Origin of the sequence: uncultured Winogradskyella sp., from assembly GCF_947495255.1 — a bacterium.
In the GTDB taxonomy this organism is placed as follows: Bacteria; Bacteroidota; Bacteroidia; order Flavobacteriales; family Flavobacteriaceae; genus Winogradskyella.
In genome coordinates this window covers 57672-173014 of record NZ_CANLYI010000001.1, presented here as the reverse complement: position 1 = coordinate 173014, position 115343 = coordinate 57672, and the positions used below count along the sequence as shown (strand labels likewise).

The following is a 115343-nucleotide window of genomic DNA, read 5'->3' as shown; positions in this document are numbered from 1 at the left end:
TCTAATAAGCCCGAATATGCTAGATTACTCAAATAGAAATTTTCCATTTTCGGAATTCCCAAGTGGTATTGAGTTAAGGACTTATGATGAAGACTACAACAAAACGACTATAACTGCAGACTACGCAATAGTCTATAATGATACAGATATTATAGATTTACAAGGCAATGTAAAGATTGCTACTCAGCAAAAGGATACTTTGTTTACGGATCAATTATACTACAATCAAAAGTTAGAGTGGCTTTTTACTAATGAGAAATGGTTATTTAAACGTGCTATTGGACCTTTATATGGAATAGGTTTTGACGCTGATAAAAATTTCAAAAACTTTCAAATGTTAGAAATGGGTGGTGAATTTGAACTCGATAATTAGTTACCTTTGCACAATAAATATTTTACTTAACATATGAAAATACAGAAGATTTTTCATTACGCTTATATTGTTTTTGCAGTATTGTTTCTATATGATGCTATTACAAAGTGGTCAGATAATAGAAATGGTGCATACATGTCTTTAGTTTTTGTTGCATTAGCTGCGTTTATGTTTTTCTTTAGAAAGCGTTTTAGCAAAAAGTTTGAAGACCGTAACAATAAATAATTTATGACTGCTGAAATAGTCATAATTATAAGCACCCTTATACTTTCAGCCTTTTTTTCTGGTATGGAAATCGCTTATGTGTCTGCTAATAAAATTCATATAGAATTAGAAAAGAAGCAAGGTGATTTTTTAGGCAAAATATTAGGTAAACTTACAGCAAGACCTTCCAAATACATTGCTACGATGCTTATAGGTAATAATATTGCCTTGGTTATTTATGGGTTTAAAATGGGAGACGTTTTGGTGCGTTGGTTTCAATCTATGTTGCCTTCAGATAGTACAACCTTAACGTATTTGATTACTGATTTACAACTACTGACCCAAACTGTAATTTCTACTTTAGTTATTTTAATTACAGCAGAATTTTTACCAAAAGTATTTTTTCAGATTTATGCTAACTCTCTTTTAAAGATTTTAGCGTTTCCAACGTATGTATTTTATGTCTTGTTTTCTTGGATATCAGATTTTGTAATTTGGATATCAGATGCTGTTTTAAAATATATTTTTAAGGCAGAAGGGGAGGATGTGGTGTTGGCAATGACAAAAGTTGAGCTAGGTAATTACATTAGTGAACAAATGGAATCTGTTGAAGATTACGAAGAAGTGGATAGTGAAATTCAAATTTTTCAGAATGCATTGGAGTTTTCAGATGTGAAAGCACGCGAAGTAATGGTGCCTCGTACGGAAATTACTGCTGTTGATATTTCAGAATCTATAGAAAACCTTAGGCAGCTGTTTATTGAATCTGGTAGAACAAAAATTATTGTTTATAAAGACACTATAGATGATATTCTAGGTTATGTACATTCATTTGAATTGTTTAAAAAACCAAAATCAATAAAATCTATAATTATTCCGGTTGGATTTGTGCCAGAAACTATTTTTATCAAGGATGTTTTAAATATCTTAACAAAAAAGCGCAAAAGTATAGCAGTTGTTATTGATGAGTATGGTGGAACATCTGGTATTATGACGGTTGAAGATATTATTGAAGAATTATTTGGTGAGATAGAAGATGAACATGATACTATTGAAATGATTGAAGAGCAGCTCGATGATAAAACATACAAGTTCTCGGCAAGATTAGAAGTAGATTACGTCAATGAAACCTATAAATTAAACCTTCCGGAAAGCGAAAATTATGAAACTTTAGGTGGATTAATTGTGAATGCTACTCAAGAAATCCCTAGAGAAAAGGACGATGTTGTAATAGATAATTTTAAGTTTACTATTACGGAAGCTTCTTCAACAAAAATAGATGAAGTGCTGCTTAAAATCCTCGAAGTAGATTAATACAAAGCCTTCACTTATAAAAACTGCGTTACTCCTTTTATTATTTACAAGAATATACTATTTTCGCAGACTTATTTACACCAAAATACACAATACATAAAAGACTATGGCAGTTTTAAATAAAATTAGACAACGTTCACTGATATTAATTTTTGTAATAGCGATGGCATTATTTGCTTTTGTTATTGGAGATTTATTTAAGAACTCTTCCGTGTTTTCAGGAGGTTCACAAGACGTCGTTGCTACGATTAATGGACAAGACATCAATCGTACTGAGTTTCAACAAAAAGTAAAAAGCTACCAAGATGCTTCTGGTGGAAGACAAACGTCTACACAATCTATGAATACAATTTACAACCAAGAGCTTCGTAAAATTGTATTACAATCTGAATTTGATAAATTAGGATTGTCTGTTGAAAAAGATGAAATGAGAGATTTATTGAAAACTAGTTTTTCTTCATATCCAGAATTTCAGGATGAAAATGGAAATTTTGATGTGAATCGTTTAAATGCATTTATTTCAAACTTAAGAGACCTTAAAGGAGAAACGGCACCTTTAGGGAACTTTTTAGTTAATTATGATAGTTGGACAAACAATGAGCAATCAATTGCTGCAAACTCTGTACAACAGACTTATTATAATATGATTAAAGCTGGTATTAGTACAACAATAGCTGAAGCAGAAGCCGATTATTTTGGTGACGCTAGAACAGTTGATGTTCGTTACGTACAAGTTCCTTATACGTCTATCGCAGATAGTTTAGTAAATGTAACTAAAAGTGATATTCAAGCTTATATTAATAATCATAAAGACGCATACGAAGCTGAAGCTAGTAGAGAAGTTGTTTATGTAGAGTTTAAGGAAGTTGCTTCTAAAGCAGATGAGGATAAGATTAAAGCTGACTTGTTAAAATTAAAAGCTGATAGACCAGAGTACAACGAAAGCAGTAAAAATACTGAAACAATTTTAGGATTTGATTCTGCTACAGATGTAGAAGAATTTGTGAATACTAATTCAGATATTAAATATAACGACGCATTTTTAAGAGCAGCAGAATTACCAGCAGTAGCAAAAGATACTTTATTAAAATTAAATGTTGGTGACTATTACGGTCCTTATAAGGATGGTGAATACTATAAGTTATCTAAAGTAATTGCAACTAAGCAATTGCCAGATTCTGTAAAAGTTCGTCATATCTTAATTCCTAACATTGGTGGTCAAAGAGCAGATGCGTCTGTAACTAAAACACCAGAAGAAGCGAAGAAAACTGCAGATAGTATTTTAGCTAAAATTAAAAGCGGAACTAAGTTTTTAGATTTATTAGAGTTGTCTTCTGATAAAGTAAGTAACGAAAAGGATGGTGAAATAGAATTTGATTACAGAGCAGGTATGGCTCCAGAATTTAAAGCTTATGCTTTTGATAATAATGTTGGTGATGTAGATGTTGTACAAACATCATTTGGTTACCACGTTATTGAAGTATTAGACCAAAAGAGTTTTAATAAAACTGTAAAAATTGCAACTATAGCAGATAAGATTGAACCTTCAGACGCTACATTACAAGATGTATTTAATAAAATGTCTAAGTTCGAAATTTCAGCGAAAGGTGGTGATTTTAATGCATTAGCAAAAGAACGTGATTTAACAGTAAAGCCAATTTCTTTTAAAGCTTTAGATGAAAACATTCCAGGCTTAGGAAGTCAGAGAGAAGTAGTACGTTGGGCTTTTGATGACGATACAGAAACAGGTGATTTTAAAAACTTTGCTATTTCTAATTTCGGATTTATTGTTGCTAAAGTAGTTGAGAAAAAAGAAAAAGGATTAATGAGCACAGAAGATGCTTCTATCACAGCTTTACCAATTATTAAAAATGAAAAGAAAGCTAAGTTAATCCGTGAGAAAATTAAGAGTACTACTGTAGCAGATATTGCAAAAAATCAAGGTCAGAGTCCTAGAACTGCGGCAGCTATTACATTAAAAAACACAACGCTTTCTGGAGCAGGTGTTGAGCCTAAAGTTGTAGGTGCAGCATTTGGTTTAGCAGAAGGTGCTACATCTAAGCCAATTGATGGAGAAAAAGGTGTTTACGTTGTAGAAGTGACTAAAATTACTGAAGCAACTAAATTAGATAACTATTCTGCGATTATGAATAGATTAAATAATGAACGTAGAGCGGCAGCGCAAACGGCAGTATTTAAAGCATTAGAGAAATCAGCAGAGATTGAAGATAATAGAGTAAAAACGGTTTACTAAACGGGTTGTTTTAAAACAATATAAAATGGCTTTACAGAAATGTGAAGCCATTTTTTATGCAGTTTAATAATATTAAGTTTCTTGGAGTCTTGTTGCAGTATAAAACTATAAAGTCATAGCTTCATAAGGAATCACAGTATTGAGTCCTTTAGCCTTAAAATAAGCCGTTGGGTCGTTACTTGAGGTTGCTAGAATGAAATCGCCTCCCCAAGCACCTAAGCTTTTTACAGTACCTTTATAATCAGAAAACAAACGTGTTTTAATTGGTTCTTGCTGAATAAGGTTGGCAATAATAGTTTCGTGAGTTGCAATTAAGCTTTCAAATTCAAAGAGCGACTTACATGTGCTCATGGCTTCTGTAATGTCGTCAATGTTTTTTATAATCTCACTGTTAATCTTATTTAACTTTTTATAAACCGAAATTCCATCACGACTATTTTGTTTCTGATTAAGATAAACAAAGTAAAGGTGTTGTTTAAAGTCAGGATTAAAATCCATAGGCTCAACAAATGGTTTTTTATTACCTAGAAGTTGAAATGTAATAGGTTTATCATTTTGAGCACAAGCAATGTCATAACCACTACCGCCAAAGGTTTGTTCTAATAACTGAAATGCATCGACATTTGCCCAATTCGCGATATTATTAATTAGTGTAGAAGAAGTTCCTAAGCCCCAAAGTCTATTAAAATCTTGATGCGTTGTAATATCGAACCCTATATCTTTTGATAAAAACCCTGGATTCAAAATTTTGGTAGATTTTAGTATTTCAATAAGTCGCTTAGAAATGTCATTTTTTAATGCTGATGTCATACTGAGCGCAGTCGAAGTGCTTTCAATAGAAAATACATCTTCAAACCAAACCTCTCCAAGTTCATTATAACTTTTCCAATTTATAAGATTAGAACCGTTACCAGAAACCGTTAAACTCTGCCCATATTTAGTTGGTATAGCCAAAGCTTTTGCGCCATCTAAAACAGCGTATTCGGCAGTTAGTAATAGTTTGCCGTTGCTTCTATATGTTTTAGTTTTAGTGTTCAAAGGTAAATAATCAATTACTTTCTTAGGTTTTCAATAGCGTCAACAACTGAGCTATGGGATACTACATTGGTTTTAAAATGTTTTATGAGTTCTGATTTTTCAATATCAGTAGCTTCAAACTGATTTAATATATTCATTAAGTGCATTTTCATATGTCCTTCCTGGATTCCTGTAGTTGTCAAAGATTTAACAGCTCCAAAATTTTGAGCTAATCCTGCAACAGCTACAATCTTCATTAAATCTTTTGCTGTTGGTTTTTGTAGCATTTGCAAAGCAAACTTAACCAAGGGATGAATGCTCGTTAAGCCGCCAACGGTTCCTAACGCTAATGGAATTTCAATCCAGAATTTAAAATTGCCATTCTCAATAGAACAATGTGTTAAGCTTGTATATTTTCCGTCTTTAGCAGCATAGGCGTGTACACCTGCTTCAACGGCTCTAAAATCATTGCCTGTTGCTAATACAACTGCATCAATACCATTCATAATACCTTTGTTGTGTGTTACCGCTCTATAAGGTTCAATTTTAGCGATATCAATGGCTTGTTTAAATTTTTGTGCAAACTCTTCAGGATTAGGAATATCTTTACTTTTTAAATCTTCAATTTTGCAAGATACTTCAGCACGCACCAAACAGTTTGGAACGAAGTTAGAAAGGATACTCATTACAATCGAGAGATGTTTTTCTTCGTCATTAAAATCTTCAAATTGAAGCGCTTCAGATTTAAAGGTCGTTGCAAATTGTTCTAAACAAGTATTGATGAAATTTGCTCCCATCGCATCCATGGTTTCAAACGTAGCATGGAGTTGATAATAATTAGGTAAATCTTCAGACTTGTTTCGTAATTTAATGTTTAATATTCCACCACCTCTGCGTTCCATGCTTTTAGTCATGGAAGCTGTATCACTGATTAATTTTGGTTTTACATGTTTAAAAAACGCTTTAAGTTTATTAAAATCGCCTTTGTAAGTAAAATGAACTTGGCCAATTTTTTCAGTAGATATTACTTTGGCTTTAAAACCACCACGTTCTAGCCAAAACTTAGAAGCTTTACTTGCAGCAGCGACAACAGAACTTTCTTCTATAGCCATAGGAATGGCATAAAAAGTATCATTGATTAAAAAATTGGGAGCTACACCAAGAGGTAAATAGTAATTAGTTATGGTGTTTTCAATAAACTCATCGTGGAGTTTTTGAAGTTTTTCGTCAGAATTCCAATAACTTTCCACAAGTGTTCTTGCGTTATCTTTTTCTGTAAAATAAGAGTCTAAAAGCCACTCAATCTTTTCAGATTTAGTAAGCTTTGAAAAGCCAGAAATAGTGTTTGGCATATTAGTTTTAATTTTAGTAAAAACAAAGATACTAGGATTGGCACAAAATGTGTGCATAATCGATTGTAAATGCCGATTTACTGTTAATAATAGTGATTTTTTGCATAATTTTTAGTAAACTTGGCATTGCTTTATTGAAATAAAAAATTTATGAATTTGAGACACTTTGCTGCCATTTTTGGCTTTTTAATAACTTCATTAGTTTTTTCACAAGAAAAACAAATCACACTTCAAGAAATTTGGAGTGGTCAATTTAGAACGGAAGGTATGCAAGCTTTGCATTCTATGGCAAACGGAAATCAGTATTCGGTTTTAAATTTTAATAGACAGAATAGAACTTCAACAATAGATATTTACGATTATAAAACTTTAGAAAAAGTAAAAACCTTAATCTCATCGGCTGATATAGCAGAGATTCAAGGTTTTTTTGATTATTCTTTTAATGAAGATGAATCTAAAATTATCTTAACAACAGAATCACAACCTGTTTTTAGACATTCTACGTTGGGTGAATACTATATTTATGATATCGCCACAAAAAAAGTAGCTAAAGTATCTGATGATTTAGTGCAAGAACCAACCTTGTCTCCTGATGGAACTAAAGTAGCGTATGGATTTGAGAATAATTTATATGTTAAGGATTTAAAGTCTGGTAAGGTTTCTCAAATGACAACAGATGGCGAAAAGAATAAAATTATAAACGGAATTACGGATTGGGTTTATGAAGAAGAATTTGCTTTTGTTAGAGCTTTTGATTGGAATGCTGATAGTAATCAAATTGCTTTTATAAGGTTTGATGAAACTAATGTGCCTGAGTTTTCTATGGATGTTTATGGTTCTGACTTATACCAGACGCAACACGTGTTTAAATACCCCAAAGCAGGTGAGGCAAATTCTAAGGTGTCTTTACATTTATATGATTTTGGTTCTAACAAGGTGTCAGATTTAAAAGTTAGTAAGTCTTATAAGGATTTTTATATTCCGAGATTAGAATGGACAAATAAGGCTAATGTTTTAAGTGTTCAGTTTATGAATCGTCACCAAAATGAATTAGACCTTTGGATGATTGATACTAAAGTAATGACTTCAAAAAATGTATTAGAAGAAAAGGATAAAGCCTATATTGATGTTACTTCTAATTTAACGTTTTTAGAAGATAATAGTTTTATTTGGACGAGTGAATTAGATGGTTTTAACCATATCTATCACTATGCTAAAGATGGTAAATTAATTAACCAAGTAACAAAAGGAAATTGGGAAGTCACCAATTATTATGGGTTTAACGAGAAGGCAAATACCATTTATTTTCAATCTACCGAAAATGGTTCTATAAACAGAGATGTATATTCTATTAAATTAAATGGAAAAAGTAAAAAGCGTTTAACTCAAAAAGACGGAACAAATAACGCATCGTTTAGTGCAGATTTTACATACTTCATAAATACGTTTTCTAATGCATCAACACCTTATGAATATACTTTAGTGAATTCTAAAAATGGTGAAATTGTAAAAAACATAAAGGACAATAAAAAATTAGCTAAGCAATTAGGCAACTACATTATGTCTAAAAAAGAGTTCGAGACAATTTCTGTTAATGGAAATGATTTAAATATGTGGACACTTAAACCAGCAAATTTTGATGCTAATAAAAGGTATCCATTGTTTATGTACCAATATTCTGGACCAGGTTCTCAACAAGTAGCGAACCGTTGGAATAGTGCAAATGATTATTGGTATCAATTACTGGCACAACAAGGCTATATTGTTGTTTGTGTCGATGGGAGAGGAACAGGGTTTAAAGGTGCTGATTTTAAAAAGGTAACGCAAAACGAATTAGGGAAGTACGAAGTAGAAGACCAAATTGAAGCAGCAAAGCAACTTGGTAAACTCGATTATATTGACGCAGAAAGAATAGGAATTTGGGGTTGGAGTTATGGAGGCTTTATGAGTAGTAATGCACTTTTTAAAGGTAATGATGTCTTTAAAATGGCAATTGCTGTTGCTCCTGTTACAAGTTGGAGATTCTACGATACTATTTACACAGAACGTTATATGACAACACCACAAGAAAATCCAAGTGGTTATGATGAGAATTCACCAATCAACCATGTTGATAAGCTTAAAGGTGATTTTTTATTGATTCATGGTTCTGGTGATGATAATGTGCATGTACAAAATACCATGCGTATGGTTGAAGCTCTAATTCAAGCCGACAAACAATTTGAATGGATGATATATCCGGATAAGAACCATGGAATTTATGGAGGAAATACGAGACTTCATTTATATAAAAAAATGACCAATTTTATCAATAAAACTTTAGGTGATAAAATAGAAATGTCTAAGGAGTAAAATCTTAAGCTATTACAAGAAATTCTAACTAACATTAACTAACAAAATTATGTCAACGGCAATTAAACAAGCGCATCAAAAGGAACTTTTTGGGCATCCAGTAGGTTTATATGTATTATTTTTTACTGAAATGTGGGAACGTTTTTCCTACTACGGAATGCGAGCATTGTTGACCCTTTATTTAGTTGAAAAAACGACTGCTGATAATCCAGGTTTAGGTTGGTTAGATTCAAAGTCTATTATGCTTTATGGGTGGTACACTATGTTGGTTTATGTAATGTCTATTCCTGGTGGAATGATTGCAGATAAATACTTAGGGCAAAAAAAAGCGGTTCTTTATGGAGCTCTAACACTAGTGGCAGGACATGGAATTTTAGCATTCGATGAAATGTGGGCTTTTTATACTGGTTTAGCACTTATTATCTTGGGTGTTGGTTTATTGAAACCAAATATCTCTACAATGGTAGGAGGTTTATATAAGCCTGGAGATATAAGAAGAGATAAAGGTTTTAGTATTTTCTATATCGGAATTAACTTAGGGTCACTTCTAGCAACTTTTATTGTAGGTTATGTTGGTGAGGAAATAGGTTGGCATTATGGTTTTGGTCTTGCCGGAATTGCGATGCTTTTAGGTTTAGTTGTTTACATGTATGGCCAGAAATACTTAGTTACTGTTGGTAATAAGCCAACAGCAGAAGATAAGAACAATGATGTATCTATAGGGAAATTATTAAGAGATTTATTAAAGTCTCCTGTTAATCTTGGTATTGTCGCATTAATCATGGCTTACGCTGTTTATGCAGGTTTTACTTATAATGGTGTAGATAGTTGGGGCTATACAGCCTTGTATATTTTTATTGCAGTTGTAGCAGGTATAATGATGATGATCTATAAAAATTTAGAAACTCAAATCGCTAAGGATAGATATTTAGTTCTTTTATTGTCTTTCTTAATCGTAATTGTGTTTTGGGGAGCATTTGAACAAGCAGGTGGATTAATGAGTATTTATACTAAAACCAATACAGATAGAATGTTATTTGGTTGGGAAATTCCAGCAACATGGTTTCAAGGTTTAAATGCAGGATTTATAATCATATTCGCAACGTTGGTAGCAGGTTATTGGGCTAAACGTAAGTTAAAAGGTAAAGAAGCGTCTTCTTTATTTAAAATGGCAGTTGGTACTATGATAATGGGACTTGGTTTTGTATTTATGATATTTGCTGCGGCAGAATTTAATTCTAAAGGAAGCTCTGCAATGTACTGGTTGGTATTAGCTTATTTATTTCATACCATCGGAGAATTATGTTCGTCTCCTGTAGCATTATCTTTTATTACCAAATTAGCACCTGTAAAATATGCTTCATTAATGATGGGTGTTTATTTTGCAGCAACAGGTTTAGGTAATAAAGTTGCTGGTGTAATTGGAGAGTCTGCATCTGAATTTGGTGAATATGCTATCTTCTCAGGTATCACTATATTCACTGTTCTATTTGGTATATTGGTAATATTATTACTTAAACCTTTAAAACGACTAACACATGGTGCAGAAGATAATGAAGTTGAAATGCATGATGATGAAGCTGAGGGTTTTGAACTAGCAGAATAAAAGGAATTGAAATAACTAACTCTAAAAATAATTACTCCTAACTAATCAATTTTTATATGAATACTGATATTGAAAATCTATTTAAAGACAAAGTCATTGGGCATCCAGCAGGACTGTTCGTGATATTTTTTACTGAAATGTGGGAACGTTTTTCATTCTATGGAATGAAAATATTATTAGTTCTATTTTTAACAGCTCCTTTTTTAAGTGATAATCCAGGTTGGGAATGGTCTCGTGAAAATGCATTGGCATTAATTGGTACGTATTCTTCATTGTTATATTTAACTCCAATTGTTGGTGGTTGGTTGGCAGATAAAATAACTGGCTATAAGTGGGCCGTTATTATAGGTTGTTTCATTATGATGCTTGGTCATGCTTTTATGGTGTTTGAAACTACCTGGTCTTTATATTTAGGGTTGGCTTTATTAGTTATAGGTACAGGTTTCTTTAAGCCAAATATGACTTCTATGATTTCTGAAATGTATAAAGGGAAAGAGTCTAAGAAAGATGGAGCATACACTATATATTATATGGGAGTAAATGCAGGAGCATTTTTTGGAATGATGCTTTGTGGTTATTTAGCTGAAAATATAGGATGGAGTTATGGTTTTGGATTGGCTGGTATTTTTATGCTAGGTGGTTTGATTCAGTTTTGGTTAGCTAAAGATTTATTTGGCATGATAGGAGAAATACCTTCAAAAACACATGAAGTAGAACTGCCTCAAAACATTAATGAAGAAAATCCTAAAGAGCATAATGAAAACGAGATTGCAATAAAGCTAAATCCTTTTACGTATTTAGATAAAGTATTAATTGTATTATCGTCTATTGGAGGTGTACTTTATTTATTTAATGATCCAATGTCTAAAATTGGAAATATTAATTTACTAGATTTCAAAGTAGGAAGCTTGGATGGTTCTAATTTTATTGTTTTATTGGCTCTAGCATTGTTTTTATATTTAATCATTACGAGGATATCAAGATATAATCCTATTGTGAGAGATAAAATAATTGCAGTTTCTATATTTGGAATATTTACAGTGTTTTTCTTTGCTGCCTTTGAACAGTCTTTAGGTTCTATGACATTATTCGCAAGGGATTATACTGACAGGGTTTTAGTAGGGTCTTCTGCAATGATATTTAAAGTAATAGATTCTATTTTAACAGTTGTGCCATTAGTTTTAATTTCGTGGGTATTATATTTATTGTTCAAAAAAACATATTCAAAAATCCCTTACTCTAATATTGTATTAGGATTAACGTTTGTGTTTTTATGGTACGTAGTATTTTATAAAATCAATAATGAATTTAATAAAGAAACAACAGAAGTTGGAGCGTCTTGGTTTGGAATCTTAAATTCATTTTTTATAATAACTCTTGCTCCTTTATTTTCTAAATGGTGGGAAAGTAAGTATAATCCAAGCGTAGCAATGAAGTATGGGATTGGTTTAGTGTTATTAGGTTTAGGATTCGGTGTTTTAGTATTTGGAACTATGGGAATTGAATCTGGAGCAAAAACGGCATCAGTTAGTATGGTGTTTTTAATCCTTGCCTATTTATTACACACTATGGGTGAATTATGTATTTCTCCTGTTGGATTATCTTATTTAAGTAAATTAGTTCCGGGTAGAATGATCGGGTTTATGTTTGGTATTTGGTACTTGGCTATTGCTATTGGTAATAAAGCAGCAGGTTCAATGGGTGGAATGATTGATAAAATAACCGCGGAATATTCGTTAAGTACATTCTTCTTAATCTTTACAGTGATTCCAGCTGGATTTGGTATAGTATCAATGTTACTTAATCCATTACTTAAAAAGTTAATGCACGGAGTTAAATAACGTAAACCGTTAAAAATATCTAAAATGCTCCTTTTTAGGAGCATTTTTTGTAAGTTCGGCTCATTATTTGCAACAAATCTAGTATGACGAAAAAAATAACTTTAGGACTAATCGCAATTTTTGCTTTTTCAATATCAGCAATAGCACAAGACATTAATTGGGTAACTATGGAAGAAGCATTAGAGCTTCAGAAGAAGGAACCTAAAAAGATTTTTATGGATGTATATACCAATTGGTGTGGTCCTTGTAAAATGTTAGATAAGAATACATTTCATAACAAAGATGTAGCTGCATATGTTAATGAACACTTTTATGCTGTGAAATTTAATGCTGAAGGGAATGAAGAAATAACGTATAAAGATAATACGTATACTAATCCAAACTATGACGCATCTAAAGCTAATAGTAGAAATGGTGCTCATGAGTTTTCAAGATATTTACAAATTAAAGCGTATCCAACAATGGTATTTTTTGATGAAGAAGGAAACGTAATTGCACCTATTCAAGGCTATCTAAAACCACAGCAGTTAGAATTGTACTTAAAAATTTTTGAAACTGATAAGTATAAGGAAATGACAACGCAAGAACAATTTAGCGAATATGTAAAGTCGTTTGAAGCTGAGTTCGAAGAATAAAACACAGAATTATTTAATAATAAAGGCTCCCTTTTCGCTCGTTTGATGGAAAGGGATTTTTTTATGCTTACAAGTGGCCTTCCAGCGGTTTAAATACGATTTGTAATTACTTGCGTCCGCAATGATTTGTTGCGGTTTTAAACTGTCTATAAGCCTGTTTAGATTTAATTTGGGTGAGTTTCGTAATAAGATGTAATGAGGTTGAAACGTAATATTCTTATAAACGGCTAAACTATCTATAACTAGAATAACCTTATCGTTGTATTGATAAACGGATTGTAAACTATCACTAATTAAAACATCTATGGATTTACCAACCTTATAATTTTTTATAGCATGATTTGATTCGAGTTGAATGGAATCTAAATTGTGAAACATCGTTAATTCTTCATTCTCTTTTATTCCAATCATAGAATAACGACTCTTGTTGAAAACAATGAATTCTTTATTCTGAGTTTGATGATTATTATAAAAGTAAACCCCTTGAAGTGTTAATATTGCAATTAGACTTACTACTGTCCATTTAAAATTTCGATTTTTATAAACTTGTACTATAGCAATAATTATAAAATAAGCAATAATAGCTTGGGTTAATGTAAACGGAATATCTCTAAATAAAAAGTCTTTAAATTGTGCTACCCAAGCAATAAAATTATTCAAATTTTCAATGATATAGCTATAAATGGAAACAATAGGTTGTGGCAGAAAACCAATTAAAGCAAATACTATAATAACTAATCCAAGACCTAGAATTAAACCTAAAAAAGGAATCACAACAATATTAGAAATAAAAAACAAGCCAGGGAATTGATGGAAATAGAACAAGCTTATAGGCACAACACCTGCTTGTGCAGCTAAGGTTACGGTAAAAATCTGCCATAATTTATCTGGAATTATATATTTAGGTTTCCATAATCGATAAATAATGGGCTGTACACTTACAATTCCTATAACGGCTAAATAGCTCATTTGAAACCCTACAGAAAACAAAAAAGTAGGTTTAAATAATAAAATCACAAAAGCAGAAAGCGTTAAAGTGTTGTAAATATTAGTAGGTCGCTTTAGGTGCATTGCGATACTAATAATACTAAACATAGTAACAGCTCTTGTTACAGAAGGAGATAAACCTGCGATTATTGCAAAACTCCAGAGTATAGTAACTAAAATTATAGGTCTTAAAAAATGACCATATTTTAAATAGAGTAGTGGTCTGAATATAAAATTAAGAATCCATAGAATGATGCCAATATGTAAACCAGAAATTGCTAAAATGTGAATTGTACCTGAATTCACATAATTATTATAGATAGTTTTATCAATGGTTTGGCGTTGTCCAAGTAAAAGGGCATTAATAATACTCAGCTCATCCCCTTTAAAACCGGCTTCTATAAGTTTTAAGTTAATCTTAGTCCTTAGTTGATCAGCATAACCAGAAAGGGTAGACTTGGAGTTTGAAAGCTGTAAAATATTTCTAGGAGTTAAATACAACTGATGATAGACCTGTTTCAATTCTAAATATTGACTATAATCAAATTGAAATGGATTTAAAGGTTTTTGAATATCTTTTAGTTCTGATAATACAAGGAAAACGTCATCAATATTATAAGGTTTTGAAAGACTGTCTTGTTTTATGTTAATCAATAGATGCCCTAAAGCCTTTTGGTCGTTAATTGATTTAACCGAAACAATGTATTTGTCATTATAAGAATCACGTTTTAAGCGTTCTTCAATTTGAAAAACAATGGTATTATAGTTTTTAGAAGTATCTAAGTTTGTATAATGGTTAGGTCGTTGTGTTTCATCTTGAAGTTGGTAAGAGATAATTCCAACACCAACCATAGATAAAAAGGCCAGAATTCCAAAAAGTGGTGAACGATATATTTTAGATTTTAAGAGAAATGAATAAATACCAACAATGGAAACGAGAACTAAAGTAGAATATAAAACTATATAGAAATTTAGCTTTAAGTAGTGAGCTAAAATAATTCCGACAACCAAGCAAAAGGTCAGTTTTATGAATGTAAAATTTAGTAACTTCATGATAATGAGTTACTAATATAAATAAAAAGTATTTATAAAACGCGTCTGGCTTGCACAAAAGAGAAATACCAGTACTTTTCTGCTAGCGACGATATCATAACACCCCTACTGCTAGAGGCATGTATAAACTCTACATTTCCAGTTCTAACGCTTGTAACAATACCAACGTGATTTACTTTACGACTATTCTTTTTTGTGGCAAAAAACACCAAATCACCAACATTAACTTCTTTTACATCTATCCAATCGCCTGTGCTTTTTAATCCAGATGTGGTTCTTGGTAAGCTAACATTATGTTTGCTGTAACTTACATAGATTAAGCCAGAACAATCCATACCTTTTTTTGTGGTTCCTCCATATTTGTAACGTGTGCCATCAAAGGTCTTTGCGTATTTTACAATAGATTCAGCTTCTTTAGTTGCTTTTTCTGTTGTCTTTACTTTAACTGTGTGTGTTTGCTTTGTTTTACTTGAAGCCGTTTTTTTAGATTTACAGCTAGTTGCAATTAAAAGTAATAATATAATTGGTAATAGTTTCTTCATTTAAAGTATTTTAGTCTTCCTTCTTTTTTACAGCATTATAAATCAACTTAGCTGTATTTTCACTAGCCCCTCGTCCTCCAAGTTTCTTTTCTAATTCATAATAATCTAAGAAAAGTTGTTCGCGTTTGTCGGTATCTAAAATAGCAGTTAATTCTTTTTTAAGTCGTTTTTTATTTAAATCACCTTGAATCAGTTCAGTTACTACTTCGCGGTCCATAATTAAATTCACTAACGAAATATATTTCAATGTAATAATGCGTTTAGCAATTTGATAAGAAATAGAACTCGCTTTATAACACACTACTTGCGGAACTTTAAATAATGCTGTTTCTAAAGTTGCGGTACCTGAAGTGACTAAGGCAGCTGATGAAATACTGAGTAAATCATAAGTTTTATTAGATATAAACTTAATGTTGGCTTTCTTTATAAAGGTTTTGTAAAAATCAAAATCCTGACTAGGAGCACCTGCAATAACAAACTGATAATCTTTAAAACCATCTACCAAACTCAGCATAACACCAAGCATTTTTGTAATTTCTTGTTTGCGACTTCCAGGTAATAAAGCAATAATAGGTTGGTCGCTAAGATTATGCTCTTTTCTAAAGCTTTGTTCATCAACTTGAGGTCTATCTGCAATTGCATCAATTAAAGGATGACCAACAAAATTAACATCATAATCATATTTTTTGTAAAACTCCTTTTCAAAAGGAAGGATGCAATACATAACATCTATATCTTGTTTTATCTTTTCAACTCTACTCGCTCTAGAGGCCCAAACTTGAGGGGAAATGTAATAATGAGTTTTATAATTTAGTGCTTTTGCCCATTTTGCGATTCTAAGATTAAAACCAGAATTGTCAATAAAAATAATGACATCTGGTTTAAACTTTTCAATATCAGCTTTACAAAATTTCATGTGTCCTAAAACTTTTCTAAGATTTAGAATCACTTCTGCAAAACCCATAAATTGACGCTCTTTATAATGCATTACCATTTCGCCACCAACACTTTGCATAAGGTCGCCTCCCCAAAATCTAATGTCAGCTTGTTCATCTTGTTTAAACAATGCTTTCATAAGGTTAGAACCATGTAAATCGCCTGAAGCTTCTCCCGAAATGATATAATATTTCATGTGGTTTTAAGTCTTTTTTACGGATTTAGTTTCCAAGTATTCAGTTTCTGAATGGTGTGATGAGCCGTTAAATCAAAATGTACTGGTACAACTGAAACATAACCATGTTCTAAAGCCCATTCATCTGTGTCTTCTCCTTGGTCCATATTTACAAATTTCCCTGTTAACCAGTAGTAATCGCGTCCCATTGGGTTGGTGCGTTTGTCAAATTCTTCTTTCCAATTGGCTTTAGCTTGTCGGCAGATTTTAATTCCTTTTATGGCTTTTTTTTCTAGATTCGGTAGATTAACATTTAAAACAACGCCATCTGGTAAGCCATGCTCTAAAACTTGTCTTGTTATCGTTTCAATAAAAGATTTACAATGCTCAAAATTTGCATTCCAATTATAATCTAAAAGTGAAAACCCAATAGCTGGTATGCCTTCAATGCCAGCTTCTAGGGCTGCGCTCATTGTTCCAGAATAAATTACATTTATAGAAGAATTTGAACCATGATTTATTCCAGAAACACAAATATCTGGTCGTCTTTCTAAAATTTCATTTACAGCTAGTTTTACGCAGTCTGCAGGTGTGCCAGAACAACTATATTCAGGTTGTTTACCATCAATTGTTACTTTTTCCATATGTAAGGTGGAATTGATGGTAATGGCATGTCCCATGGCGCTTTGCGGACTATCCGGAGCAACCACAACAACATCGCCTATGGTATTCATAACAGAAATTAAGGTTCTAATTCCTGGAGCTGTGATGCCATCATCGTTAGTAACTAAAATTAAAGGACGTGTAGACATTTAGTACAAAGGTTTAATGAGTTGTAAAAATACTAAAAAAGCTATCGTTTAATAGTATTTATTAGGTTTAACAAAAAATTAGTGCCTCTATTTTTTATGGCACGGTTTTTTCTTCTATTTTAGTGAAAAATTGAAAGCCTACTTAATAAGAGTATAAATAAAAAGAAAAGTGAGTTAAGCCATAGAGGAGCATTCAATTGAAGAATTAAGGTGAATGACAAACACACTTTTACCAAATTAAAAACAAAAAGAATGAGAGGGAATTATAAATTTTTACTACTTGCATTGTTAATAGCCTTTGCATCATGTAGTTTTACGAGTAAGAAGTTTGAAGATCCAGATAAGGATAAATTATTAATACAACTGATAACGTATCTTTTAGATCAAGGACATTTTGACCCAAAGGATATTAATGATGATTTTTCATCAAACGTTTTTGAATCTTATTTAGATAATCTAGATCCATTTAAACGTTATTTCTATGCTTCAGATATAAAAGAATTTGAATCTTACAGAGATAAAATTGATGATGAAATTAAAGCATATGACTTGTCATTCTTTAATCTTACGCATGATCGGTTATTAAAACGTATTGCAGAATCAAAAGAGGTTTACACTAAAATTTTGTCTAAACCGTTTGATTTTTCGGTAAATGAAGATTACTCTGCAGATTATGAAGAACTTACTTTTGTAAATAGTAAGAAAGAGATGAATGAGCGATGGAGATTACAATTAAAGTTCTCCACTATTGCTAATTACGATGATGCAATTTCTCAACAATATGTTGATTTAGACGGTGAAGAATCAAAGTCTAAAACTAAAAAATCAACTAAAAAATTAGAATCTGATGCTAGAGAAGCTACAAAAAAATCTCTAGATGAGCTGTATGATTACATTGAAGATAGAAGACGTGAAGATTGGTTTTCTGTTTATATCAATGCTATTGTAGAAGAGTTTGATCCACATACATTTTATTTTGCACCAGAGGATAAAGAGCGTTTTGATAGAGATATCTCAGGTAAATTTGAAGGTATTGGAGCAAGACTGCAGAAGAAAGTCGATGGCATTATGGTTAACGAAATTATTAGTGGTGGGCCAGCTTGGAGAGCTAATGAATTAGAAGTTGGTGATCAAATATTAAAAGTGAAGCAAGAAGATGAAAAGGAAGCTTTAAATGTGGTAGGTATGCGTTTAGATGATGCTATTAAGTTTATAAAAGGTCCTAAAGGAACAGTTGTAACTTTAACCTTAAAGAAAGTGGATGGTACCGTTCAAGATATTTCTATTAAAAGAGATATTGTAGAGTTAGAAGAAACTTACGCTAAATCGTCGATAGTTGAAAAGGACGGAAAAAAATTCGGACTTATAAATTTACCTAAGTTTTATATCAATTTTGAAGATTATAACAAACGAAATGCAGCTTCAGATATTAAACAAGAAATTTTAAGATTAAAAGAAGAAGGTGTAGAAGGACTTGTAATGGATTTACGAAATAATGGAGGTGGTTCTTTACAAACAGTGGTTGATATTGCAGGTTTGTTTATTGAAGAGGGACCTGTTGTGCAAGTAAGAGAAACCGGAAGCGCTAAAGAAGTTTTAAGAGATAAAGATAAATCTATTGTTTGGGATGGTCCTTTAGTGATTTTAGTTAATGAATTATCTGCTTCAGCTTCAGAAATCTTAGCAGCAGCAATGCAAGATTATAAACGTGGAATTATTATTGGAAGTAAGCAAACTTATGGTAAAGGAACGGTACAAACTGTTTTCGATTTAAACCGTATGGTAAGAAATAATACCAATGGTGATATGGGAGCTCTTAAATTTACTACTCAAAAATTCTATAGGATTAATGGTGGTTCTACACAGTTAGAAGGTGTTAAGAGTGATGTGGTTGTTCCGGACCGTTATAGCTATATTGATATAGGAGAGAAGGATCAAGACAACCCATTACCTTGGGATAAAATTGATGCAGCTGATTATAAAGAATGGGAGAATTATTTCGATTACGATGCTACAATTAATAAGAGTAAAGCACGTATGGCAACAAATGAGCAATTAAAGCTAATTGATGCAAATGCGCAATGGGTTAAGAAAATTAGAGATCGTGAAATTTATTCTTTAAATTATGAAGAATATAAAAAGGAAATGCAGATTAATGAGGAAGAAGCTAAACGTTTTTCTAAGCTTTCTGAGTACCAAACAAACTTAACGTTCAATTCTTTGCCATATGAATTAAAGTTGATGGATAAGGACACTATATTAAAAGAGAAGCGTAACCGTTGGCATGTTAGTTTAGCAAAAGATGTCTACGTAGAAGAGGCTATAAATGTACTCCATGATTTAAAAGTGTCGTACGGAATAAAAAGTACTATGATTAATTCTGTAGAGGATTAATTATAATGAGTCATAAGAATAATTCACTTACAAGATTAGCGCTTCAAAAGTTCAAAAAGAACTTTTGGGGCGTTTTTAGTTTGTGTATAATTATTTGTATTGGCATTATTTCAGTATTTGCATATGTGTTTGCGCCAGATGCTTCAAAAAACGCAAATCAGATGCATTTGTCTATTCATTCGAAATCACCCGGTTTCGATGTGCAAATGCTAACTATTCCTTCTGGTATTGAATCAAATCAAAATTTCTTCTCAAAATTATTCTTCGGAAAAAATAATACAGATACCGAAATCCCTATCCAGTCTTATGAAGTAAATAATAACATTTTATCTTATACTGAATATGCTTCTGATGGCTTAAAAGGCTTCGAAAAACAAATTGATTTATCCCGTTTTCCAAATTCAAATTATAAAAAATACATAGAGAGTAGAAGTTTTGCGTTTGGTACAGATAAATACGGAAGGGATTATTTAAGTCGTGTTTTAATTGGCTCTAGAATTTCTTTTTTTATAGGTTTTGTAGCTGTTTTTATTTCATTAATCGTTGGACTTTTATTTGGGAGTCTGGCTGGTTATTATGGTGGAAAAGTAGATGCGTTTATTATGTGGATAATTAATATTACTTGGTCAATCCCAACGTTGTTATTAGTTATAGCGATTACGTTAGCTTTAGGTAAAGGTTTTTGGCAGGTTTTTATTGCTGTAGGATTAACCATGTGGGTTGAGGTAGCAAGAGTTGTGAGAGGGCAAATTATTAGTGCCAAGGAAATGCAATACGTTACTGCAGCAAGAGCTTTGGGTTATAATGATTACAGAATTATAACCAAGCACATATTACCTAATATATTTGGACCATTAATTGTGATTTCAGCAGCTAATTTTGCAGCTGCTATTTTAATAGAGAGTGGCTTAAGTTTTTTAGGTATTGGCGCACAACCACCAATGGCAAGTTGGGGAGCAATGATAAAAGACCATTATAATTATATAATTTTAGGTAAACCCTATTTAGCTTTAATACCAGGACTATGTATTATGCTTTTAGTAATGGCTTTTATGTTAGTTGGTAATGCGTTAAGAGATGCATTAGATGTTAAAACTTAATTAGATTTTAGTTGTTGTATCTCATCATTAGTACTTCCAATAAAGCTTAACACCTCTTCTTGTCCAATACTCTTAGAAGATGATGTCACAAAATAAGGTGGCAGCTCTTCCCAAGTTTTAAGAAGTACGTCACAATAATCTTTAACGTGGTTTTCAATTGCTTTTGGCTTTAGCTTATCTGCTTTAGTGAAAATAATAGCAAACGGAATTCCACTTTCACCTAAATACTGCATAAATTCTAAATCTATCGGTTGAGGTTTGTGTCTAATATCAACTAAAACAAAAGCAGAAACCAATTGTTGTCTTTGCTCAAAATAATTAGTAATAAATTTCTGAAATTTCTTTTTAGAAGATTTTGAAACTCGTGCATAGCCATAACCAGGTAAATCGACTAAGTACCAGTTTTTATTAATAATAAAATGGTTTATTAATTGGGTTTTTCCTGGTCGTCCAGAAGTTTTTGCTAAACTTTTACGGTCGGTAAGCATGTTTATCAAAGAAGATTTTCCAACATTACTTCTTCCTATAAAGGCATATTCTGGTAGGTTGTCCTTTGGACACTTTTCGACTTCAGAATTACTAACAATAAATTCAGCTGATTTTATTTTCATATCACTTCCTGCAAAAGCAGAAATTTTTAAATCTCATCTGTAGCTTTTTCTGTGCTTCTCAAGGCATTAAATGCGTTTTAAAAGGTCAGTAAAAAATTAGATAAGAATATTTTTGTTTTTAACTATGTATCTTTTGCTTAAAACTTTCGTTTAGCTAGCCAACCATTTAGAATTGTATTAAACTCTTCAGGATGTTCCATCATTGCAGCATGGCCACATTTGTCAATCCAAAACAATTCAGAATCTGGTAATAATTCATCAAACTCTAGAGCAACCTCAGGAGGTGTTACACTATCATTTTTACCCCAAATGATACAAACTGGCGTATCCATTTTAGGTAAATCTTTTGCCATATTGTGTCTAATGGCACTTTTAGCAATTGCTAAAGTTTTTATCAATTTGTTACGGTCATTTACTGTTTCATAAACTTCGTCAACAATTTCTTTTGTAGCTACAGCAGGATCATAAAAAACATCTTGTGCTTTCTTCTTTATAACTTCATAGTCACTTCGTTTGGTGTAACCTCCACCCATTGCACTTTCATAAAGTCCTGAACTGCCTGTTATAATAAGTGCTTTTACTTTTTGAGGATTAAGTTTAGTATAGTACAAGCCAATGTGTCCTCCAAGAGAATTTCCTAATAAAATAACCTCATCTAAGCCTTTAAACTCAATAAAATCTTTTAAGTATTTGGCAAAGCTTTTTACGTTAGTCTTTATTAACGACATACTGTAAATAGGTAGTTCTGGAATGATAACTTTATAGCCTTTTGAGCTAAAATGTTTAGTGACAGCATCAAAATTGCTGAGTCCACCCATCAAACCATGTAACACAATAATTGGTGTGCCTTCTCCTACTTCAATATATCTATAATCCTTTTCTTTTTTTAAAAGGTGTGTCATTTACAAATTAGTGCTTATGTGTAAAAACAAATATAACTAAATCCTTTAGAATATTAATAATATAGGCAAAATATCGAGGTTTTTTATTAGTAGTATTTGTGTTTGATTGATGTTAATAATTCCCACTTCTCAATTCTTAGCTTGAAAGTCGAATTCATTGATGTTTGTAAAAATTGAGACCATTATAATCAAAAACTTATCAACATTGTGGTAGAATGTGGTAAAATGTGGTGATTTTTTCAATATCTTTGATTCTTAATCGTTAAAGTGGTAAACGAAACCTTTTGAATTCATTTATAGGAACATACGAATGTAAAGCTGATGCCAAAGGAAGGCTAATGATACCTGCTGTGCTTAAAAAGCAGTTGTCATCGGCTTTGCAAGATGGTTTTGTTTTGAAGCGTGCTGTTTTTCAGCCGTGTTTGGAATTGTATCCAATGTCCGAATGGAACAAAATGATGGAGAAGATTAATAAGCTCAACCGCTTTAAGAAAAAGAATAATGATTTTATAAGACGCTTTACGGCTGGAGTTAAAATTGTTGAGGTAGATAGCGCGGGCCGTTTATTAATTCCAAAAGATTTAATTGGTTTTTCAGGAATTAGTAAACAAGTGGTTTTGGCTTCTGCTGTGAATATTCTTGAGATTTGGGATAAAGATAAATACGAACAAGCTATTGATGATGCGGCTTCAGATTTTGCTGATTTAGCCGAAGAGGTAATGGGACAAGACGATGAAGAACATGGATTATCATAATGCAGTTTTACTAAAAGAAACGGTTGATGGTTTAGCAATTAAACCAGATGGTGTTTATGTAGATGTCACTTTTGGTGGTGGTGGACATAGTCGTGAAATCTTATCGCGATTAGGGCCAAACGGAAAGCTATATGCGTTTGATCAAGATAAAGATGCACTCGTTAATACTATCGATGACGAAAGATTTGTACTTATCAACGAGAACTTTAGATACGTAAAACGATTCTTGAGGTTTTATGGCATAAAAGAAGTTGATGGTGTTTTGGCAGATTTTGGTGTTTCATCACATCAATTTGATGTTGCAGAGCGTGGATTTTCTACAAGATTCGAAGCGGATTTAGATATGCGAATGAATCAAGACAGTAAGCTGTCTGCTTTTGAGGTTATTAATAATTATGACGAAGAGCAAATTAGAGCTGTTCTTTTTCAATATGGCGAATTACGAAATGCACCAGCAATGGCAAAAGCAATTGTTGAAGCACGAAAGGAGGAAGAAATAAAAACGAGCGAGCAATTAAAAGCGGTTTTAAAGAAATTCTTGAATCATCAAAAAGAGAATAAAGTCTTAGCTCAGATTTATCAAGCGATAAGAATTGAAGTTAACCAAGAGATTGAGGTTTTAAAAGAATTATTGCTTCAAATGCCTGAGATTTTAAAGAAAGGTGGTCAGTTAAGTTTTATCTCGTATCATTCTTTAGAAGATAGATTGGTGAAGCGTTTTATTAGAAACGGACTTTTTGAAGGGGAACCAGAACGTGATGTGTTTGGGAATTTTGAAGTACCTCTTAAAAAGGTTGGCGGATTAATTATTCCTTCAAAAGAAGAAATAAAAGCGAACAATAGAGCAAGGAGTGCAAAGCTTAGAATTGCTAAGAAATTATAATCGAAACTGATGGCTGAGCACAGTCGCAGTCACAGCATAAATATTAAATAATTGTAAATCCGTAGAAAAGCATTGGTCTTTTTGCGGTTAAATAAATAAAGGTTTCTGTCTTGGCAGGAAGTAGAATGAAGAAAAATATTTACCACATACTAAAGGGGAAATTTCTAATCAGTGATGATTCGTTTAAAAATTGGCGCATCATCATTTTAATTTCTGTTTTGGCGATAATTATGATTGCGAGTTCTCATAAGGCGGATCAAAAAGTCTATGAAATTGCAAAATTAACGAATGAAGTAAAAGAGTTACGCTCTGCATTTGTAGATAAAAGAGGTAAGCTTATGCAGCTTAAAAAAGAATCTTTTGTAGAGGTTGAAATGAAAGAAAAAGGAATTGGGATTTCCTTAAACCCACCAACAAAAATAATAGTAAAGTCACAACAGCAACAATAACAAGCTTTGGCAATAACAGAAAAAAACATATTACACAGATTATACTTCGTCGCAGGCTGCTTGCTTGTGTTCGCTATTGCTGTGGTGTTTAAGCTTGTTAATATTCAATTTGTTCAAGGTGAAGAGTATAGGGCACTTGCGGAAAAAAGAACTTTAGAGGATTTTGATATTCCTGCAAATCGTGGTAATGTTTATTCTGCGGATGGTAGTTTGCTGGCGACGTCGATTCCTAAATACGATATTAGAATTGATGCCATTCAGGCAAAACCAGCAACTTTCGAAAAATATATTGGTGCTTTGGCAGATTCGCTTCATGTTTATAAAGGAAAACCTGCATCATATTACAAAAATATTATTCGAAAAGCACGAAAAAATAAAAACAGATATTTCCTCTTAGCACGAAACATTAGCTATTCAGATTATATAAGAATGCGAAATTTTCCGTTGCTTAATCTTGGTGCTATAAAAGGTGGTTTAATTGTAGAGCAAACGACAAGGCGAGAGCATCCAATGGGTGGAGTTGCATCGCGTTCTATTGGTTATGAGCGTTTTGATGAAGATGGTAATGTAAGTAGAGCAGGTATTGATGGCGCTTTTGGTGTGAAATATTTAAGAGGAACTAATGGTAAGCGTCGTAAACAAAGAATTGGTAATGGGCAATGGAAGCCAATTGCAGATTACGACCAAGTAGAACCAAAAGATGGTTACGATGTGTACACAACTATAGATGTTAATATTCAAGATATTGCACATCATTCATTATTAAAACAATTAGAGTTGTACGAAGCAGAACATGGTTGTGTTGTTGTAATGGATGTAAAAACAGGTGAAGTAAAAGCAATCGCAAATTTGGCTAAAACATCTAAAGGTACATATTACGAAAAAAGAAATTACGCAGTTTACGAGGCTCACGAACCTGGTTCTACTTTTAAGGTTATGGCTTTGATGGCTGCTTTAGAGGATAAGGTTATTGATACGTCTACTGTAGTTGATACAAAAAAAGGAAGAAAGAAATTTTATGGTCGTGTGATTACTGATTCTGGGAATGGCTTTGGTGAAATTTCTGCGGCTCGTGCCTTAGAAGTGTCTTCTAATATTGGTTTAGCAACTATTATAGATGATAACTACGCTAAGCAACCGCAAAAATTTATAGACCATTTAAAAGATTGGAAGCTTAATGATTCTCTTAATATTTCGATAATGGGAGAGGGAATTCCAGATATTCCAGAACCAGGAGATTCAAATTGGAGTAGAAATGCATTGCCTTCTATTGCTTATGGATATAATCTAACAATTACACCTTTACAGACCTTGACGTTTTATAACGCTATAGCCAATAATGGAGAAATGATAAAGCCTCGTTTTTTAAAAGCTGTAAAGTCATTTGACAAGAATATTGAGGTTTTTGAGAAAGAGGTCATCATTGATAAAATTTGTTCTGATAAGACATTATTTGAGGTTCAAGATATTTTGAAGAATGTTGTAATTCGTGGTACAGGTCAACGTATGTATTCTGAAACATTTTCAATGGCAGGTAAAACAGGAACTGCAAGAACTGATTATGCAGACCTAGAGAAGTGGTATAAAGACAAGAAGTATGTATCGTCTTTTGCTGGTTATTTTCCAGCTGATAATCCTAAATATTCCTGCATTGTTGTGATACATAAGCCAAGTACAAAAGTAGGTTATTATGGCGCTGATGTTTCTGGACCAGTTTTTAAAAGGATTGCCCAAAAAATATATACAGATACACCAATTATTGATGAAGTTGAAACGCTTGATTTTAAGAATAATTTAGTGAACGAAGATTTTGAGAGTTATTACGATAATGCTCAGAAATATAAAGAATTAATGCCAAGTGTTGTTGGTATGCCAGCTATGGATGCAATCGCATTATTAGAAAATTTACAAGTTGACGTCCGAGTAAAATTAACAGGAAGTGGTATTGTTAAGAAACAATCTGTTGAAAAGCACCAAAAATTACAAACTAATCAAACTATCATTTTAGAAGCATCATGATGGTATTAAAAGACATATTATATAAGGTTACGATAAACGCAGTGGTTGGTAGTACAAGCATTACGGTTAGTAAAATTGAATTCGATTCGCGTCAAATCAAGACCAACGATGTTTTTGTGGCTATTTCTGGGGCCATTACAGATGGTCATAATTATATAGAGAAAGCAATTACAGATGGTGCAACCGCTATTATTTGTGAAGTGCTTCCTGAGAATCTTCATGATGATATCACTTATATAGAAGTTGCAAATTCTAATCAAGCCATGGCATATATGGCTAATAATTTTTATGGGCAGCCATCAGAAAATTTAAAATTGGTTGGTGTTACCGGAACGAATGGTAAAACAACAGTTTCAAGTTTATTATACCAGCTATTTAAAAAAGCAGGTTATAAAGTTGGGTTGTTGTCTACGGTTAAAATTATGGTAGATAATACCACATATAAAGCCACGCATACCACACCAGATTCTTTAACTATTAATAAATATTTAAAGATGATGAATGATGAAGGTATTGAATTTTGCTTTATGGAAGTGAGTTCGCACGGAATTCATCAAAGTAGAACTGAAGGTTTAAAGTTTGAAGGCGGCATTTTTACAAATCTGTCTCATGATCATTTAGATTATCATGATACGTTTGCGGAATATAGAGACGTTAAGAAAAAGTTTTTTGACCAGTTGCCAAAAGAAGCCTTTGCATTATCTAACATAGATGATAAAAATGGCTTAGTAATGTTTCAAAATACACAGGCTAAGAAATATACTTATGCGTTAAAAAATTATGCGGATTATAGAGCGCAGATTTTAGAAAATCAGTTCAGTGGTTTATTGCTGAAGTTGAATGATAGCGAATTATGGACGCGTTTAATAGGAAGTTTTAATGCTTACAATATTCTTGCTATTTATGGTGCTGCTGAATTATTAGGCTTAGAAAAAGATGAAATTTTAAGATTGATTAGTGAGCTTGAAAATGTAGCAGGACGCTTTCAGTATTTTATTTCAGAAGAGAAAATTACGGCTATTGTAGATTATGCACACACACCAGATGCATTAAAAAATGTGCTAGAAACTATAAATGATATCAGAACTAAAAACGAAGAACTGATTACTGTAGTGGGTTGTGGTGGTAATAGAGATAAGACAAAACGACCAAAAATGGCGCATATCGCTTCGGCTTTAAGTACTAAAGTGATTTTAACAAGCGATAATCCAAGAAACGAAGTGCCTGAGGTTATTATTGAAGAGATGGAAAAAGGGGTTGAGCCTCAAAATTTCAAAAAAACGTTATCTGTAACGGATAGAAAACAAGCTATTAAAGCGGCTTGCCAAATGGCAGGACCAAATGATATTATTCTAATAGCCGGAAAAGGGCATGAGAATTACCAAGAAATTAAAGGTGAGCGCTTTGATTTTGATGATTATAAAATTGTTCAAGAGTATTTAAAACAATTACAGAAATAAATAACAACCGAGAATGCTGTATTACTTATTCGAATATTTAGAGCAACAGTTCCAATTGCCAGGAGCGTCACTTTTTGGGTTTATAACCTTTAGAGCAGCTGTGGCTATTATATTGTCGCTGTTAATTTCTACAATTTTTGGTAAACGCATTATTCGTTTTTTACAAAGACAACAAGTAGGAGAGACGATTCGTGATTTAGGATTAGAAGGACAAGTTGAAAAAGCAGGAACACCAACAATGGGTGGAATTATCATTATTCTAGCGACTTTGGTTCCTGTGCTCTTATTAGCAAAGCTTGAAAATATTTACATCATCCTTTTAATAGTGACTACACTTTGGATGGGAACCATTGGTTTTATTGATGATTATATCAAGAAATTCAAAAATGACAAAGACGGCTTAAAAGGGAAATTTAAAGTATTAGGTCAAGTAGGATTGGGTATCATAGTTGGTGCAACATTGTTTTTTCATCAAGATGTAACGCTGAAAGAAAAGTTGCCTATTCAGCAACAAAATGAAATTCGTGCTGAAAACCCAAATGTGCAAGCGTCAAAATTATTTAAGGCAGAAGAGAAGTCAACCAAAACAACGATTCCTTTCTTAAAAGATAATGAGTTTGATTATTCAGATTTAATAACATGGATAAGTCCAGGTTTAGAAAAATACACATGGATAATATTTATTCTGGTTAGTATTTTCATCATTACAGCAGTATCAAATGGAGCAAATCTAACAGATGGCATAGATGGTCTTGCAGCAGGAACATCAGCCATAATTGTACTGACCTTAGGGATTTTTGCTTGGGTTTCTAGTAATATCGTTTTTTCAGGTTACTTAGATATTATGTATATCCCAAGAGCTGAAGAAATTACCATTTACATCGCAGCATTTGTAGGAGCGTTAATTGGGTTTTTATGGTACAATACTTATCCAGCGCAAGTGTTTATGGGAGATACTGGAAGTTTAACCATTGGAGGAATCATTGCTGTAATCGCTATTGCTGTTAGGAAGGAATGGTTAATTCCAATTCTATGTGGCATATTCTTAGCAGAGAATTTATCAGTGGTATTGCAAGTGAGCTATTTCAAATACACAAGAAAGAAGTTTGGAGAAGGACGACGCATTTTTAAAATGTCGCCTTTGCATCATCACTATCAGAAATCAGGTTATCACGAAAGTAAGATTGTAACCCGTTTTTGGATTGTTGGAATTTTACTAGCTATTATAACCATAGTAACCTTGAAAATTAGATAATGAAAAGGCTGGTAATTCTTGGTGGTGGTGAAAGTGGAGTAGGAACAGCGCTTTTAGGAAAAGCAAAAGGATACGATGTATTTGTATCAGACAAAGGAAAGATTAAAGAAAAGTATAAAGACGTTCTTTTAAATAATGAGATTGAATTTGAAGATGAACAGCATACGGAATCAAAAATTCTAAATGCAGACATCGTCATGAAAAGTCCTGGTATTCCAGATAAAGTGGCTTTAGTGAAACAAATTCGTGAAGCAGGAATTAAAGTGGTTTCTGAAATTGAATTTGCTTCCAAATTTACGGATGCAACGTTGGTGGCAATTACAGGAAGTAATGGTAAAACTACAACGGCAACGTTAACACATCATTTGTTAAATCAAGATTTAGATGTGGGTTTAGCTGGAAATATTGGAGATAGTTTCGCGAAGCAGATTTTAGAAAAGAATCATGATAACTACGTCTTGGAGATTAGTAGTTTTCAATTAGATGATATCGTTGATTTTAAACCAAAAATTGCGATTCTAACGAATATAACACCAGACCACTTAGATAGATATGATTATAAGTTTGAAAACTATATCGCTTCAAAATTTAGAGTCGTAGAGAATCAAACAGAGGACGATTATTTTATATATGATGCAGATGATGAAGTCATTTTAGACTATATGAAAACGCATCAAATTCAATCGAAAAAATTGCCTTTTTCATTAACAAAAGTTATTGAGCAAGGCGCATATTTAGACAACAACAATATAATAATAACAATAGATAATAATAAAATCATTATGCCAACAGATAATTTAGCATTAGAGGGGAAACACAACGTGAAGAATGCAATGGCAGCTTCTACTGTGGCGCATTTACTTAAAATTAGAAAGCAAACTATCCGTGAGAGTTTAGAGAACTTTCAGGGTGTGGAGCATCGATTAGAGCACGTATTAAAAATCAATAAGGTGCAATACATCAATGATTCAAAAGCAACAAATGTAAATGCAACATATTTTGCATTAGAAAGTATGGATGCACCAACGGTTTGGATTGTTGGAGGTGTTGATAAAGGCAATGATTACAAAGAATTATTTCCGTTTATAAACGAAAAAGTAAAAGCAATTATTTGCTTAGGTGTGGATAATGCAAAACTTATGGAGTCGTTTGGTAAAATGGTGGACGTCATTATTGAAACTGAATACATGAGTGAAGCTGTGAAAATAGCATACAAACTAGCAGATGCTGGAGATAATGTGTTGCTGTCACCTGCTTGTGCAAGTTTTGATTTATTTGAAAATTATGAGGATAGAGGACGTCAATTTAAAAACGCAGTCAGAAATTTATAAAAGAGATTAAAGATGAATTAGGGACTCATCTATAAAAGGTTAACGGTTAAGCATGCAAAATATATTTAAGCAAATAAAAGGAGATAAAGCCATTTGGGCTATAGTTGCGTTGTTAGCGCTATTCTCGTTTATGCCTGTTTATAGTGCCGCAAGTAATTTAGCAAATAGTGGTCATACCAATACGTTTTCCTTATTGGTTAAGCATTTTATGCACTTGCTGTTGGGCTTTGTTATTATGTTTGGTGTACATAAGGTGCCTTACAAGTATTTTAGAGGGTTGTCCATGGTAATGATTCCTATTGTCTTTGTTTTGTTATTGGTTACAATGCTTCAAGGAACAACAATTGATGGCGCAAATGCTAGTCGATGGATACAGATTCCTATTGTAAATATGTCTTTTCAAACATCAACGCTAGCGTCAGTTGTGCTCATGGTTTATGTGGCTAGATATTTATCTAAAATTAGGGATAAGGAAATTAAGTTTAAAGAAACAATTTTACCACTTTGGACACCAGTTTTTCTAATTCTAATCCTTATACTTCCTGCAAATTTCTCAACAACAGCAATCATATTTACTATGATAATGATGTTGGCATTTATTGGTGGTTATCCTTTGAAATATTTGGGATTAATGATCGTGTCAGGTTTTGCAGGTTTAGCAATATTTGTTTTAGTAGCTAAAGCATTTCCAGATGCTATGCCAAATAGAGTAGATACATGGATGAGTAGAATCGAAAATTTTGCTAATGATGAAGATACCGAAGCAGATTATCAGATTGAAAAAGCAAAAATAGCAATTGCGACCGGTGAAATTAAAGGTTTAGGACCTGGAAAAAGTATTCAAAAGAATTTTTTACCTCAGTCATCTTCAGATTTCATTTTTGCGATTATCATAGAAGAATATGGTCTAATAGGTGGTGTGTTTATCTTGGTTTTGTATTTATGGTTCTTGTTTAGAATCGTAGTTGTGAGCCATAAATCCGATACCATATTCGGACGATTATTAGTGTTAGGGGTTGGATTGCCAATTGTATTTCAAGCCTTAATAAATATGGCAGTAGCAGTGGAGTTATTTCCAGTTACAGGTCAAACCTTACCTTTAATTAGTAGCGGTGGAACATCTATATGGATGACTTGTTTAGCCATAGGGATTATTCTTAGCGTAAGTGCTAAACGGGAAGAATTAAAAGAAATAGAAGACGCAGAAGATAATCCATTAGCCATTTTAAGTGAAGCAATTTAATGAGTAACTATAAATTCATATTATCAGGAGGAGGAACAGGAGGACATATTTATCCTGCAGTTGCGATTGCGGACGAGTTAAAATCGCGCTATCCAGATGCAGAATTTCTATTTGTTGGAGCATCAGACCGTATGGAAATGGATAAGGTGCCACAAGCTGGTTATAAAATTGAAGGGTTATGGATTTCAGGGATTCAACGTAAATTGACTTTAAAGAATTTAGCATTTCCGTTTAAGTTGATAAGTAGTTTATTGCGTTCAAGAAAAATTGTAAACACATTTAAACCAGATGCAGTTATTGGTACTGGTGGTTTTGCAAGTGGACCATTATTGCATGTAGCTTCTTCAAAAGGAATTCCGAGTTTAATTCAAGAACAAAATTCATTTCCAGGAATTACAAATAAGTTGTTAGCTAAAAAAGTGAATACTATTTGTGTGGCTTATGATGGTTTGGAGAAATTCTTTCCAAAAGATAAAATTAAGCTAACCGGAAATCCAATTCGTAAGGATTTATTGGAGGTAAGAAATAAGCATATTGAGGGTAAAGATGCTTTTGCTTTAAAACATAATAAGCGAACACTTTTAGTTTTAGGAGGAAGTTTGGGAGCAAGGCGAATTAATCAATTAATTGAAGCTAATCTTGAGTTCTTTGAAACTCAAGATATTCAAGTAATATGGCAATGTGGAAAATTGTATTACGAGCAGTATAAGCAATATAATGATTTAGATAGAGTACAAGTCCATGCGTTTTTAAATGAAATGGATTTGGCTTATGCAGCTGCGGATGTTATAATCTCGAGAGCAGGTGCAATTTCAGTTTCAGAATTATGTATCGTTGGTAAACCTGTGATTTTTATTCCGTCACCCAATGTGGCAGAAGATCACCAAACTAAAAATGCAAAATCGGTTGCAGATAAGAATTCAGCGATTTTAATACGAGAAAAAGATTTGGATTCTAATTTCCAAAATGAATTTTCAGAATTGATTTCAAACGAAGAGAAACAAAAAGAATTAAGCAAAAATATTGAAGCCTTAGCACTAGTAAATGCAACAAATGATATTGTTGATGAGGTCGAAAAATTATTAAGAGTTAAATGAATTTCAGTACAGTAAATAACGTCTATTTTATTGGTGTCGGAGGAATCGGAATGAGTGCGATTGCACGCTATTTTGTGGCTAACGGCAAGCAGGTAGCTGGTTATGATAAAACACCAACTGAAATTACAGAGTCTCTCGAGGATTTAGGAGTAGAAATTCATTTTGAAGATGATATTTCAAAAGTGTCTAATGCATTTTTAAATCCTGAAAATACACTAGTTGTTTATACGCCTGCAGTACCAAAGAATCATTCAGAATTAAACTATTTTAAATATAATAATTTTAATGTTTTAAAACGTTCAGCGGTTTTAGGTGAAATTACTAAGCAAACAGTTTGTTTGGCAGTTGCTGGTACTCATGGTAAGACAACGACAACAAGTATCTTAGGGCATTTATTGAATACATGTAATGTACCTGTTACAGCATTTTTAGGAGGAATAGGTGAAAATTATAATTCTAATTTAATCCTTAACGGAACGGAAGTAACAGTTGTAGAAGCTGATGAATTTGATCGTTCGTTTTTAACATTATCGCCAAATTTAGCTTGTATTACGTCAATGGATGCTGATCATTTGGATATTTACGGAAACGCGGATGAATTAGTAAAAACCTTCAAGGATTTTTCGGAATGTATAAAACCAGATGGAAAATTATTTGTTAGAAATGGTTTGCCCTTAAAAGGTATTACTTATGGGATAGAAGATGATTCAGATTATTGTGCTCAAAATATTTCTATAGAAAATGGTAGTTACTTATTTGATGTAAAAACGCCTAAAGGGATTCAAAAAGGATTTAAGTTTAGTTTACCAGGAAGGCACAATTTATCTAATGCAATTATTGCACTAGCAATGGCAGCTGAATATGGATGTTCTTATAATGAACTGGCAATAGGTTTAGAATCTTATAAAGGCGTAAAACGAAGATTTACATATCAAATAAAAACGGATAATTTCGTTTTTATTGATGACTACGCACATCATCCTGAAGAAATAAAAGCAGTTCATCACGCTGTAAGAGAAATGTATCCAGGTAAAAAGGTTTTGGCTATTTTTCAACCGCACTTGTTTAGTAGAACTCAAGATTTTGTGGATGGATTTGCAGAAAATCTTTCAAAATTCGATGAATTATTACTCTTAGATATTTATCCAGCAAGAGAATTACCGATTGAAGGTGTGACGTCAGAATGGTTGTTAAATAAGATTGAAAACCCAAATAAAAAGTTAATTCAGAAGTCTGAAATAATTGATGAAATAAAGAAATCCGATGCTCAAATTATATTAACAATTGGAGCAGGAGATATTGGAGCAGAAGTTAAACATATTAAAGAAGCTTGCTATGTTTAAAATCAATTATAACTATATAAAAATCATTGGATTGATTGTTTTGGTAGGCTTTTTGTTTGCTTTTTCTAATCAAAGAAATAAAAATAGAATTGTTGGTGAACCATACATAGAATTCTTAGGTGAAAACAAATTATTTATTACCGATGAGAATGTTAGTAAATTGTTAATACAAAACCTAGAACCTGTTTCAAAGCAACCTAAAGATATTATAGATTTGAATAAATTAGAATCTGCCCTGAAATCTAATCCAATGATCAAGAAAGCGGAAGTGTTTATGTCAGTAAATGGTACACTTTCGGCTGAAATTGAACAAAAACGACCTATTGCAAGAGTGAACACAAATGCATCGTATTACATCGATGATGAAGGTGGATTTATGCCTTTGTCTTATAATTATGCGGCAAGAGTGCCACTTGTTACTGGAAATATTGAGAAAAATAAGCTCCAAACAGTCTTTAAATTTGCAAAAGCTGTAGATGAAGATGATTTTTTAAAGAAATATGTCATTGAGATTCGTCAAAACAACGATAAAACAATCGATTTTAAAATTCGAAAAAGTGATTTTACGGTTCATTTAGGAACTTTAAAACAACTCGAAAAAAAAATAAACAATTTTAAAGCTTTTTACCAAAAGGCTTTTAAAGACCAAATTTTAGATAGCTATGCATTAGTGAATTTAAAATTTGATAAACAAGTTATTTGCACCAAAAAGTAAAGTATGGACAAGCAAAACATTTCGGTAGGTCTAGATATAGGAACCACAAAGATTGTGGCCATGATTGGTCGCAAAAACGAGTATGATAAAGTTGAGATTTTAGGTTTAGGAAAAGCTAAAAGTATGGGAGTGCATCGTGGTGTGGTAAATAATATTACCCAAACGATTCAGTCTATACAACAAGCGGTTCAAGAAGCTGAAGCTGCTGCTTCTGAGAAAATTGAAGAAGTTACTGTTGGTATCGCTGGTCAGCATATCCGCAGTTTGCAACATAGTGATTATATCACTCGTCCTAATTCTGATATTGTAATCGATGAAGATGATATTGATAGATTAATTAATCAGGTGCATAAATTAGTAATGCTTCCGGGTGAAGAAATCATTCATGTTTTACCTCAAGAATTTAAAATTGATGGTCAAGCTGAAATTACAGAGCCAATTGGAATGTATGGTGGACGATTGGAGGCTAACTTTCATGTTGTAGTTGGTCAAGTTTCATCTATCAGAAATATTGGAAGGTGTATTAAAAGTTCTGGGTTAGAATTAGAAGGTATCACATTAGAACCTTTGGCTTCTGCAAATGCAGTTTTAAGCAGAGAAGAAAAAGAAGCTGGTGTTGCATTGATTGATATAGGTGGTGGAACTACGGATTTAGCAGTTTTTAAAGATGGCATTATTCGTCATACAGCGGTAATACCTTTTGGTGGAAATGTAATCACTGAAGATATCAAAGAAGGCTGTTCAATTATTGAAAAACAAGCTGAGCTTTTAAAAGTGAAGTTTGGGTCTGCGTGGCCAGGAGAAAATAAGGATAATGAAATTGTATCAATTCCTGGATTAAGAGGAAGAGAACCAAAAGAGATTACCTTAAAGAATTTGTCTAAAATTATTCATGCGAGAGTTGTGGAAATTATAGAACAAGTTTTTGTTGAAATAAAAAATTATGGTCACGAAGAACAAAAGAAAAAATTAATTGGTGGTATTGTTTTAACGGGTGGAGGAAGCCAGTTAAAGCACTTAAAGCAATTGGTTGAATATATAACAGGTATGGATACCAGAATTGGCTATCCAAATGAGCATTTAGCAGGCGATAGCGATGAAGATATTGCAAGTCCGTTGTATGCAACAGCAGTTGGTTTAGTAATGGATGGCTTAAAGCGTCAAGAGCGTAAAAAAGCGGAACAAATTGAAGAGGAGTTTGTTATTGAAAATGAAGCAGAACAAATTGAAGAGCCAGAAGTAGAAGTTAAAGTTGAAGAACCAATAAAAGAGCGTCGTTCGTTTTTAGATAAATTAACGGAGCGGGTAAAGGATTTTTTGGATAATGCAGAATAACAATGCGATGCATTCTTAATTGCACAGATTCAAATAAACAAGAATAAAAAATAGTAATTATAAAGGAAAACACAAGTAGTGTGCTTTCCGTACCAAGGAAGAATAGAATAATAGAAAATCCATAATATAATGAGTAACAGCAACGAATTTGGAAATATTTCTTTTGATTTGCCAAAGAATCAATCTAACGTCATCAAGGTAATTGGTGTCGGTGGAGGTGGTAGCAACGCCATTAATCACATGTTTCAGCAAGGGATCAAAGGCGTTGATTTTGTAATCTGTAATACAGATTCACAGGCACTTCAAAGCAGTGGAGTTCCAAACAAAATTCAATTAGGTGTAAATTTAACTGAAGGTTTAGGCGCAGGTGCTAATCCAGACGTTGGAGAAGAAGCAGCAGTAGAAAGTTTAGAAGACATTCGCAGAATGTTAGATACCAATACTAAAATGGTATTTATCACAGCAGGAATGGGTGGAGGAACAGGAACAGGAGCTGCACCAGTCATCGCAAAAATGGCTAAAGAACTTGATATTCTTACGGTTGGTATTGTAACAATGCCATTTCAGTTTGAAGGTAAAATGCGTAATGCTCAAGCACAACGTGGTATCGAGAAATTACGTGCTCATGTAGATTCTTTAGTTGTAATCAATAATAACAAACTTCGAGAAGTTTATGGAAACCTTGGGTTTAAAGCTGGTTTCTCTAAAGCAGACGAAGTATTATCAACAGCATCTCGTGGTATAGCAGAAGTAATTACACATCACTATACGCAGAATATTGATTTACGTGATGCTAAAACGGTATTAAGTAATAGTGGAACTGCAATTATGGGTTCTGCAACAGCTTCAGGTCAAACTAGAGCGCAAGAGGCGATTATGAACGCATTAGATTCGCCATTACTTAACGATAATAAAATTACAGGAGCTAAAAACGTATTGTTGCTAATCGTTTCTGGTTCTCAAGAAATTACTATTGATGAGATTGGTGAAATCAATGATCATATTCAAACTGAAGCCGGATTTGGAGCTAACATTATTATGGGTGTTGGTGAAGATGAAGATTTACAAGAGTCTATTTCTGTAACTATTATTGCTACAGGATTTGATTTAGATCAGCAGAATGAAATTTCGAATACTGAAACTAAAAAAGTAATACACGCTTTAGAAGAGGCAGCTGAAGTTAGTACTCAAGATAAAGAGCCAGCTATTATCACGCCAGATATTGTTTTAGAAGCAGAAAAGGAAACTCCAATTGTTCGTCATACATTAATTGAAGAAGAAGTTGAGGAAACAAAAATTGAAGCTAAGGTTGAAGAAACTACAGGTACGGATTTAATACCAACTACAGACTTTTTAAAGAACATGAATGTTGTTTATGATGAAGTGTTAGATAAAAAACCAGAACCTTTAGTTGAACCAGAAGATTTTGTTATTACACCAATAGTAAATAAAGCAGAAAGGATAGAAGAAGCTCCAGAAGAGCAGATAACGTTTTCATTTGATTTGCCTTTAGCTAACAAAAAAACAGAAACAATTGAAGAAGAGTCAAAAGCTGAACAAGAAAAAATGTTCTTCAGTTTAGAGGAAGAGGTTAAGGATATAAATGTTAATGAGCCTGTTGAGATTATTTCTGTTACTGAAATTAACGAACAAGGTGAAAAGCGTTATGCATTAGATGATTTTGAAACATTTGAATCATCTTTAAATGTAACGAATGAAAAGACAGAAGTAAAAGAAGAGATTGTTTTTGAAAAGAAAACAATACCTGTGCAAGAAACGGTTCAAATTCCTGAAGATGAAATTGACCCAATGAATAGTCCAATTTCAGATTTGTTAATAGCTCGTGCAGATGAACGTAGAAGAAAAATGAAAGATTTCAACTATAAGTTTAACACGGCTAAAATAGATGAAATTGAAAAAGAACCTGCATACAAAAGACAAGGAGTTAATTTAGAAGATGCTCAGCATTCATCTGAAATTAAAGCTTCAAGAATGTCTGTTGGTACAGATGAGAACGACGATATTCAGTTAAGAAGTAATAATTCATTCTTACATGATAACGTAGACTAATTATATAGTAATATTACTCTGTTAATTAGTAAAGTTAAAGCTCAAAAAGGTCGTAGAATTTTTTTGAGCTTTTTGTTTTTATAAAGTTTTGTAAATGAAGACAGGTAGTGTAATGCAAGCCAAAGTTTTTAGTATCTTTGCGCTTCTTAATAAAAGTACAAAATTATGAGTTTACAAGTTGATGTAATGACTGCTATGAAAGCAGCAATGAAAGCAAAAGACCAAACAGCTTTAGCTGCTTTACGAGCTGTAAAATCAGAAATTTTACTAGCACAAACAGCTACAGGATCTAAAGAAGAAATTTCTGAGGATGAAGAAATAAAAATCTTATCTAAAATGGTAAAGCAGCGCAAGGATAGCGCAGCCATATTTTTAGAACAAGATCGTAATGATTTAGCTGAGCCAGAATTGGCACAAGCAGAAATAATTAGTCAGTTTTTACCTGTTCAACTTTCTGAGGAGGAGATAGCAGAAGAAGTGGTGAAAACAATAGCTGAAGTTGGTGCTGAAGGGATGAAGGATATGGGTAAAGTTATGGGAATGGTGAGTAAAGCATTAGCTGGAAAAGCTGATGGCAAAACAATCTCAAGTATTGTAAAAGCAAAATTGTCATAGATAAGATAATAAAAGTATTGTCACCTTTAGAGCAGTCGAAAGGTCGCATTTTATATGGCCTCGTAGTTCAACTGGATAGAATATCAGATTTCGGCTCTGAGGGTTGGAGGTTCGAATCCTCTCGAGGTCACTCTTAAGTTATATGAAATTGAGTTGATTGCGCTAAAATTTAACTATTACTCAACCTCAACCAATATTTTGAATAGTATGGATAATTAAATTCCAACGATCTATAATAGTTTTTCCTTTTTTAAAGTTTCTTTAAGTATTTTATGTTTTTCCCAAAATTGCACTTCTATTTTCTCAATAGTTTCGTCGTATCTTGGATGATTCTGCAACTGGTTCAATAGAGGGTCTTCCTTCATAAATAAAAGCACCCAATATTGGAAACCATCTTGTGAACTAAATTTATCGTAGGCTTCTATAGCTTTATCTGGCATATTTTCATAAAGATACAGCATAGCTAAACTTGCCTCTCTGTAAATTGACTCATCTTCTTCCAAATAATCTTTATATTTCTGAATATATTTTTCTGCTTTATTAGGAAGACCCAATTTTTTATAGGTGTAGGCTATTTTTATGTTCTCTGCTGGATACAAGTCAATTTTATCAGTAGTAAGTATACTAATATATTTCTCGTAATAAACCAATGATTTTTCGTAATCTTCCTGAAAATAATATGTTTTGGCTAATTCTTGAGTGATATCAGCGCGAGTAGTATCTTTACGCCACTCTATGAGCATTTTTTTTCTTAAGGATTCTAAATCTTTATTATTCGCATAATCTATAAAATTTTTTAAGTAGGTACTATATTGATTTTTAGGATTATACTTCAGAGATTCTTCAATGTATTTTGAAGCCTCTTTAGCAAACCCGTTTTGGACTAATGCATTACTCAAGTTTAGATAGATAAAGCTTTTAGAAATACTATCGTTAGCTTCAATATTTAATTTTATTCCTTTTAATGCATAAGTGAGATACTTATTTGTATCTGGAACAACTCTAGCATATATATCAGATAAAATTAGTACTACAGAAGAAGCATTTGGGTTATAATCTAGTGCTTTTTCCAAGTAAGGTATCGCTAACCTAAATTCGTTTGCGTTTATATAATACAGTGCTTTTGCAATCAGAGACAATTCAGAAGTAGAATCAAACAACAGGGAATTATCTGCATATTCATTTAATTCGGCTAAATATTTCTTTTCAATTTTATTTACATCTAAGTAATAGTAACAAATTGCAATCTGAGCATAGGCGAGTGCAAATTCCGAGTCTTGTTCTATCGCTTTTTCAAATAAATTAATAGCAGCTTGCAACCCCTCTTTTGTCTTTGTTTGTAAGGCTTCAAGTCCTTTTAAATAATAATCATAAGCTAATACGTTTTCCGTTGGTTTTTTATCTATTTGTTGTAGCTCCGCTGGTGTTACTTTTGCTTCAATGGCTTCTGCAATTTTTTTTGCAACTTCATTTTGTACAGAAAAAATGTCCTCCGTTTTATGGTTGTACTGTTCTGCCCATATAGGTGAATCCTTTGACGCATCAATCAATTGAATATTCAACAAAACCTGACCATCAATGCGTTGTCCACTACCCTCAATCAAGTAATTGACACCTAGTTCTTCACCGATTTCTGTTATTGTCTTATCTGTATCTCTATATTTTTCTACAGAGGTCCTACTAATTACTCGAATATCTTCAATTTTCTGTAAATTGTTTAACGTTGACTCCATAAGTCCGTTTACAAAATAAAGGTTATCAGAGTCATTACTCATATTTATAAACGGCAATACTGCAATCGATTTCTTAAGGTTGACGACATTTTTTTCAGAATTGATTGTTTCTTTTGGGAGAAACAAAAATAGTGCTAGTACTATAACCAAGACCGTTCCTACTATTATCTGAATACGGTTTGGCTTAAAAAAAGTTTTTTCAGCAACTTCAATAATCTCTGTGTTTTGGTGATCTCCTTCGACTTTAAATTCATCTTCAAATTCTGTTTGTTTACCTATTTTTTTTCTGGCCTCGCCTGGGGAATACCCATAATAGTCTCTAAAGCATTTAATAAAATAAGAATTATTACTAAAGCCAACCTCATAAGAAATTTCAGAAATAGTAAGCTCCGTTTCTTTTAACATCGTCATCCCTTTTTGAAGTCGGACTTCACGAATAAATTGACTTGCACTACCTTGTGTTTGTTTCTTAATCTTCCGCAACAAATTTGATCGGCTCATATTCATGAGGTCTGCCAATTCTGAAACTCCAAATTGCTCATTAGAGATATTCTCTAAAATAAGCGACTGAGCTTGCTCAATAAATTTTTCTTGATGTGAGATGTTAGACATGTTGCTTTGTACTGTTCCAAAAGTAGAAATTTTTATTTAAACACTATGTCGCTTATAGTTGAAAGTTCTTTATCAAAAAATGAGTTTTTGCGTCATAATTTATACTCCTGCGTCATAATTTTCAATCTCTCACCAAACTTGACACAATAGGCTTCATGCGGATTATCAACCAACTAAGTTAGTATCGCATCTTTGTAGAAACAAAAATCAAGTTCTTAATCAATATAAATTAAATTATGAAAACATTTAAAATTACTTCAATTAGAATGACAATTCAGATGTTAATCTTTGCACTTTTATTAACAAGTTCATGCGCACAATCTAACAAAGAAACAAGTTCAAATGATTCCGCTAAAGCAACAAAAACAGTAAACGCACCTGATATAGATATTCACGGAGCTGTATTAACGGGAAATTTGGATGCAGTTAAGCAACATATTGAAGCTGGGACTGATATTAATCAAAAAGAGGCCATGTCTGGATCTACACCTTTAATGTCAGCAGCCACTTTTAATAAACCTGAAATAGCGAAAGCATTGATCAATGGAAATGCAGATTTGTCTATAAAAAATAATGATGGTGGAACAGCTTTACACACTGCAGCATTCTTCGGGCGAATCGAAATTGTACAATTACTTATGGATGCAAAAGCTGATAAAACGGTTCGTAATAATTATGGAGCTACACCAAGGGAAACAGTAATGGTAGATTTTGCTCAAATGAAACCTATCTATGAAATGTTAATTCAGCAATTAAAACCAATGGGATTTACATTAGATCTTGATGAATTACAAAAGGCACGTCCTGTTGTTGCAATGATGCTACAATAAACATAAAACAAGATGACAACAGAAAGAAGATACGATATTGATTGGCTTAGAGTCATTGCTATAGGTTTATTACTGATTTACCATATAGCGATTATATTTCAACCTTGGGCCATGTTTATAGGGTTTATAAGAAGTGAAGACGCTTTAGAAGGACTTTGGAAACCAATGACCATGCTCAATGTTTGGAGGATACCCTTACTGTTTTTTGTATCGGGAATGGGCTTATATTTTGCAATGAAAAAAAGAAATTGGAAGCAATTATTCATAGAGCGCAGTAAACGAATTCTTTTACCCTTTGTTTTCGGTATTTTAGCTATCACTCCGTTACACTTTTTAGTCTTTCAAAACTACTATAATATGCCATTGAGTTATTTTCCGCATATGGGACATCTATGGTTTTTAGGAAACATTTTTGTCTATGTCGTAGTGTTGTCACCTGTTTTTTACTATTTGAAAAAAAATGGAAATGGAAAATTTAAAAAAGCCATTTCAAAAGTGATGACCTATGCTTTAGGACCATTATCTATATCCGTATTTTTTATGATAGAAATAGGTATTGTTAAACCACAGCTATTTGAACTATACGCTAAAACCTGGCATGGATTTTTTATCGGGTTGCTTGGGTTCTTTTTTGGATTTCTGTTTGTATATAGCGGTAAAGTATTCTGGCAAACCGTTTCAAAGTGGAAATGGTTATATATCGGTTTGGCAGCCATCCTCTTCGTGATTCGTTTCACAGGGTTTGAGTCATTATCAAATATGTATATCACCACCATAGAATCAAATTCTTGGATATTGGGTTTATTTGGAATAGGCTATAGTTACCTTAATAAACCAAGTGCCTTACTAAGCTATTTGAGTGCAGCTGTTTATCCAGTTTATATTATTCACATGTTTGTCTTATATGCAGGTGCATTACTCATTCTGCCATTAGATCTTCATCCTATGCTAGAGTTTGTAGGAATTACAGTATTTACGTTTATAGTCTGTTTTCTCATTTATGAATTCACCTTAAAAAGAATTACAATCTTGAGACCTTTATTTGGTTTGAAATGGAAATTTAAAAGGGTCGTACAGAAAGAATTAAAAAGGATTTAGAATCTAACTCAAACTTATCTTTTCACTTTATAATAGTTATCAGTACATCAAAACAATAAAATATAATTCATCAATCAATCATCAATCAATCATCAATCAAAAAACGAACAATTATGAAATTTTCTAACGTACAATTAGATTTATTTACGCTCATGTACTTTTCCTTTTGTGATAGAGACATAAGCTTTACATTGTGCTATAATTATTTTAAAAGTCTTATTATGAGTTATTTAAAAGTAGTATTTCAATTAATAAAAAGCCTATATCCAGTGCTAATCTTATTGTTAATATCTTGTAATGAAAACTCCGTTTCATTAGCAGATCAACCAACCCTTGCAGATTATCACGAGAATTCTTTGATGCCAAACGTTAAATTTAGGGAAATGGATACGTCTTCAGACACTTACGGAAAAGACATTTATTTTGAGAATATGGTTTTAACGAGAATGACAACGCTTGCGCAAAATCGTGAGGCTTACAGTAAGGTTATTGAATCATTAAAAAACCTAAAATATACTTATGCTGAATTACGAAATACAAATTAAAAAATGCTTGACTATAAGTTAACCCATTCTTTAACTTTTGATTTCTTTTTTAAAAATTATTGAAAACTGAGTATTGCAAATTATAAAAAATAAAAACAAAATGACAGTATTAGTCGTCGGTGCCAGTGGAGCCACAGGTAGCAAGTTAGTAGAACAACTTTTAATTAAAGAATACGAAGTTAAAGTGATTGTAAGATCGCCAGAAAAATTACCAGAATCGTGGAAAGCTAATGAAAACTTACAAATTATCTCTGCAAGTATATTAGAATTAAGCGATACGGAAATGAGTGTTATTACAAGTGGTTGCAATGCTGTGGCATCTTGTCTTGGTCACAATTTAACATGGAAAGGTGTATATGGGGAACCAAGAAGATTAGTAACAGATGCTACGAAACGCTTATGTGATGCCATAAAATCAAACAATGCTCAAAGTCCAACAAAGTTTGTTTTAATGAACACTACAGGAAATCGTAATCGTGACTTAAACGAAACCATTTCATTTGCTGAAAAATGTGTCGTGGGTTTACTTCGCATAGTATTACCACCTCATGTAGACAATGAAAAAGCAGCCGATTATTTACGAACCCAAATAGGGCAAAATAATAAACAAATTGAATGGGTAATAGTGAGACCAGATGGCTTAATTAATGATGATAAAGTTTCAGACTACGAAATTTATCCTTCTCCAATAAGAAGCGCAATTTTTAATGCAGGAAAAACAAGTAGAATAAATGTTGGGCATTTTATGATGAAGCTCATTAGTAATGCCAGTTTATGGATTACTTGGAAAGGACAAATGCCTGTAATTTATAATAAATCATCACTGATTGAAAAAAATATAGAGGTAAGTAAGAAAAACTAGACCTTAATAGAAATCAAGCAGACTTAATAATCATTTACCAAAAAATAATAACATGAAAACTCAAATGCCAGAAAGATTTACAGAAGGAAAAAGCACTTGGAATACAATCTTTATATTTCTCGGTTTGGTAATTGCTCTTACGTCACCATTTCATTATGCAATAGTTAATTTATACCCATCCAGAATCTGTGTTGGAGCTATCATGTGGTGTCCTGCAATAGCTGCATTTTTAACCTTAAAAATCAAAGGACGTAAAATATCATCCCTAAACTGGAATTGGGGAAATTGGAAATATATCCGATGGTCTTATGTTGTTCCTGCCTTATATGGTATTATCACTTATGTGCTTATTTGGATTTTAGGTTTTGGAAATTTAGCCAAAGCGAAGCCATTACAGAATGGGGAAAAGAACTTGGCTTATTTGGCATAGGCACTTTAAACCCAACAGCGATAACAATCATAGCTGTTTTTTTATTAGGCACTGTTGAAGTGATAAGAGCTTCTGCAACCACCTTGGGAGAAGAAATTGGATGGCGAGGATTTTTTATTTACGAATTGAGAAAAGTACTGTCTTTTACTGGAGTAGCAATTTTTAGTGGATTGATTTGGTCTTTTTGGCATTGGCCATTGCTAGTTTACTATAGTAACAATGTCCTATTAGAATTTGCAACCTTCACTATCGTAATTGTCTCCATGTCATTTATTATGACTTACTACACGTTTAAATCTAAAAGTCTATGGCCAGCAGTCATTTTTCATGCAGTCAGTAATGTGTATATTCAAAAAATAATGCCGCCTCTAACCATAAAAGATGAAGGAACAGAACATTGGCTTGGTGAAAACGGAATTATGTTTGCAATTGTGACCTGTGTTTTTGGAATTTACTTTTGGCACAAAGGATTGAAGGAACATATATAAATTAACTTATCTCTTAGATTTTGCAGAGTAATTATAATTTTTCAATCTGTAAATAAATCAAATACAAATGAATAACTCAGAAAACACATCAAACAATTCTCCAAAGCATATAAAAAGAAAATCCCATCCTTTTTGGCGATTTTTTTGGCTAACATTTCTTGTCGTATCGCTTTGGTATGCTTGGTACTCATTTTATGCACCTTCAAATAATATTACATGGAAAGATAACTTGGAATCTGCTCAAAAGCTAGCTTTTAATTCTGATAAAAATATTATGGTATTCTTTACCACGGAATGGTGCTCACCTTGTCGCATTATGAAGCGTGAAGTCTTTGCTGATAATGAGGTTACAAAAGCTATGGATGCTAAAGTTGTCTCACTAGAAATTAATATTGATGACCCAAATTCTAAAGCACTAGTAAAACAATATAATATTGGTGCTACACCAACAACAATTTTCATTGATCCTAAGGGAGAGGTAATTGATTACGCTGTTGGAAAAGTGGAGAAATCAAAATTCCTTGAAATGCTTCTTAACATTTAATTAAAAACAGAAATCATCAATCAATCACAAAAACGAACAATTCATGCAATTTAATGGAAAAACACAAGTCCTAAAGTTTTAAAACTACAATACCTCAACATCCCCTATCAAGAAGAACGAGTAAATGTCCTAATTATCGATTTGTTTTTAGTCTTATTTTCTTTTATTTCTAAACTTAGTTAATATACTGCGCAACAATCGTTGGCTCTCATAAATTTAAAGTTTTAATTTTATACATTTGTGTGATTAATTCATCACTTTGATCAACGAGAAATCTATTGCTGTCTTACCTTTTGTCAATATGAGTAATGATATTGATAACGAATCTTTCTGTGATGGTATTGCAGAAGAAATAATTAATGCCTTATCAAAAATAAAAGGCTTAAAGGTGATTGCAAGACGGTCTTCGTTTGCATTTAAAAATAAAAACATTGATGTTCGACATATTGGTAATCAATTAGGTGTGGCTACTGTTTTAGAAGGAAGCGTTAGAAAATCAAACAATAGCATTCGCATAACAGGGCAATTGATAGATACAAAATACGGTACGCAATATTGGTCTAAAAAATTCGATAGAGAATTAATAGATATCTTCGAATTGGAAGATGTAGTGAGTCTTGCCATAGCTGATGAAGTCCGAAACAATTTTGGGCATTTTGAAGTGCAGGACCATTTAATTAAACAACCTACAAATAATGTCGAGGCTTATCAATTATTTTTACAAGGGCGTTCATTGCAATTAAAATGGACACCAGAAAGTCTAAATCAAGCCATATCATACTATAATCAAGCTATTAACTTAGATAAAAATTACGCTAAAGCATATTATGCCAATTTACAATGCTATGGGTTATTGGCCGTTTGGGGTTATATGCCTTACCAAGAAGCTATGGATTTAGCTGTTGGCAATCTATTAATAGCCAAAGAAATAGAAACAGCATTACCCGAATATCCACTCTCTTTTGTAGGAAAGTTTCTTTGGGGTGAATGGGATTTTAAAAATGCATTTATACATATAGAAAAAGCTTTAGATATGAATCCTAATTATATTGATGGATTAGAAGCTATGACAGAGCTTTTTATAGCACTTGGCTTTTTTGATAAGGCTTTAACGTATGCAAATAGATTATTAGAGGTAGATCCGCTATCCGCAAATAACCATTACACATTAGCTAGCATTTACTACTACCAACGTAAGTTTAAAAAAGCATTAGAAAATGTAAACTACGCTCTAACACTTAATACTGATTTAGCATTAGCGCATCATTTGAAATGTTTCTGTTTAATATGGCTAAACAGAAGCCAACAGTTTCAATATTGTATTCAGGATACTACCTTGAAAGAGGAGAAAAATCTATTATTTCAACTTATCAACAATAAGGATATTGAAGTTCCGGAACAAATGATGACAAAATGGTCACAATCTCAAAACGAAGAAACGATGCCAGTTCCCTATGATGTGTTTATTTTAAGCAATTCAAGTTATACAGACCAAGGGTTTACACGCTTAAAAGAAATGATTGAGCAAAGACGTGGGCAGGTTATAAACTATAGGCTAGAACCTTTTTTACAACCGTTACATAATATCAAAGAATTTTCAGAGCTACACAAGTCTAATTTGTCCATTGAAGACGTTGATTGCCATCAAACAGACGAAGAAAAATCATCACCAATCATTTTAGATGCTCAACAAGTAGAAACGCTAAAAGAGGAATTAGGTTCTTATTTTAAAGAGGATGAACCTTTCTTAAATCCACAATTAAGTTTAAAATTCGTGGCTGATGTGTTTGAATTAAATACCAATAAAATATCCTACGTAATCAATAAAGCTTTTCATCTTAATTTTAATGACTTTGTGAATTCGTATCGCTTAAATCATTTTAAATCAATAGCCATAGATCCAAAAAACTCACATTTAACTATTCTTGGCTTAGCTTATGACAGTGGTTTTAATTCTAAAAGCGTATTTAACACGTACTTCAAAAAAACAGAGGGCACTACACCTAGTAAATGGGTAAAATCTAATACTAAATAACGTAAAGTTACAAGTCCTTTATCTCAGTTAATAGAATTTAAATTAATTTTTAGATGCCTTATCCTTTCTTAATATTTAGATTTTAAAATTATTTTACTCTTGTACACCACTAGAGTTAACCGAACAAATTTAAAATTCAAACAGTTTTCATTTTAATACTTGAATTCGTCCGAAATTATAATCTCGGACGTTTACAGTTTTCTTATACCTCAAATTTGCACCATCAAAAAACGAACAATAATGAAATCAATTATAATGAAAACTATCAAAAAACAAATCTTATTAAGAATGGCTTGCGTAGCCTTTGCATTAGTATCAAGTATAACATACGCTCAAAACACAAATCCAGAAACCTCAACACAGCGAGATGGCTTTATTATTGAATTTTCAGTAGGTGGAGGTCTAATCAGTTTAGAAGATAGTGAAGGTATTCAAACGTTCGACAAATCTCAAGGAACGTTTGTTTTTCCAGATCTAAAGTTGGGCTATATGTTGAATGAAAATCTTGCCATTACTGCCGCTATGCCAGGAAATATATATGAATTTCAAGATAACGACAGGAATTTTGGAGGTTTTATTCCATCGCTACAATATTGGGTAAAAAATCGTTGGTGGATTCATGGTGGAATTGGTTTAGCAATAGATTCGCCAGCACTATATGATATTAAAGACGATGTAAATGACGATTGGAACTTTGGTTTCGCTGTTATGGCAAGTACAGGTTATTAGATTTACAAAAAGAAAAACTTTGCGCTTAATGTGCAGTCAAAACTAGTTCTTGGCAGTGTGTCTTTAGATGGAAATGCAGATAGAGATGCAGTAATCTTTAATGTAGGCTTAGGATTTAGCTGGTTATAAGGTTGAATTTACAAATTCAAATAATTCTAAAAATATTATCATGAAAAAAACTTTAATAACCTTGATTTTTTGCGGACTAACATTAATCTCTAAATCTCAAAACACAAGTGTAGAAAAATCAACATTCGGATTACAAACTGGAGTTCTAGGAATCTGGGCTTATAATGAAGCAAAACTATCAAATACCATAGCACTGAGAACAGAGCTCGGTTTTGATTTTGGTATTTGGGAATCTACGTTTTACGATGATTATGACTCCCCATTTCTACTTACACCTGTAATAGTTGTGGAGCCAAGATTCTATTACAACCTCAAAAAACGCTCAGAGCACTCAAAACCAATTGATGGAAATAGTGGCAATTTTATTGCTTTAAAGATGGGTTATCATCCAGAATTGGCGCTGTTCAATACTGACGATGCGCCTGTAGTTAGTGACTTTTCCATTATACCCACTTGGGGAATTAGGCGAAATTTAGGTAAACACTTTGATTTTGAAGCAGGTCTTGGCGCAGGATTTAGTTACACATTTGCTAAACGCGCTGGCTACTTAAAGAACAAAAGTGAAATGGAATTAAATATGCACTTGCGAATAGGATATAGGTTTTAGCAAAAACAACACTCAATTTGACGAAACCTATCCAAGCTTAACTCCAAATAGTAAATATTTCTTTTTTCATGGGAGCTACGGATTTAATAAAGTTGATAGCAATTAGGTTGACGGCAGTGCGATTAAAAGGACGAAAACTAGACAGAGAGACCTTGGATTCTTTTAATGAAAATGCAATAAATCGAAAGAATTTGGTAGCTACTGCGCTAAGGTATTTGGAAAACTTAGTCATTGAAAAATAAATTACTGCCAAAAATGGATATAAGTCAGAAAAATTAATAAAAGATGCGATAGAAAGCCTTATATGCATCATAATTTATATAACTGCGTCATAGTTTTCAATCTATCCTCAAACTTTATACATAAGGCTTCATAAGGGGTAGGAAGCATATTGCTTCTGGATCGATCTTTGTAGAAACGAAAATCAAGTTTTTAATTATTATGGATTTAATCACTTATGTATTAGATGAACTAAGGAAAAATAAGTACTAACAAATGATTATAAGGTACAAATTCTGTTTGTAACTAGTAAGAGGTAGTTTATCATTAACAAACATTCGAATATCATATAAAGTTTAATTGATTAAAGACCTTTTTTAAGTTTATCCTAATCAAAAAAAAACAATCAAAAAGTGAACAATTATGAATTCAATTAAAAGTAAAAAAGGAATTAGACTTGCAATAGGCATATTTTCAGGAGTATTAGTAGGCTTATTAACCTCAAACATAGCTTTATGGCTTCCAATTGGAATTGCCATTGGTGCCGCGTTAGAATACTCAAAAAAATCTTAATGTAACAACTCAAATTACAAAATAAATCATCAATCAAAAAACGAACAATTATGAAATTAATTAAAATGAAAACAATCAAAAAACAAATCTTATCAAGAATGGCTTGCGTAGCCTTTGCATTAGTATCAAGTATAACATACGCTCAAAACACAAATCCAGAAACCTCAACACAGCGAGATGGCTTTATTATTGAATTTTCAGTAGGTGGAGGTCTAATCAGTTTAGAAGATAGTGAAGGTATTCAAACCTTTGATAAAGCTCAAGGAACGTTTGTTTTTCCAGATCTAAAGTTGGGCTATATGTTGAATGAAAATCTTGCCATTACTGCCGCTATGCCAGGAAACATATACGAATTTCAAGGTAATGACAGGAATTTTGGAGGTTTTATACCATCTGTACAATATTGGGTAAAAGACAACTGGTGGATTCATGGCGGAATTGGTTTAGCCATAGATTCGCCCGCACTATATGATATTAAAGATGATGTAAATGATGATTGGAACTTTGGTTGCGCCGTTATGGCAAGTACAGGTTATGAAATTTACAAAAAGAAAAACTTTGCGCTTAATGTTCAGTCTAAATTAGTGCTTGGTCGTGCGTCTTTAGATGGAGATGCACACAGAGATGCAGTAATCTTTAATGTAGGATTAGGGTTTAGCTGGTTATAAACTTTAATATATAGTGAATTTATCTATTGACAAAATATAAAAATTTAGCTCTGAACTAAAGTGAAATATAGTGTGTATTTATACGCTACGTTTCATAAACAGTAAGTTCTGAGTAATGAGAAAAAATTGAACATAAATCATATTTACAAGTTCAATTGTATCTAAAATAAATATTATCATGAAAAAAACTTTAATTACCTTGACTTTGTGCGGACTAACATTAATCGCCAAAGCTCAAAGCACAAGTGTAGAAAAATCAATATTCGGATTACAAACTGGAGTTCTAGGAATCTGGGCATATAATGAAGCAAAACTATCAAATACCATAGCACTGAGAACAGAGCTCGGTTTTGATTTTGGTATTTGGGAATCTACGTTTTACGATGATTATGACTCTCCATTTCTACTCACACCTGTGATAGTTGTGGAGCCAAGATTCTATTACAACCTCAAAAAACGCTCAGAGAACTCAAAACCAATTGATGGAAATAGTGGCAATTTTATTGCTTTAAAGATGGGTTATCATCCAGAATTGGCACTGTTCAATACTGACGATGCGCCTATAGTAAGTGACTTTTCCATTATACCCACTTGGGGAATTAGGCGAAATTTAGGTAAACACTTTGATTTTGAAGCAGGTCTTGGTGCAGGATTTAGTTACACATTTGCTAAACGCGCTGGTTATGTAAAGAACAAAAGTGAAATGGAATTAAATATGCACTTGCGAATAGGGTATAAATTTTAGCATAGATAAAACCAATCACAATCATCAATCAAAAAACGAACAGTATATGTTTTTCAAATCAAAAGAAGGAAAAGACAAAATCTTATCCCTGTATAGCCAGAAGTTAAATGAGCTAAATATTGAATATTCCGAAGAATCGGTAGAAACAAAGTTTGGCGTTACAAATGTTATTATTACTGGAAACGTAAAAAACCCTCCATTACTCCTTATTCATGGCACAGGCGGTTGTGCACCATTAATATTAGAATCATTTCCTAATTTATCTTCAACATATTGTGTCTATGCAATAGACGTACTTGCCCAACCTAATAAAAGTGCTGAAAACAGGTTAGACATGAAGACTTTAGATTATGGAGAATGGTTAACGGAAGTTATTATTTTACTAGGATTGAAAGCCGTTACTTTAGTAGGATTTTCTTTTGGAGGCCTTATTTCACTAAAGACTTTAGAATTTAACGAACGACTCATAAAAAACGTTTTTTTAATAGCGCCAGTTTACATCGTAAATGGAAATCCTTTTATAGGATTATTTAAGATGTTTATTCCTTTAAAGAAATTTATAAAAACGGGTAATGATAACTATCTAAAAAAAGTCATTAAAGCTCTTTTTAGTGATGCTGATAATTTTGCCATCCAGTTTATGGGAACCACTTTTCAAAATTGTAATATGGACTTTTCACCATTACCTGTAATAGCTAAAAAATCTGCTCAACAAATTGAAACACCTATTACCATTTTCGCCTGTGAAAACGATATTATGTTTCCTGGTAGAAAATTGATTAAAAGAGCCAAACGAATATTTTCTTCTATAGAAGACGTTGTTTTGATTGAAGATACTAAACACGTACCAAATTCAAAAGGTTTTAAAAAAATAGAGGATTTAATTATTGATAAAAACAGATACTAAAATGATAGCAGAAATAAAATCTTTAGAATTCCCTAGTCCAAATATAATTTCAATAAATGGAATTGAGTTAGAAGTATTTGAAGCAGGTAAAGAAAATATTGGCAATCCAATTGTACTTTGTCATGGTTTTCCCGAACATGCTTTTTCATGGCGTTATCAAATCTCAGCACTTGCTAAAGCTGGTTATCATGTCATTGTTCCAAATCAAAGAGGATATGGTTATTCATCTTGCCCTAAAGACGTAACAGCATATGATATCACCCATTTAACAGGTGATATGGTAGCTTTACTTGATTATTACAACTACAAAGATGCTGTTTTTGTGGGTCATGATTGGGGTGCAAATGTAGTTTGGAACCTTGCACTCTTACATCCAGAGCGGGTAAATAAAGTCATAAATCTTGCACTACCTTATCAAGAACGCGGCAAAAAACCATGGATTGAGTTGATGGAAGCGTTTTTTGGAGACGATTTCTATTTTGTTCATTTTAATAAACACCCAGGAGTTGCAGATGCTGTATTAGAGAACCATACAGAAAATTTTCTTCGTAATTTATTTCGTAAGAATGTACCTCTTGCACCACCAGAACCAGGAATGTTAATGATGAACCTTGCAAAAGCAGAAAAGCCTTTTGGTGAGTCTATTATGAACGACGATGATTTGTCTGTTTTTGTAAAGGCCTTTAACAATTCCGGATTTAATGGCGCTATTAATTGGTATAGAAACCTCGACCGGAACTGGCACTTATTAGCAGATATTAACCCAATCATCAAACAGCCTACTCTTATGATCTATGGCAATCTAGATATGATACCAAAATTTGAAAGGCTACAGGATTTCGTTCCGAATTTAGATGTTATTAGTTTAGATTGTGGCCATCACATTCAACAGGAATTACCACAAGAAACTAATCAATCAATTTTAAAATGGTTGGCAGAATTTAATGGCTAAAAAAGAGAAATGGAAACAAGAATGGTAATTTATAGAGAGGAAGCAGAATTTGTTAGAGACTATAAACAAGCATTAATTTTTGAATCTATTTTATAAGCGTAAACTCATTAATAAATATCCTTTTCACATAACTTCATTATTTTATATTATGAATATAAACGAGCAACTTAAAACCATAAAAGACTACTATTCTCCTAAAATAATTGGTGAAGTAAATGATGTTTTTATAAAACTTGTAAAAATACAGGGAAACAAAGTGCCTTGGCATCACCATAAAAATGAAGATGAATTATTTTATGTGCTTAAAGGAAGTCTTGTTTTTGAAATAGAAAACCAAGAACCATTTACAATGAAAAAGGGGGATTTGTTCATTGTAAAAAAAGGAATTAATCATAAAGTCAGTTCTAAAAAGGAATGCCATTTAATGCTTATTGAAAATAAATCAGCTTTGCATACAGGAAATGTGATTTCTGAGATTACAAAATCAATCAATAATCAAAAATAATGAAACACTAGTGCCATCAGAATTTCAATTTAGGATTAAAATAATATTAGGTCTGAAGCATGCTATTTTAAAATAGATAGCTGTAGAACTTTATCCACCAACAAAAAAACAACAATTAATAAAAACAACAAAATGAGCAAAGGATTAAAAATAGTATTGACAATAGGACTCATTATTGTCTTTCAAGGTATATCGGCACAATCGAAGTTGAATCAATCGAGTGAATTTCAAACAGAAATTATTGATTCTGTTTATTCAGAGGTATTCAAAGAATATCGAAAGTTTTGGGTTAAACTCCCTGATAATTATAACCCAAATAGTAGTGTAAAATATCCTGTTGTTTATTTGTTAGATGGATTTTCTCTGAGAGAAAATTTAGAAGAAATTTATGATAATTATTGGGGACATTATTTGCCTCATATGATTCTAATTGGAATTTCTAACAAAACTAACAGGATACGGGACTTAACTACTTCTCAGATTAAAATGAGGCGTGGGCAAGCAATGAATAAAGAAACTGGTGGTGCGGAAAACTTCACCCAAAGTATTGAAAAAGAACTAATCCCATACATTGACAATAAATATCCAACCACGGCCTATCGTACCTTAATTGGGCATTCTTATGCCGGTTTGTTTACGGTAAATATGTTGGTTAATCATAAACATCTCTTTCAAAACTATATAGCCATAGATCCAAGTTTGGATTGGGACGACCAAAAATTATTGAAGGAGGCAAAAGAAAAGCTGAGTTCAGAAAGTTATAAAGGTAAATCTCTTTATGTGTCTTTAGCAGCAGAACAGCTACACATGTGGGATGAAGAAATAACCATGGAGAATATTATGGACGACGCTTCAGAATTCACTTTGTTTGCACGTTCAATCGTTGACTTTTCAACTTTTGCGACCTCTCAAAAACAGAGTGGATTAAATTTCTCATGGAAGGTGTACAATGAAGATTTACATGGTACTGTTCCGCTCCCAACGATGAGAGATGGATTGATTTTTCTTTTTAAATGGTACCAGTTTAAATCTCCGCAAAAATATAATAATCCTGAAACGACAGTAGAAGAATTGGTTAAGCTATTGGAAAAACAAGAAGAAATCTATTCAACGCATTTTGGTTATCCCTTCCCTCCAATGATTGAGGAAATGTTTAGTGGCTATGGCTATATGAATTTAGAAATGGGGCAACCTGAAAAAGCATTTATGTTTTTCAAATCGAATATTGATTATTACCCCAACAGCGCAAGTGCCTATAATTCAATGGCAGACTATTATGAAGCTCAAAATGATATTACTAATGCACTAAGGTTTGTGCAAAAAGCTGCTGAATTAAGTAATGACGAATACTATAAAAACAGAATTCAAGAACTAAAAAACAAATAACAAAGGCTAACATTTTGTATAACCCGCAATATGCATTAGAACTTTGTTATGAGAATCAAAAACACAATAAATCAGGATGTTAAATTTGAAAAGCATAGCATCGCTATGGTTAGAGAAGATAACGAAACGAAGTAGCTGATTTGCAGTGTTTTTGGTTCGTAATAGATTTTCTAATTCATAATGCGGATTTAAGTAATGCTAAAGTAGAAGTCTTATAAGAAACTACTAAGCAATCTGACACTAACTATCCAATTTATCGTTAGCACTTATTTGAGAAAAAAATGAAACGATTATTAAAATTCATAGATAAGAATATTTCGGGCAAAAAGGTTTTAAGTCTTTTTATTTTGACCAATCTTGTTTACACTTTTATGCTGACAGTCACCATTCCCAAAACAATGGAATTCTCTAACGGAATTAAATTATTGGATATGATGCCCACAGGATATGACTTGAATTATGTTAGTGAATTATTCAATTCGCTTGGAGAAAATGGACGTTTGACGTATCTAACCAATCAAATACCTGTTGATATGTTTTACCCACTGCTATTCGGACTTTCTTACTGTCTGCTTTTGGGTTATTTCTTAAAAAAATTGAACAAATTAAATTCCCCATATATTTATCTCTGCGTAATACCGATAATTGCTGGAATTGCAGATTATTTGGAAAATATCGGAATTATCACAATGCTTAAAAACTATCCCGAATTGAATGAGACTGCAGTTTATACAACTAATATATTTTCAGTTATAAAAAGCATTTCAACAAGTATATTTTTTATTGCATTAATAGTCATCTTAGTAACACTTGGAATTAAAATATTAAACAGAAAAAAAACGGCTGACACTGTATAAAATTAATTGCTTGTTTTAGCCAATTTATGAAAGTTCTCGCGGACTTTCTACCCGTAATTTATCTGCTAAATTAGTTGCTTAAACCACGCAAATGATCTTATACATAACCGTTACCAAACATATAAAGCAAACTATGAAAAATTTGACATTTGTAATTTTATATATTCTTCTTTCAGGAGTACAAACCACATTTGGACAGAATGAAACAGATGATATTATAGTAGGAAGTAAGTTCGTTATTAAATCTAATATTTTAGATGAAGAAAGAACCTGTTTAATAAGTCTTCCTGATTCATACAATAATTCATCTGAAGTTGATAAAAAATATCCAGTTATCATATTATTGGATGGATATACTCATTTTAAAACAGCATCTGGAATAGTACATTTTATGAGTTCTAATAGGAATCGAAACAATTTAATGCCTGAAAGTATTATTATAGCCATAGAGAATGTTGACCGAGAACGAGATTTTACAGTTACAAAAATTAAGACCAAACGACCGAATAATATGGGAGGTGGAAGGATTTTTTTGAATTTCATTGAGAAAGAACTAGTACCTTATATTGATAAAAAGTATAAGACAGAACCGTTTAGAACTCTTGTTGGGCACTCTTTAGGAGGACTACTTACACTAAATTCCTATATGGATGAAAATAGCGTATTTAATGCTTACATTTCTATAGACCCAAGTATTTGGTGGAATGAGGAGATGATGAAAAACAAAGTTGATTCTATTTCCTCAATATCATTAGATAAAAAACTTTATATCGCTACTGCCAATCAAGGAGAGGCTAATTACGAAAGGAATAAACAAAGACACGACTCTCTCTATACTTTAATAACAAAGAAATCGGATAAACCTCTAAATATCGAAATAGAATATTTTGAAAAAGAAAACCATCGCTCTGTACCATTAGTAGCTTTATACGAAGGGTTAAAATATATTAATCAAGAGGAATGATTTCGAAGCTAGTAATATCAACAAATACGTTTGGTAACACCGTATATAATTTATTGCTGGCTTTTTGCCTACTTGCGAAAGTTCTTGCGGACTTTCTTGGTCGGTAATTAGTTGCTTAAAACACGCTACAAACCATATACAATCACGTTGTGTGCCATTAGGGCAAAACTGTAACAATTACTCTTTTACAGAGTCAGAATTAGTATTAAATAATAAAAATAAATAAACTATGATTGCAAATACAGAACAGAAAAATTTGATTAAGACCGCTAGAATAACTGGCTTATGGTATTTAATGATGGCTATTACAGGAATTCTAGGGTTTATGGTCTTTCATTCTCAAATATTTGTGTCTGGTAATCCTGAACAAACGCTAACAAATTTAATAGAATTAGAATCTACAGCAAGAATTAGGTTGCTATTAGAATTTGGTATCGTAATTTCTCAGGCACTTACCGCAGTTTGGTTTTTTAAATTATTTAAAGATAATTATGAATGGGAAGCCTGGACTCTAGGTATATGGGGTATGGTAAATGCTTTAGTCATTATGATAAGTGCAATTTCAATCGCCTCAGCAATAGGCATTGCAAATTCTGATATAAGTGCTATGGAAGATAAAGTTTTACTAATTCAGGTTTTTCAACATATAATTTCTAATGCCTGGGGTATTGGTGGTCTTTTCTTTGGACTTTGGCTGTTTCCTATGGGATACATAGTTATCAAATCTAAAAGAATGCCCATCTGGTTGGGAAGAGTTATTGTTTTAGGTGGTATTGGCTATGTATTAAGTACCTTAATCCACTATGCAGGCATTGATTTTAGCTTCAATGAATATCTTACGCTACCGGCAACTATTGGTGAATTTTGGATGATTGGTTATTTATTAATTTTTGGCATAAGACCTAGCTATAAGTAAAATTAAACAAAAAATGTTAAATAAAAGTTTTGAAAAAGCAAAAGAGCAAAGCAAATTATTAGAAAATGATTTGTATAAGAATCCTCATAAGTATCGCGTATTAACGGGAGATAGACCTACAGGTAATTTGCATCTTGGACACTATTTTGGCTCAATTATAAACCGATTAAAATTACAAAGTTTGGGAATTGAGACTTATATTTTAATTGCTGATTATCAAGTGTTGACAGATAGAAATGTTTTTAATGAAATTTCAAAATTCACCTATGAACTAACTTTGGACTATTTAGCCTGTGGATTAGACCCTGAAAATTATAAAACTCATATTTTTCCACATAGTCATATTCCTGAATTAAATCAACTAACTATTCCATTTCTGACATTAGTTTCTAGTTCAGAATTAAACAAAAATCCAACTGTTAAAGAAGAAATTACTGCTTCAGGACTGAGAAATATTAATGCAGGAATGTATATCTATCCAGTTCATCAAGCTGCTGACATTTTGTTTTGTAAAAGTAATGTGGTTCCTGTTGGAAAAGACCAATTACCTCATATAGAATTAACTCGGAAAATTGCAAAGCGCTTTAATACCAAATTCAATAAAAATATTTTTACAGAACCAGTTGCACTTTTTACTGATACCCCTACTATTCTTGGGTTAGACGGTATTCAAAAAATGAGCAAAAGTCGCAACAATTCAATTATGATAAAGTCAACAGCTGACGAAACAGCAAAACTAATAAAATCTGCCAAAACTGATTCAAGTCGTTACATATCTTACGACCCCGAAAACAGACCAGAGGTTTCCAACTTACTTAAGTTAGCTTCCTTATGTTCAGATAAAAGTCCATCCGATATTGCTCATAAAATTGGCGACCAAGGATCAGGAAAACTTAAACAGCTAACAGAAGAAGCCATAAACACATATTTTGAGCCTATTAGAAAAAAAAGAATAGAGCTTGAAAAAAATAAAGATTATGTCAGGGATATTTTGCTTAAAGGTATAAGTAAGGCGAGAGAAACAGCGATTGAAACGCTGAGCGAAGTCACTGAAGCAATGAATATGAAAATATAATGGCACCATAAAAAAAAACTACTCATCATGATAAAATCTATAGAAAATAAAAAACAAACCTGGATAACAATATTCTTATTTCTGGGTCTTGTATTTGCTCTTACTTCACCATTCCATTATGCAATAGTTAATTTATATCCATCACGAATATATGTTGGCGCTATCATGTGGTGTCCTGCAATAGCTGCATTTATTACCTTAAAAATAAGAGGTCGTAAGATTTCATCTCTAAATTGGAATTGGGGAAATTGGAAATATATACGAATGTCGTACGTTATCCCAGCCTTATATGGTATAATCACTTATGTGCTTATTTGGATTTTCGGTTTTGGAAATTTAGCCAATAGCGAAGACATTACAGAATGGGGAAAAGAACTTGGCTTATTTGGCATAGGCACTTTAAGCCCAACATCAATAACTATCATAGCTATAATGTTGTTAGCAACTATAGAGGTTATTAGAGCCTCTGCAACAACATTAGGGGAAGAAATTGGATGGCGAGGATTTTTCATCTATGAATTAAGAAAGGTTCTTTCATATACTGGTGTATCAATTTTTAGTGGATTGATTTGGTCTTTTTGGCATTGGCCATTGCTTGTTTACTATAGTAACAATGTCCTATTAGAATTTACAACGTTCACTGTCGTAATTGTTTCTATGTCACTTATTATGACGTATTACACGTTTAAATCTAAAAGCCTATGGCCAGCTGTAATATTTCACGCAGTAAGCAATGTATATATTCAAAAAATATTACCTGAATTAACCATTAAAAATGAAGGAACGGAACATTGGCTTGGCGAAAACGGAATTATGTTTGCAATTGTGACTTGTGTTTTTGGAATTTACTTTTGGAGAAAAGCAATTAAAGAAAAATTATAAATAAAAATACAGTGAGAAATACCGTGTATAATTGCTTGCCAGTTCGCTGCGCTCGTTTCATTGCTAGTTCTAGCCTACTTACGAAAGTCCTCGCTGACTTTCTATCTGCGATTTATTTGTTAAATCAGTTGCTTAAATACATAACGAATCATACACAATCACATTAAAGCCAATATAGACCAACATATGAAAACAAAAATCACAATCTTACTATCAGCACTAATTCTGATTTTGTCATGCCAACCATCAATCGAAGACACTGTTGATTTAAATGTTCAAAATTGGATTCATGGTTCTGAAAACTGTGAAGATAATATTGACCCACCAATTCAGGTCGTTAAGTATAATAGCAATACTTATATTTTACGCCAAAACAAGTGTACAAATTACGAAGCACCTTTTATGTTTCTGTTTTTTGGTGAAAACAAAGCGCTATTAATGGATACTGGAGCTACTCAAGAAGATGATATTTTTCCGATTTATGAAACTGTAAATAGAATTGTTAACGACTGGTCTAAAAAGAATGGAGTGGTCAAATTAATTGTTGCGCATACTCATAAGCATGGAGACCACTTTGCAGGCGATGGACAATTCAAAGGAAAACCGAACACTTCTGTAATAGACCTTGAGGTTAAAGATGTACAAGATTTTTTTAAGATTTCAAACTGGCCCGAAGAAATTGTAGATTATGATTTAGGAAATCGTATGATGAAAATAATACCAATTCCTGGACACCAAGCTTCTTCAATTGCGGTTTATGATACTTCGACTAAAATTCTCTTGACTGGAGACACCTTTTATCCTGGTAGACTATACATAAATGATTGGATTGCTTTTAAAATGAGTATTGAAAGACTTGTAAAATTCACCGACATTAATGAGGTTTCAACCATACTTGGAAATCACATTGAAATGACTCAAACAGCTGGTGTTGATTACCCCATGGGAACTATCTACCAGCCTAAAGAACACCAACTTCCGTTAAGTGTATTCACATTAAAAGAACTTTCAAGTGCTCTAACAAAATTAGGAGATACGCCGACAAAACAAATTCATGATAGCTTTATAATATATCCAGTTAATTAAAAATACTGACACTAACAAAGACGTATACAGCTCACAACTAATTAGATAAATGATATGGAACCACAAAAGAAATACTTTAATATTAAAATACTTGTAGAAATAGCAATTGTATTCCTAACTATATTGAGCATAAAACACCTTGCGGATTATTTCGACGTAATTGGTGCTGGCTCAATAGCAATTTGGTGTGGTATTATAGTTAGTACGATTTTCATGAAACAAAAAAAAATAAACTGGAAAGAGCTTGGGCCTAAGATTCCAAAAGGCACAAAAAATTGGATGATTAATATATTGATAGCACTTGGCACTGTAATACTAGTTTTTTCAATTATGGGACTAATTGTAAAACCAATATTGGAAAGCTTTGGTCTAACGAACCCAGCAGGTGTAGCTGATAGATTTGCCTTTTTTATGGGAAAACCTCTTGTTTTTATAGGTTACCTAATTACAGTTGTTTGGTTTGGTGCAGCCTTAGGTGAAGAATTGTTATTTCGCGGATATTTACTAAATAGATTGGTTGATTGTACTGGAAATAATACATTGGGAATAATTATAGCATTAATTATACATGCTGTAATATTTGGAATGTTACACATTTACCAAGGATTAGCAGGTGTTATTGCCACTGGTTGTATTGCCCTTATATTTGGTTCAGTCTATTTTATAATTAAGCGAAAACTTTTTCCTATAATAATTGCACATGGAATTATTAACTCCTTCAGCCTTATTGGATTATACCTAAATAATGGCGTTGTAAGTTAGAGATAAAGAATTGAATAAAACTTAAGCCAACAAAGATGGATATAAAAAAGAGGAATCCTCTACTGAGACTATCATGAAGAAAGACAATCTTTAAGTCATGAATTCTCTTGTCTTCAATCTGTAAATTTTCTTTTTAGTAATTTATCCAAGCCTCATATATTCCATAGCCTAAATTCTTAAAATTAATAACAAACGCTTATCTCTTCTTATTCGCGCTCATGTATTTCTTTTTTCTATTTTTAAAGAAAATACGTTGCTTTGCTGTTCATATGAGTTTAAGTTATACCAATAAAATATCAAAAACCCGTTTATATTGGCTTTGCCAATTGATGGGCTGGTGCTTGGTGTCAACTTATTGGGCATACACCGTATATACCAGAGATAATTATGGAATTTTTTATACATTTTTAAATTATGTTTTGGATGTGGCAATTGGAATATTCTTAACACATATGTATAGAATGTATGCTTTAAAAGCTAACTGGAGTCAGTTGCCAATTAAAAAGTTACTTATTCGTGTTATTCCAAGTATACTTTTATTAGCGCTTCTATATGTATTAATAAACAACTTAAAATGGTATGCGTATTGGACTTTTATTGCAGGCGAGGATAAAAATTTCTTTGAAGCCATCATGTACTGGGATCCAATTTTACTTACAGGACTGCGACTAATGTCTATTTGGATATTGGCGTATCACTTATATCATTACTATCAAAAAGAAGTGGTTACGGCAAGAGAGAATGCTCAACTTTCCTTAATCGCAAAACAAGCCCAGTTAGATAATTTATCAGCGCAATTGAATCCACATTTCTTATTCAACTCATTAAATTCTATTAAATCATTAGTCATCGAAAACCCAAACGTTGCAAGAAGAGCTATTGATTTATTATCAGATTTGCTGAGGTCATCCTTATATGAAAAAGACAAAGATTTAACACCTATTAAAAATGAATTGGCTTTAGTTTATGATTACATTGAATTAGAAAAGCTGCGTTTTGAGGAACGACTTCAACTAAAAACCAGTATTGAAGAAGGCGTTATTAATTATAAGATTCCTGCGTTAAGTATTCAGTTATTGATAGAAAATGCCATTAAACATGGCATTGATTTAATAGTTGATGGTGGTATTATTTACTTAAAAATTAAAAAGAAGGATAGCCATATTCATATTACAGTTGAGAATCCTGGAATAATTAATCAAAATAAAAGTGTTGGATTAGGTCTCGAAAATTTAAAAAAACGCTTAGAAATTCAATATAAAGGTAAGGCTGTTTTTAGTTTAACAGAGAATGAAAATAACCATGTCTGCGCAGAACTAATAATTCCAATGCATATAAACGATGAAAAGATATAAAACCATAATCATTGATGATGAACGTTTAGCGAGAGAAGAAGTAAAACGTGCACTAGAAAAACATAAAGAGTTTGAAATTATAGCTGAAGCTAGTCATGTAGATGAAGCCATAACTTTAATTGAAGACTTACAACCAGACCTATTGTTTTTAGATATTCATATGCCTGGGAAATCTGGGTTTGATTTATTGGAAGAACTAACCAATGTGCCTGACGTCGTTTTTACAACGGCCTATGATCAATATGCTGTAAAAGCGTTTGAGATGAATGCTTTAGATTATTTGGTAAAGCCTTTAAGAGATGAACGTTTTTCTAAAACTATTGAAAAGGTAAAGGAAGAATTGTCTAATAGGGTAAAATTAGAGCCTACCACCTTACCGATGCATCAAAAGATATTTATAAAAGATGGTGAAAAATGTCATTTTATTCCTCTCACAGATATTTATTTTATTGAATCTTTAGAAAATTATGCACGTCTCTATTTTGGTTCGGATAAAGCAATGATAAAGCGTTCTTTAAATTTATTAGCAGAAAAATTAGACCCTAAAGTCTTTTTCCGTGTGAATCGAAGCCAAATGATTAACATACATTACATCAAAAAGATTCACCCCTACTTCAATAATAAATTACAAATTATATTAACCACTGGTGAAAAAGTAGAAGTATCTAGCAGGCAGTCCGTTAAGTTTAAAAACTGGAATAGTTTATAAAGAGAAAATCGCTGAGTTTTCTAACGTTCATTGACTTTTATTTACGCTCATGTACTTTTCCTTTTTTGAAAGAAACAGACGCCTTTACTTTGTACTATAATTAATTTAAAATCCTTATTATGAAGTATTTAAAAGTAGTATTTAATATAGAAAGAATCGTATATCTAGTGCTAATTTCATTGTTGATATCTTGTAATGAAAACACTGTTTCATTAGCAGAACAACCAACCTTAGCTGATTATACAGTTGGAGAACAATGGACTTGGAAATATAAAGGCATAACCACTGAAGGCGAAGTGCGTTCAGAAGGCAAAGATACAAGAGAAATAGTACATATAGCTGATGGTTTAGGTATGGTCATTGGAAAAGACACGATTCCAGTTTCGGACATTGTAAAGCCAGAAGAAAGCGAAACACCAAGATACAAATGGCCTTTAGAAGTGGGAAAGAAGTGGAAATATGAGAAAAATTGGACAAGTCAAGATGGTACCACAGGAACACAAAGTCAAAAGGCAAAAGTATTATCATATAAAGAAGAAACTGTAGACGCTGGAACCTTTATGGCGTACACCATAGAATACAAGGGGAGCGTTTCTAATTCTAGAGGCTACAACGCACAAACAGATGAAGTTTGGTTGTATGCACCAGAACTAAAAAACTTTATTAAGATGACGCAAACTCAAGATGGCTTTTTGTACAATGAAGAGTTAATCCAGTACATAGACCCAAATAGGAAATAGTTAGTTTTTTATCAATTTTCAAACGTAAAACAATGAAAAAGTCAGTCCTTTTATTATTTCTAATTGCAATTAGTAGCACTTCTTTTGCACAAGAATTGCCATTTAAAAAGGTGAAACTATCAGATTCAATAGCGCTTGAAAACCAAATGCAGCAATTAGCCGCAATCTGTGATACTCAAAATTTATCAGAATTAGACCTGTTTAAGTTCCAGTTAATAAGAGGTGAATATGAAGACGCATTAGCTTCAATAAAAAAAAGAGTAGCAGAAACACCAATAGATCAAAGGCAGTATTTAGATGTATACATCCATTATGTAGAGGCAAAGCTATCTACGAACTTCAAAGACGCGTTTAAAAAATCTTACAACAAATACGTAAAGAATTCTGATGACATACAAGTTCTTAATTTAGATAAAGCCTTGATAGTTAGAGACCCAACTGATTATTACGTTAGTAATTTTAATACCACGTATACTAGTATTAATTCTGAAAAGATATCACAGCCTATAGCTATAGATTTAGTAAAAAAGTACTTTTTAAAATCGGTGTTTTCATCAACTAGAGCTATTTATTTTGAAGAAATAAAACAAGATCATAAACGCAGATATGTCGTAAATGATAGTATTGTCATTCCTATGAAAGATGGTGCCGAAGTTTCAATGGTAGTAGTTAAACGCAAGGGAAATTCAACAGCTAAAAAATCTGCCATATTGGTATCTTCTATTTATGCAGGCACCAATGAAGCTTCTGCTATGTTATCAGCATCTAAAGGCTATATAGGCGTTATTGCCAATACAAGAGGAAAACGGTTGAGTAAAAGCGACATAAAACCACTTGAATATGAACATACTGATGTGTATGAAGTCATTGATTGGATTAGTAAACAATCTTGGTCTAATCAAAAAGTAGCCATGTTTGGAGGGAGTTACAATGGTTTTACACAATGGGCTTCTATGAAACATAAGGTGCATCCTGCATTAAAAACCATTGTTCCTATGGTTGCTATTGCACCAGGTATTGATTACCCAATGGAAAACAATATCCTCCACAATTATTCATATTCTTGGAATTTTTATGTAACCAATAACAAGTTTTTAGATTTTGAAGCTTCAAATGATTTTAAGCGTTGGAATTCTTTAAAAAACACCTGGTACAAAACAGGAGTAGCGTTTAACAAATTAGATAGTTTAGATGGTCGGGTAAATACATTATGGAATACTTATATGCAACATCCTAGTTATGACGACTTCTGGAAAAAAATGATACCATACCAACAAGAATTTGCTAAAATTGACATTCCGATTTTAACCATAACAGGGTATTATGATGACTCACAAAGAGGAGCCATATATTATTACAATGAACATCATAAATATGCAAAAAATCCAAATCATTATTTGTTAGTTGGGCCTTATGATCATTGGGCTGCACAAACGAAACCAGAAGAAAGTCTAAGAAATTACAAATTAGATAAAGCTGCTTTGATAAACATCGAAGAAGAACTAATTTACCAATGGTTTGATTACATTTTGAACGGAAAAGCAAAACCGAGTATTTTAAAAGATAAAGTCAACTTCCAAGTCATGGGTACGAATACCTGGATGCACAAACCAAGTTTAAGCGCCATGACCAATGATACTTTAACATTTCATTTAAGTGCTGATAAAACCAACGATTTTTATGCCTTAAAATCAAAAGCAAATAATTTAGAGATTCAAATGTCTGTTGATTTTAAGGATCGAAAGAGTATGACTAACACAGAGTATTATCCTTGGCCTTTGGAACGTGACCAAATCAATTTAAAAGATGGTTTAATTTTTAAATCTGAAGCGCTAAAGGAAGATGTAATTATAAATGGCTCTTTTTTAGGGAATCTTGAATTTTCAATAAATAAAAAAGATGTTGATTATTCTGTAATCGTATATGAATTGACTCCAGAAGGGAACTATTTTCATTTAAGCTATTATATTGGTAGAGCGAGCTATGCTAAAGATAGAGAACAAAGAAATTTATTGATACCGAATCAAAAGACGAAAGTGTCTTTCGACAATTCGAAACTAATCAGTAAAAAATTAGAAAAAGGGAGTCGCATTGTAGTGGTGGTTAATGTCAATAAAAACAATAATGCTCAAATTAATTATGGTACTGGAAAGGATGTTAATAAAGAAAGTATTAAAGATGCTGAAATTCCATTAGAGATAATTTTTACAGGAAACAGCAGTATTTCTTTGCCAATTTGGAACTGATTTCAATAACTGTTAGAATCTCATCTCTTAAGTAAAATAAAGTTTAAATGTGCCTTTATTTAAAGGAATAAGCGCAGATGTCATAAAGATGTCATAAGCTTGGCGCAAGTGCCAGTAAGGTTTGTATTTAATTTTGTCCCATGAACATTAAATACAAATCAATGAATAATTTTTTTACAACACTCACTTTTCTTTTCATTACATATTTTAGCGTTAGTCAGAGCTATGAATCAAAAATAGATTCCATAGTTGCTATAAGTTACAATCAAAACGAGCCTGGTATTTCAATTCTGGTAGCAAAAGAAGGAGAATCTATTTATAGTAAAGCTTTTGGAAAATCTAATTTAGAATTAAACACTCCTTTAGAAACTAATAGTGTCTTTCAAATTGGCTCTATAACAAAACAATTTACTGCGATTTCTATTTTAATGCTAGAAGAACAAGGTAAGTTAAGTGTTGAGGATAAAATTGGAAAATACATTCCTGAATATGCTGAAATTGGAAAAGACATTACCATTCATCATCTATTAAACCATACTTCGGGAATAAAAAACAGAACACCTGTTGGTGACAAGGGTTTTATTTCTAAAACTAATATGTCACCTACAGAACTTATTGCATATTTTAAAGATGAACCTTTAGAATTCAAACCAGGAGAGCGTTTTAAATACAGTAATGCAGGCTATATTTTACTAGGGCGAATTATTGAAATCGTTTCTGGACAACCTTACAGTGATTTTATAGAACAAAATATTTTTGACAAAATAGGAATGAAGAATTCATCCTGTGGAGATCCGAAACAAGGTATTCCAAACCCTACTACGGGTTATATCATTGAACAAAATGATTTTGTAAAATCAGATGATATGAATTTGTCTTTAGCATATTCCGCGGGAGCTATTTTATCTACCACAGAGGATCTTTTAAAATGGCAAAATGCATTACTTTCAAACACACTTTTAAAAGCTTCTAGTATAAAACAAGCTATGACACCAACCTTATTAAACAGTGGGAAAAGAGTACCTTATGGATATGGTTTTCGATTTTCGAAATTGGGGAATTCTCCTGTAATTGCCCACACAGGAAGTACGAAGGGGTTTACCAGTATTGCGCTGTTTTTACCTAAAGAGAAACTGTATATAACTGCATTAACCAACTGTAATTGTAAGAATGTAAATAACGTGGCGAAACAAGTTGCTGAATTATTTGTAAGTATACCAGATGATAAAATAACAGAGGCTAAGCATAATCAACCTGAGAGAAAATCAATTAATGTACCTTCAGAAATATTAAGTGACTATACAGGTACTTATGAGGTTAAACCAAATGTAAACCTTACTATAGGATTGGATAACACAAATCAATTATACTTATTAGCTCCAGGTCAAACTAAAAAGGTTGAATTATTTGCTGAAACTCAAAATCATTTTTTTGTAAAAATTGTAGATGCAGAAATCACGTTTAATAAAAATGAAGCGAATAATGTTATTAGCTTAACGATGAATCAATCTGGTCGTAAAATTATCGCAAAAAAGAATTAGGATGAAAAACAAGGAAAAAACATCTTTACAGCAAGCCATTTATTATGCTAAAGCACCCATCATAATTGCATTAATTTTAACTCCAGTTAGATATGGTTTAGAATTATTGGGATTGCCTGAAAATGCTATTTTTATTATCGGGCTACTTTGGCTTACCTTAGGGATTGCTATATATCTAGGTATTAAATTAGGTAATCAAAAACAAGCTTACAAGATTCTTTTATTAAGCTTACTTATTTACTCACCTATTTCAAGGATTCCAGTTGCTATACTTTGGTGGGTAGATACAAAATGGGAAATTGGCACTCATTATGGATTATATTATGATAATTTTGGGCAAGCGCTATTAAATCATGTGATTTATGGGTCGTTAGTTCAATTGGTTCCTGGATTTTTATTAGGAATAGTAACCATAACAATAATGAGGTACAGAAAAACTTTAACTAAAAACAAACCTTTAGAAAATGGATAATAACTATTTAGCTTTAAGAGTAAAAGAATTGAGAAACCAGAAAGGGATGTCACAAGAATTTCTAGCAGAAGAATCTGGTTTAAGTTTACGAACTATTCAACGCATCGAAAAAGGGGAATCAAACCCTACAGGTGAGTCATTGAAGCGATTAGCCAATGCCTTAAATGTAAGTCCAGATGAGTTGATAGATTGGTCCGTAAAAGAAGATAAAAAGTATTTAACGTATCTCAATCTCTCTGCACTGTTATTTCTGGTCTTTCCATTGCTAGGGGTTTTAATTCCATTTATACTTTGGACATCAAAAAAAGGTAAGATAAAAAATAGTAATAAGTTGGGTAAAGATTTAATCAATTTCGAAATCACGTGGACCATACTGTTATTTTTTATCCCTCTAGTATTTTTCATCATATCAAAAATTGGACTCACAGACCAAATAACGTTAAGTACATTTTTTATAGTTATTGGCTTTTTGTATGTCGCCAATTTAATTTTAATATTGATCAACACACTTAGAATAAACAATGAAAAAGAGGTGATATATAGACCTCGATTTAAGTTTTTAAAATAAAAGGCAATGAATAATAGCGTTAATATTTTACAGCCATATAGTATCAACTCAAAAAATATAAAACTATGAAATACAAATGTCCGAAGTGTGATAATGCCACTTATGAAATTGGAGAAATGAAAGCCACAGGTGGTACGTTGTCGAAAATATTTGTTACCAAACATATAAAGCAAACTATGAGAACTTTTACATTTGTGATTTTATGTATTCTTCTTTTTGGAGCACAAACGACGTTCGGACAGAATAAAACGGATATTATAATTGGAAGTCAGTTCATTATTAAATCTAGTATTTTAAATGAAGAAAGAACTTGTTTAATAAGTATTCCTGATTCATATAATGATTCAACTGAAGTGGCGAAAAAATATCCAATTATCATATTATTGGATGGATATACTCATTTTAAAACAGCATCTGGAATAGTACATTTTATGAGTTCCAATAGAAACCGAAACAATTTAATTCCAGAAAGTATTATTATAGCCATAAAAAATGTTGACCGTGAACGAGATTTTACCGTTACAAAAATTAAGACATTAAATTAATTACTTCCATGCCATTTTGCCCAATCTTGCAGGTTTCCAAATAAAACGTTTTTTCCATTAGAGCCGTTGGTAAGGATAATAATACCTGATTTTGATTCAAAATCGAGCATAAAACCAGATTGCCATCCTTCATTAGAACCACCATGACCAGATAATGTAAAATCCCCAAAACGATTCATAATCATATAACCCATTCCGTAATTCCCTTTGGATAGTTCGGTAGGTTTTATCAAAAGAGCAATGCTTTCTTCTGACAAAACAGGATTTTTTGAAAATGATGCTTTTGCAAAAAGAATAAGATCATCTATTGTTGTATGAAAACCTGCTGCTGCTTGCGTATTAAAAAGGCGTAATGGGATTTCATTTCCTTCTTCATCATAGGCCTTTGCAGAATTTTTTAAAACCTTTTTACTAATATTAAAACTTGTTTGTTTCATTTTTAAAGGCTTAAAAATATGTTCTTTCATGTAATCCGCAAAAGATTTCCCACTAACGTCTTCAATAACTAATTGCAATATAGAATAACCACCACCTGAATATTTCCATTTGCTTTCTGGTTCCATAACGAGTTCTACTTTCTCATCTAGATTAGTAGTTCCGGATAACGATGCATCAATTGAAGTTAATTCATCTTTAGTTTCATAACCGTTGTAACCATGAACAGACAAACCTGCAGTATGTTGCAATAGATTCCTGATAGTTACTTTATCTGAATCAAATTCACTAGATGGTAATTTCCAATTCAAAAGATATTTTGAAGCTGGAGCATCTAAATTAAGTTTTTGGTCTTCTACCAATTTCATAATTCCCCAAGCTGTAAACATTTTTGATATAGAACCAATATTAAAGCCTGTTTTACTATTTACAATCTCGTTTTCTGATACATCAGAAAACCCATATTCTTTTTTAATAATAACGTCGCCATTTTTAATAATAGCCAATGCCAATCCAGGTACTTTATTGTCTTGCAATGCCTTTGGTGTAGTTTCATTTAAAGTTTTTAATAGTTCTTTCTCAGAACTCGTTTGAGCATTTACAAATAAGGTTGATAATGCGATTGTAATAATTGTAATTAAAGTTTTCATATGTATTTAGTTTTAAATTCGATGTAAACCTAGAGCTGAATATTCGTTAATTAGAACTATTTTGATGAAGCTAGCGTATCAAATGGCAATCAACTCATTATGATATTTAAAGTACCTTTATCATTAAATTTGATACGTTTACAATATGAAAAGAGACGTTTATAAAATAAAAGCTGTAACCTTGAATATGCAATATAGATTTGTGTCAAAATCATAAATAAATTAAAATCATGACACATAAAAAACTTTATAAAGCAGCAGCAGTTCTATCTGTAATCATTATTATTTTGATGCTAATCTTAAGAAACGCTCAAAGCGAAATATTCGCAGTGCTTTCAAGTTCATTGGGTTTAGTAGTCTTTTACACCCTTTTGAATTATCTCTTTCAAACTGAAAAAATAAAATTTGGGACTTCTAACCTTCGATTAAAATATCTCTTTTTAGGAATAAGTATTCCGCTTTTAATATTTGCTATTGATGCTACTACAGATTTAGATGGAGGCTTTCTAAAGAATAGCGTAAGAATTCTTTTAGCAATTGCAGTTGCTTATTTAATTTTCTATTGGACCTACGAATACCGAAAAAGTATTCAAAAACTTAAAAAGGATAAATTAGAAGCCGAATTGATGCTATTAAAAAATCAAATAAATCCTCATTTTTTCTTTAACACACTTAACAATTTGTATGCCTTAATAAAAAAGGATGCTGATGCAGCTCAAGACTATGTCCTAAAATTATCAGATTTAATGCGATTCACTATTTACGATAGCGGAAAGGAAAACGTGCAGTTAAAAGATGAAATAGATTATTTAATAAATTTTATTGATTTACAAACTGCCAGATACCATAAAGACATTGATGTGAATTTTGAAAAATCAATTAAAAATCCAGAAACAAAAGTGGCACCTTTGTTATTCATTATTTTGCTAGAAAATGCTTTTAAACATGGCATTGAAAAAGCAACAGATAATGCATTTGTTCATTTACAACTTATTGAAGATGAAAATAAAATAAGTTTCACAGTTAAAAACAATTATGATGCTGAAGAATCATCAGAAGACAAAGGTATTGGGCTCAAAAATTTAAAAGATCGCTTAAATTTATTATATCCAAACACACATCAATTGTATAATAAAATTGAAGAAAACACCTATTCAACAACATTAGATATATATAAGAAATGATAAAATATATAATTGTAGACGACGAAACTGCCTCTCATGATAATATTAAAGATTATGCGAGTAATTTGTCTTATCTATCATTCCAAAAAAGTTGTTATAATGCTTTTGAAGCCCTAGACTATTTAAATAAGCATTCTATTGATCTAATTTTTTTAGATATAAATATGCCAAAGCTTTCTGGTTTAGAGTTTTTAAAAACACTTTCTAATCCGCCAAAAATTATCATTACTACAGCCTACAAGGAATTTGCCTTAGAAGGTTATGAATTGAATATTGACGATTATTTATTAAAACCATTTAATTTCAGTCGTTTTGTAAAATCTGTTAGTAAAGTTTCCGATGCATTATCAATTAAAGCCAGCCCAATACAAAATACGGAAACCATAGAAGACACTAAGATTTTTATAAAGGAAGATAAAAAATACTACCAGATAAAGTTAAAGGACATTCTGTTTTTAGAAGCCTATGGAAACTATGTAAAAATTAATATGGTTGATAAAGTGATTGTTTCTCATCAAACGCTAACATCCTTTACACATAATTTACCAGAGACACAATTTATAAGGATTCACAAATCTTTTATTATCTCAATAGATAAAATAGAATTAATTGAAGGTAATAGAATACATCTAAGGAATCACAAAATTCCAATAGGGAAAATGTATAAGCTTAATGTAAATCGATTAATAAAATAAAATCAATTTTGACATTAACCTGTAATAATTCTTAATTTAAGACACTAAACAATAAAAACAACACTATTGAGTAGCGATTTTTATAAATCATCCATTTTACCATTTGCAGGAATAATTATCAAATTATGTCGAGCGTATACTAACTCGCAAGAAGATTTTGAAGATTATTACCAAGAAGTGTGTTTACAAATTTGGAGAAGTAAAGACAATTTCCGTGAAGAATCGCAATGGAGTACTTGGGTATATCGTATTTCATTAAACGTCTGTTTAACCTTACTTAAGAAAAAGAAAAACAATGTTCAGCATTTTGTGTCTGATTCTATAACTGCTGAAGAAACCGAAAACAACTACGCGTTTTCAGACGAATCTCTAAATTTATTATATGATGCCATAAGAAAACTATCGGAAATAGATAGAGCCGTTATCATGCTTTATTTGGAAGAAAAATCGCAAAAGGAAATTGCTGAAATTATAGGAACGAACCCAAATAATATTGGTGTACGTGTTAAAAGAATTAAAACTAGATTAAAAAAATTATTAGATGGAAAAATCAATTGAAAACATTTGGAAAGAAGGTTTTCTCAAGAGCGACGCACTAGTAGTCCCAAAAATAAACAATCTTTACAACCAAAAATCAATTCATATTATTGATAAATTTAAAAGAATGTTTAAAATAAATTTGATTGCAATTATAGCATTCTCATTTATCTTTTTAATTGTCTCATTTTTTGTTGGCATACCAATAACAGGTGTTATATTTTTTATTACTCTTTCAGTTCTTGTGTTTATTAATAAGATGTTATTAAATGGATTAGAAAAAATTGACAAAGGTGCAAGTAGTTATCAATATTTAAAGTCATTTAATGAGTGGATACAAAAGCAGGTCGCAATCAATAAAAAAATGTCAAGATTTTTGTACCCAATTATATTTATGTCATTGGTTTTAGGCTTTTGGTTTAAAGATGCCGAAGGCATGCCTTTGGGTGAACGGCTTGTAGATGAAATACTTGTTGGTTTTCCAGATACCTATTTAATATTTGGAATCCCACTCATCGGAATTGTTATCGTGGCAGTCATCTTGGTTTTGCTATTCCTTGTTGGAGGTCGAATTTATAAATGGGATTTAAACATCGTTTATGGAAGAATATTCAAAAAACTAGAAGAATTGATGACAGATATAGAAAGCTTAAGAAGTTAAGCGTTTGATAATAAGGTGTTTTGTTGTGGTTTTTTAAAATAAATAAATTTTAGGTGTAATATTTTTTGATTTGGGCCACTAACCAAGAAAACAGTAAAAATTATGACACTATTAAATGCAATTAACTTTTTTGAAAGTTTAAAAACTGAATCCTCTAATAAATCTGAAATCAAGGTTTATACGCAATTTATTGAGATTCTTAAAAAATTAGAAAATAGAGCATTCACCACTGATGACATTCAATCCATAGAAACAGAACTAGATAGCTTAAAACTAAACTCAAATCCAGACAATAGAAAAAAATTCTTTAAAAACGCACTGAGTAAATTTGAGACCTATTTAAAGGACACCTTTTCTTTGACTTCTCAAGGATACTATACAAACCTGAGTGTAACTTTAGGAATGTTATTCGGAGTTATAGCTGGAATTCTAATAGGTGAGCGTTTTGAAAGGTCTTTAGGGATTTCCGTTGGCATTTGTATGGGACTATTTATTGGCGCATTAATAGGTCGCCGTAAGGATGCTCAAGCTAAAGAAGCTGGAAACGTGCTCTAATGTAAATCTAACTAAATCTCTCTTCAAATAGCTTCGATTACTAAATTAGTAATACTATTTTTTAATACCACAAGGCTAACGAAAATTTGGCCTAGACATCACCAATCAAAATTTAACGAACATGAAAACATTAACAATTATCATACTTTTAAATTTACTCGCCATTACTAGTGCACGTTCTCAAGATATTTCAGGACATTGGAACGGAACAACCAAAAGAGGCGATAAAGAAATCACTTTTGTTTTTAATATAAAACAAGAAAACGCTACGTATTCAACTACTATGGATGTTCCAACGTTTAGAATTGCTGGCATCAAACCATCAGCTACAACTTTTACAAATGGAAAGCTAATTATTGATGGCTCTAATGTTGGAATGAACTATACAGGAGTTTTTAATACTGAAGCACAACAATTTGAAGGTATTTACAAGGAAGGTGGCATAGAAATGGTCCTAAACTTAAAAAAAGGAACTATAAAAATAGAAGATTCGAAACGGCCGCAGGAACCTGTAAAACCCTACCCTTATTATGAAGAAGAAGTCATTTTTAAAAATAATGAAGCCAACATAACATTAGCAGGTACTTTAACCTTACCCAATAAAAACGGAAAATTTCCAGTAGTAATTTTAATTAGCGGAAGTGGTCCACAAGACAGAGATGAAAGTTTTATGGGACACAAACCTTTTTTAGTATTATCAGATTATTTAACAAGACAAGGCATTGGCGTATTGCGTTTTGATGATCGTGGAGTTGGAGAATCTACAGGAAATTTTGGTAAAGCAACCACAGAAGATTTTTCCAAAGACGTTTTGAGTGCCATCGCATACTTAAAAACTAGAAACGATGTAGATATTAAAAATATAGGTTTGATTGGTCATAGTGAAGGTGGTATTATCGCACCTCTAGCGGCTAACAACTCTAAAGATGTCGCTTTTATGGTGTTATTAGCTTCTACCGGAATTTCGGGAACAGAACTATCTGTAATGCAATCTAAAACATTGAGAGAATTTCCTGTTAAAGATGAGGTGGCTTATGAAAAAAACACCAGAAAAGCGATTGCAATTGTAATCTCTAATAAGAGTAAAACAGAAATTAAAATCGAATTGACAACTCATTATAATGAGTTTTTAAGACCCATTTTAACATCATTAAACGTACCAGAAAAGAATATCAATGCATTTATAGAAAACCAACTTAAAACAAGTTTACAACCTTGGTCACGCTATTTTTTACAATACAATCCTGCTGATGAAATTGAAAAATTACAAATTCCAGTGTTGTCATTAAATGGCAGTAAAGACACGCAAGTAAATGCAAAAATTAATCAAGAAGCTATAAGACAAGCACTAATCAAAGGCCAGAATAAAAATTATAAAATAGTGGAATTAGAAAACTTAAACCACTTCTTTCAAGAGTGTGAAACTGGAAAGATGGATGAATATAGAAAAATAGAACAAACATTTTCCCCAATAGCATTGAACGAAATAAAAAATTGGGTAATAGAACATCTGAAATAAGATATAAAATACTTGTAGTAACCTCTTGAATAATTCTTTACTAGTACTCACCTACTCATGAAAATCCTCACTCTATTTTCAGTCTAGATTATATATTGACATGGCAATAGCAAATTACTTCAATAATTGATTAACATTTGCTTTATAGAGCTTACCAATAGGTACCATATAATCGCCAATAAAAATCCGATTTCCTTCTATACTAACGATGTGCTTTTTTGCAACAGCAAATGACTTATGAACTTGAAGAAAATCATTCTCAGAAAGCAATTGGATGGTATCCGATATTTTTTCTCGAATGCTTATGGTTTCATTGCTTGTAACAACTTTGGTATAATTACCAGAAGCTTCAATAAATAGAATATCATCTACATCTACCTGAATATGACTATTATTTTGCTTTAAAAAAATATGTTGTCCTTCAGGTTTTATAGTCTCTTTATTGTCTTTTCTTATTGTACTGGTGTTAAGAGAGGTCACTTTATTCACAGCACTCAAAAAGCGTTCAAAACTAAACGGTTTTAACAAGTAATCAACAACGTTTAATTCGTAGCCTTCAATCGCAAATTCACTATACGCAGTGGTTACAATAACTTTTGGTGGAGATGATAAGGTTTTTAAAAATTGAAATCCTTTTAATTTAGGCATATTCAAATCTAAAAAAATGAGATCTATATCATGTTTGCTTAAGTAGTCAATAGCTTCTATAGCATCATAACAATCTGCTTTGAATTCTAAATTTGGTAGCATATCACAATAGCCTTTTATAATATCGTGTGCAATATGTTCGTCGTCTATAATGATATATGTAATCATAAGCCCTTAATATTCAATGTAGCGTTATAGATGGTATCTGTTTTGGAAATTGTTAAGGTATGCTTTTTTGGATATACCAATTCTAATCGTCGTTTTAGGTTTTTTAATCCAATTCCTGTTTCAGGGTTATCTTGTGTTTCATCAAAATTGTTTTCTATTTCAAAGGTCAATTCACTATTATGCGCTGTTAATGTGATATGAACATAAGCATTTTCTCTTAAATTTTCCACACCATGCTTAAAGGCATTTTCTAAAAGAATAATGAAAAGAAGTGGCATAATCTCATAATTAGTGTCGTTTGTTTCAATATTGAATTGTATATCAATCGCTTTATGATAACGCATTTTATGAAGTTCAATATAATTCTCGAGATAAGCTATTTCTTCAGACAGTAAAACCCTGTCTTTTTCGCCATCATAAATACTATAGCGCATCATATCAGAAAGTTTTAGAATGAGCTCTTGAGCTTTCTTAGAATCCTTATCCACTAATCCATAAAGGTTATTAAGCATATTAAAAAAGAAATGTGGATTCACTTGACTCTTTAAATGCATTAATTCTGTTTTTGCTTTTTCATTCTTCAATCTTATTAGTGATTTGATTTGTTTAAATAGCCAATGTGCAATGGTAATAAACACAAGGATAAAGTACAATGCAATAAATTCTACAAACCCTTCTAGTTTTCCAAAAGTGTCATTAAAAATGACGATGACTAAGCCTATAATAACCAGCGCTATTTTATATAACCGCTTGATAGTTTTCCTTTTTCTTTCTGGTATTTTAAAATTCATAATTCAATATTAATTAAATAAAACACCTCAGACAAATAAGTTGACAAACAGTATCTCATCAGTGACAAACAATCCTAAATGTGTTTTGAGGTGTCTTTATACCTTAAAAAAATGTGTTTGTCACTAATGCATGTGTTTGTGTCACTAACACTTTTTAAAGGCTAAAAACGCTTATATGTTTGTCTCAATCAATCAAAAAATGAACAGTATGGAACTCAGAATTGACAATCTATCAAAAACGTATTCAAACGGGATTAAAGCTTTACAAAACATTTCACTTGATATACCAAAAGGGATGTTTGGTCTATTAGGCCCAAATGGTGCAGGCAAGTCTACGTTAATGCGAACTATTGCAACACTGCAAGAAGCCGATTCTGGTTCCATTGTTCTTGGAGACATCGATGTCTTACAACAAAAAAATGAATTGCGACAGGTATTAGGGTATTTGCCGCAACAATTTGGCTTGTATCCAAAAATATCGGCAGAAGTATTACTCAATCATTTCGCAGTGCTTAAAGGCATCACCAATAAAAACGAACGTAAAGAATTAGTGAAAGCACTTTTGTATAAAACCAATTTATATGACGTGCGACAACAAAATCTGAAAGGGTTTTCTGGTGGGATGAAGCAACGATTTGGCATTGCACAAGCCTTACTTAACAATCCGAAGTTACTTATTGTAGATGAACCAACAGCAGGATTGGATCCTGTAGAACGCAATCGCTTTTACAATGTTTTAAGCGAGCTCGGAGAACATACTGTGGTTATTTTATCTACGCATATTGTTGACGATGTCAAAGAACTCTGCACAAATATGGCCATTATTAATCAAGGTCAAGTATGCTTAAAAGGGCAGCCGTTGCAGATACTAGAAGGCCTAAAAGATAAAGTCTATAAAAAAACAATCGAGAAATCAGAATTGAACCTATATAAAGAAAATTATCAGGTCATCAGTGAACGATTATTTCTTGGTAAACCAACTATTCATATAATAAGTGAGACTAATCCTGGAGATGGATTTACAGCTATTAATGCGGAACTAGAAGATGTGTATTTCTCAGAAATTTTCAATGGAACTAAAACTAAATCTATTTAATTATGTGGTATGAAATTTTTAAGTTCGAAATCCAATATCGAATTAAACGACCAGACACCTATGTGTTCTTCTTATTTATATTTCTGTTTTCAATTGTTGGTGTAGATTTTATTTTTCAAGGTTCAGAAATGGGGCTAATGAAAAGAAATTCACCCATAGTAATAGCGAAAACTATGGGAGCTATAACTGGTTTCTTTATGATTTTAGCCTCAATGATTATGGGAGTTTCTGTACTTAGAGATTTTGAGTACGAGATAGAGTCATTACTATTTTCTACACCTATCAAAAAAAGAGATTATTTAATGGGTCGGTTTTTAGGCGCATTTACTGTTCTGCTGTTTGTATTTACAGGAATTATATTGGGTATGATGTTGGGTGAATTTATGCCCTGGAATAGTCCAGATGAGCTATTAGCTTTTAATGCATTTATTTATATAAAGACCTTTGTAATGGTAACGTTACCAACGTTATTTTTTGGAGCAGCGTTGTTTTTTGTAACTGGTGCCTTAACTAGAAATTTAGTAGTTGTATATACACAAGGCGTGATCTTGTTTGTCGTATTTTTATTAACAAAAGCAATTACCAATGCGTTCTGGCAAGCTATTTTTGATCCATTTTCATTAACAACAGTAACCTATATTACAAAATCCTGGACGGTCTTAGAAAAGAGCACTCAAGAGCTTCCATTTATTAGTGCTTTGTTATATAACAAATTATTTTGGTTTTTTTTAGGAGTAATCGCATTAATGTATGGTTATAAAAAATTCAACTTTAATCTGGTTAAAGAAAAGAAATCAAAGAGAAAGCATGTTCAAAAATTAGTAGCTAAAAGTGCCAATAAAAATACTGATATAGAAATCCCTAAAGCTAAAAAACACTATGGTTTATCATCTAAATGGACACAATTAAAAGAGTTTTCGTGGTTTTATTTTATAAGTATTTTTAAACAACCATCATTTTGGGGAATTGTTATTTGCGGAATGATTATCATCTTAATCAATTCTGTAAATCTTGGAACTGTATATGGCGTTGATAGTTATCCTGCAACCTATTTTATAGTTGAGGAACTTCAGGAAACATCTTATTTTTTCTTTATCATCATCCTTGTTTTTTATTCAGGAGAATTGGTGTGGAAAGAAAGAGGTGCGAAGTTGAATTTAATTTATGATGCTACACCCATGTCAAGTTTTGTAAGGTTAGCTGGAAAGTTTATTGGATTAAACTTAATTTATGTCGTATTAATACTTGCTTTAATTAGTTCAGGGATAGTATTCCAAACGCTAAGTGGCTATTATAACTATGAATTGCAAGTGTATTTTAATGGATTCTTTTTAGAAATTCTACCCCTATTATCCATTTTTACCTGCTTAGAATTTTTCATACAATCTTTAGTGAATAATAAGTTTGTAGGTATCATTTTGGTGATTGTATTTAGTATTGTTAATGTAGCCATTGCTGTATTGGGATTTGATCATGATTTACACTTTTTTGGAGGAAGTTCCTTAGGTGCTTATTCAGATATGAATGGTTATGGGCATTTTTTACAACCCTATTTACTCATTAAATTGTATTGGTTTCTTTTCGGAATACTTTTATTAATCATAGGATCTTTAGTCGCTGTTAGAGGAAATGAAACAAATTTAATAAAACGAATAAGAGTTGCTAAATATAAGTTCAGCAAACCACTCATAAAATTTACTGACATCATTCTTTTTGCTTTTATCATTATTGGAGGGTTTATATTTTACAATACGAATATTTTAAATGAATATTGGAGCAATTCTGAAGCTACTGAATTCAGAGTAGCGTATGAAAAAGAATTGAAACAATTTGAATATATACCACAGCCCAAAATAATAGACGTTAACTTACAATTAGAGCTGTATCCTTCTAAACGAGATTACACAGTAGAAGGGTATTATATGTTAAAAAACACATCAATTGAAAACATAAAAGCCATCCATATTCAAAAACTTTTGGAAGAAAATGTTACTATAGACAGTATCTCTTTTGAAGGTGGTTTTACAACTAATAATCAATACAAAAAATTTGATTATTCAATTTTTAACTTAGAGAAAGCTTTACAACCTGGTGATTCTGTAAAAATGTATTTTAAGCAACGTTTTACAACCAAAGGCTTTGAGCAAGGTCGTTCTAATACCAATATTGTTTACAATGGTACATTTTTCAATAACGAACAGTTTCCAACATTGGGTTACAATAAAAAATATGAACTTCAAGATGAAGATAAACGAAGAGATCATAACTTATCAAAAAGATCTAAAAAAGTTAACATAGATGACCCTAAAGAATTAGTTAATGCGAGATCTGGTGGTGATTCTGATGGTATTAATTTTGAAATGATTATTGGTACATCCAAAGATCAAACAGCTTTGGTTCCTGGAGATTTATTGAGAAAATGGACAGATAATAATCGTAATTATTTTCACTATAAAACAAATACACCTATTATTAATTTTTATGCCATAGTTTCTGCTGACTATGAAATTAAAAAAGACAAATGGATGACAAGTAATGAGGCGATCACTGAGCCTGTTGACCTTGAAATTTATTATCAAAAAGGACATGAGTATAACATCGATAGAATGATGAAGTCTATGAAAGCATCCTTAGCCTATTATAGTAACAACTTCAGTCCTTATCAATACCAGCAACTGCGTATTATGGAGTTTCCACGTTATGCGCAATTTGCGCAATCTTTTCCTGGAACTATTCCATTCTCAGAATCTATTGGATTTGTGTTAGATATAGATGACGAAAAAGATGTAGATATGGCTTTTTATGTGACTGCACATGAAGTAGCTCACCAATGGTTTGGAATGCAAGTGGAAGCTGCGAATGTGCAAGGTCAATTGATGGTTTTAGAAACCTTATCTCAATATGCAGCAATAATGGTTTTAAAAGAGCAGTATTCCGAAGAAAAAGTGCAACAGTTTTTAGCACTTCAATTGGATAAATATAAAGAAGGAAAACAACAAGAAAGTAAGGAAGAACCATCTCTTGCTCTTGTAGAAAATCAAGATTATGTCTATTATGCTAAAGGAGCGATCAATATGTATGAACTTCAAAAAGCAATAGGAGAAAAGAATGTGAATTTAGCATTAAAATATTTTCTTGAAGATTGGAATACAAAAAACGGCAAACTAAAAATGCAGACTGATAGATATGCGACAACTCAAGACTTACTAGAGTATTTCAGAGCAGTTACACCAAGCAATCTCCAGCATATCATCGAGGAGCTTTTTGAATCTGTGGGTGTATTAAAAAATCACTAAGGTTAAATAAATCAACTTCTCATAAAAGCATAAAACCTGTGCTTATTGTGGCAAACCATTAAAAATCTTACGTTAGCTAAGAAGATGATCAAACAAGCGGAACACATTTATAATAAAGAAAGAACATATCTAAGCTTAAAATAAAACGAACCACCATATGTTTAGATCAATAAGGAGAGGTATGCTACCATTTTCACAAAAGAATAAAGAAAATCTGCAATTTTTGACCTTCTAAAAATCCAGAAATTAACGCTAAAAAGGTTAACTTACTTGCGTATAATAAAGACATTAACAATTCATAAAACTTGAAAAGCATTTATGTCAATTTATGATAAAAACAAGTCTAGATTCTTTCAAAGAATAGTCGATATTGGCGCTGAGTACAATTTTTCTATAACTGAACTCAGATATTTACGTGTTACGAATATTGCATCTCTTTTAGGTGTAGTTTATAATGTAACTTGGATGCTAATTGCATTATTCTTGACAGACGCATTAATAATTTACGGAAGTAATACTTTTTTGGGATTAATGTTTCTAATGGCGTTAATTTTCAATTGGAAAGGGTTACGAGTCCTGGCTTCCGTTTGGCTTATTCTAGCATCTTATATGTCTGTTCTCTTATTTCTTTACTTGCTAGGGTTTTCCTCAGGAGTTGCAGTTGTTTGTTTCCTAATTATTATTCTGCCATATATGACTTTTCCTCGTAAGGCTAGGAATATAGCCCATGTCTTTAGTATTCTAGCTTGCCTAACGTTGATTGCTACAGTAATATTTCAATCAAATATAAAATCCCATTTTGGAGGATTAGATCCCTATATATCACAAATAGTTAATATCAGTATTACTGCATTGATTTGCTTCATACTAATAGCAAGTATGTCTATTTTAATAGATCAATCTGAGGAATCTTTAATGGTTGAACAGAAAAAATCAGATGATCTTCTGCACAATATATTACCCGCAAACATAATAAGAGACTTAAAAGAAAGCGGTAAAACAATTCCAAAAAGACACAAAAATATCACTGTCCTGTTTACTGATTTTGAAGGATTTACAAATCTTGTGGCGTCCATGTCAGCAATCACTTTAGTCAATGAACTCAATGATATTTTTGGTCGATTCGATGAAATTATGGAAGAAACGAAAGTAGAAAAAATTGAAACGATTGGTGATGCGTATATGGCAGCGTGTGGCCTTGAAAAAGAAACGATAAATCATGCTACTAACTGCATCAAAGCCGCACAAAAGATGCTATCCTATCTTGAGGAGAGAAATCAAAGCCATGTCATAAAATGGAGAATGAGGGTTGGTATACATTCTGGATCTGTAGTAGCAGGGGTTGTGGGCAAGAAGAAGTTCGCATACGACCTTTTTGGAGACACGATAAATACCGCCAGCAGGATGGAATCTGCAGGTGAAGTAGGTAAAATCAATATATCTTCATCCACCTATGAACTGATTAAAAATGAATTTTCGTGTATTTCTCGTGGAAAGATCCATGCAAAGGGAAAAGGGAAATTGGACATGTACTTTCTGAATCAAACTTAAAACGCATAAAATTAATCAAGAAAACAAATAGTATTTTTATGTTGTATATAATAGGATCATATTTCCAAACATAAACTTTGAAACCCTGAACTTTTCTGAACTGTGTTACGAATAATACTTCCTAAAAATGAGCAATAATTATAACTTTACTATCTATGCTTAATTCTAAAAAACGAAATAAAAAAATTATAATCAGGATAGCCTTGTTCACAGGTACTGCAATTTCCTTGTGGTTTGTGCCTTGGATTTTAGTGAAAGCTTGGATATTACCATTGCCAGATACTGTTCAAGAACAAGTTGACCAAGCAATAAGTCACGGTTTGGATGGTATGATTGTTTATGTAGATGAGGCAGGGAAACAACCAGAATTTTATACAGGTGGTTGGCACAATCGAGAACATAAAATACCTGCTAAACCCAATGCACTATTTAAAATAGCTAGTATTAGCAAGTTATATGTAGCGGTTTCCATTTCTAAGTTGGTTAATGATAACAGATTGTCACTAGATAAAACCCTTGCTGATTATTTCCCTGAATTGCTAGGTAGGATTGAAAATGCAGATAGAATAACTCTAAAAATGATGGTACAACATCGAAGCGGGATTCCAAATTTTACAGACAGTGGAGGTTACTGGGAAAACCCACCTGATAGTGCTGAGGAATCGTTAGCATTAGTATTGGATACACCCGCGCTGTTTGAACCAGGAGAAGACTATAGCTATTCAAATACAAATTATTTACTCCTTGGTTTACTTATTGACAATACGGTGGGGTATAATCATCATCAATATATCAAAGAGCAAATTTTAGTACCACTCGAACTGAATAATACATTCTTCTCGTTAAGCGAGGTAGATATAGAGGATGTGATGAGTGGTTACTACGTTGGCTATGAACCTGATTTAAAAGAGAAAGAATTCGGTATGCTGGCTACTGCGGAAGATGTTGGTATATTTTTGAGAGCATTAAACGATGGTTCTATATTCAAAGAACGAGAACGGAAAATCTATTCTGAAATTTATGAATATGAACATTCTGGATGGGTTCCAGGATATCAGAGCTTTACAGAATATCATAACAATATAGACACTGTAGTAATTCTTTTTAATAATACAACTGATGAGGATTTATTACTGTGGAATTTGTCAGAAATAATGATAAATAGAGTGGTTAGAATTGTTGAGGAAAATAGAGCAAAATAATACAGGCTTTAACGAATATCAATTTATAACGAGAACCACTTTATCCCTTGAGCATTATCAATTTCAACAACCATATATTTGATTTTTTTAGAAATTACTGTACGACAATGTGATTACAAAAATAAAATCAAAATTAACAATTCTAATAAACTCTTGGGTTCGAAGTAATAAGGGTGAGTTTTGATTTATATTGATTTTGAGATAATTAAGTCAATATCTTCCTTCAAAAAGTTTGAACTCTGTCCCTTCGAGGTCACGAATAAATAGTTTCAAAAGAAAAAACGCCAAGCTTGCTTGAGCGTTTTTTTGTTGAAACTATTTTCAAAGCGGAGTTTTAGAGGATGCGCAGCAATCGTGTAAAGCTATTTTAACTCTACTTCTAAAATATTTGCACTATCATCATTGGCTTCATTAGAAATAAATAGGCGTCCATCATCACTAAAAGTAATACCTTCTGGTTGGGCGAATTTGTGTTTGTCTAATTCAAAAGCATTAAGAATATTACCTTCTCTATTTAAAATAAGAAGCTTTGGATTTCTACCTTCTAATACATAAATGTCTTTAGTTTTTGGGTGAATTGCAATATCAGATGGACATAAAGTTTCATGTATCTTTTTCTCCTTAAAATCTTTTAATATATCTGCTTTCAAATCAATTTTTACAATAGGAATAGAATCCATTTGTTTAGTGAGTAATGGAATTTTATAAATACTTTTTATATGTTTTTTACCTAAATCGTATTCTTTAGGAGTAATGAGTAATTGGTTTTTTTGCTTGTCGTAAGTTAGGCTCTCCATATTGTTGTGTGATTTGAAAGGCGTTACTATTTTAAATATTTTAGGGTGGTCTGAGAGGTATTGTTTTATTTCATAAATTAAACCATCACTACGTAATACGTAAGCGTCTTCATTATTAATTGCAATAGCTTCATAATCGCCTTTACTAGCAAATTTGATTTCACTAGTTATTCTACTGTTTTCAGTGTTGTAAATAAAAATAGAGCCATCCTCATCTTGTATACATGCGAAAGTATTATAAGTTAGCCATACAATACCACTGACTTCATTAAGAATTTTTGGAAGCTTATACGTGTTTTTGATATTGTAATTATGGAAGGTTTCTGATTCAATTATACCATCATTTTGTTTTATTCTATTAGATTTTAAACTTAGAAAAAACAATGCGATTCCGGTAAATAGAATCAGAATCAGTATTATATTAAACGTTTTATTGGTTTTCATTTAATTTTGATTTGGATAAAATAATATGATGAAATAGAATATAAGTAAAATTTACAAGCCTATAAAAGTTAGCTAACTGATAAAGGACCTAATGTTATATTTTTAACATTCATTTAGCATTTAACTCACAAATTATTTCAAAATTATAAATTTACTTTGTATTCTTAATTAGAGTAGAAATGTTAAAAACACTTTTTAATATTATATTGATTTTAGTAGGCTTGGGCAATTCTGTTCACGCTTGCGATTCTCAGTTATTAAATAGTGATTTAGAACATTCAGTCAGCATAGAAACTTCAGATGAAGTCTATAGTATTGAAACTTCACATCGTCTTTTCTTTGACTTGCAAACAAAAGATTTTAGTGTAGTATCTAATGTAGATAGAGAGCCTTCTCAGTCTGAAGAAAATACATTGAATAATGTTGCGATTCTCTGTCTAAGTAATTGTTTTACTGCATTACAAAAATCTCAGTTTGTCAGGGCAGAGCACAATAGTTTTAATCACTTTTATTTAAAGGAAATCCTTTTTCCTTTTCACTCTTTTTGGTAAAATGGATGTAAAACATCGCAGTTAGTGATGTTGTAATATGGTAAGCTATACCATATCAATTATTACATTTTAAATTTTATCAAAAACAAATATTATGAGTATAGGATTAATTATTATCCAAGCTATTATCATTGCTATTGTAATAATGCCTTTTGCATTATTTCTAGGTGGAAACAAGAAAAAAGTAGCGGAATTACGTAAAGCGCTTGAGGCGGAAGCAACGCAAAACAATTGTAAATTTCATAAAGTTGAAGTACATGGTAACTTCGCAATTGGTGTAGATACTACAAATCAAAAACTATTTTTTTACAGAAAAAATAAGTCAGACGCTTGTGCTAAGGTTGTAGATTTAAAGTCTGTTAGTTTTTGTAAACCAATAAAAGAAACTAAACGTGTTAAGGATAAATCGAAACATTATGATGTCATTGAAAAAATAGGCTTGGCCTTTTTTAATAACAACCATAATAGGGTTATCAGTATTGAGTTCTTTAACTATGATGAAATGATTTTAAATGATGAGCTGGTAGTTGCAGAAGAATGGCACAAATTTTTAAATGAAGTTTTGACACCTAAAGAAGATGTAAAGACAGTAGAAAAGCAAAAAGAGTTAACTGTCGCTGTCAGTTAATCATAAAAAAGCTTCTTTCAAAATTATATTTGAAAGAAGCTTTTTTAACCTGTTTTTTAGTCTTAAAAGTAATTGGAGAAATTGTTAATTGGCTTTAAACTTAGAGGTTAGCTTTATCATCTTTTCACTCAAACTATACAGCCAATATAATTGTTCCCAAACTAAGTGCGCTTCTTTGTGAGTTCTCTCGTTATTTGATTCTAAAATACTATCATTAGTTATAAGATTAGCAGGGAATTTAAACGGTTCTGGTTTAAAAGTTGAATTATTGGTTTCAGAATCTTTAAAACTAATAATTGTTAACAGATCACATGCTTTGTCTAAATTCTTATTAATCCTTTCGGCTATTAAGCTAAAATCTGCCGATGCCTCAGATGTCTTATTGTTTTGGGCATACGCACTCAATGACGCTAAAGAGGCTAAGAAACTATGGTTTATAACTACAAGTTGGTAAATATCGTCAATATGATTTTGTTTAGATTCTGGCTCTTGTGCCATACGCTGAAATGCAGAACTTAAATTAGACATTTGTAAAAATGCTTCCTTTCTATTAATTTTTAAACTTGTAGGTATAGGACCTTTTTTTTGGTAAAAGTTAGTAATGGATTTAAAAAATACAGCATTCGCTTTTAAGCTATCTTTTATGTGGTCGCCAATTTCAGTGTAAGACCAAGCAGGTAAAAGCCATCGCATTGCAGCATATGAAATTAAGGCACCTATTACAGTATCTAAAACTCTAAATTGAATAACCTTTAGAATGTTAGGTTCTAGAATGGCGTATATAAAAATAACACTTAAAGTAATAAAGGTAGCAGAGGCTTTGTAGTTTTTCTGTACCATTGAAAAAGCGATAACTATAGATAATACACCTAAAGCACCATAGATGTAAGGGTTGGTTATAATAAAGACTAAACCAGTTGCTAATGCCGCTCCAATAAGTGTGCCTATAATACGGTTTTTAGAACGTTCTTTTGTAAGTCCATAACTTGGCCTCATTATTACTATTATCGTAAGTATAATCCAATATGGATTCTGAAAATCGAAGAACAGTCCAAAGGCATATCCAAACATTACAGCAATAGCTAATCTTAAAGAATGTTTAAAAATAGTAGACCTAATACTCAGGTTTCTAAGTATTAATTTTGGGTTGTAATCTCTAGATTCTATAAATCTTTTCAGTTTGTCGTTTTTTATGTAGTCGTCTGAAGATAGTTCCGGATTTCCTAATAACCATTTTATCTTTTTAAGTTTTTCAAACTGGTCTTTTTGATAATCTAATAAGTTGTGCAGCATTAAATAGCGTTCATAATCTTCAAGATTATTTTCATTTTTAAATTTTAAAATGTCTTTCTCAATCGTTTTAAATGCTAAGGAAAGTATTTTGTTAGAGGTGAATTGGTGTGATTTGTTTAAGTTTTCACCAATGGAACGTAGTTGATTTGATAACTCTGAAATTAAATTCTGAAAATCAGCTTTAAACTCAGGATGTTCTTCAAACAAATCATCCATTTTATTGTAGTTTACAGGATTTGCAATCGCAGTTTCTAATATTTCTATTAATTGTGCAAATACTAATAATCGTCTACTTTGGTAATTAGATTTCCCTGAACTTTTACGAGATAGAATGAGTATCTCTCGCAATGTTTCATGATGTTCGGTTAATTCAGCTTGAAGATTTAAAAGTTCTATTTGAAGTTTATCTCTATTAGGTTGCTCTCCAATAAGTTCTCTTCTTGTATCTAAAAAATCGGCAGTCCGTAAAAAAATAGCAGCAAGTGTTTCTTCCGTTTGCGCTTTTGGGTTAATATAAAACCATAACGTGGATAGAACTAAATACCAGAGTCCACCAACACCAATCAATATGGCGTACTGGTATACTTCAAGACTTTCTAAAGTGTGAGCAAAACTTAAGACTAAAGCTAGTAAGCCAGAAAAGCTAATTAATGAAGCTCTAAATCCATAAATTGAAATAAAAGCGATACAAAAAGTTAAGAAGCCTAAAATTGGGAAGAGGAAGAAATTTGGAATATTGAGATAACCTCCAATAAAGCTAATTATAATGACTAAGACTGATGAAAACAAAATGCCTATTTGCTTGTGTCTTAAGTTTCCGCTGATATCACTTGGTGAACACCAAAAGGCACCAAAACATAATGCAAGGCCTATTTCTAGATGATTGGTTGCAATTCCTAAAACAATAGGCACAGTAACGGCAATACCAATTAATACAGCTTTTGAGAAACTTGTACTTTTAAAGAATTCTAATAACTCTTTGGCGTGTTTAGATATAAAATTTAAAATACGATTTATGATTTTAAAGTTCAGTACAAAGATACGATTAGAATGGCGATGCTTAACTTAATACGCGTTTTATATTATTCAATAAAGTATTGCAAAAAAAAATAAAAAAGCTAAAGTAGAATCACTTCGTATTTATACTATTTCATCATACGTGTTAATTGAAAAAATTTCTTATAATCATCAGGTATTGTATCGATATTTAATAATGAACCTTCCTTCATGGGAGGATAAATATCATGATATGTTTTTACATTATAAAGTCCAACTCTTTTACTAATATGGTCTCTTGTAAGTTCACTTGGACTATTAAGACCAGCTGCAGCAACTAATTCTAAGAAGCTATGTATTGTTGCTTCGTGATAGCGTTTTGCTCTTGGTGCTTTATCTTCTACAACTAATCCTTTAACTAATGATGCGTTTTGGGTTGCAACACCAACGGGACAAGTGTTAGTATTACATTGTAATGCCTGAATACAGCCAATTGAGAGCATCATGGCACGCGCACTGTTACAGCCATCCGCACCTAAGGCTATTGCTCTAGCCATGTGGAATCCGGTAATTATTTTACCCGCAACAATGACCTTGATGTCTTTTCTTAGGTTGAAACCAACTAAAGTGTCATGTACAAAAATTAAGCCCTCGCGCAATGGCATTCCCATAGAGTTTGAAAACTCAACAGGTGCTGCTCCTGTTCCGCCTTCACCACCATCTACAGTGATAAAATCTGGTTGAATACCAGTGTATATCATGGCTTCACAAAAATCCATAAACTCCTGCTTTCTACCTAAACATAATTTGAAACCGATTGGTTTTCCGTCAGAAAGTTCTCTAAGCTTTTTAATAAAGTACATAAACTGAATTGGGTCAGAAAAAGCAGAATGAGAAGGAGGCGAGTGTACTGCGATACCAGGTTGTACGTGTCTTATTTTTGCAATTTCTTCTGTGTTTTTAGAAGCAGGTAAAATACCGCCATGTCCAGGTTTTGCACCTTGAGATAATTTAATTTCAATCATCTTAACTTCTGGTCTAGTAGCGTTTTCTCTAAAAGTAACTTCGTTAAATGTACCATCATCTTTTCTACAGCCAAAGTAACCAGTTCCTACTTGCCATATTAAATCACCTCCATTTTCTAAATGGTAACTACTAATTCCTCCTTCACCAGTATTATGAGCAAAATTACCTGTTTTAGCACCTTTGTTTAAGGCTAGAACAGCATTTTTACTCAGTGAGCCAAAACTCATAGCAGAAATATTTAATAAACTAGAAGAATAAGGTTGTTTACAATCTTTACCTCCAATAATTAAACGTGGAAACTCTCCAATATCTTTAGGATTGTGTTTAGCATACATAGAATGTTCTAGCCATTCGTAGCCAGAATGGTAAAGATCCATTTGTGTTCCAAACGGTTCGGTGTCATTTTCGCCTTTTGCTCTGCGGTAAATTAAAGATCTTAAAATTCTATTTAAAGGTCTTCCTTGAGTGTCAGTCTCAACAAAGTATTGCATTATTTCCGGTCTAATAGATTCTAGTATATATCTAAATCTTCCTAATAATGGAAAGTTTCTTCTTATGGTATGCGATGTTTGCATAATATCAAAAATGCCCATTATTACAAGAGGTCCAACTAGTAAAAATGCCCATAAAATTGGTTGCCAAAAGACAGCAATACCAATAATTGCTAAAACTACGGTTATAGATATTATTATAAACTGTTCGCGTACTTTCATAGTGTATGTTTTAATATAAATAGAATGAGATTTTTATATGAATTTAGAAATCTGCAGTAAATGTAATGATTATGATTAAATGAATCTAAAGTTTGTATTATCATAAGGTAGAAAAGGGCTTAAAGTAAAAAAATGAATAAATGTCCATTTCTTAAATATTTAGATATTCAATACAACCAGAAGAAATAGAATGTGATAATATATAATTGGTTTTGGTTTTGTTTGAATCAAATTTTAAATATATTTCAACAGTGCTAGGTTGAATAGATTAACCTTTAAAGTACAAATAATATTAAATGATTACTGCATGCTATTAAAATCTGAGCAAGAAATAAGGGAATCGGAAATACTAACCTTTTATTTTGTTCCAGTATTAATCGCTTTAATAGTGATTTTTATTTTTTATAGATTGTATAATTTGGTGCAGGTTTCGTATGCAAATAGGCATAATAAACCAATGTTGAATCATTTCTATTTGTATAAAAAAGAATTATCGCCTAGTCACCGTTCAATTTTACAAAGAGAACATTCATTTTATAATAAATTATCGGAAAAGCATCAAATCTATTTTGAGCATAGAGTAGAAGTCTTTATCAATAATAATGAATTTGTGGGAAAACAAGAATTGGTGGTAACTGACCATATGAAGGTCTTAATCGCTGCAACTGCTACCATGCTCACTTTTGGTTTTAAAAAACATTCAATAGACTTAATAAGTAGGGTTATAATATATCCTAGTTCTTATTATTCTGAAATTAACCAGGCATATCATAAGGGAGAAACGAATCCGCGTTTAAATGCTATTGTATTTTCTTGGGAAGACTTTTTACATGGATACGAAATAGGAAATGATAATCTTAATCTTGGAATACATGAATTTGGCCACGCTATTCATTTAAATGCAACTACGAATAATGATATTAGTAGTTATATTTTTAACCAAGGGTTTAAGAAACTAACGACGTTTTTACAGAATAATGAGGTCGTAAGGCAAGATTTAATAGCATCAAGATATTTTAGAGAATATGCTTATACCAATCATTTTGAATTTTTTGCTGTATTGCTAGAAAATTTTATCGAAACACCAGATGAGTTTAATTCTCAGTTTCCACAATTATATAAATATGTGCAGCAGATGCTTAACTTTAAGTTTGCTGGTTATTAATCTAAAGTTTAGGCATAAAAAAAAGCGGCAATTGCCGCTTTTTTTATTTGATAAAAACTATTAATTTTTAATAAATTTAATAGTTTTAAAAATACCATTAATATTCACTTTAGCTAAATATACTCCATCATTTAAAGATGTAAGATTAATAGATTCAGTGGTGTTATTTAACGGCTTAGATATTACTTTTTGACCTAATAGAGAATAAATATCTACACTAGTAATTGATGTATTATAAGACTCTAGATTAAGACTTTTTACATTTTTGTCATAATTGTATGTGAATGCATTTTGGTCAAATTCATCAACGCTTAATGCTTGACTTGTAACACTAAATGCATCTGCAAATACTGCATTACCTGCTGTAGCAGTTGCAAGGAAACTAGATCTATCATGAATACCAAAATAATAATCACCGTCAGCTGTTGGCGTAAAAGTTACAATACGCTCTACATGAGTAGTATTATCTAAATCATCTAATGCCATTAACACAGTGTCATTCATACCATCATTAGAGGTTGATACTGTAATGTCAATATCTTTATTTGGTCTAGTTCCAGAGGCTACGTCTACATTTCTTTGAAAAAATGAGAAAGTATATTCATTTAATGTAGTAAGACTAAATGGACCTATATATATTCTAGCATCAGCATCTGTAGTTGTTGATGTGTTGTTTGAAAACATCGACGCTGCACCATCATATGCATAGTCGTTTGTTATATCTCCATCTGTATTGTCGTCTAAATTAAAACTCCAGGATCCGCTTCCAGCAAAAGATATTCCAAAATTTAATAATAATGCTTGGTCAGCATCAGGCTCTAAATCTTCACTATATGGGAATGAATTCAAATTGGATGGGCTTGTTCCTACTAAAACTTCTACATAATCCGAGTAATCTCCGCCACCACAGTTTTGTCTTACAAAAACGTTGTAACTAACTCCAGAGGTTAATCCTGTTAATTGGTAAGTGTCACCAGCAGTAACAGTTGCGGTACTTCCGCCTCCACCTTGAGTGTAAGGATAAACTCCCCATTCAACATCATAATCGTTAGCTGTTGTCATAGAAATATCAGCAGTAGTTGATGAATAATCATCAAAAGTGACTACAGGCTCTAAACAAGAAGGTAATTCTGAGAAATTTACGTTATCAAGTCCCCAAGCATCACCATCATTATTTTCCATAACAAATGCAACATATACAGAACTACCAATATAAGCACTCATATCTACTATCCAAGGAAGAAAAGCTCCTCCATTTGTATCTAGCTCATCAATTGTTAAAACGGTTGTAAATGCTGACATATTAGTTTGGCTAGCATCAGTTGAAACTCTAACGGTAACTTCAGAGTTATAATCTGGTACGTTAAAATCCGTCATATCAAAAGATAATTGATTTGTCATTGCAGTAATAGCTACCTGAGGTGTAACTATCCAATCTTGTGCTAATAGCCCAGCAGCAACACCATCAGACCATCTTACAGAGGCATAATCATTAGTGTCATCTACAGCCCAAGAATATGTTGTGCCTATTCCATTGTCGTATACAGCCCATCCAGCAGGAATTGTAGCTCCTCCATCAAAGCTTTCCGGAAATTGTGCATAGCTTAAAAAGCTAACGCATAGAGTTAACATTAGTAAAGTAATTTTTTTCATGTGTTTTGTTTTTTGGTTTAATTGCCTAAAGTTACAAATATTTCTGAGCCGAAAATGTTAAAATACTATAATTCAATTTTAAGGGATAAAAAGCTAATAGAATTTGTAATTTTACATCGCTAAAACAAATAATGAAAATAACAGAACAAATAAAACAACCTATTGCTTACGAGATGGATCTTTTTGAACAAAAGTTTCAACTCTCTATGGCAAGTAAGGTTGCACTCCTTAATAGAATCACTCATTATATTGTTAACAGAAAAGGGAAGCAAATGCGACCTATGTTTGTATTTCTAGTAGCAAAAATGATGAATAATGGAGAGGTTAGTGAGCGTACTTATAGAGGTGCATCTGTTATAGAATTAATACATACAGCAACCTTAGTGCACGATGATGTTGTGGATGATAGTAACAGAAGAAGAGGGTTCTTTTCTATTAATGCACTTTGGAAAAATAAAATAGCTGTACTAATTGGTGATTTTTTGCTATCCAAAGGACTCTTACTTTCCATAGATAATAATGATTTCGATTTACTAAAAATTATTTCAGTCGCAGTACGAGAAATGAGTGAAGGCGAACTGCTTCAAATAGAAAAAGCGAGACAATTAGATATTACAGAAGCTATCTATTACGAAATTATCAGGCAAAAAACAGCCACACTTATTGCGGCATGCTGTAGTTTGGGTGCTGCATCTGTTAAACCAAATACACCAGCAGTAGAAGAGATGCGAAAGTTTGGTGAACTAATTGGGATGGCTTTTCAGATTAAAGATGATTTATTCGATTATGGTAAAGAAGCCATAGGTAAACCTACAGGTATAGATATTAAGGAGCAAAAAATGACTTTACCGTTAATATATGTATTAAACAATTGCACCAAAAAGGAAAAATCTTGGCTTATTAATTCGGTTAAAAATCATAACAAGGATAGAAAACGAGTAAAAGAAGTGATTGCGTTTGTAAAAGATAAAGGCGGACTTGATTATGCGGTTTCAAGAATGAAAGCATTTCAAGAAGAAGCCTTAATACTTTTGGCTACTTATCCAGATACACCATATAAGGCATCTTTAAAACTTATGGTTGACTACGTAATAGATAGAAAAAAATAATTTCTATTATAAGTTTAAATGCATTGATAAGTTAAAATCCTAAATAATAAATAATGCAAATAGATTCTGCGTATTCTTTGTCATTTTTAGCAATAACCATTCTAATGGTTTATTTTTTTGTAAAACGACTAGGAAAGGCTGGTTGTATGACCTATGGTTATATGGGTTTAATAATTTTTTGTATTAATCTCTTTACTATCTTCTCATTGTTTTTTGCTTATACTATAAGTAAAGAGGTTTATTCAGTCCTAACGTCTGGAGAAAAATACAATGCTGTTGTAATTAGTTATACTACTGAGACGCATTATGATTCTGATGATGGGTCCTCATATACAATGGATACACCTACGGTAAGATTTACTACAGATACAGGAGAAACTATTGAGAGAGAATTAGATTTTTCTACTTCAGATGTAACAGTAGGAGATGAATATAAGGTGAATTATAATGCAGAAACAGGTTCTGTAATTACACTTGGCTTTACATTGATAATGAAAGTTGTTGGAGCGTTTATTTTTTCTTTCATTTTTACATTCCTTTTTATTGGTATCATTATGTATTCATTTGGATACGAAATGGAAGGGTATAAAAATCTAATTGCAAAAATTGGGTTTAACTTCTTTATACCTTTTTTAATGATAGGTTTTAATGCGTTACTCATTTATGGAATTTTTTATGGCAATGAGGTGCCAGTATGGGTTACGTTAATGTTGGGCTTTTTTGTTTTTATGTTAACCCTAGGTATATTAGGATATATTAAAATGATGTTTTCTAAGGGTGCACCAAAAATGAAACGTGTTAGTTCTAACCGATGGATTGGTGATTGGGAGTCTAAAAACAAGAATAAATTACGATGAAAATGACTTTGCATTATTATAGTCTATTATAAATATAAAATAAATTTATTTTTAATATACTGATTTTTAAGTTTTTATATATTTTTTGAATTATTTTTTACTTTCCAAGCAACCTAATGCTAAAATATTGCGTCTTTATAAATAGAAAGCCGTCTGAAAACAATCAGAACTTAAATTAGAGAATGAAAGTTATACAACTTCATAAGAACGAAACAAAACTCATTGAGAGAGCTGCGAAACAAAATCGTGAAGCACAACATGTATTGTATGAGTTGCACGCACCAAAAATGTTAAGCGTTTGTAGATACTATATTAAGGATGTTCATCAGGCAGAAGAAGTAATGTTAAATGGTTTTTTTAAGGTCTTTAAATATTTAAAATCATTTAAAAATGAAGGAAGTTTTGAAGGGTGGATGAGACGAATAATGGTGAGAGAAGCTATTTCGTATTTAAGGCAACAAAAGAAAATTGAGTTTGCTGTAGAAGATGATTATTTAGAACACGATTCTTCAAATAATATAAATTCTAATATCGAAGTAGCAGAAATACAATTAATCATAGATAGTTTGCCAGAAGGATATAGGATGGTATTTGTAATGTATGCGATAGAAGGTTACAAACATCAAGAGATTGCAGAACTATTAAAAATTTCTGAAGGTACATCAAAATCGCAATTATTTAAAGCACGAAAAATGCTTCAGAAAAAAGTTAAAGAATTAAATAACAACAGTTATGGCTCCAATTAAATTTGAAGAAAAAATAAAGGACAAACTCGAGAAACGAACTTTGTCACCTTCATCAGAAGCTTGGTCAAAATTATCAGACCGATTAGATGAGAACGAAAAGAAATCTAAAAAACCAATCTTTTGGTATTTGAGTATTGCCGCAGGATTATTAGTAATGATGGCAGTATCAATTCAGTTTTTTAATAACAATGATTCTGAAGAAATTCTACCTCAAATAGTAAAAGAAGATGTTATAAAAGAAGAATTAAATAAAGGGAAAATTCAGCTTAAAAATAATGAAACTATTAAGTTAGTAAATGAAGAGGTTGAAGCAGAAGAAAAGGAAGAAATGCTTCCAACGGTAGAAGACTCAAAACGTATTAATCGTAAAAAAGAAGTAACTAATAGTTCTGAGCCAAAAACGCAGTTTGCTGGGGTAAATAGTACGGCGAAAAAAATTAATGTAAATACTTTAAACGAAGGTGTAAACAATAAGTTGCAACCAGAAATAGATGAGGAAATTATAAAAAATGCCGTTGCAGAAGCTATGAATTCTTTAAAATCTGAAAATGCTTCAGTAACAGATAGAGAAATAGATTCTTTACTGAAATTAGCGAGTAAGGAGTTGTTTAAAGAAGATTTAAAGGAAGAATCATCATCGATGGCAGATGCGACGCAATTGTTAGAAAGTGTAGAGAACGAAATGGGACAATCCTTTAGAACAAAAGTTTTTGAAGCTTTAAAAGATAGCTACGAAACCGTAAAAACAGCTGTAGTACAACGTAATAACTAAATCAATAGAATTAATTAGAATATCATCAAATCAAAATTATCAATAATCAAAAAACGAACAGTCATGAGTACAATTACAAAATTATTAGTAGGCTTAGTTTTAAGCATTACACTATCTAACTTGCAAGCGCAAACCCAAGAGGTAGATTCTATTCAGAAAGAGAAGATAGATTCTAAAATCGTTAAACTCGAAGAAGAAAAATCTAAAATTGAAGAGAATGAAAAGTCAATTTTAAAATTAAAGATTCAAAAAATAAATGATAGACTAGATGCTGACGAGATAACAGCAGCTGAAGCTGAAAACTTAAAGAAAGAAGCGGCTAAAACAGCAGTTCTTAATATTGAAAATAGAACCGTTATTATAGATAAGCAAATAGAATTAATAAAACGAAATGCATACAATTCTGACCAGTATAGTAAAGATGATGATGTTGGTTTTACATTTAGAATTGGTGGAGACTCTAGTGAGCATGATAAATTTTTATATCTAGGCGATTCATCAAAAGACAAACCTCGAAAATATGATTTAAGAACATCTTCCGACCTTGTATTTGCTTTTGGTTTTAATAATACTTTAATCGATGGACAAAACTTAGACGATTCACCATATAAATTGGGAGGCTCCGGATTTATAGAATTAGGTTATGCATGGAAAACAAGAATTTTTGAGAATACTAATTTTTGGAGATTAAAATACGGTTTCTCGTTTCAGTGGAATAAATTGAAACTTAAAGATAATAACTACTTGGTAAATACAAATGGAGATATTTCATTACAAGAATTCCCGTTAGATGCAAGTAAAATTAAATTTAGAACGACAAACTTGGTTTTTCCTATGCACATAGAATTTGGACCTTCTAAAAAGATTGAGAAAGAGGATTATTTTAGATATTCAACACATAAAAAACTAAAAATAGGTTTGGGTGGTTATGCTGGTATAAATATTGGGAGTGTTCAAAAAATTAAATACAAAGAAGATGGAGAACGTGAAAAAGATAAACAACGTGATCAGTTTGAAGTAAGTGATTTAGTATATGGATTAAGCGGTTATGTTGCTTTAGGAGAAGTTGCATTGTATGTAAAATATGACCTTAATCCAATGTTTAAAAATCAAGTTGTAGATCAAAATAATATTTCAGTCGGACTTCGATTTGATATGGACTAAATAAGTTATCAATCAATCAATCAATCAATCAATCAATCAATCAATCAATTTTAAAAAGCCTAAGTCTAAATATAGATTTGGGCTTTTTATTTGTTTGTACGAGCTTTTTAGATGTATTAGTTTAGTCTTTTTCTTTAAAAGCATCTTCATATTCAATCTCGTCATCTACAGCACCTTTAAATGCTTTTATCCAGGCGTTTTCAAAAATATTAATTACACCAGGTAAAATACCAGCTTCAACATTATTAAGGTTACCTTCAATAGGGATTTTTGTAGCTAAAGTATCGGTGCTCTGGTTTTTTAATATAAATTTAAAGAAGCCCACAAATCCTTCCCATAAAACACTAAGGAAGCTGTCTTCTTTACTTATAAGTTTTGAGTCAGTAACTAATGGTTTCATGTAACCTTTCATATAACCATCTGCAATAGCTATTTCACTGAATAATTCAAATGTTCCAGATTCAAAATCAATTCCAGCATAATGTTTTGTAAAAGGGTTTAAAGATGTTACACTTGCTTTTTTTAGACCAAATTCAATATTCATGTCTGGTACCTCTTTAATGAGGTTGATATTACCATTAAAGGTTATATTACCATTGCCAATTGAGGTTGCTGTTGCATGTATAGGTGAGGGTAATGTTCTATCATAAGAAGATACATTTCTTAAGTTTTTAGCATATAACTCTAATTGGTTAAAATGTAAATCTATATTTGGGTTCGCTTGTAGTTCTACAAATGCAATTTTACCGTTATGAATTTCAAAGTTGTTTAGATCTATAGGCACTAAATCGGTTAATGCTTTTGTCCAATCATTAGAGTTTGGAGTTTCTCCATCGGTTTGTTGGTCTTCCATCACATAAATAACCTCTGGATTATTCATTATTATTTCACTAACTATTTCACCCTTAAGCAATGATTTCCATTCTATTGAAATATCAGTTTGAGGGAAATTTAAAAATGGGACTTCCGTTTTGGCGTTAACTTTATTGAGATACAAACCTTTAATAACATATGCTCCACGCAGTAAGGAAATATCAATGCCTTCTACTTTGCCATAATACCCAGGAAGTTCGGCTAAGACTTTATTAACTTCAGACTTTACATAAAATGGCAAATAGAGCCTTAGTCCTATAAGACTTACAATAACAATTAGTGGTATTCTATATCGCTTTTTGTTGTAGAATTTACGTGATTTTGTGGAAGTTAGAGAGTCATCTTTATTGGTTGTTGAAGGTTTGTCCATATCGTAAATTTAATAAAACGTAGCTTATTGTTAATTCTAATTATTTATTGTTTAACATTTGTGGTGGTGCAGTTTCCTTAATTATCGAATTATCTTCTTAAATTTACAGACTATTTAATTTACAAAATATTGATTTCACAAAGTTCCATAGCACAAGTATTTGAAACCGCTCGCGTAGAAGAGGTAATTGGTGATTTTGTACAACTCAAAAAATCAGGAAGTAGCTTTAAAGGTTTAAGTCCTTTTAGTGAAGAACGTTCACCGAGTTTTATGGTGTCGCCTGTGAAACAAATCTGGAAAGATTTCTCCAGCGGTAAAGGTGGTAATGCAGTGACCTTTTTAATGGAGCACGAGCATTTTACATATCCTGAAGCTATAAAATATTTAGCTAAAAAGTATAACATAGAAATTGAAGAAACTGAAAGAACAGACGAAGAAAAGGCACAACAAGATGTAAGAGAAAGTTTGTATTTAGTAAGTGAATATGCAAATACTTATTTTCAGAAAGTTCTGCATAATACTAACCAAGGTAAAGCAATAGGATTAAGTTATTTTAAGGAACGTGGATTCACAGAAGAAACAATTAAGAAATTTCAATTAGGTTATTCTTTAGATGAATGGCAAGCCTTTTCAGATGAAGCTTTAAGTAAAGGGTATAAGATAGAGTTTTTAGCAGCAACAGGCCTTACAATTGTAAAAGGCGAGAAGCATTTCGATAGGTTTAAAGGTCGAGTGATGTTTCCTATTCATAGTATGAGTGGGCGAATTCTCGGTTATGGTGGTCGTATTTTAACAAACGATAAAAAAGCAGCTAAATATTTAAACTCACCAGAGAGTGAGATTTATCATAAGAGTAAAGTGCTTTATGGCTTATACTATGCTAAGCAAAGTATTGCTAAAGAAGATAATTGTTATTTGGTAGAGGGATATACAGATGTGATTCAGTTTCATCAAACCGGAATTACAAATGTTGTTTCATCCTCTGGTACTGCTTTATCTGCAGATCAAATTAGATTAATTAATAGATTAACAAATAATATTACAGTACTTTTTGATGGCGATGCTGCAGGTGTTAGAGCATCTCTACGCGGTATCGATTTAATTCTAGAGCAAGGTGTCAATGTAAAGGTATGTACGTTTCCAGATGGTGAAGATCCAGATAGTTTTTCAAAATCAAATACTCTAGAAGAACTTAAAGAATATCTCAGTGAGAATGCCAAAGATTTTATTCAGTTTAAAGCATCTTTATTAGTTAAGGAGGCAAATAATGATCCAATAAAAAAAGCAGAGACAATACGCGAAATTGTAAATAGTATTGCTTTAATTCCTGATCAGATAAAACGCGAAATCTATATTCAAGAGTGTGCTCGTATTATGGATATTAGTGAAAATGTACTGTTTAGTACATTAGCACAGATTAATAAAAAAGATTCTCAAAGTGCTAGTCAAAATTATCCTCCACCAGACCAGCAAGCTTTTCAGGTTGTAAAGAATGAACCAGAAACGAAAAGAAAGGTTGATGTTCAATTTGAATTAGAGCGAAAAATTATAGAGATTTTAATGCTTTATGGAGATAAGACAGAGCAATTTGATGACGAAATGTTAGTAGAAGATGCAGCTTCTGGCGAGATGCTTTCAGAGCCTACAAAGCAAGAAGCGCGTGTTTTTGAGAAGATATATTTAGATTTACAAGAGGACGAAATGCAGTTTTCTAATCCACAATTTAAGGCGCTTTATTATTCTATTATAGATAAACTGAATCAAGATGAGAATTTTTCGACTAAGAATTTTGTCAATCAACTCGATCAAGATTCTGCAAGTACAATAACTACTATTTTAATGGAAGATGAACGTTATAATCTCCACGATTGGGAGCGAAATATGATTGTCCCAAAGGAAAAGACAGATGCTGTAGCGCAATTAGTAAGTCAGACCATTCTAAGTTTACGATGCCATCTAATAGATCGAAAAGTAGAAGATTATAAAAATGAAATACTAAAAAATGAGTCTGATTCACGCTCAATTATGGAAGATGTTACGGACTATTTAGGTCTCAAGATGTTACTTTCTAGGAAATTGGGGAAGGTTATTGGCTAATTGTTTTCAATTAAAAATGCCATATAAAATTACTTTATATGGCATGTGATATTTTTTTTGTTAAAGCTGAATTATGCTAAATTATGATGCTTGGCTTGGTGAATTAAATCTACAATATTAGTTACACTTAATTTTTTGAATAAACGTGCTTTATAAGTACTCACTGTTTTTTCATTAATATCTAATTCTTGAGCTATTTCTTTATTTTTTCTGCCAATAGAAAGTAATTTTAATACCTCTACTTCTCTAGTGGATAATTTTTTAAACATTCTACTTCTGCTTTTACGTGTGTCTTCATAGCGTAAGTGTTTGTCCATTTTTTCGCTTAGTGAAGTTTCACCTGCGTGAATTAAACGTACAGCTTTTTCAATTTCTTCAACCTTTGCTGTTTTATTTAAATAACCAGAGGCTCCAGCTTTTAATGTGCTAATAGCATAAATTTCTTCAGGCTGATGGCTAAACATTAATACATTAACAGATTTATATTCTTTTTTAATGGCTCTAAGTGCAGTGATACCATTTAATTCTGGGAGGTCAACTTCAGAGATAATAACATCTACATTATTACGTCTTACAAATTCAAATATTTCGATTCCGCTTTCTAAACTACCTATAACTTTTAAGTCTGGTTTACTATTAAGAAATAGTTCTAATCCCTTGCGAACAATGGGATGATTATCAACAAGTAAAATATGTATCATTACTATTGTATTTAATTTTTGGTTAGGGTCATTATTGTTTTAATAGGCTATTATCAATACAATGCGTAGATTCAATTAATCAAAAATAGTGAAAAATTGATAATTTTTACTAATTAATTCTATTAAACGCAATATTTATTTTAAATTATTGGGAATTTCGCAAACAGGAATCGCTATCATTTTATGCTTGTTAGAATTGTTATATCTAGTGAAAATTTCAAACGCTTCACGCTGTCTTCCTTCAAAATCTGATGCTGTTTTTCCTTCATCCTTCATTTTCATTGCCCATTCTAATTCAGGGTAAGAAGCTCCGATTTGATCTTCATCACTACGAGCATCGCCAAATAAACCATCACTTGGTGCAGCTTTCATAATAGACTCTGGTACTTTAAGATAATCACCAATTTTGTAGACTTCAGTTTTTAATAAATCTGCAATAGGACTTAAATCTACGCCACCATCACCATATTTGGTATAAAAACCAACACCAAAATCTTCAACTTTATTTCCTGTACCTGCTACTAAAAGTCCTAAGAGACCGGCATGGTAATAAAGAGTAGTCATACGTAAGCGAGCTCTAGTATTAGCTAAAGCCATATCTACTGTGGCTTGTTTACCTTCTAAGCTGACTTCTGTTTTAAATTCCTCAAAAACAGGTGTTAAGTCTACTCTTGTGTCTTTTACATTAGGAAACCGCTCCTTTAATTGCGCTATATGCTCTTGTGCTCTTGTGACATGACTAGCAGCTTGGTGAATTGGCATTTCAATACATAAAAGGTCTAAACCTGTTTTGGCGCATAGTGTTGAGGTAACGGCAGAGTCTATTCCGCCCGAAATACCAATTACAAAACCATTAACACCTGCTTTAGTTGCATAGTCCTTTAGCCAATCTACAATATGATTTACAATCTTTTCTGTCTGCATAAATTTTTAATTTTTATTACAAAGAAGTGTACCTTTGCACAACAAAAATAACGCAATCGTGTTAGGATTAAAAATGTTTTACAAAATGCGGATAAGATTTTTTATAATATTATTGTTAGGGTTGGTTCTTTTGTCTTGTGATGAGGAGTCTAAAGTTGAAAAAGAAATTGCTGAAATCGATGTTAATTTTGATGTAGAACGTTTTGATAAAGCATTTGCTGAAGCTGAACCAAAAGATTTACCAAAGATTAAAGGAGCTTATCCATTTTTCTTTATTAGTGATCCAGATGCTTTTTGGATTGAAAAAATGAATGACAGCTTACAAAACGAATTATTAGCGGAAGTACAGCGTAAATTTCCTGACTTAGATGCGTCAAAGAAAGAACTGAAAGGTTTATTTCAACATTTAAACTATTACGATAAGGCGTTTAAAGCGCCAAGAGTAATTACTCTAACCAATGATGTAGATTATAGAAATAAAACATTTGTTAATGATTCTTTAGTACTTATTGCTTTAGATAATTATTTGGGTGCTAATCATGAGTTTTACCAAAACATACCAATGTATATTGCTTCTAATATGGAAGGAAATCAAATAGTATCAGATGTCGCAAATGATTATGCCATAAAATATATGTTTCAATCTAATAGAAGGACTTTGTTAGATGAAATGATTTATTTCGGAAAATTACTCTACTTCAAAGATGTTATGATTCCTTTTAAAACCGACGCGGATAAGATTGGTTATACTGAAGCTCAAATAAAATGGGCTGAAGCAAATGAGAGCCAGATTTGGAGTTATTTTATAGAGAAAGAATTATTATATAGCACTAACAATAAATTACCAAGCCGTTTTATTGCAGATGCACCTTTTAGTAAATTTGGACTTGAGTTAGATAATGATTCGCCAGGACGATTAGGTCAGTATATAGGATGGCAAATTGTAAGGGCTTATGCAGAAAATACAGGTAAAGATGTGATGAAAATTATGCAAACTGAACCTGAAGAAATATTCACTAAATCGAATTTTAAACCAAAAAAGTAATGGCTAAAGTTATAAAATCTAAAATTGTATTAAACGTTGAACTTGATGAAAACCGAGTGCCAGAAAAACTTAACTGGTCTGCACAAGAAGGAGGCGTAAATAATGAAGAAGCTAAAGCAGTAATGTTATCCGTTTGGGATAGTAATGCTCAAGAAACTTTAAAAATAGATTTATGGACTAAGGATATGCCAGTAGATGAGATGAAACTCTTTTTTCATCAAACCTTGGTGACTATGAGTGATACGTTTTTAAGAGCAACACAAGACGAAAAAATGACAGCTACCATGAAAGATTTCTGTGATTATTTCGCCGAGAAGTTAGATCTTGAAAAGAAGTAATCTTATAGATTATCTGGGTCGTTTACCTTTTTGTAATAAGGTTCTAGTTTAAAACTTTCAGAAGGTACAGTAGTAAAATTATCTTTATTCATTTTTTTATGTTTAACGAACTTTGTTGGGTCATATACGGTCCAAATAATAAGCTCGTTTAAGCGACCTGCTTTTGTTTTCTTGTCAATTTCAATTTTCCTAATCATGCGGTCAACTGCATCTTGATCTCCTAATTTTAGGATTTTTTGAGAGTTTTGACCACTGTTAATTCTATATTCTACCCAATATTTGCTTACAATCCTGTTTGCTCTAGCTACATCTATCGCTGTTTTTGGTTTTTTCTTTGCAGCTGCGGCAGATTCTTTTTCTGCTTTAAATAGAGATAGACTACTTTCAGCTGGTTTCTTTGGTTTTGTGTAAGTTACCTTTCTTGTAAGTCTAGGTTTAGGAGTTGCTTTTTTACCTGCAACCGCTATATCTGTCCTTTTGGTATTAATTTCTGTGGTAGATACTTCTTGTTCCGTTGCTTCAATAGCTGCAACATTTACTTCAATAGGAGGCTCAATTGGTTTTTCTATACTAGCAACTGCTTCGGTTTTAGGTTTAGATTTTGTTCCAAATAAATCAGAAGTATCCGAAATTAATTGAGCTGTATCAGGTAAGTCAAATGGCTCGTTTCTTAGTAAGGTAATAACAATAAGTTTATCACTAAGTAAGGCTTCAACGATAAATCTTCCTACTGGAACATCAGCAATAGGTATGATAGCTTCGGTCTCTCTTACTCTAACAACGCGTTCAAAATCGTCATTAAAAATAACAACTTCATAGATAGTTCGCTCACATTTTAATATAAGGCTATCTCCAGTTTTATTTAGATTATGCTTAAGTTCTTTCGCTCGTACATTTACGTTTTGGTATAATGTAGATTTTTGGCCATAAACTAATGACGCCAAAAGTAAGAACACAGTTGTGTATAGTATTTTCATGTTAAGTAGGTTTTTGTTTTGGGGAAACAATGTCGCAAAGATGTACTTTTCCTTGTTAAAAACAAAGGTATTTGCTTTTAAATTAGCAGTTTCAAAAATTAGCTATGGTGCATATTTTATTGGTTAAGGTACATTACGCCTCGATGTAACACTCAAAATGCGGTATGAAATGTTAGCTGTTTTCTTACGGAATTTTGCCAGTAATTGATGTATATAACATCGATTTTACAGTATATATAAGTTGTATCTAGCTCAAATTTATCAGTTAATATTAAAATTTAGAAGTTTAATCAATCAAAAAATACTCCTTTTTAAATGTGTTGTATTAACTAGTTGGATTTATAAGTCTTGAGCTTTGTTCTTTGTTGCGTAATAGGGCGTTCTGTTAAATGAGTCTGTAGTTGAAGTATATACAAAATCTGGATTAGAAACTTGTTTTTCCATAAACTCTCTTGTATTGTACACTTCCCAAATAGTTAATTCATTTAGTTTGCCACAGTCACTATCTAGCTCTACCTTATGTTTTAAAATCATTCTGTCTACAGATTTTTGGTCAGCTAACTTCATGGTTTTACTAGATCCTATCTTATTATTGGTTTGAGATATTACCCAATAGAATTTATTGGTTGTAGTATTTTGTTGTGTCGCTTTTTCTCGTGTGAGCATAAAGGATATGCTTTTGTTTGGTGCGTTTTTAATAACAGTTAATGTTTCATCTAACATCATGCCTTGGCCTTCAGCAGGTTCATTAATATTAGTAAGGTCATTAGATTTGTACTCTTCATGTTTTATTAAATCAATCAGAATAATTTTGTCCGTAAGTTTGGCTTCAATAATAAATTTACCTTCAGGAAAATCTTCTAATGATATTTTTGTTTTTAAGTCTTCAACAATGACGGTTTTTTCAAAATCTTCATTAAAAAAATCAACGTTAACAATTTTGTGGTCGCACTCTAAAACTAAACTGTCCTTAGTTTTATTTAGGCTGTGCTTTAATTCTCTAGCTTGTGGATGTGTGTTTTTAATTAACGTGAAGTTCTGGCTATAACTAGTCAGTGTAGCGAATAGGATAAGTAGTGTGCTTATAGTTTTTAACATAATAATCACTTTTTAGATTAGAGGGATTCCTTTAAATACAATGTTGGTCACATATGTATTTGCTTATTCTACAACTAAGTTAAAACCTTAAAAACGAATCTTGTATATAATAATGATGTGTTGCGTTTTTTATAGATGATGCACACTCATATACGACATAAGGTAAAAAAACAAGTTTTAATAATAACGAATTTTAAGTGCCATAAATTGTAAAATGTTTAAATTGGCCTATGAAAAAAATACTATTTGGTGTCATTATCACAATTATACTTGTATTTACGTTTAAATATTGTGATGATAAAAATGAAGATAAAATTATTATTGAAGAGCACAGCGCTTTAATTCAAGAACAAATTAAGAATGTTGGTAAATTAGTAGTTACAGAAGGTCATTTTTCTGAAGTATTTAGCTATAAAAATTCAAAAGCCATTTTTGGGGATTATCTTTCTGCAGATAAAAAAGCACTTGTCGTTGTTAATGCAGACGTAACGGTTGCTTACGATTTAAGTGAAATTGAATACAAAATCGATGAAGCCACTAAAACACTTCAAATTATAAGTATACCAAAAGAAGAAATTAAAATCAGTCCAGATTTTGAATACTACGATATACAATCTGATTACTTAAATCCGTTTGAAGCCAAAGACTATAATAATATAAAGGAAACAGTGAGTAAATCACTAATGAAAAAAATTGAAGCGTCAGATTTAAAATCTAATGCCCAAAATCGTTTAATAAGTGAACTTTCAAAATTCTTTATGCTTACCAATTCATTAGGTTGGACTTTACAATATAACGAAAGCCCTATTGAAGATTTAAATCAATTACAGAACCTAGAAGGAATCTTAGATTAACCCAACTTACGTTGTAAACTTGTAATACCTCCACCATTTATGGCGTCAATGCCATTAGATTTTAAGATATTTGCGGCATTTGCAGAACGCATACCACTTGCGCAATGTGCAATCACAGGTTTGTTTAGTTTTTTAACTTCGTTAATTCTATTTTCTAATTCTTGAACCGGAATATGTATTGCGTTTTTAATATGACCTCCTTGGTATTCGCTTTTAGTTCTAACATCTAAAATTACTGCACCTTTTTCAATGTATTCTGCAACATTGTTAGTTGATTTTCCAAATAAAGCATTTAATAATCCCATAGTATTTAATTTTTGTCAAAAATCCGAAAAGCATTCTAGAACATACGTAACCAAAGTTACATTATATATATGTTACATTAAAAACTTCTTATTTTAGTGCTTTAATTAAATATGAAATCAGAAACGAGACAACAAGAAATTATTAGAGTAGCAGCCAAGTTATTTAAAGAAAAAGGCTATAGCGCTGTGACAATGCGAGATTTGGCAAAGGCAATGGGAATGAAAGCTGCTAGTTTATATAATCACATAAAATCTAAACAAGATATTTTAAAGACTATCATCATCTCACTAGCACAAGAATTTACTGAAGGTATGCAGTTAATTCAATCTTCTGATGCTAATTGCATTGATAAATTAAATAAGATAATAGAACTTCATGTGAAAATTTCTAGCCAAAATATATACGGCATGGCATCATTAAATAACGATTGGATGCATCTAGAAGAGAAATTAGACTATTATCAGCAACTAAGAGACGATTATGAAAATGATTTTAGAAATATTCTTAAAAGTGGAATAGCTTCAGGTGAAATAATAGACATTAAATCAGATGTAATGATGTTTTCTATCTTAACCACCTTGCGTTCCCTCTATATGTGGATTCCTAAAAAGGAAGACATAAATCTAGAAGAATTATCCAATTCGTTATCGCAAATCCTCATAAAAGGAATTAACAATTAGTTTAGATTAAATTTTATAACTTTGCTTAGTGAACTAACAAGTGTTAGTTTTTGTTATAAAAATTAATAATGGCGCAATTTTATAAGCTCAAAATAAAAGACATTTACAAAGAGACGGAAGATACTTCTGTTATAGATTTTCATGTTCCAATAGCACTTAAAAGCGAATTTCAATTTCGTCAAGGGCAGCATCTAACACTAAAAGCAGATATTAATGACGAAGATGTTCGTCGTTCTTACTCACTTTGTTCTGGTCCAAATGATAACCAATGGAAAGTAGCAGTTAAGTTAATTCCAGAGGGTAAGTTTTCAACCTATGTAAACGAAAGTTTAAAAGCAGGAGATGAAATAGAAGTCATGTCGCCAAGCGGAAATTTTGGAATTCCTGTGCAACCAGAAGTATCTAAAAATTATTTATTTTTTGCGGCAGGAAGTGGTGTAACACCAGTACTTTCCATGATAAAAGCTCACTTATCAGCAGAGCCAAACGCGACTTGTAAACTGTTTTATGTAAATAAAACAGCAAAATCCATTATTTTTAAAGAAGAACTAGAACAATTGCGTAATACATTTTTTGGCAGACTAGAAATCTATTATTTCTTAACTAAAGAACGTAGAGATATCGAGTTGTTTAATGGTAGGTTCGACGATGAAAAAATGAAGGTTCTAACAAAGACTTTTATTGATATTCCAGATACAAGTGAAGTCTTTCTTTGTGGACCTGAAAAAATGGTAAACTACGTTAGTGAATATCTCATTAATGCAGGTTTGCCAAAAGAATTAGTTCACTTCGAGCTTTTTGTTACCGGACTTTCAGAAGAAGATATAAAACGAGCAGAACGTCTTGCAAAACAAAATGTAGAAGGAACTGAAGTCACTATAGTTGATGGAGGAAAAGAATTCTTATTCACCATGACTAAAGAATACGATAATATCTTAGATGCTGCCTTAGGAGCAGGCGCTGACTTGCCATTTGCTTGCAAAGGAGGTGTTTGTAGTACTTGTAAATGTAGAGTTATTGAAGGTGCTGTAGAAATGAAAATTAATTATGCGTTAGACGATAAAGAAGTTGCACAACAACTGGTACTAAGTTGTCAAGCAGTGCCAACAACAGAGAAAGTTGTAGTAGACTTTGATGTCTAAAAAGATTTGTTATTCCTGCCAATTCAGGAATTTGAAAAATATATTGAAAAAGAAAAATTAAGTTCAACATGCTAAAGGCCAAGAGCCAATAGCTAATAGCTATTATAATGAGTGAAGAACAAATAAAAAACCTAGAAACGCAATTCGAAGCACGTATTGCAAGAGACGAGAAAATCGAACCAAAAGATTGGATGCCAGAAAAATATCGCAAAACGCATATTAGGCAAATGTCGCAACACGCACATTCCGAAATTGTAGGAATGCTTCCAGAAGGAAACTGGATTACAAGAGCGCCTTCATTACGTCGTAAAGTTGCTTTATTAGCAAAAGTACAAGACGAAGCAGGACACGGGTTATACTTATATTCTGCTTGTGAAACGCTAGGTGTTTCTCGCGAAGAATTATACGAGCAACTACACTCTGGAAAAGCAAAATACTCTTCAATATTTAACTACCCAACAGTAACTTGGGCAGATATGGGAGCCGTAGGTTGGTTAGTAGATGGAGCAGCAATTATAAACCAAGTACCATTATGTAATACATCTTATGGACCATATGCACGAGCAATGGTTCGTGTTTGTAAAGAAGAAAGTTTTCACCAGCGTCAAGGTTACGAAATCATGATAAAGCTAACTAACGGAACTCCTGAGCAAAAAGAATTAGCTCAAGATGCTTTAAACCGTTGGTGGTGGCCAAGTTTAATGATGTTAGGTCCTACAGATGCAGAGTCTATACATACAGAGCAATCTATGAAATGGAAATTAAAACGTAAGTCTAACGACGATTTACGTCAGCAGTTTATAGATCAAACAGTGCCTCAAGCCGAATTAATTGGGTTGACAATTCCAGATGCAGATTTAAAATGGAACGAAGAGCGTCAAAGTTACGATTTCGGAGAAATCAATTGGGACGAGTTCTGGCAAGTAGTAAAAGGTCATGGGCCAATGAATAAAGAGCGTATGAAAGCACGTGTTGGTGCATGGGAAGAAGGAGAATGGGTTCGTGATGCAGCTATGGCTTATGCACAGAAGAAACAAGAAAGAAAACAAAAACAAGCAATTTAAATTTCATTGTCAGTTCGAGTGAAATTGCTCTTTAGCAATTTTGTATCGAGAACAAGATGAAAAAACACATATAAATTATGTCTGATAAAAAAAACTGGCCACTTTGGGAAGTCTTTGTAAGAAGTAAAAACGGATTAGAACATCGTCACTGCGGAAGTTTACACGCTGCAGATGAAGATATGGCTCTAGAAAATGCACGCGATGTGTACACAAGAAGAAGCGAAGGTGTTAGTATTTGGGTTGTAGAATCTAAAAATATCACAGCATCAAATCCTGAGAATAATGGCGAAATGTTTGAGCCAGCTCACGATAAAGTATATCGTCATCCAACATTTTACGATTTACCAGACGAGGTAAAACATATGTAAATTCCTGCCAACGCAGGAATCTCATAAATTGAAACTAAACGTCACTTCGAGTGATTCCGATTTTTTATTGGAATCGTATCGAGAACTAATTAAATAGACACCCATTTTCGTGGGCACTTAAGATGAAAAACGAAAACCTATACAACTACATTCTAGGAATAGCAGACAACAGTCTTATCCTTGGGCAAAGATTAGGAGAGTTAACAGGTCATGGACCAAGTCTAGAAACAGATATTGCATGCACAAATATCTCATTAGATTTATTTGGACAAGTGAGAAGTTATTATCAATATGCTGCTAAAATTGCAGGAGATAATAGAACCGAAGATGATATTGCAATGCTTCGTAAAGAAAGAGAATATGTAAATGTATTATTGGTAGAACAACCAAATACAAATTTTGCATACACAATGGCACGTCAGTTTTTATTCGATGTGTATCATTTACTTTTTTTACAAGAATTACAAAAAAGTAAAGATTTAACATTGTCTGCAATAGCAAACAAATCGATAAAAGAAGTAAGTTATCATTTGCGTTTTTCTTCAGATTGGATAAAACGTTTAGGTGATGGAACAGAAGTAAGTCATCAAAAAATGCAAGATGCTATAGATGGATTATGGACGTACACAGACGAGTTGTTTCATCAGGCAGAAGCAGACATAGCAATGGTTTCAGAAGGAATAGGCGTAGATGTTACTAAATTAAAAGAGGCATACTACAATAAAGTAAATGCTGTTTTAGAAGAATCTACTTTACAAATCCCAGAATCTAAATGGTTCCAAAAAGGAGGTAAAAAAGGAATTCATACAGAGCATTTAGGATATTTGTTAGCAGAGCTTCAATACATGCAAAGAGCTTATCCAAATATGGAATGGTAAAAAAGAAATTGAAATCGAACTTGAATTTGAAAAAAGAACACTTCAAATTCAGTTTCAACTTCAACTTCAAAAAATGACAACAACAGAACAAAATATAGACCAAATCTTAATTCCAATTCTGGAACAAGTTTCAGATCCTGAAATTCCAGTATTATCAATTATGGATATGGGAGTTGTTCGTACAGCTGTTATAGAAAATGATATTGTAAAAGTGCAAATAACACCAACCTATAGTGGTTGTCCAGCAATGGATGTTATTGGAGACGATATTAAAGCTGCATTAAAAGCAGAAGGATACAAGTCTGAAATAGAATTAATTCTAGCTCCAGCTTGGACAACCGATTGGATTACACCAAGAGGTCGTAAAGCATTAGAAGATTATGGTATTGCAGCACCTTTAAGTGCAGAAGCAGATAAAGATGTGTTGCTAAATGGAAAACGATTGGTAAAGTGTACCAATTGTGGTTCCACAAATACAAGATTAGTAAGTCAGTTTGGGTCTACAGCATGTAAAGCACAATTTCAGTGTGATGATTGCCAAGAACCGTTTGACTATTTTAAATGTTTAAAGTAAGAAACAGACCTGTCAGGTTTTTAAAACCTGACAGGTCTAAAAAAGTGAAATATGAGCAAAAGCATTCAGCTTAAAATTGAAAACAAAGTAGCGTACATCACGTTCAATAGACCAGAAGTATTTAATAGTTTCAATCGTGAAATGGCATTTAGCTTACAAGAAACCTTGGATGCTTGCGAAACAAATAAAGAAGTAAGAGCTATTGTCTTAACAGGAAACGGAAAAGCTTTTTGTGCTGGTCAAGATTTAAAAGAAGTTACAGATCCAGATTTAAACCCTGGATTCAAAAAAATACTAGAAGAACATTACAATCCAATAATTACAAGAATTCGTTCTATTAAAAAACCAATTATTGGAGCTATTAATGGAGTAGCAGCTGGTGCTGGAGCAAATATTGCTTTGGCTTGCGATGTTGTTGTTGCTCACGAAAAAGTAAGTTTTATTCAGGCATTTAGTTTAATCGGTTTAGTTCCAGATAGTGCTGGGACTTTCTTTTTACCAAGACTAATAGGTTTTCAAAAAGCATTAGCATTAGCGATGTTAGGTGATAAAATTGGAGCTGAAGAAGCTGAAAAAATGGGAATGATTTATAAATGTGTTCCAACTGAAGAATTTGACGAAACGATTAATAAACTAGCTTTAAAACTAGCAAACATGCCAACTAAAGCATTAGGTATGATCAAAGAATTGTTCAATACATCGATGACTAACGATTTAGAATCTCAATTAGCTTTAGAATCTAAATTACAAATAGAAGCAGCACAAAGTGAAGATTATAAAGAAGGTGTTGCAGCGTTTATAGAAAAACGTCAACCAAATTTCAAAGGGAACTAGATTAACGTCAGTTCGAGTGAAATTGCTTTTTGCAATTTTGTATCGAGAACAAATATGAATAAACAAACTCTCATAGAAACTCACAACCGAATAAAACCCTTTATTCATAAAACACCTGTGTTAACCTCACAGTTATTAAATGAAAAAGCAGGTTGTAATTTGTTTTTTAAGTGTGAGAACTTTCAAAAAATGGGAGCCTTTAAAATGCGAGGTGCTGCAAATGCCATTTTATCACTTTCGGAAGAAGAAAGACAACGTGGCGTGGTTACACATTCGTCTGGTAATTTTGCTCAAGCTGTATCATTAGCAGCTCAGAAATTAGGAGTTAAAGCATATATTGTAATGCCAGAGAATGCACCTCAAGTTAAAAAAGATGGTGTTAGAACTTACGAGGGAGAAATCATAGAATGTGAATCGACACCTCAAGCAAGAGAAGCAACTGCCAATAGCATAAAAGAAGAAAAAGGAGCAACATTTTTACATCCATCAAATCAAGATGAGGTAATTTACGGAAACAGTACAGCAGCAATTGAGCTGTTAGAAGAACAACCAAATTTGGATGTAATTTTAACACCAGTTGGAGGAGGAGGGTTAATTGCAGGCACAGCGCTGGCAGCACACTACTTTTCAAACAACTGTAAAGTTATTGGAGGAGAACCTATGGAAGCAGATGATGCTTATCGTTCATTAATTTCAGGTAAAATAGAAACTAACGAGAGTTTTCATACCGTTGCTGATGGATTAAGAACGCATTTAGGTGATCGTAATTTTCCGATTATTCAAAAATATGTGGATAAGATTATTCGTGTTGAAGAAGATGAAATAATAAATGCAATGCAATTAATTTGGGAACGCATGAAGATTGTTATTGAGCCTTCATGTGCTGTTCCTTTTGCAGCAGTGTTAAATAATAAAGAAGAATTTAAAAATAAGAACGTCGGCATCATTTTATCTGGCGGTAATGTAGATGTGA

At 32.1% G+C, this 115343-nt stretch carries 107 protein-coding genes, 1 tRNA gene and 1 pseudogene (2 of these 109 cut by a window edge); 87 read left to right on the top strand and 22 right to left on the bottom strand.

The window, feature by feature from the left end:
* The 4 genes from lptC to Q0807_RS00760 form a co-directional block, all read left to right on the top strand.
* Window positions 1-373 carry the 3' portion of an LPS export ABC transporter periplasmic protein LptC gene (lptC, locus tag Q0807_RS00775; RefSeq protein WP_299105212.1) on the top strand. 194 nt of this gene lie to the left of the window's left edge, so only the last 373 of its 567 coding nucleotides appear in the window; its start codon lies beyond the left edge, outside the window; the stop codon is at window positions 371-373.
* 33 nt (window positions 374-406) lie between these two features.
* Window positions 407-598, top strand: coding sequence for a hypothetical protein (locus Q0807_RS00770; RefSeq protein ID WP_299105210.1), 192 nt, complete (start codon window positions 407-409; stop codon window positions 596-598).
* Between the two features lie 3 nt (window positions 599-601).
* Window positions 602-1891: a hemolysin family protein gene (locus tag Q0807_RS00765; RefSeq protein ID WP_299105207.1), complete on the top strand. Its 1290-nt coding sequence runs from the start codon at window positions 602-604 to the stop codon at window positions 1889-1891.
* Between the two features lie 106 nt (window positions 1892-1997).
* The gene (locus tag Q0807_RS00760) at window positions 1998-4145 is read left to right on the top strand and encodes a SurA N-terminal domain-containing protein (RefSeq protein WP_299105204.1); all 2148 of its coding nucleotides are present in this window, start codon (window positions 1998-2000) and stop codon (window positions 4143-4145) included.
* Between the two features lie 105 nt (window positions 4146-4250).
* Here the strand turns inward: Q0807_RS00760 and Q0807_RS00755 are convergent, their stop codons facing one another.
* Both Q0807_RS00755 and Q0807_RS00750 read right to left on the bottom strand, forming a co-directional pair.
* Window positions 4251-5183: a GYDIA family GHMP kinase gene (locus Q0807_RS00755; RefSeq protein ID WP_299105201.1), complete on the bottom strand. Its 933-nt coding sequence runs from the start codon at window positions 5181-5183 to the stop codon at window positions 4251-4253.
* Window positions 5184-5197: 14 nt separating this feature from the next.
* Window positions 5198-6571: a hydroxymethylglutaryl-CoA reductase, degradative gene (locus Q0807_RS00750; protein ID WP_299105199.1), complete on the bottom strand. Its 1374-nt coding sequence runs from the start codon at window positions 6569-6571 to the stop codon at window positions 5198-5200.
* A 93-nt stretch (window positions 6572-6664) separates the two neighbouring features.
* Here Q0807_RS00750 and Q0807_RS00745 point away from each other — a divergent pair, with 93 nt between their 5' ends.
* The 4 genes from Q0807_RS00745 (at window position 6665) to Q0807_RS00730 (ending at window position 12948) form a co-directional block, all read left to right on the top strand.
* Window positions 6665-8866, top strand: coding sequence for a S9 family peptidase (locus tag Q0807_RS00745; RefSeq protein WP_299105197.1), 2202 nt, complete (start codon window positions 6665-6667; stop codon window positions 8864-8866).
* A 49-nt stretch (window positions 8867-8915) separates the two neighbouring features.
* Window positions 8916-10472 (top strand): peptide MFS transporter, encoded by a 1557-nt coding sequence (locus Q0807_RS00740; RefSeq protein WP_299105195.1) that lies wholly within the window; start codon window positions 8916-8918, stop codon window positions 10470-10472.
* Window positions 10473-10528: 56 nt separating this feature from the next.
* Entirely contained in the window at window positions 10529-12313 is a 1785-nt protein-coding gene (locus Q0807_RS00735; RefSeq protein ID WP_299105193.1) for a peptide MFS transporter, read from the top strand.
* A gap of 83 nt (window positions 12314-12396) precedes the next feature.
* Window positions 12397-12948 carry a thioredoxin fold domain-containing protein gene (locus Q0807_RS00730; protein ID WP_299105191.1) on the top strand — a complete coding sequence of 184 codons (552 nt, stop codon included), beginning with the start codon at window positions 12397-12399 and terminating at the stop codon, window positions 12946-12948.
* Between the two features lie 9 nt (window positions 12949-12957).
* Here Q0807_RS00730 and Q0807_RS00725 read toward each other — a convergent pair whose 3' ends face one another.
* Genes Q0807_RS00725 through surE form a run of 4 tightly spaced genes read right to left on the bottom strand, consistent with a single transcriptional unit; the run spans window position 12958 to window position 17453 of the window.
* Entirely contained in the window at window positions 12958-14988 is a 2031-nt protein-coding gene (locus Q0807_RS00725) for a ComEC/Rec2 family competence protein (RefSeq protein WP_299105189.1), read from the bottom strand.
* A gap of 32 nt (window positions 14989-15020) precedes the next feature.
* The gene (locus Q0807_RS00720; RefSeq protein ID WP_299105187.1) at window positions 15021-15530 is read right to left on the bottom strand and encodes a C40 family peptidase; all 510 of its coding nucleotides are present in this window, start codon (window positions 15528-15530) and stop codon (window positions 15021-15023) included.
* A 10-nt stretch (window positions 15531-15540) separates the two neighbouring features.
* Window positions 15541-16662: a lipid-A-disaccharide synthase gene (gene lpxB, locus Q0807_RS00715; RefSeq protein WP_299105185.1), complete on the bottom strand. Its 1122-nt coding sequence runs from the start codon at window positions 16660-16662 to the stop codon at window positions 15541-15543.
* 17 nt (window positions 16663-16679) lie between these two features.
* A complete protein-coding gene (gene surE, locus Q0807_RS00710) occupies window positions 16680-17453 on the bottom strand; it encodes a 5'/3'-nucleotidase SurE (RefSeq protein ID WP_299105183.1) in 774 nt (257 codons plus the stop codon).
* Window positions 17454-17705: 252 nt separating this feature from the next.
* Here surE and Q0807_RS00705 point away from each other — a divergent pair, with 252 nt between their 5' ends.
* Both Q0807_RS00705 and Q0807_RS00700 read left to right on the top strand, forming a co-directional pair.
* Window positions 17706-19847, top strand: a complete 2142-nt coding sequence (locus Q0807_RS00705) for a carboxy terminal-processing peptidase (protein ID WP_299105181.1) — start codon at window positions 17706-17708, stop codon at window positions 19845-19847.
* 5 nt (window positions 19848-19852) lie between these two features.
* The gene (locus tag Q0807_RS00700) at window positions 19853-20947 is read left to right on the top strand and encodes an ABC transporter permease (protein WP_299105179.1); all 1095 of its coding nucleotides are present in this window, start codon (window positions 19853-19855) and stop codon (window positions 20945-20947) included.
* Here Q0807_RS00700 and yihA read toward each other — a convergent pair.
* Together yihA and Q0807_RS00690 are read right to left on the bottom strand one after the other, a co-directional pair.
* A complete protein-coding gene (gene yihA, locus Q0807_RS00695; protein WP_299105177.1) occupies window positions 20944-21558 on the bottom strand; it encodes a ribosome biogenesis GTP-binding protein YihA/YsxC in 615 nt (204 codons plus the stop codon). The two genes, Q0807_RS00700 and yihA, sit on opposite strands and share 4 nt — an antisense overlap.
* Window positions 21559-21695: 137 nt before the next feature.
* Window positions 21696-22460: an alpha/beta hydrolase gene (locus Q0807_RS00690; RefSeq protein ID WP_299105175.1), complete on the bottom strand. Its 765-nt coding sequence runs from the start codon at window positions 22458-22460 to the stop codon at window positions 21696-21698.
* 284 nt (window positions 22461-22744) lie between these two features.
* Between Q0807_RS00690 and mraZ the strand changes: the two genes are divergently transcribed.
* The 15 genes from mraZ (at window position 22745) to Q0807_RS00615 (ending at window position 39160) form a co-directional block, all read left to right on the top strand.
* The gene (mraZ, locus tag Q0807_RS00685) at window positions 22745-23215 is read left to right on the top strand and encodes a division/cell wall cluster transcriptional repressor MraZ (RefSeq protein ID WP_299105173.1); all 471 of its coding nucleotides are present in this window, start codon (window positions 22745-22747) and stop codon (window positions 23213-23215) included.
* Complete coding sequence (rsmH, locus tag Q0807_RS00680; protein WP_299106093.1) at window positions 23202-24098, top strand: 16S rRNA (cytosine(1402)-N(4))-methyltransferase RsmH; 897 nt, start codon at window positions 23202-23204, stop codon at window positions 24096-24098. Before mraZ ends, rsmH begins: the two co-directional genes overlap by 14 nt.
* A 125-nt stretch (window positions 24099-24223) precedes the next feature.
* A complete protein-coding gene (locus tag Q0807_RS00675) occupies window positions 24224-24547 on the top strand; it encodes an FtsL-like putative cell division protein (protein ID WP_299106091.1) in 324 nt (107 codons plus the stop codon).
* 6 nt (window positions 24548-24553) lie between these two features.
* Window positions 24554-26566 carry a penicillin-binding protein gene (locus Q0807_RS00670; protein WP_299105171.1) on the top strand — a complete coding sequence of 671 codons (2013 nt, stop codon included), beginning with the start codon at window positions 24554-24556 and terminating at the stop codon, window positions 26564-26566.
* On the top strand, window positions 26563-28026 hold the full coding sequence (locus tag Q0807_RS00665) for a UDP-N-acetylmuramoyl-L-alanyl-D-glutamate--2,6-diaminopimelate ligase (protein WP_299105169.1): 1464 nt from the start codon (window positions 26563-26565) through the stop codon (window positions 28024-28026). The genes Q0807_RS00670 and Q0807_RS00665 overlap by 4 nt, the downstream gene beginning before the upstream one ends.
* A gap of 13 nt (window positions 28027-28039) precedes the next feature.
* On the top strand, window positions 28040-29281 hold the full coding sequence (gene mraY / locus Q0807_RS00660; protein ID WP_299105167.1) for a phospho-N-acetylmuramoyl-pentapeptide-transferase: 1242 nt from the start codon (window positions 28040-28042) through the stop codon (window positions 29279-29281).
* Window positions 29281-30612: a UDP-N-acetylmuramoyl-L-alanine--D-glutamate ligase gene (murD, locus tag Q0807_RS00655; protein WP_299105166.1), complete on the top strand. Its 1332-nt coding sequence runs from the start codon at window positions 29281-29283 to the stop codon at window positions 30610-30612. The genes mraY and murD overlap by 1 nt, the downstream gene beginning before the upstream one ends.
* Window positions 30613-30664: 52 nt before the next feature.
* Window positions 30665-31855, top strand: coding sequence for an FtsW/RodA/SpoVE family cell cycle protein (locus Q0807_RS00650; protein WP_299105165.1), 1191 nt, complete (start codon window positions 30665-30667; stop codon window positions 31853-31855).
* Window positions 31855-32952 (top strand): undecaprenyldiphospho-muramoylpentapeptide beta-N-acetylglucosaminyltransferase, encoded by a 1098-nt coding sequence (gene murG, locus Q0807_RS00645; protein WP_299105164.1) that lies wholly within the window; start codon window positions 31855-31857, stop codon window positions 32950-32952. The genes Q0807_RS00650 and murG overlap by 1 nt, the downstream gene beginning before the upstream one ends.
* Window positions 32949-34295 carry a UDP-N-acetylmuramate--L-alanine ligase gene (gene murC / locus Q0807_RS00640; protein WP_299105163.1) on the top strand — a complete coding sequence of 449 codons (1347 nt, stop codon included), beginning with the start codon at window positions 32949-32951 and terminating at the stop codon, window positions 34293-34295. Before murG ends, murC begins: the two co-directional genes overlap by 4 nt.
* The gene (locus tag Q0807_RS00635) at window positions 34288-35010 is read left to right on the top strand and encodes a cell division protein FtsQ/DivIB (RefSeq protein ID WP_299105162.1); all 723 of its coding nucleotides are present in this window, start codon (window positions 34288-34290) and stop codon (window positions 35008-35010) included. The genes murC and Q0807_RS00635 overlap by 8 nt, the downstream gene beginning before the upstream one ends.
* 3 nt (window positions 35011-35013) lie before the next feature.
* Window positions 35014-36345 (top strand): cell division protein FtsA, encoded by a 1332-nt coding sequence (gene ftsA / locus Q0807_RS00630; RefSeq protein ID WP_299105161.1) that lies wholly within the window; start codon window positions 35014-35016, stop codon window positions 36343-36345.
* A gap of 129 nt (window positions 36346-36474) precedes the next feature.
* Window positions 36475-38415, top strand: a complete 1941-nt coding sequence (ftsZ, locus tag Q0807_RS00625; protein WP_299105160.1) for a cell division protein FtsZ — start codon at window positions 36475-36477, stop codon at window positions 38413-38415.
* A 165-nt stretch (window positions 38416-38580) separates the two neighbouring features.
* Entirely contained in the window at window positions 38581-39030 is a 450-nt protein-coding gene (locus Q0807_RS00620; protein ID WP_299105159.1) for a GatB/YqeY domain-containing protein, read from the top strand.
* A 56-nt stretch (window positions 39031-39086) separates the two neighbouring features.
* Window positions 39087-39160 (top strand) — tRNA-Arg (locus Q0807_RS00615).
* A gap of 100 nt (window positions 39161-39260) precedes the next feature.
* Here Q0807_RS00615 and Q0807_RS00610 read toward each other — a convergent pair.
* Window positions 39261-41375 carry a helix-turn-helix domain-containing protein gene (locus tag Q0807_RS00610; RefSeq protein WP_044633950.1) on the bottom strand — a complete coding sequence of 705 codons (2115 nt, stop codon included), beginning with the start codon at window positions 41373-41375 and terminating at the stop codon, window positions 39261-39263.
* 236 nt (window positions 41376-41611) lie between these two features.
* Here Q0807_RS00610 and Q0807_RS00605 point away from each other — a divergent pair, with 236 nt between their 5' ends.
* The 32 genes from Q0807_RS00605 to Q0807_RS00450 all read left to right on the top strand — a co-directional run bounded on the left by Q0807_RS00605 (window position 41612) and on the right by Q0807_RS00450 (window position 70345).
* Window positions 41612-42205 carry an ankyrin repeat domain-containing protein gene (locus tag Q0807_RS00605; protein WP_044633949.1) on the top strand — a complete coding sequence of 198 codons (594 nt, stop codon included), beginning with the start codon at window positions 41612-41614 and terminating at the stop codon, window positions 42203-42205.
* A gap of 12 nt (window positions 42206-42217) precedes the next feature.
* Complete coding sequence (locus tag Q0807_RS00600; protein ID WP_044633948.1) at window positions 42218-43303, top strand: acyltransferase family protein; 1086 nt, start codon at window positions 42218-42220, stop codon at window positions 43301-43303.
* Window positions 43304-43524: 221 nt separating this feature from the next.
* Complete coding sequence (locus Q0807_RS00595) at window positions 43525-43848, top strand: hypothetical protein (protein ID WP_044633947.1); 324 nt, start codon at window positions 43525-43527, stop codon at window positions 43846-43848.
* Between the two features lie 100 nt (window positions 43849-43948).
* Window positions 43949-44710, top strand: coding sequence for an NAD(P)-dependent oxidoreductase (locus Q0807_RS00590; RefSeq protein WP_044633982.1), 762 nt, complete (start codon window positions 43949-43951; stop codon window positions 44708-44710).
* Window positions 44711-44762: 52 nt separating this feature from the next.
* On the top strand, window positions 44763-45140 hold the full coding sequence (locus Q0807_RS00585; RefSeq protein ID WP_220352410.1) for a hypothetical protein: 378 nt from the start codon (window positions 44763-44765) through the stop codon (window positions 45138-45140).
* Window positions 45062-45628, top strand: coding sequence for a CPBP family intramembrane glutamic endopeptidase (locus Q0807_RS00580; RefSeq protein WP_205618145.1), 567 nt, complete (start codon window positions 45062-45064; stop codon window positions 45626-45628). Before Q0807_RS00585 ends, Q0807_RS00580 begins: the two co-directional genes overlap by 79 nt.
* Window positions 45629-45695: 67 nt before the next feature.
* A complete protein-coding gene (locus Q0807_RS00575; RefSeq protein ID WP_044633946.1) occupies window positions 45696-46172 on the top strand; it encodes a thioredoxin fold domain-containing protein in 477 nt (158 codons plus the stop codon).
* A gap of 301 nt (window positions 46173-46473) precedes the next feature.
* Window positions 46474-48207 (top strand): helix-turn-helix domain-containing protein, encoded by a 1734-nt coding sequence (locus Q0807_RS00570; RefSeq protein WP_044633945.1) that lies wholly within the window; start codon window positions 46474-46476, stop codon window positions 48205-48207.
* A gap of 255 nt (window positions 48208-48462) precedes the next feature.
* A complete protein-coding gene (locus Q0807_RS00565; RefSeq protein ID WP_240475202.1) occupies window positions 48463-48936 on the top strand; it encodes a hypothetical protein in 474 nt (157 codons plus the stop codon).
* A 169-nt stretch (window positions 48937-49105) separates the two neighbouring features.
* Complete coding sequence (locus Q0807_RS00560; protein ID WP_044633944.1) at window positions 49106-49672, top strand: hypothetical protein; 567 nt, start codon at window positions 49106-49108, stop codon at window positions 49670-49672.
* 642 nt (window positions 49673-50314) lie between these two features.
* Window positions 50315-50464, top strand: coding sequence for a hypothetical protein (locus Q0807_RS00555; protein ID WP_165586786.1), 150 nt, complete (start codon window positions 50315-50317; stop codon window positions 50462-50464).
* A 65-nt stretch (window positions 50465-50529) separates the two neighbouring features.
* Complete coding sequence (locus tag Q0807_RS00550) at window positions 50530-51132, top strand: hypothetical protein (protein ID WP_044633981.1); 603 nt, start codon at window positions 50530-50532, stop codon at window positions 51130-51132.
* 178 nt (window positions 51133-51310) lie between these two features.
* Complete coding sequence (locus tag Q0807_RS00545; protein WP_115816072.1) at window positions 51311-51877, top strand: hypothetical protein; 567 nt, start codon at window positions 51311-51313, stop codon at window positions 51875-51877.
* Window positions 51878-51923: 46 nt separating this feature from the next.
* Entirely contained in the window at window positions 51924-52784 is an 861-nt protein-coding gene (locus Q0807_RS00540) for an alpha/beta hydrolase (protein ID WP_044633942.1), read from the top strand.
* 1 nt (window position 52785) lies between these two features.
* Window positions 52786-53736 (top strand): alpha/beta hydrolase, encoded by a 951-nt coding sequence (locus tag Q0807_RS00535; protein ID WP_044633980.1) that lies wholly within the window; start codon window positions 52786-52788, stop codon window positions 53734-53736.
* A 148-nt stretch (window positions 53737-53884) separates the two neighbouring features.
* Window positions 53885-54241: a cupin domain-containing protein gene (locus Q0807_RS00530; protein ID WP_044633979.1), complete on the top strand. Its 357-nt coding sequence runs from the start codon at window positions 53885-53887 to the stop codon at window positions 54239-54241.
* A 132-nt stretch (window positions 54242-54373) separates the two neighbouring features.
* Complete coding sequence (locus tag Q0807_RS00525) at window positions 54374-55627, top strand: alpha/beta hydrolase-fold protein (protein WP_044633941.1); 1254 nt, start codon at window positions 54374-54376, stop codon at window positions 55625-55627.
* Window positions 55628-55908: 281 nt separating this feature from the next.
* Window positions 55909-56484: a hypothetical protein gene (locus tag Q0807_RS00520; RefSeq protein WP_044633940.1), complete on the top strand. Its 576-nt coding sequence runs from the start codon at window positions 55909-55911 to the stop codon at window positions 56482-56484.
* 133 nt (window positions 56485-56617) lie between these two features.
* Complete coding sequence (locus Q0807_RS00515; protein WP_115816437.1) at window positions 56618-57448, top strand: alpha/beta hydrolase-fold protein; 831 nt, start codon at window positions 56618-56620, stop codon at window positions 57446-57448.
* Between the two features lie 256 nt (window positions 57449-57704).
* Window positions 57705-58364, top strand: a complete 660-nt coding sequence (locus Q0807_RS00510; RefSeq protein ID WP_299105126.1) for a DUF4386 domain-containing protein — start codon at window positions 57705-57707, stop codon at window positions 58362-58364.
* A gap of 13 nt (window positions 58365-58377) precedes the next feature.
* Window positions 58378-59439, top strand: a complete 1062-nt coding sequence (gene trpS, locus Q0807_RS00505) for a tryptophan--tRNA ligase (protein WP_299105124.1) — start codon at window positions 58378-58380, stop codon at window positions 59437-59439.
* Between the two features lie 27 nt (window positions 59440-59466).
* Window positions 59467-60321 (top strand): CPBP family intramembrane glutamic endopeptidase, encoded by an 855-nt coding sequence (locus Q0807_RS00500; RefSeq protein ID WP_186844080.1) that lies wholly within the window; start codon window positions 59467-59469, stop codon window positions 60319-60321.
* A gap of 186 nt (window positions 60322-60507) precedes the next feature.
* Window positions 60508-61407: an MBL fold metallo-hydrolase gene (locus Q0807_RS00495; RefSeq protein ID WP_186844079.1), complete on the top strand. Its 900-nt coding sequence runs from the start codon at window positions 60508-60510 to the stop codon at window positions 61405-61407.
* 54 nt (window positions 61408-61461) lie between these two features.
* On the top strand, window positions 61462-62169 hold the full coding sequence (locus tag Q0807_RS00490; protein WP_186844078.1) for a CPBP family intramembrane glutamic endopeptidase: 708 nt from the start codon (window positions 61462-61464) through the stop codon (window positions 62167-62169).
* Between the two features lie 329 nt (window positions 62170-62498).
* Complete coding sequence (locus Q0807_RS00485; protein WP_299105120.1) at window positions 62499-63524, top strand: sensor histidine kinase; 1026 nt, start codon at window positions 62499-62501, stop codon at window positions 63522-63524.
* Window positions 63511-64233 carry a LytTR family DNA-binding domain-containing protein gene (locus Q0807_RS00480; protein WP_299105118.1) on the top strand — a complete coding sequence of 241 codons (723 nt, stop codon included), beginning with the start codon at window positions 63511-63513 and terminating at the stop codon, window positions 64231-64233. The genes Q0807_RS00485 and Q0807_RS00480 overlap by 14 nt, the downstream gene beginning before the upstream one ends.
* Before the next feature lie 119 nt (window positions 64234-64352).
* Entirely contained in the window at window positions 64353-64973 is a 621-nt protein-coding gene (locus Q0807_RS00475; RefSeq protein WP_044634110.1) for a hypothetical protein, read from the top strand.
* Between the two features lie 32 nt (window positions 64974-65005).
* A complete protein-coding gene (locus Q0807_RS00470; RefSeq protein WP_205618148.1) occupies window positions 65006-67219 on the top strand; it encodes a CocE/NonD family hydrolase in 2214 nt (737 codons plus the stop codon).
* A gap of 161 nt (window positions 67220-67380) precedes the next feature.
* Complete coding sequence (locus Q0807_RS00465; RefSeq protein ID WP_165586789.1) at window positions 67381-68760, top strand: serine hydrolase; 1380 nt, start codon at window positions 67381-67383, stop codon at window positions 68758-68760.
* A gap of 1 nt (window position 68761) precedes the next feature.
* Window positions 68762-69232: a hypothetical protein gene (locus Q0807_RS00460; RefSeq protein WP_044634109.1), complete on the top strand. Its 471-nt coding sequence runs from the start codon at window positions 68762-68764 to the stop codon at window positions 69230-69232.
* Complete coding sequence (locus Q0807_RS00455) at window positions 69225-69800, top strand: helix-turn-helix domain-containing protein (RefSeq protein WP_044634108.1); 576 nt, start codon at window positions 69225-69227, stop codon at window positions 69798-69800. The genes Q0807_RS00460 and Q0807_RS00455 overlap by 8 nt, the downstream gene beginning before the upstream one ends.
* 65 nt (window positions 69801-69865) lie before the next feature.
* On the top strand, window positions 69866-70345 hold the full coding sequence (locus tag Q0807_RS00450; protein WP_181897568.1) for a zinc ribbon domain-containing protein: 480 nt from the start codon (window positions 69866-69868) through the stop codon (window positions 70343-70345).
* On the opposite strand, the gene Q0807_RS00445 is transcribed toward Q0807_RS00450, so the two are convergent.
* Window positions 70342-71430 carry a serine hydrolase gene (locus Q0807_RS00445; protein WP_052823526.1) on the bottom strand — a complete coding sequence of 363 codons (1089 nt, stop codon included), beginning with the start codon at window positions 71428-71430 and terminating at the stop codon, window positions 70342-70344. The two genes, Q0807_RS00450 and Q0807_RS00445, sit on opposite strands and share 4 nt — an antisense overlap.
* 230 nt (window positions 71431-71660) lie before the next feature.
* Between Q0807_RS00445 and Q0807_RS00440 the strand changes: the two genes are divergently transcribed.
* From Q0807_RS00440 to Q0807_RS00415, 6 genes are all read left to right on the top strand, one after another.
* Window positions 71661-72614 carry a sensor histidine kinase gene (locus Q0807_RS00440; RefSeq protein ID WP_052823525.1) on the top strand — a complete coding sequence of 318 codons (954 nt, stop codon included), beginning with the start codon at window positions 71661-71663 and terminating at the stop codon, window positions 72612-72614.
* Entirely contained in the window at window positions 72611-73309 is a 699-nt protein-coding gene (locus tag Q0807_RS00435) for a LytTR family DNA-binding domain-containing protein (protein ID WP_044633815.1), read from the top strand. Before Q0807_RS00440 ends, Q0807_RS00435 begins: the two co-directional genes overlap by 4 nt.
* 66 nt (window positions 73310-73375) lie before the next feature.
* Entirely contained in the window at window positions 73376-73867 is a 492-nt protein-coding gene (locus tag Q0807_RS00430; protein WP_044633814.1) for a sigma-70 family RNA polymerase sigma factor, read from the top strand.
* Complete coding sequence (locus tag Q0807_RS00425; protein WP_044633813.1) at window positions 73851-74507, top strand: hypothetical protein; 657 nt, start codon at window positions 73851-73853, stop codon at window positions 74505-74507. Before Q0807_RS00430 ends, Q0807_RS00425 begins: the two co-directional genes overlap by 17 nt.
* 102 nt (window positions 74508-74609) lie before the next feature.
* The gene (locus Q0807_RS00420; protein WP_044633812.1) at window positions 74610-75062 is read left to right on the top strand and encodes a hypothetical protein; all 453 of its coding nucleotides are present in this window, start codon (window positions 74610-74612) and stop codon (window positions 75060-75062) included.
* Window positions 75063-75183: 121 nt separating this feature from the next.
* On the top strand, window positions 75184-76581 hold the full coding sequence (locus Q0807_RS00415) for a S9 family peptidase (protein ID WP_044633811.1): 1398 nt from the start codon (window positions 75184-75186) through the stop codon (window positions 76579-76581).
* A 114-nt stretch (window positions 76582-76695) separates the two neighbouring features.
* Here Q0807_RS00415 and Q0807_RS00410 read toward each other — a convergent pair whose 3' ends face one another.
* A complete protein-coding gene (locus Q0807_RS00410; protein ID WP_044633810.1) occupies window positions 76696-77397 on the bottom strand; it encodes a LytTR family DNA-binding domain-containing protein in 702 nt (233 codons plus the stop codon).
* Window positions 77394-78188 carry a sensor histidine kinase gene (locus tag Q0807_RS00405; protein ID WP_044633809.1) on the bottom strand — a complete coding sequence of 265 codons (795 nt, stop codon included), beginning with the start codon at window positions 78186-78188 and terminating at the stop codon, window positions 77394-77396. Before Q0807_RS00405 ends, Q0807_RS00410 begins: the two co-directional genes overlap by 4 nt.
* Window positions 78189-78396: 208 nt before the next feature.
* Here Q0807_RS00405 and Q0807_RS00400 point away from each other — a divergent pair, with 208 nt between their 5' ends.
* From Q0807_RS00400 to Q0807_RS00385, 4 genes are all read left to right on the top strand, one after another.
* On the top strand, window positions 78397-79284 hold the full coding sequence (locus Q0807_RS00400; protein WP_044633823.1) for an ABC transporter ATP-binding protein: 888 nt from the start codon (window positions 78397-78399) through the stop codon (window positions 79282-79284).
* Between the two features lie 2 nt (window positions 79285-79286).
* Entirely contained in the window at window positions 79287-82580 is a 3294-nt protein-coding gene (locus Q0807_RS00395) for a M1 family aminopeptidase (RefSeq protein WP_299105079.1), read from the top strand.
* Window positions 82581-82898: 318 nt separating this feature from the next.
* A complete protein-coding gene (locus Q0807_RS00390; protein ID WP_044633807.1) occupies window positions 82899-84131 on the top strand; it encodes an adenylate/guanylate cyclase domain-containing protein in 1233 nt (410 codons plus the stop codon).
* A 155-nt stretch (window positions 84132-84286) separates the two neighbouring features.
* Window positions 84287-85333, top strand: coding sequence for a serine hydrolase (locus tag Q0807_RS00385; RefSeq protein ID WP_115816073.1), 1047 nt, complete (start codon window positions 84287-84289; stop codon window positions 85331-85333).
* A 362-nt stretch (window positions 85334-85695) separates the two neighbouring features.
* On the opposite strand, the gene Q0807_RS00380 is transcribed toward Q0807_RS00385, so the two are convergent.
* Window positions 85696-86574, bottom strand: coding sequence for an SdiA-regulated domain-containing protein (locus Q0807_RS00380; RefSeq protein WP_299105066.1), 879 nt, complete (start codon window positions 86572-86574; stop codon window positions 85696-85698).
* Window positions 86575-86753: 179 nt separating this feature from the next.
* Between Q0807_RS00380 and Q0807_RS00375 the strand changes: the two genes are divergently transcribed.
* Together Q0807_RS00375 and Q0807_RS00370 are read left to right on the top strand one after the other, a co-directional pair.
* Complete coding sequence (locus Q0807_RS00375) at window positions 86754-87125, top strand: hypothetical protein (protein ID WP_299105063.1); 372 nt, start codon at window positions 86754-86756, stop codon at window positions 87123-87125.
* Between the two features lie 94 nt (window positions 87126-87219).
* Window positions 87220-87753 (top strand): hypothetical protein, encoded by a 534-nt coding sequence (locus Q0807_RS00370; protein ID WP_299105061.1) that lies wholly within the window; start codon window positions 87220-87222, stop codon window positions 87751-87753.
* Window positions 87754-87837: 84 nt separating this feature from the next.
* On the opposite strand, the gene Q0807_RS00365 is transcribed toward Q0807_RS00370, so the two are convergent.
* Both Q0807_RS00365 and Q0807_RS00360 read right to left on the bottom strand, forming a co-directional pair.
* Window positions 87838-89958 (bottom strand): FUSC family membrane protein, encoded by a 2121-nt coding sequence (locus Q0807_RS00365; RefSeq protein ID WP_299105058.1) that lies wholly within the window; start codon window positions 89956-89958, stop codon window positions 87838-87840.
* A gap of 233 nt (window positions 89959-90191) precedes the next feature.
* Window positions 90192-91781: an FMN-binding glutamate synthase family protein gene (locus tag Q0807_RS00360; protein WP_299105056.1), complete on the bottom strand. Its 1590-nt coding sequence runs from the start codon at window positions 91779-91781 to the stop codon at window positions 90192-90194.
* Window positions 91782-92238: 457 nt separating this feature from the next.
* Here Q0807_RS00360 and Q0807_RS00355 point away from each other — a divergent pair, with 457 nt between their 5' ends.
* Complete coding sequence (locus tag Q0807_RS00355; RefSeq protein WP_299105053.1) at window positions 92239-92946, top strand: zinc-dependent peptidase; 708 nt, start codon at window positions 92239-92241, stop codon at window positions 92944-92946.
* Window positions 92947-93006: 60 nt separating this feature from the next.
* On the opposite strand, the gene Q0807_RS00350 is transcribed toward Q0807_RS00355, so the two are convergent.
* Entirely contained in the window at window positions 93007-94599 is a 1593-nt protein-coding gene (locus Q0807_RS00350) for a choice-of-anchor J domain-containing protein (protein ID WP_299105047.1), read from the bottom strand.
* A 131-nt stretch (window positions 94600-94730) separates the two neighbouring features.
* Between Q0807_RS00350 and Q0807_RS00345 the strand changes: the two genes are divergently transcribed.
* The 5 genes from Q0807_RS00345 (at window position 94731) to Q0807_RS00325 (ending at window position 99247) form a co-directional block, all read left to right on the top strand.
* Window positions 94731-95708, top strand: coding sequence for a polyprenyl synthetase family protein (locus tag Q0807_RS00345; protein ID WP_299105044.1), 978 nt, complete (start codon window positions 94731-94733; stop codon window positions 95706-95708).
* A gap of 53 nt (window positions 95709-95761) precedes the next feature.
* The gene (locus Q0807_RS00340) at window positions 95762-96565 is read left to right on the top strand and encodes a DUF3592 domain-containing protein (RefSeq protein ID WP_299105041.1); all 804 of its coding nucleotides are present in this window, start codon (window positions 95762-95764) and stop codon (window positions 96563-96565) included.
* A 182-nt stretch (window positions 96566-96747) separates the two neighbouring features.
* Window positions 96748-97311, top strand: a complete 564-nt coding sequence (locus Q0807_RS00335) for an RNA polymerase sigma factor (protein WP_299105038.1) — start codon at window positions 96748-96750, stop codon at window positions 97309-97311.
* Window positions 97298-98083, top strand: coding sequence for a hypothetical protein (locus tag Q0807_RS00330; RefSeq protein WP_299105036.1), 786 nt, complete (start codon window positions 97298-97300; stop codon window positions 98081-98083). Before Q0807_RS00335 ends, Q0807_RS00330 begins: the two co-directional genes overlap by 14 nt.
* Before the next feature lie 63 nt (window positions 98084-98146).
* Window positions 98147-99247 (top strand): hypothetical protein, encoded by a 1101-nt coding sequence (locus Q0807_RS00325; protein ID WP_299105032.1) that lies wholly within the window; start codon window positions 98147-98149, stop codon window positions 99245-99247.
* Window positions 99248-99368: 121 nt separating this feature from the next.
* Here Q0807_RS00325 and Q0807_RS00320 read toward each other — a convergent pair whose 3' ends face one another.
* Window positions 99369-100490, bottom strand: coding sequence for a DUF748 domain-containing protein (locus tag Q0807_RS00320; RefSeq protein ID WP_299105030.1), 1122 nt, complete (start codon window positions 100488-100490; stop codon window positions 99369-99371).
* A gap of 129 nt (window positions 100491-100619) precedes the next feature.
* Here Q0807_RS00320 and dnaG point away from each other — a divergent pair, with 129 nt between their 5' ends.
* Window positions 100620-102587 (top strand): DNA primase, encoded by a 1968-nt coding sequence (dnaG, locus tag Q0807_RS00315; protein WP_299105028.1) that lies wholly within the window; start codon window positions 100620-100622, stop codon window positions 102585-102587.
* A gap of 71 nt (window positions 102588-102658) precedes the next feature.
* Here the strand turns inward: dnaG and Q0807_RS00310 are convergent, their stop codons facing one another.
* Complete coding sequence (locus Q0807_RS00310; RefSeq protein WP_299105026.1) at window positions 102659-103288, bottom strand: response regulator transcription factor; 630 nt, start codon at window positions 103286-103288, stop codon at window positions 102659-102661.
* A gap of 135 nt (window positions 103289-103423) precedes the next feature.
* Window positions 103424-104212 carry an NAD(+) synthase gene (gene nadE, locus Q0807_RS00305; RefSeq protein ID WP_299105024.1) on the bottom strand — a complete coding sequence of 263 codons (789 nt, stop codon included), beginning with the start codon at window positions 104210-104212 and terminating at the stop codon, window positions 103424-103426.
* 85 nt (window positions 104213-104297) lie between these two features.
* On the opposite strand from nadE, the gene gldB reads away from it, so the two are divergent.
* Both gldB and gldC read left to right on the top strand, forming a co-directional pair.
* Complete coding sequence (gene gldB / locus Q0807_RS00300) at window positions 104298-105257, top strand: gliding motility lipoprotein GldB (protein ID WP_299105022.1); 960 nt, start codon at window positions 104298-104300, stop codon at window positions 105255-105257.
* On the top strand, window positions 105257-105595 hold the full coding sequence (gene gldC / locus Q0807_RS00295; RefSeq protein ID WP_299105020.1) for a gliding motility protein GldC: 339 nt from the start codon (window positions 105257-105259) through the stop codon (window positions 105593-105595). The genes gldB and gldC overlap by 1 nt, the downstream gene beginning before the upstream one ends.
* A gap of 2 nt (window positions 105596-105597) precedes the next feature.
* On the opposite strand, the gene Q0807_RS00290 is transcribed toward gldC, so the two are convergent.
* Together Q0807_RS00290 and Q0807_RS00285 are read right to left on the bottom strand one after the other, a co-directional pair.
* Complete coding sequence (locus tag Q0807_RS00290; RefSeq protein WP_299105018.1) at window positions 105598-106572, bottom strand: hypothetical protein; 975 nt, start codon at window positions 106570-106572, stop codon at window positions 105598-105600.
* 339 nt (window positions 106573-106911) lie between these two features.
* Window positions 106912-107670, bottom strand: coding sequence for a hypothetical protein (locus tag Q0807_RS00285; RefSeq protein WP_299105016.1), 759 nt, complete (start codon window positions 107668-107670; stop codon window positions 106912-106914).
* 230 nt (window positions 107671-107900) lie between these two features.
* On the opposite strand from Q0807_RS00285, the gene Q0807_RS00280 reads away from it, so the two are divergent.
* A complete protein-coding gene (locus Q0807_RS00280; protein ID WP_299105013.1) occupies window positions 107901-108524 on the top strand; it encodes a DUF4230 domain-containing protein in 624 nt (207 codons plus the stop codon).
* Here Q0807_RS00280 and Q0807_RS00275 read toward each other — a convergent pair.
* On the bottom strand, window positions 108521-108829 hold the full coding sequence (locus tag Q0807_RS00275; RefSeq protein ID WP_299105010.1) for a rhodanese-like domain-containing protein: 309 nt from the start codon (window positions 108827-108829) through the stop codon (window positions 108521-108523). The two genes, Q0807_RS00280 and Q0807_RS00275, sit on opposite strands and share 4 nt — an antisense overlap.
* Before the next feature lie 111 nt (window positions 108830-108940).
* On the opposite strand from Q0807_RS00275, the gene Q0807_RS00270 reads away from it, so the two are divergent.
* From Q0807_RS00270 to Q0807_RS00235, 8 genes and pseudogenes are all read left to right on the top strand, one after another.
* Window positions 108941-109510 carry a TetR/AcrR family transcriptional regulator gene (locus tag Q0807_RS00270; protein ID WP_299105008.1) on the top strand — a complete coding sequence of 190 codons (570 nt, stop codon included), beginning with the start codon at window positions 108941-108943 and terminating at the stop codon, window positions 109508-109510.
* Between the two features lie 68 nt (window positions 109511-109578).
* Window positions 109579-110652: a 2Fe-2S iron-sulfur cluster-binding protein gene (locus Q0807_RS00265; protein WP_299105006.1), complete on the top strand. Its 1074-nt coding sequence runs from the start codon at window positions 109579-109581 to the stop codon at window positions 110650-110652.
* Between the two features lie 107 nt (window positions 110653-110759).
* Entirely contained in the window at window positions 110760-111716 is a 957-nt protein-coding gene (gene paaA / locus Q0807_RS00260; RefSeq protein WP_299105001.1) for a 1,2-phenylacetyl-CoA epoxidase subunit PaaA, read from the top strand.
* 77 nt (window positions 111717-111793) lie between these two features.
* On the top strand, window positions 111794-112084 hold the full coding sequence (paaB, locus tag Q0807_RS00255; protein WP_055435018.1) for a 1,2-phenylacetyl-CoA epoxidase subunit PaaB: 291 nt from the start codon (window positions 111794-111796) through the stop codon (window positions 112082-112084).
* A gap of 116 nt (window positions 112085-112200) precedes the next feature.
* Window positions 112201-112962 (top strand): annotated as a pseudogene (paaC, locus tag Q0807_RS00250) (1,2-phenylacetyl-CoA epoxidase subunit PaaC); the annotation flags it as partial.
* Window positions 112963-113035: 73 nt separating this feature from the next.
* Window positions 113036-113536 carry a 1,2-phenylacetyl-CoA epoxidase subunit PaaD gene (gene paaD, locus Q0807_RS00245; RefSeq protein ID WP_299104995.1) on the top strand — a complete coding sequence of 167 codons (501 nt, stop codon included), beginning with the start codon at window positions 113036-113038 and terminating at the stop codon, window positions 113534-113536.
* A gap of 51 nt (window positions 113537-113587) precedes the next feature.
* Window positions 113588-114370: an enoyl-CoA hydratase-related protein gene (locus Q0807_RS00240; protein WP_299104992.1), complete on the top strand. Its 783-nt coding sequence runs from the start codon at window positions 113588-113590 to the stop codon at window positions 114368-114370.
* Between the two features lie 54 nt (window positions 114371-114424).
* On the top strand, window positions 114425-115343 hold the 5' portion of the coding sequence (locus Q0807_RS00235; RefSeq protein ID WP_299104990.1) for a pyridoxal-phosphate dependent enzyme. Its footprint extends 17 nt past the window's final position; only the first 919 of its 936 coding nucleotides appear in the window; the start codon lies at window positions 114425-114427; its stop codon lies beyond the right edge, outside the window.

What these genes read in the sequence shown, in the direction of transcription:
- Q0807_RS00770 (WP_299105210.1), top strand. Translation starts at nt 407, where the DNA reads ATGAAAATACAGAAGATTTTTCATTACGCTTATATTGTTTTTGCAGTA.
- Q0807_RS00765 (WP_299105207.1), top strand. Translation starts at nt 602, where the DNA reads ATGACTGCTGAAATAGTCATAATTATAAGCACCCTTATACTTTCAGCC.
- Q0807_RS00760 (WP_299105204.1), top strand. Translation starts at nt 1,998, where the DNA reads ATGGCAGTTTTAAATAAAATTAGACAACGTTCACTGATATTAATTTTT.
- Q0807_RS00750 (WP_299105199.1), bottom strand. Translation starts at nt 6,571, where the DNA reads ATGCACACATTTTGTGCCAATCCTAGTATCTTTGTTTTTACTAAAATT.
- Q0807_RS00745 (WP_299105197.1), top strand. Translation starts at nt 6,665, where the DNA reads ATGAATTTGAGACACTTTGCTGCCATTTTTGGCTTTTTAATAACTTCA.
- Q0807_RS00740 (WP_299105195.1), top strand. Translation starts at nt 8,916, where the DNA reads ATGTCAACGGCAATTAAACAAGCGCATCAAAAGGAACTTTTTGGGCAT.
- Q0807_RS00735 (WP_299105193.1), top strand. Translation starts at nt 10,529, where the DNA reads ATGAATACTGATATTGAAAATCTATTTAAAGACAAAGTCATTGGGCAT.
- Q0807_RS00730 (WP_299105191.1), top strand. Translation starts at nt 12,397, where the DNA reads ATGACGAAAAAAATAACTTTAGGACTAATCGCAATTTTTGCTTTTTCA.
- Q0807_RS00725 (WP_299105189.1), bottom strand. Translation starts at nt 14,988, where the DNA reads ATGAAGTTACTAAATTTTACATTCATAAAACTGACCTTTTGCTTGGTT.
- Q0807_RS00720 (WP_299105187.1), bottom strand. Translation starts at nt 15,530, where the DNA reads ATGAAGAAACTATTACCAATTATATTATTACTTTTAATTGCAACTAGC.
- lpxB (WP_299105185.1), bottom strand. Translation starts at nt 16,662, where the DNA reads ATGAAATATTATATCATTTCGGGAGAAGCTTCAGGCGATTTACATGGT.
- surE (WP_299105183.1), bottom strand. Translation starts at nt 17,453, where the DNA reads ATGTCTACACGTCCTTTAATTTTAGTTACTAACGATGATGGCATCACA.
- Q0807_RS00705 (WP_299105181.1), top strand. Translation starts at nt 17,706, where the DNA reads ATGAGAGGGAATTATAAATTTTTACTACTTGCATTGTTAATAGCCTTT.
- Q0807_RS00700 (WP_299105179.1), top strand. Translation starts at nt 19,853, where the DNA reads ATGAGTCATAAGAATAATTCACTTACAAGATTAGCGCTTCAAAAGTTC.
- yihA (WP_299105177.1), bottom strand. Translation starts at nt 21,558, where the DNA reads ATGAAAATAAAATCAGCTGAATTTATTGTTAGTAATTCTGAAGTCGAA.
- Q0807_RS00690 (WP_299105175.1), bottom strand. Translation starts at nt 22,460, where the DNA reads ATGACACACCTTTTAAAAAAAGAAAAGGATTATAGATATATTGAAGTA.
- rsmH (WP_299106093.1), top strand. Translation starts at nt 23,202, where the DNA reads ATGGATTATCATAATGCAGTTTTACTAAAAGAAACGGTTGATGGTTTA.
- Q0807_RS00675 (WP_299106091.1), top strand. Translation starts at nt 24,224, where the DNA reads ATGAAGAAAAATATTTACCACATACTAAAGGGGAAATTTCTAATCAGT.
- Q0807_RS00665 (WP_299105169.1), top strand. Translation starts at nt 26,563, where the DNA reads ATGATGGTATTAAAAGACATATTATATAAGGTTACGATAAACGCAGTG.
- mraY (WP_299105167.1), top strand. Translation starts at nt 28,040, where the DNA reads ATGCTGTATTACTTATTCGAATATTTAGAGCAACAGTTCCAATTGCCA.
- murD (WP_299105166.1), top strand. Translation starts at nt 29,281, where the DNA reads ATGAAAAGGCTGGTAATTCTTGGTGGTGGTGAAAGTGGAGTAGGAACA.
- Q0807_RS00650 (WP_299105165.1), top strand. Translation starts at nt 30,665, where the DNA reads ATGCAAAATATATTTAAGCAAATAAAAGGAGATAAAGCCATTTGGGCT.
- murG (WP_299105164.1), top strand. Translation starts at nt 31,855, where the DNA reads ATGAGTAACTATAAATTCATATTATCAGGAGGAGGAACAGGAGGACAT.
- murC (WP_299105163.1), top strand. Translation starts at nt 32,949, where the DNA reads ATGAATTTCAGTACAGTAAATAACGTCTATTTTATTGGTGTCGGAGGA.
- Q0807_RS00635 (WP_299105162.1), top strand. Translation starts at nt 34,288, where the DNA reads ATGTTTAAAATCAATTATAACTATATAAAAATCATTGGATTGATTGTT.
- ftsA (WP_299105161.1), top strand. Translation starts at nt 35,014, where the DNA reads ATGGACAAGCAAAACATTTCGGTAGGTCTAGATATAGGAACCACAAAG.
- ftsZ (WP_299105160.1), top strand. Translation starts at nt 36,475, where the DNA reads ATGAGTAACAGCAACGAATTTGGAAATATTTCTTTTGATTTGCCAAAG.
- Q0807_RS00620 (WP_299105159.1), top strand. Translation starts at nt 38,581, where the DNA reads ATGAGTTTACAAGTTGATGTAATGACTGCTATGAAAGCAGCAATGAAA.
- Q0807_RS00610 (WP_044633950.1), bottom strand. Translation starts at nt 41,375, where the DNA reads ATGTCTAACATCTCACATCAAGAAAAATTTATTGAGCAAGCTCAGTCG.
- Q0807_RS00605 (WP_044633949.1), top strand. Translation starts at nt 41,612, where the DNA reads ATGAAAACATTTAAAATTACTTCAATTAGAATGACAATTCAGATGTTA.
- Q0807_RS00600 (WP_044633948.1), top strand. Translation starts at nt 42,218, where the DNA reads ATGACAACAGAAAGAAGATACGATATTGATTGGCTTAGAGTCATTGCT.
- Q0807_RS00595 (WP_044633947.1), top strand. Translation starts at nt 43,525, where the DNA reads ATGAGTTATTTAAAAGTAGTATTTCAATTAATAAAAAGCCTATATCCA.
- Q0807_RS00590 (WP_044633982.1), top strand. Translation starts at nt 43,949, where the DNA reads ATGACAGTATTAGTCGTCGGTGCCAGTGGAGCCACAGGTAGCAAGTTA.
- Q0807_RS00585 (WP_220352410.1), top strand. Translation starts at nt 44,763, where the DNA reads ATGAAAACTCAAATGCCAGAAAGATTTACAGAAGGAAAAAGCACTTGG.
- Q0807_RS00575 (WP_044633946.1), top strand. Translation starts at nt 45,696, where the DNA reads ATGAATAACTCAGAAAACACATCAAACAATTCTCCAAAGCATATAAAA.
- Q0807_RS00570 (WP_044633945.1), top strand. Translation starts at nt 46,474, where the DNA reads ATGAGTAATGATATTGATAACGAATCTTTCTGTGATGGTATTGCAGAA.
- Q0807_RS00565 (WP_240475202.1), top strand. Translation starts at nt 48,463, where the DNA reads ATGAAAACTATCAAAAAACAAATCTTATTAAGAATGGCTTGCGTAGCC.
- Q0807_RS00560 (WP_044633944.1), top strand. Translation starts at nt 49,106, where the DNA reads ATGAAAAAAACTTTAATAACCTTGATTTTTTGCGGACTAACATTAATC.
- Q0807_RS00555 (WP_165586786.1), top strand. Translation starts at nt 50,315, where the DNA reads ATGAATTCAATTAAAAGTAAAAAAGGAATTAGACTTGCAATAGGCATA.
- Q0807_RS00550 (WP_044633981.1), top strand. Translation starts at nt 50,530, where the DNA reads ATGAAAACAATCAAAAAACAAATCTTATCAAGAATGGCTTGCGTAGCC.
- Q0807_RS00545 (WP_115816072.1), top strand. Translation starts at nt 51,311, where the DNA reads ATGAAAAAAACTTTAATTACCTTGACTTTGTGCGGACTAACATTAATC.
- Q0807_RS00540 (WP_044633942.1), top strand. Translation starts at nt 51,924, where the DNA reads ATGTTTTTCAAATCAAAAGAAGGAAAAGACAAAATCTTATCCCTGTAT.
- Q0807_RS00535 (WP_044633980.1), top strand. Translation starts at nt 52,786, where the DNA reads ATGATAGCAGAAATAAAATCTTTAGAATTCCCTAGTCCAAATATAATT.
- Q0807_RS00530 (WP_044633979.1), top strand. Translation starts at nt 53,885, where the DNA reads ATGAATATAAACGAGCAACTTAAAACCATAAAAGACTACTATTCTCCT.
- Q0807_RS00525 (WP_044633941.1), top strand. Translation starts at nt 54,374, where the DNA reads ATGAGCAAAGGATTAAAAATAGTATTGACAATAGGACTCATTATTGTC.
- Q0807_RS00520 (WP_044633940.1), top strand. Translation starts at nt 55,909, where the DNA reads ATGAAACGATTATTAAAATTCATAGATAAGAATATTTCGGGCAAAAAG.
- Q0807_RS00515 (WP_115816437.1), top strand. Translation starts at nt 56,618, where the DNA reads ATGAAAAATTTGACATTTGTAATTTTATATATTCTTCTTTCAGGAGTA.
- trpS (WP_299105124.1), top strand. Translation starts at nt 58,378, where the DNA reads ATGTTAAATAAAAGTTTTGAAAAAGCAAAAGAGCAAAGCAAATTATTA.
- Q0807_RS00500 (WP_186844080.1), top strand. Translation starts at nt 59,467, where the DNA reads ATGATAAAATCTATAGAAAATAAAAAACAAACCTGGATAACAATATTC.
- Q0807_RS00495 (WP_186844079.1), top strand. Translation starts at nt 60,508, where the DNA reads ATGAAAACAAAAATCACAATCTTACTATCAGCACTAATTCTGATTTTG.
- Q0807_RS00490 (WP_186844078.1), top strand. Translation starts at nt 61,462, where the DNA reads ATGGAACCACAAAAGAAATACTTTAATATTAAAATACTTGTAGAAATA.
- Q0807_RS00485 (WP_299105120.1), top strand. Translation starts at nt 62,499, where the DNA reads ATGGGCTGGTGCTTGGTGTCAACTTATTGGGCATACACCGTATATACC.
- Q0807_RS00480 (WP_299105118.1), top strand. Translation starts at nt 63,511, where the DNA reads ATGAAAAGATATAAAACCATAATCATTGATGATGAACGTTTAGCGAGA.
- Q0807_RS00475 (WP_044634110.1), top strand. Translation starts at nt 64,353, where the DNA reads ATGAAGTATTTAAAAGTAGTATTTAATATAGAAAGAATCGTATATCTA.
- Q0807_RS00470 (WP_205618148.1), top strand. Translation starts at nt 65,006, where the DNA reads ATGAAAAAGTCAGTCCTTTTATTATTTCTAATTGCAATTAGTAGCACT.
- Q0807_RS00465 (WP_165586789.1), top strand. Translation starts at nt 67,381, where the DNA reads ATGAATAATTTTTTTACAACACTCACTTTTCTTTTCATTACATATTTT.
- Q0807_RS00460 (WP_044634109.1), top strand. Translation starts at nt 68,762, where the DNA reads ATGAAAAACAAGGAAAAAACATCTTTACAGCAAGCCATTTATTATGCT.
- Q0807_RS00455 (WP_044634108.1), top strand. Translation starts at nt 69,225, where the DNA reads ATGGATAATAACTATTTAGCTTTAAGAGTAAAAGAATTGAGAAACCAG.
- Q0807_RS00450 (WP_181897568.1), top strand. Translation starts at nt 69,866, where the DNA reads ATGAAATACAAATGTCCGAAGTGTGATAATGCCACTTATGAAATTGGA.
- Q0807_RS00445 (WP_052823526.1), bottom strand. Translation starts at nt 71,430, where the DNA reads ATGAAAACTTTAATTACAATTATTACAATCGCATTATCAACCTTATTT.
- Q0807_RS00440 (WP_052823525.1), top strand. Translation starts at nt 71,661, where the DNA reads ATGACACATAAAAAACTTTATAAAGCAGCAGCAGTTCTATCTGTAATC.
- Q0807_RS00435 (WP_044633815.1), top strand. Translation starts at nt 72,611, where the DNA reads ATGATAAAATATATAATTGTAGACGACGAAACTGCCTCTCATGATAAT.
- Q0807_RS00425 (WP_044633813.1), top strand. Translation starts at nt 73,851, where the DNA reads ATGGAAAAATCAATTGAAAACATTTGGAAAGAAGGTTTTCTCAAGAGC.
- Q0807_RS00420 (WP_044633812.1), top strand. Translation starts at nt 74,610, where the DNA reads ATGACACTATTAAATGCAATTAACTTTTTTGAAAGTTTAAAAACTGAA.
- Q0807_RS00415 (WP_044633811.1), top strand. Translation starts at nt 75,184, where the DNA reads ATGAAAACATTAACAATTATCATACTTTTAAATTTACTCGCCATTACT.
- Q0807_RS00410 (WP_044633810.1), bottom strand. Translation starts at nt 77,397, where the DNA reads ATGATTACATATATCATTATAGACGACGAACATATTGCACACGATATT.
- Q0807_RS00405 (WP_044633809.1), bottom strand. Translation starts at nt 78,188, where the DNA reads ATGAATTTTAAAATACCAGAAAGAAAAAGGAAAACTATCAAGCGGTTA.
- Q0807_RS00400 (WP_044633823.1), top strand. Translation starts at nt 78,397, where the DNA reads ATGGAACTCAGAATTGACAATCTATCAAAAACGTATTCAAACGGGATT.
- Q0807_RS00395 (WP_299105079.1), top strand. Translation starts at nt 79,287, where the DNA reads ATGTGGTATGAAATTTTTAAGTTCGAAATCCAATATCGAATTAAACGA.
- Q0807_RS00390 (WP_044633807.1), top strand. Translation starts at nt 82,899, where the DNA reads ATGTCAATTTATGATAAAAACAAGTCTAGATTCTTTCAAAGAATAGTC.
- Q0807_RS00385 (WP_115816073.1), top strand. Translation starts at nt 84,287, where the DNA reads ATGCTTAATTCTAAAAAACGAAATAAAAAAATTATAATCAGGATAGCC.
- Q0807_RS00380 (WP_299105066.1), bottom strand. Translation starts at nt 86,574, where the DNA reads ATGAAAACCAATAAAACGTTTAATATAATACTGATTCTGATTCTATTT.
- Q0807_RS00375 (WP_299105063.1), top strand. Translation starts at nt 86,754, where the DNA reads ATGTTAAAAACACTTTTTAATATTATATTGATTTTAGTAGGCTTGGGC.
- Q0807_RS00370 (WP_299105061.1), top strand. Translation starts at nt 87,220, where the DNA reads ATGAGTATAGGATTAATTATTATCCAAGCTATTATCATTGCTATTGTA.
- Q0807_RS00360 (WP_299105056.1), bottom strand. Translation starts at nt 91,781, where the DNA reads ATGAAAGTACGCGAACAGTTTATAATAATATCTATAACCGTAGTTTTA.
- Q0807_RS00355 (WP_299105053.1), top strand. Translation starts at nt 92,239, where the DNA reads ATGTTGAATCATTTCTATTTGTATAAAAAAGAATTATCGCCTAGTCAC.
- Q0807_RS00350 (WP_299105047.1), bottom strand. Translation starts at nt 94,599, where the DNA reads ATGAAAAAAATTACTTTACTAATGTTAACTCTATGCGTTAGCTTTTTA.
- Q0807_RS00345 (WP_299105044.1), top strand. Translation starts at nt 94,731, where the DNA reads ATGAAAATAACAGAACAAATAAAACAACCTATTGCTTACGAGATGGAT.
- Q0807_RS00340 (WP_299105041.1), top strand. Translation starts at nt 95,762, where the DNA reads ATGCAAATAGATTCTGCGTATTCTTTGTCATTTTTAGCAATAACCATT.
- Q0807_RS00335 (WP_299105038.1), top strand. Translation starts at nt 96,748, where the DNA reads ATGAAAGTTATACAACTTCATAAGAACGAAACAAAACTCATTGAGAGA.
- Q0807_RS00330 (WP_299105036.1), top strand. Translation starts at nt 97,298, where the DNA reads ATGGCTCCAATTAAATTTGAAGAAAAAATAAAGGACAAACTCGAGAAA.
- Q0807_RS00325 (WP_299105032.1), top strand. Translation starts at nt 98,147, where the DNA reads ATGAGTACAATTACAAAATTATTAGTAGGCTTAGTTTTAAGCATTACA.
- Q0807_RS00320 (WP_299105030.1), bottom strand. Translation starts at nt 100,490, where the DNA reads ATGGACAAACCTTCAACAACCAATAAAGATGACTCTCTAACTTCCACA.
- Q0807_RS00310 (WP_299105026.1), bottom strand. Translation starts at nt 103,288, where the DNA reads ATGATACATATTTTACTTGTTGATAATCATCCCATTGTTCGCAAGGGA.
- nadE (WP_299105024.1), bottom strand. Translation starts at nt 104,212, where the DNA reads ATGCAGACAGAAAAGATTGTAAATCATATTGTAGATTGGCTAAAGGAC.
- gldB (WP_299105022.1), top strand. Translation starts at nt 104,298, where the DNA reads ATGCGGATAAGATTTTTTATAATATTATTGTTAGGGTTGGTTCTTTTG.
- gldC (WP_299105020.1), top strand. Translation starts at nt 105,257, where the DNA reads ATGGCTAAAGTTATAAAATCTAAAATTGTATTAAACGTTGAACTTGAT.
- Q0807_RS00290 (WP_299105018.1), bottom strand. Translation starts at nt 106,572, where the DNA reads ATGAAAATACTATACACAACTGTGTTCTTACTTTTGGCGTCATTAGTT.
- Q0807_RS00285 (WP_299105016.1), bottom strand. Translation starts at nt 107,670, where the DNA reads ATGTTAAAAACTATAAGCACACTACTTATCCTATTCGCTACACTGACT.
- Q0807_RS00280 (WP_299105013.1), top strand. Translation starts at nt 107,901, where the DNA reads ATGAAAAAAATACTATTTGGTGTCATTATCACAATTATACTTGTATTT.
- Q0807_RS00275 (WP_299105010.1), bottom strand. Translation starts at nt 108,829, where the DNA reads ATGGGATTATTAAATGCTTTATTTGGAAAATCAACTAACAATGTTGCA.
- Q0807_RS00270 (WP_299105008.1), top strand. Translation starts at nt 108,941, where the DNA reads ATGAAATCAGAAACGAGACAACAAGAAATTATTAGAGTAGCAGCCAAG.
- Q0807_RS00265 (WP_299105006.1), top strand. Translation starts at nt 109,579, where the DNA reads ATGGCGCAATTTTATAAGCTCAAAATAAAAGACATTTACAAAGAGACG.
- paaA (WP_299105001.1), top strand. Translation starts at nt 110,760, where the DNA reads ATGAGTGAAGAACAAATAAAAAACCTAGAAACGCAATTCGAAGCACGT.
- paaB (WP_055435018.1), top strand. Translation starts at nt 111,794, where the DNA reads ATGTCTGATAAAAAAAACTGGCCACTTTGGGAAGTCTTTGTAAGAAGT.
- paaD (WP_299104995.1), top strand. Translation starts at nt 113,036, where the DNA reads ATGACAACAACAGAACAAAATATAGACCAAATCTTAATTCCAATTCTG.
- Q0807_RS00240 (WP_299104992.1), top strand. Translation starts at nt 113,588, where the DNA reads ATGAGCAAAAGCATTCAGCTTAAAATTGAAAACAAAGTAGCGTACATC.